Source organism: Veillonella sp. CHU740 (genome assembly GCF_003992055.1).
Lineage (GTDB): Bacteria > Bacillota > Negativicutes > Veillonellales > Veillonellaceae > F0422.
In genome coordinates this window covers 57,672-173,014 of the sequence record NZ_RQVD01000004.1, presented here as the reverse complement: position 1 = coordinate 173,014, position 115,343 = coordinate 57,672, and the positions used below count along the sequence as shown (strand labels likewise).

Sequence of the window (115,343 nt, the reverse complement as noted above, 5' to 3'; positions counted from 1 at the left end):
GCATCTGATTTAGGGAATAAAGACGCTGTATGACCATCATCACCGAGGCCCAATAGAACTAAATCAATCGTTTCTTTTTCCGTTCGCTTTAATACCATTTTGACTTCTTGCTCATATTTATCGGCTGCTTCTTCTACAGTGCCATTATTCGTTGGTACTGGATAGTAATGAGCAGCGCCCATAATATTACCAAACAGTCTATCTTTCGCTCGTCCAAAATTATTATCTGGATTCGATTGCGGCACAAATCTCTCATCTACCCATAAGAAAAAAATATGCTCCCAATCAATATGATTTGTATATGCATCTGTATCCAATAAAGAAAATAAAGCATTCGGCGTCGTACCACCTGATACAGCCACTACACAGGAGCCCGTTTCAGCAATACATGCATTGGTATACGTTATAAATCTATCAGCTACTGCCTTTGCTACATCATCTCCTGTAGAAAATGAGTGAATTATATCTCTCGCCATCGCCAGGATCCTCCTTCTAATAATTCTTCCGCTTCTGTTGGACCTTCACTGAAAGCTGGATAGAAGCACAATGGTGTCTCTTCATCATTACGTGCCCATGCTTCTAGCAACGGTTTAAATAAGCGCCAAGATTTTTCTACTGCATCATTACGAACAAACAATGTTTGGTCTCCTAATAGACCATCTAAAATCAGTCTTTCATAGGCATCTGGAATATCAGATAATGCCATAGAGTCGCTATAAGAGAAATTCATCTCCAACGTATTTACGCTCAATTTAGACCCAGGAGATTTAACCTCTAAAGACAGCCCCATACCTTCATTTGGTTGCATGCGAAGTACCAATACATTTTGGTTAAAGTCTTTCGCATGGAACGGTTTGAAAATAGAATGAGGAATTGGTTTAAAAGTGATAGCAATTTCACTAGATTTTTTCGGCAATCGTTTTCCTGTACGAAGATAGAATGGTACATCGCGCCATCTCCAGTTATCAATGAATAACTTCAACGCTACATACGTTTCCGTCATGGATGTAGGCGGTACATTCTCTTCTTTTCTATACTCCACTGCTGGGCGATCTTCTGTGGTAGATTCTACATATTGACCGCGTACTGAAATATCACTTAAGTTTTGGCGATGCAATCCACGAATGGAAGAAATTAGTTTTGCAATTTCATCACGATAGTCATCGGCATTAAAGCTTGCTGGTGGCTCCATCGCAATCAAAGATAATACTTGAATCATATGGTTTTGTACCATATCTCTAAGAGCCCCTGCTCCATCGTAGTAGCCTGCACGTTTTTCAACGCCCAACTCTTCTGCTACTGTAATTTCTACACGCTCAATATATTTACGATTCCAAAGCGGTTCAAAAATAGCATTTGCGAAACGAAGCATCAAAATATTTTGTACCGTTTCTTTTCCCAAATAATGGTCGATACGATATGTCTGTTCTTCTGTAATATATTGTTTCAATGCCGCATCTAAGGCAATAGCACTTTCTAAATCATGACCAAATGGTTTTTCAATAATAACCCTAGACCAAGATCCAACTTCTTCTAACAATTGAGCCCCATGCAATTCACGTACAATAGGTTCAAATAATTCTGGTGGCATAGCTAGATAAAATAATGCATTACCACCTGTACAGTGAGCCTCTGCGACGCGCTCTAACTCGTCACGCAATGCTACATAGGTAGACGCTTCTGTATATTGTCCTGCTACATAGGAAAAGCGTTCAATAAATGCGGCCTCTTCTGCTGTTGGTTCTTGCGTACCTAAAATGGATGTCTGTACCTCTTGACGAAATTCTTCATGGGTCATCGCCGTACGAGCTACGCCAACTACCGCTACCTTTGGTGAAAGTAGGCCTCGCTTAAACAGTGAAAAAATAGCTGGCAACAATTTACGCTTTGTCAGGTCTCCAGAGGCACCAAAAATAACGATGGCTCCTGCACCTGGTGTATGATCAATACATAATTCTTCTCGAAAATTATAGGACACATTCATTGTGAATCTCCTTTACTTCATTCCCTATCGGAAATACTAATATTGTATCTTTTATTATATCACATTCATACACCTTGACAATGGTTATAGAGTTTTGACTTTTCTCACCACATAGGGTATAATTAGTAAGCACGATTTTGTGCAAAGTTATATTAATCTATGAGGTGATTATCACATGGCAACGAGAAGAGAAGCACGATTTAAGTTATGCCGTCGCTTCGGTGTGAACGTATTCGGTCACGCGAAGGCTTTAAAACGTGTAAAAAAAGACCAACGTCAAAAGAAATTATCTGAATATGGTCTTCAATTATTAGAAAAACAAAAAGTTAAAGCATACTACAACTTGCTAGAACGCCAGTTCGTACGCTATTACGATAAAGCGAAAAAAATGCACGGTGTTACAGGCCAAAACATGTTGATATTGTTGGAATGCCGTTTGGACAACCTTGTATATCGCATTGGCTTCGGTAACTCCATCCGTCAAGCACGTCAAATGGTAAACCATGGTCATATCCTTGTTAACGGCAAACGCGTTGACATCCCTTCCTACCAATGTAAAGTTGGCGATGTAATCGAGCTTCGTGAAGCTAGCCGTGACAACGAAATGTTCAAAGTGAACTTCCAAGAACTTCGTTCTTTCGAACTTCCTTACATTGAAAAAAATCTTGACGCTTTCCAAGGTACATTAACTCGCCTTCCTGAGCGTGAAGAACTTCCTATCGAAGTAAACGAGACACTAATCGTCGAATTGTACTCCAAATAATAGGATACTACAGCAACCAATCTTCGGATTGGTTGCTTTTTTTATGCCTGGCAGTTGAAATTATCATGGCTAATTTATATAATGAAAGTATCAATGTATCTATTATGTAATGAAGGAGTTACAAATATGAAAAAACTATTCTTTTTACTAGCAATCTTTTTGCTCTTTACAAGTTCAACCTTTGCAATTTCATTAGATGAGCTGAGAAATTCTCCGGAACAATTTAAGCATGTCTATACAGATGAAACTTTTGAAACATATGTAAGTGTTCCTTCCATCAATGTAACAAATTATAACCCGCCCTATTATAGCATCAATGCAACTGTATACGCGGTCGAACATGAAGCAAATCGTATTATCAAATCAGATATGACTTTTTTCTACGATTATAACCGTAGCTCTGAAATGTTAAAGAAAAAATTCTCTAATAGTGCACTAATTATTAATGAGCAGAAAAAAAATTCGGGTGTTCAATCGAAAATGAATAGTATAAATGTTTATCATTTGGATGGTTCAGTACAAAATTTTTCACGGCCTGACAATTCATTCTTTTCAAATAAAGTTACCCTCTTAATACCCTCAGCCGCTTATACGGCAGCTGTATACAGCTTCTATAAATCCTATAATATGTATTTTAATTCACCTTCTAACAACCAATTATTCTAAAGGTAACAAGCATGTCACAAATTCTTGTATCAATATTTTATTTTATTCTAGCCGGTATTGCCGAAATCGGCGGTGGCTATTTAGTATGGCTCTATCTGAAAGACGATAAAAGCCCATGGTATATGCTGGCAGGTGCTATTACCCTCATCATTTATGGTATCATCCCTACTTTACAAGAGGCACCTTTTGGTAAAGTCTATGCAGCCTATGGCGGCATCTTCATTGCCTTGTCTATTCTATGGGGCTATTATGTAGATGGTATCACTCCTGATCGATATGATATCATCGGTGGTGTTGTGTCTATTATTGGTGTGCTGATTATTATGTATTATCCTCGGTAATAGAAATAGTTGCATGTTTACCCTTGCCTGTAATTGCGATTCAATACGGATAGGCTAAACTAACAAGGCGTATCTAGCATTGATAGCACCCCATTTCCGTCACACGAGTGGGTTAGCACCATCTAGTATGGCAGATTTTTTGTATTGATCTATAAATAATGCAAATTAAAACACCCTAGGATTCCACCTAGGGTGTTTTTGTGCTTCTTTAAGGCCTCTTCTTTGACCTCCCCCCTACTCCTCTAGATACAAAAATCTCTAGTCGAAGCTATGCATCATGCACTCGCTCAAACTAGAGATTTTTTATTGGTCATAGAATCTATTCTTTGTACAATGTACGAAAGCTATTTATTGATCTAACTAAACTCTATTAAATTTTTTCACCATAAAAGATTAATTCTTCATCTTTCACTAAAGCATAGGAGCGTGTACCTAATCCCATTCGGTCAGCACGAAGTAAGATGGCTTGCCATTCGCTATTTGGAGAAATATCTTTGAAATAATCCCATGTACGTTTTTCCACTGTGCTCAATACGCCATTTTCTACTGGTGTAGCTTGCGTGATAATATCACCCAAAGCTTCGTCCATAGCTACCATATCATAAGATACAACGATACCCAAATTACCTACGATTTCATTCGTAGCACCTGCAGCTGTTAGTTTTTCTTGGTTTACATAATCTGCTACTACATCCATGGCCACCCCTACATGGAATCGTTGGCGATTTCTTGTAGCTGCTGCAGCATATTCAGCCACCGCTTTATGATGCTCTGTACCCGTTAACCCAACAAGCTCACGACGGCCTTCCAAACTTGCAGAATACCACCCAGTATTGTTCACAGCACCAGAGAATCCACTATATTCATTCGCTTTAATATGGTTCACCGTAATGATGACATCGCAAGTAGCTACTCTTTCATCGATGAAAGCTACTTTCACCGCTTCTCCATCAGGCACAATGACCTCTTTATACGCACTAGAAGGCTCATCCATATACACCACAGTGCCACCTTCTGCTTCAATACGGTCTTTCATATAGGCAACCACTGTTTCATAGGCCACATAGTCACTATGCAAATCATTGCGCACCAAAGCTACCGTCTTACCTTTGCATTGGATCTCTTCAAAGCCAATTTTACGTAATAAGAACTCTAATCGTTTATGAATTAATTCTTGATCTACTTCTTGTATTGGTAAATAATATACTTCCATAGGTCTTCCCCCTGTATTCGCATAATATACATAATACTATTATTATATCATAGGATATAGTTTCATGTACTATAGGATACAAGTTTTATCTATATTGCACCGGATAATCATAGTGAACACTCTGCAGTATCCCCCACGAAATACACCCTTCCTATCTGTATAAAATGCAACCAAACTATGCTAGATATATAATTAGGATGAGCATAGTATGATCTTATATCCTCAAACTCTATGCAATACAAAAAAGACGCATATGCTAAGCATATGCGCCCTTCGATCATGGCGGAGGATTAGGGATTCGAACCCTAGCGCCGGTAACCCGACCTAACGATTTAGCAAACCGTCCTCTTCAGCCTCTTGAGTAATCCTCCATGATACTCAATAAGAATATCATAGATTGATACTATTTGTCAATCACTTTTTATAAATCGTAGCCAGTTTCTACAACTTCCACTTCTCCAGAATTAGGATGCATCATCAATCCATGAACGGCTACATCTTTTGGAATCAGTGGATTCATTCGCAACATACTTACTGTCTCTTGTACATTATCTACGGGATGGGAAAATCCATCAGCCCAATGTTCTAATTCGTGGCGTACCATTTGAATCGCTTCTGGCGCAACACCACGCCTAAGCATCGCCTTTGTTAAGCTTTCAGAAGTAGTCTTAGCCATACCGCATTCATAGTGTCCGATAACAAAAATTTCAGATACACCCAATTCATAAATACAAACAAGCAAGCTGCGCACAACACTATCAAACACACCTGAAATGGAGTTCCCTGCACTCTTAATTACTTTCGCATGACCTCGTTCAATACCCAAGGCTTGCTCCATAAAGTTAACCAGTCTCGTATCCATACAAGTTAATATAGCTACTTCTCTTGTAGGCACTTTGCTAACAGGCTCTGTAATATCTCCATGGCCTGGCTTATTTCTTTCTAAAAATTCTTGATTATGGCGTAAAATTTCATTTAAAAGGTTCATATAATCTCCTTTCTATTTCACAATTCGTTTCTTATAATGCTGTGAATTACCTTGTTCTTTCCAACCCACACGGTCCCCGATAGACATCACGCGGCGAGTTAAACATTCCTTACACTGGTCTGCATTATCATCCACACATGGTTTATTATCATATAGTAAATATTTTGCACGATGTTCTGGCACTGTGATAATAGGCATTAATATATTGGCTCCTGCTGCAAGTCCTTTTTCACGACCCAATTTGTCTAATGCTTGTAATGCTGTTGTAGCTGCAATATTCACATCTTTTAGGAATAAGCGTGTTAAAGCAATCATTTTTAGGCCTAACTGCACTCGTTCTAATTTGCCCTTTTGCGAGTCAATACCTAGTTCTAACGCGCGCTGGCCTAGTGGCGTATCATGATGTACCACATACGGCCCCATACCGATCATATCGATGTCCATATCTCGATAGAATAGGATATCATTCACCAAATCATCTAGGGTCTGACCTGGGAGGCCAATCATTACACCTGTCCCCACTTGGAATCCTACTTTTCGCAAGGACTTCAAGCAATTGACTCGAGTCTCAAAAGAGTGTAATGCATCCTTGGGATGAATCATCTCAAACAATTCTTGATTCGTTGTTTCAATCCGTAGTAAATATCGGTCTGCTCCTGCCTCACGCATACGTCGGTACGCTTCTTCTGATTGTTCTCCCACGCACATAGTAATACCTAATTCATTATTACTTAACTTTTTAATATCTCGAATTAAATCTACTACATAATCTACAAAGCCCTCATCTGTTCTTTCACCGGATTGCAAAGTTAGAGAACCATATTCATGCTCATAGGCCCATTTCGCCATTTTCAACACATCATCTCGTGACATATCGAAACGTTCCGTCTTGCTGTTTTCATAGCGAATGCCACAATATAAACAGTTTTTTATACAGCGATTGGAAAACTCAATGAGCCCACGGTAATAGGCTACCTTATCTACGTAAGCAGCTTTTACCTCATAGGCTTTTTTATAAATCTTTTGCAATGTTTCCTCATCAGTAACGGTCATCAGAAATCGTAACTCTTCTTCTGTTAACCACTCGTTACCAACAAGGTCTTTCTCTAAAATACTATCTACTGTCATAGTTCCTCAATTGTAATACCTTGATTAGATATACTTTTTTATACTATATATTCATTATATAAACACGTATAGGTTACTACATCCTATCACGTGCCCAAAATCTAATTTAAACATTTTTATGCCTGTTTACGATAGACTAGCGTAAACGAACCATCTAACTGTTTTGGTAATGGATCCAATACAAACCCTTTCAATTCTTTTGGTAATTCTGAAAGTTCAGTAATTTGATGCTCACATATATAATGTACTAAAGAGCCTCGCATCTGCTTTGATGATGTGCTAAGCTGCTTCCACACACCGTTTCTATGTTCCAAAAACTCTATAGTCACTAACTTAGGATGATGAATCCATTTGGAATATTCTTTAGATGCCAAATTGACTATCCACTCTTCCTCAGCTACAGCTGCATCCACTAATGGCTGCCACCAAGCATACAGATTTGTTTTTTCCTCTTTTAATACAGGGTCTATTAAATCTAGACGATACCCTTTTATGCCACTATTAGGGGATACTAATCCATATAAGGCAGATCCTATCCATACATGAGAGTTAGCAAATGCTTTTCCCTCGGTCGATAAACCTTCGTAATTAAAATTTTTAAAAGATAAGCCATCATAACTAAGTGCAGCCATACCTTCCACTTCAGTATCATAGTTTTGGTAAAAAGTATATACCTCATCTAATACAGTCTCTTTTATTTTTAAAGCTTTTCCTAAGACATCCTTTGATATACCTTGCATATGTTCTACAATCCGTTCCGTCATATGGGGTGCAAACTTTGGAGCATTAGGAATTCCTTTTATATCTTTTGTTTTACTAGGGGATATAATAATTTTCATAATATTCCTCTACTGGATTACAATCATCTTTACTATATATAATAAATCTACTAAAAGGACAATAGTTCCTTACGCTAGTGAATACAGCCCCCCGCCCTCATAATAGATTTTGTAACTATATCATACTTATTAAGTATACCATATATCGAAGAGTTTTAATATAAAAAGACGGGCACAATACCCGTCTTTTTATTAACACGCAAGTTAATATCTTTTGCAAATTTTTATTCAAGCATTTCATGACAATGTTTACATTTTGTAGCAACTTTAAGTACTGTTTCTCCACAATATGGGCAAGACTTATATTTGTCTGGCTCTGCCTTAACCTTATCAGAAGACATCATAATGGCATGTATTAATGCAACTATCCATAACAATATTCCATAGATAGCAAACGCACTAAATGAACGTCCTTTTCTGCGAGCTATATTTGCAGGAAGTAACATTAACATTGCAATAATCACACATTCTACCAAATATTCTCCAAAATGATGTACACGATATAGCCCTTGATAATATGGATCGAGTATAAACGCCGAAAAAATAAAAGCAACTATAAACCAAAAGATATTCAAAACTATAATCATCGTATTGTTCTCCTTCCTGTTCATACCTTACTTCCAACTGTTTATAATCATTATAACACAAAACCCCTCGAACACAAGTGTTCAAGGGGTTTTTGACTAGCGAATCAATTATTTTAATTCTACAGATGCGCCAGCTTCTTCTAATTTAGCTTTTAAAGCTTCAGCGTCAGCAGCAGCTACGCCTTCTTTTACAGGAGCAGGAGCGCCGTCAACGATAGCTTTAGCTTCTTTCAAGCCTAAGCCAGTAGCTTCACGTACAACTTTGATTACGTTGATTTTGGAAGCACCAGCGTCTTTAAGAATTACGTCGAATTCGGATTTAGCTTCAGCGCCACCAGCAGCAGCACCAGCAGCAGCTACAGCTACAGGAGCAGCAGCAGTTACGCCGAATTTGTCTTCGATTGCTTTTACAAGATCATTAAGTTCAAGAATAGTTGCGTTTTCTAAATCAGCAACGATTTGTTCGATGTTCAATGCCATGATTGATATCCTCCATTATTGATATATGTTATCTTAGTTAATTGTGTTGCTATTATGCAACAGTTTCGTCTTTTGCTTCCGCAACAGCTTTTACTGCGTACGCTACATTGCGAACTGGAGCTTGAAGCACGGAAAGAAGCATGGAAAGCATACCTTCGCGGTTCGGCAAGTTTGCAATTTCTTGTACTTGTGCAGCAGTTAAAACTTCACCTTCCACGATACCAGCTTTAACAGTTAAAGCTTCAGTTTTTGTGTCTTTAATGAAGTTTTCAAGAATACGAGCTGGAGCTACAGCGTCTGTGCTAGAAGTTGCTAATGCAGTAGGACCTTCTAAATGCTCAGAGAAAGCTTCGTAACCTAATTCGTTAGCAGCGATGCGAGTCAAAGTATTTTTAATTACTTTGTAGTCTACACCTTCAGCCAAGAATTTACGACGAAGATCTGTTACTTGAGCAACAGTCAAACCGCTATAACCAACTAATACAGCACCTTTCGCTTCAGAAAGAGTTTCTTTCATTTGAGCTACAACTGCTTGTTTTTGTTGAGTGACAGCCATTAGAATACCTCCTTGTAGATTTTTGGTGATTTTCTATGTACTATCTTAGCGTAAAAACGACCTCAACGAAGACGTTGAGGTCGAGAACCATTCCATAATAGATTGGATTCAGCCTCAGCGGGCGAGTTTCCTCATTAAATCAAATGATGCCAGCCGTCTACAGCTAAGAGAACATATATAATTACTGTTCCTTAGTAGTGCTTGTTAATTTAAACACGTTCATAGGAACGCCAGGACCCATAGTGGAGCTAATAGTCACAGATTTAATGTATTGACCTTTAGCTGCTGCAGGTTTGGCCTTAACAATAGTATCAACGATTGTACGGAAATTGTCAAGTAATTTCGCATCATCAAAAGATGCTTTGCCGATAGGACAAGCAATAATACCAGCTTTGTCTGTACGGTATTCGATTTTACCTGCTTTAATTTCGCTAACAGCACGAGCTACGTCAGGTGTTACAGTACCAACTTTAGGGTTTGGCATTAAGCCTTTAGGACCTAAAATTTTACCTAAACGACCAACTTGGCCCATCATGTCAGGAGTAGCTACAACAACGTCGAAGTCGCTGAAACCACCTTGTACTTTTGCTACTAATTCTTCGGAACCAACGATATCTGCGCCAGCATCCTCAGCTTCTTTAATTTTGTCGCCTTTCGCAAATACGAGTACGCGTTGAGTTTTACCTGTACCATGTGGTAATACAACGGCACCACGAACTTGTTGATCAGCGTATTTAGGATCGACGTTCAAGTTGAAAGCGATTTCAATTGTTTCGTCGAATTTTGCAGTGGCAGTTTTCTTAACTAATTCAATACCTTCTACTGGTTCGTAGAATTTATCTGCTTCGATAAGTTTTACTGCTTCAGCATATTTCTTACCTACTTTTGCCATTTTTATTCCTCCTTATGTGGTGTAACGGGATGTCCCTCCCACCGATATGTGAGTCACATACCGTACGCTAATTAATCAACGATTTCAATGCCCATGCTGCGTGCAGTACCTTCTACCATACGCATAGCTTGCTCAACAGTGTTAGCATTTAGGTCAGGCATTTTAAGTTCAGCGATTTCACGAACCTTATCGCGACCAACTTTAGCTACTTTATCACGGTTAGGTACTCCAGATCCTTTTGGGATACCTGCTGCTTTTTTCAATAAAACTGCAGCTGGTGGAGTTTTTGTGATGAAAGTGAAGCTTCTATCTTCGTATACAGTAATAACAACTGGGATGATAAGACCAGCTTGTTGAGCTGTTCTTTCGTTAAATTCTTTAACGAAGCCCATGATGTTAACACCTGCTTGACCCAAAGCTGGACCAATCGGTGGCGCTGGACTCGCTTTACCAGCCTCGCACTGTAATTTCACAACTTTACTAACTTTTTTAGCCATGGTGATTACACCTCCTTGCGTCAAAATGTGGTGGTAACGGAGCGAAATTGCCCCTCCCACTGGCAACCTCCCGGCCGCCTAAAAAGGTTAGAGTTATATTATATATTAAAGAATCTTCTCAACTTGAGAATATTCTACCTCTACTGGGGTTTCACGATTAAACATTTCTACATTTAAGCGTAGTTTTGCATGTTCGTGGTTAATTTCAGTAATAACGCCGGTCCTATCTTCAAAAGCACCGGATGTAATTCGGACAGTTTCTCCTACTTCAACGTCGAGATTTTGTACTGGCTCTTGATCTAAGCCTTGAGACTTTAAGATATAAGCTACTTCAGAATCAGATAGTGGTACTGGTTTTGTTACAGAACCAACGAATCCTGTTACACCTGGCGTATTACGCACTACATACCATGATTCATCATTTACTTCCATCTCTACCAGCACATAGCCCGGAAAGACTTTGCGTTTTACTACTTTTTTTACACCATCTTTTTCATCGATTTCATCTTCCATAGGAATCAAAATGCGAGAAATCACATCTTCCATTCCCATAGCTTGAACTTTCAATTCCAAAGTGGTTTTTACTTTATTTTCGTAGCCTGAGTAAGTATGTAAGACATACCACTTTTTATCTGTTCCCATCAAAAAGGCCTCCTACCTTACAGCACTCTTTAACAATTTAAAAAGTTCTGCAAACACTGTGTCAACGATACCAATAATAGCAGAGATAAGAATTACTGCTACGAATACTGCAATCGTATAATTCACAAGTTCTTTACGTGTAGGCCAGACTACTTTCTTAAGCTCAGAACGAACTTCACGAACAAATTTTCCATTGCCGTTTTGTTGTGCTTGAGCTTTGGAATTAGTTACTGCCATGATATCACATCCTCACGTCAACAAATAACTGAATAATTATTTTGTTTCACGGTGTAACGTGTGTTTACCACAGAATTTACAGAATTTATTCATTTCAATACGATCTGGGTTATTTTTTTTGTTTTTGTTTGTCTGATAGTTACGTTGCTTGCATTCAGTACAAGCCATAGTTACTGCGTTACGCATCAGTTTACACCTCTCTTTAAAGTGCCTAGACGGCTATTACATCATAAACATACTAATATAGACTACCACAAGTGGGAGCCTATGTCAAATGCAATCTAAAAAAGCCAGGCAATTCCTGACCTCTCTATTATTACATAGAACCGCGTAAATAGCAAGTAGTTACCTATGTAATTTCTAAATTTATCGTTTACAAAATTGAATGATGGGTCTATAATAAAACCATAATTTCAATTCAACTATGGAACACTAGCTCAGTTGGCAGAGCATCTGACTCTTAATCAGAGGGTCCAGGGTTCGAACCCCTGGTGTTCCACCATACCTAGAACCGCACAACAGTGCGGTTCTTTTGTTTTGTAACACTAAAATTGATTGACTAAACTTTTTCAAGTTGACCCCATTTTGACTCCAGCTTGACCCCAGCTTACTTGATTTCTTGAAAAATGCACGCAGTTTCACAAGTTAGCTAAAACAGCTATCTGTAAACTGCGTGCATTATTTTTATTCCTTGCTATTGTATTAATATTATTTCCAAATCACTTACGCTTCTCTTCTCCATATAGCCTTGACATACCAGCAACTGTGACTAACCATGATTTACCCGACTTGCGACATTCCTCATCGGTAAACTGCTTGTTAGCATACCTCTTTAAACAACATTGTTTGATAGAGTCCGCAGGAATCCCCCAACGTTCTCCAGCTTCTTGTGTAGTCATTACATCCTTAAGTTCCATTACAGCACTCCTAATACGATTAATACAACGTAGATGACATAAAAGATATACAAAAGGACTCCCACACCAATGCGTGGCAGTCCTTTTATATTATAATACTAGCGCTCCTACAACACCACCTACTAACAAGGTAATGTCATAGAATATAAATGTTGGCACACAAGTGTCCCATATATGATTATGTTGTCCATCTGCATTGAGTCCCGATGTTGGTCCTAATGTAGAGTCAGATGCTGGAGACCCTGCATCACCTAATGCTGCAGCGATACCAATCAGCAATATGATAGCTGGCACGGAAAATCCTAAATGCACTCCCATAGGAATATAAATAGAAGCAATCACCGGAATTGTCCCAAAGGAAGTGCCAATCCCCATTGTGATTAACAAGCCTACCACTAGCATAACGATAGCACCAATTAACTTAGAATCAATGATAGATACAGTAGCTGACACTAAATGTTCTACTGAGTTGGTCTCACGCAAAACGTTAGCATAGCCCGCTGCAATTAACATGACAAAGGCTATCGTCCCCATCATGCGGATCCCACCTTCAATATCTTCATCCATTTTTGACCACTTAATAAGACCTGTTGCAAAGAATACAACTAAACCTGCTAGAGCACCAATCGGCAAAGACTTAAAATATAATTGTGCCACAAAAGCGACTGCTGCTCCCGCAAGACCTTTCCAACAGTCCGCTGTCATACGAGGTACTTCATCGGTAGTTTCTTCTTGTATCACCGCAATATCTTCATACTCACGGTTTCGACTATAGTACACAATGGCAAGCAATAATCCTACTACCATGGATATGCCACCAATCCACATAACAGAAGCTATATCGGAAATCGATACATTTACTCCGTTCGCTACCATTTGATCTTTTATGATAGTCATAAATAGCAAGCCAAATCCAACTGGCAAAGATACATATGGCGCTTTCAACCCAAATGTTAATGCACACGCCACCGCTCTACGGTCCAATTTCATACGATTCATAACCACCAAGAGGGGCGGAATCAAAATGGGAATAAACGCAATATGCACAGGAATTAAATTTTGCGAAAAGCACGCCACAAAGGCAATGAGCAATGTAAAAGCTACCTTTTTTGTGCCTACTATATTCGTAATTTTTTTCGTCACTACGGTAGCTAACCCAGAGCGACCTATGACAATCGCTAAGGCCCCTAACAAAATGTAGCTAAATGCAGTTTCCGAATTGCCACCCATACCGCCAATCAAAGATTCGATAGTATCTGTCACAGACATACCACCTGCTAATCCTGCCACCAAGGAAGCTGCAATGACTGACAGCAACACATTGAATCGCAGTAAACACAAGATTGACATGGCAATCACCGATAACACGATGGGGTTTACTAAAATATCCATTCAGGATCTCCTTTTCATCATACTTACTAGTTTTTCTTACCGTACAAAAGGCAGTACCTCTCATACACATAAGCAAGCCCTTTGATTATAATTGCACCAAACTTAACAGGCGTTTCTCCTCTTCATCCAATGTTGCTTCAATCTTGCTCATCCGTGTATTCATGGTATCCACAAATTCTTGATCCTGAATAGAGCCAAGGTTAATTCTAACATTCAAAAATGCACTTTTTACAGCTGCTCTGGCATTAATCACAGCAATGGCACCATCAGTAATGGCATTGGAGTTGCCTTTCACAATCACTGTTTCTGCCAGCGGTAATAAAGATGCTGCTAACACACCAATTTCAAATGGTACGAGGGCAGCTTGCTTTGTGGTACGTTGAATCTCTTCTTTACGAATGTGTTTTTCCTCGTCAGTTTCTTTTGGTAATTTGAAAGCTCCCATTAGTTCCATAAAAGCTACGCTATCTTTATTAATATAGTGGATAAAGTCTACTTTCACCTGACACATCTGGGTTTGAATTGTTTTCATTTCCTCTTGGACAGATTCATACTTCGTTTTACCAATCGTCAAATTCGCTACCATTTCGATGAGTGCTGCTGCCGTAGATCCATTCATCGCCGCTACACTTCCACCCCCTGGAGCCGGAGCACTAGAGCCCAGTTCACGAATAAAATCCAACACTGATACTGTATGTAATTCCATATTACCTCCTAGAATAGTCCTTGAATTGTGCCATCTGTAGTCACATCCATGCCAAGGGCCGCTGGCTGTTTTGGCAAGCCTGGCATAACCATGATATTACTTGTCTGACACACAATAAATCCAGCACCATTGGCAATACGCACATCTTGTACTGTAATTGTGAAATCAGTTGGAGCGCCCAATAATTCTGGATTATCACTCAAAGAATATTGTGTTTTAGCTACGCATACCGGTAAGTCCGCAAGGCCCCATTCTTCTAATTGCGCAATTTGTTTTTTCGCTGCACTTGTAAATACAACTCCAGTACCGCCATATATTTCTTTAACGATAGCCGTCAATTTATTTGAAATGGTATCTTTCACATCATATAAGAAAGTCGGTTTCGTCGTTGTATTCTCTAATATACGCATCACTTGCTGCGCCATATCGATACCACCAGCGCCGCCTTTTTCCCAACATTCATTCAGTGTCACATCGACACCATGGCGTTCGCACAATGCTAACAATGCATCGATTTCAGCAGCTGTATCAGTAGCAAATTTATTAACGCTCACTAATACAGGTAGCCCAAAGGCTTTCATATTGGCAATTTGTTTTTCTAAGTTAACAAAGCCTTCCTGTACTGCTGTCACGTTTTCTTTTGTAAGATCAGATTTTAGCACGCCTCCATGCATTTTTAGAGCTCGTATCGTCGCCACAATCACCACTGCATCTGGGAAAATATCTCCATAATGACATTTAATATGCAAGAACTTTTCCGCTCCCAAATCAGCGCCAAAGCCCGCTTCTGTAATGACAACATCACCTAGCTTCAATCCCAATTTAGTGGCAATAATAGAGTTACATCCATGAGCAATATTCGCAAATGGCCCACCGTGAATCAACACTGGCGTATGCTCAAGGGTTTGTACTAAATTCGGTTTTATGGCATCTTTCATAAGAAGCGCCATCGCCCCTTCACAACCTAATTGATGTACAAATACAGGTTCGCCCGATAGATTCGTACCAATGACAATTCGTCCAAACCGTGCTTTTAAATCTTCTAAATCACGAGCTAAACACAAAATAGCCATAATTTCTGAAGCCACTGTAATCATAAAATGATCTTCTCGTGGTACACCACTCATAGGACCACCGAGACCTACCACAACATTTCGTAGGGCACGGTCATTCATATCCATAACGCGCTTCCAACTAATGCGTCTCACATCAATTTGCAATGCATTGCCCTGGAAAATGTGATTATCAATCATAGCTGCTAATAAATTGTTAGCTGATGTAATCGCATGCATATCTCCTGTAAAATGAAGGTTGATATCTTCCATTGGTACCACTTGTGCATAGCCACCGCCTGCAGCGCCACCTTTCACACCGAAGACAGGTCCTAAGGATGGTTCTCGCAATACGGCAATGCTATTCACCCCAATTTGTTGTAAGGCTTGTGTTAAACCGATGGTAGTAGTCGATTTTCCTTCTCCAGCTGGTGTTGGTGTAATGGCCGTCACTAACACAAGTTTTCCATTCGGTTTATGTTGTAAACGTTCCATCGCATCAAAGGAAACTTTCGCTTTATATTTTCCATATAATTCCAATTCATCTTCTGAAAGTTGGCATCCTTTGGCAATCTCTACAATTGGTTTCATCTCTGCCTGTTGAGCAATTTCAATATCATTTAACATATATATTCCCCTCCCAATACGCACTCATGCACTTGCATAGAGCATACAATATCATCGACTAATTGACACTCTTCGTAAATTCATACTTTTGACTAGTACTACGATAAAGAAAAGTCTATTAGAATCATCATACAACGTTTTCCTATATTTCGTCTATTAATAATTGTCACAATTCGACATAAAATATCTATCCATAGGCAACAAAAAAGCACCATGCCTGCTCTATATTAGCATGGTGCTTATATTGTTATACTAGATGATATACAATCTAGATAGTTTGTATTTATGCTTTTGCATTTTCGTGGGCTTCGCCTACGTGCTCAAAGCTTTCTTGTTCCATCGCATCTACTTCTTCATCAGTTAATGGATGTTCCATTAAATATGTCAATCGCTCTGCAGACACTTCATTTTCCCAACGACCTACTAGAGCAGCCGCCAAGCAGTTACCAGACAAGTTACATACGGTACGAGCCATATCCAAGATACGATCCACGCCAAGAATTAATGCCAATCCTTCTACCGGCAAGCCAAAGGCTGCTGCTGTACCCGCAATCACAATTAAGGAAGCTCCCGGTACTGCTGCAATCCCTTTCGTAGATAACATCAACGTAAGAACCATCAACAATTGTTGTTCAATCGGGAACGGAATGCCATATACTTGTGAAATAAATACAACTGCTAAGGAAGAATACAATGTAGATCCATCTAAGTTAAATGTATATCCCAACGGTAACACAAAACTTACTACTTGGTTTGGAATCCCTACTTTTTTCAACTTTTCCATCGCAATCGGTAATGCCGCTTCAGAAGCTGCTGTAGAGAAAGCCAACACGATTGGTTCTTTCAATACTTTACCTAATTTAAACAAGTTTACTTTTGTAAGGAATGATGCGATAGCAACGATGATCACTAAGAATAAAATCAATCCACCGTATAATGTAAACACAAGTTTCATTAACGGTACTAACATACCTAAACCGAAGTTACCTACCGTATAGGCAATGGCACCAAAAATACCGATTGGAGATACGTACATAACATAGTGCGTTACTTTAAACATGATGTGAGCCAAGTCTTTGGAAAGCTCTACAATTTGTTTACCTTCTTTACCAATGCTAGCTGCGGCAATGGCAAACATACAACTAAAGAAGATAATTTGTAACATATCGCCACGAGCCATAGCATCTACGATATTCGTTGGAATGATGTTAACCAACATTTGTACGTGGTCCATTTCACCTTTCGCAGCTGCTTTATTTGCAATATCTACCGCATTACCAGTAGCTGTTAAATTAACACCTACACCTGGTTCGAATACATTAACTACAAACAAACCTACGAATAATGCCAAAGTTGTAGCAATTTCAAACCATAAAATTGCTTTACCGCCTAGGCGACCTAACTTTTTAAAGTCCCCTGTACCAGCAATCCCCATAACGAGAGAGCTGAAAATCAATGGAACTACAATCATTTTAATCATGCGAATAAATACATCACCTAAAGGCTTCAGTTGTTTCGCAAAGTCCGGTGCTACACTGCCCACCAACACACCTGCAATCAGGCCGATAACAATCCATCCGGATAGACCCAATCTTTTTAATACTGCCATAGAATCTCCTTTCTTTCAAAGTAATACCCTTACATGGACCATATAAAAAGAGGCACTGGTGTACTGGATAGCACATCGTGTCTCTTTTTACTAGACCCTAGTTTTATAATTCTATAGAAAGATTATACCAAATATTTTCTATATACACAAGATATTTTGTTAAAAAGCAAGGGTATTTATTCATTTTTTTGATTCTTTATTCTCACTTACTTTGAAAATAAAAGCACTTCTACAAGTTCTCCCTGTTTCATAACATCACTATTTTTAGCTACTTTTAGAAGCCCTGTGGCACTTGCTATGCTTTTTATTCCACCCGATGTCATAGCGAAGTTTGGATAAAACCAACATTTCCCTTCTTCATATTGCAAAGATCCCTGATAATACCGATCGCAAGGATGATTACGATCTATAGTTTCCCCTAAATAGCACGATATCCAAGGTGCTTTGCTTTCTGTATCTCCAGATAGAGTTTGTAATATAGGTGCAACCAATATATAAAATTGATTCAAGGCGGCTGTAGGATTCCCAGATAAGCCCATACACCATATTATATGCCCATCTCTTTCTATACAGCCCCCAAAGGAAGCTGCTCCTGGTCTCATCTGCAACCGACGATATAGTGTACGAGCTCCTAGTTGTTCATAGAGTTGAGGCATCGTATCAAAATCGCCTACGGATACACCACCAGTGCTAATTATCATATCAATAGACCCATTTGCATCTAGTAATTGAAGTACCTTTTGATAATTTAATTCCAATGCATCTGGCGCATCTGATAAATGTGCAACAACTGCTACCTCAACATCAAGAGATTCTAATGCGCCTTGGAATAAATATCGGTTAGAGTTATAGATTTGTCCCGCTTGTACCGTATCCGATACATCTACCACTTCACGACCTGTCGTCAACAAAAGTACTCGTGGCTTTCGGTATACACATACAGTTTGAATACCTTGACTGGCAAATAAAGCCATATGCCCTTGTGCTAATCGAGTCCCCTTAGGCGCTAACACTTCACCAACTTCTACATCTTCTCCTTCTAACAAAATATGTTGTCCTTGTTGAATCTTGCCGGACACTCGTACATGATTAGCATCTATCTCTACGAGAGCTTCTTTCACAATCACAGTATCTGCTGTATCGGGAATCATTGCTCCCGTCATAATCGCAATCCCTTGCCCTTTGGCTAATGTGCCTTGAAAGGTTTCTCCTGCACCGATTGTATCTACGATGGTATACGTGTTGACCCCTTCCTGAAAGGCAACGGCAATACCATCCATCGCAGAACGACGGAATGGAGGGTAGTTCATCTGTGCCACCACAGGTTCTGCCAACACTCGATCTCGACATCCATTTAGTGAAACTTGCTCCGTTTCCAATATATATTTACTAAAAGGAGCCTTCAATTCTTGTAAGGCTCCCTCTACTGTTACTGCAGGTATCATAATAACTCCTTTGTTATCCAATCTGCTAACCGCTCCATATCATCATCGCTAAAGCTAAATTGTTCACACAAAGTACTTCCTTCCAATCGGTCGTCTGCATCCGTTACTACAGCTACAATATCATCCACCTGATGCAAACGAGCTTCATCATGGTCAGTACGAACCACCTCAATAATCGGTGCCACTCCATGGGTGCGACTTTCTAGGAACACTAGATCTACTGGCATCTCATTGGCTAATCGAATCAACTGCTGCTGACGTTGCATACGTTCATCATTGACAATCATCGCATACCCATTAGGCCCTGCAATAGCCACGGCCTTTGCTCCCGCCTGTGTAGCTTTCCAAGTATCAGTTCCCTCCGTATCCATAGTAAATCCATGACCATCACTTTTCACCATGCCTACGACGATACCCCGTTCTGATAAGGCTTTTATCAATGCTGTTGCTACCGTTGTTTTACCCGATTTAGACTGGCCTGCACTAATCGATACAATCGGTACAGATCGTTCACGATTTAAAGCTTTTGCTTGAGCCAATTTATAAGAAAGCTTTGTATTTACATTTTGATACAATTCAGCTTCATCAATCATATCCATTTCCATGTAAGGAATCTGTTCTAGCATACCATGCATGGACACGTCATTACCCTCTAAGGCTTGCTCAATATAAGAGAATATAGACGCTTTATAAATAGCGGCTAATGGCTCATACTCTTGTAATCCCACATAGGGAACCATAGCCAATAATTCTCCTTGCAAGAATGTATCAATATGAACTTCCCACGATGGCAACCAATGGAATGAGAACCAAGGCATATCTGCAGATACTACAATATATGCTTCTTTGGATCCTACTGCAAAGGCAGCTTCCAATCCACTCAATGGACCTTTATCTGGAATGCGATCATGTACTAATTGAATATCACGACCAAAGGATCGTGCTTCTTCTAAAATATGTGCTTCTGATTCTTCTAATTCACGGTTAATGGAAACTATAATCTCTCCACATTCTGTTAGTACCGCCTTGCGGAGCATCTCCCCCAACAGGGTTGTGCTTCCCCAAGGCAATCTCGTCTTGTCTGTTCCCATGCGAGTACTTAACCCGCCCGCTAAAATAATTATTCCTAACTCTGAAATCATCTATATCTCCTATATACGTATCATGTCTTACTAGATAGCTACTACTATCTATGATTGGTGCTCACGCGACGTAAGCCTTTCATCACCGGTACATACAATACAGCCAATACCACCAAATTAATGATTAGATCTGGCAACATATACGTAGCATTGTATAACAAGGAATACACCCAAGGGCTTTGTCCTTCTGGCGCATAGGCACCAAATACTACAACACCACTAATGGCAGAAATTGCAAAGCGAGTCAATGCAGCATAGACAGCCCCAAAGAAGGCTTTCACCGTACCTGCACCGCCAAAGAATCCAGCAATACCAATGGCACCATAGGCCAACAAGTAATCCAAAATAATGCTGAGGTAATGAACGGAATATTTAAACCCTAATATAAAGTGAACAATGCCATATACTAAGCCAGTCAACATCCCTGCACGACCACCCCAACGATAGGCATATATCAATAATGGCACTAGATTCGCCGCTTTGACTGCACCACCTTGTGGCATTTGGTAAATCACATACATACTTAAAATTTGTGCCATCGCAATAACTAAACCACCTTCAACAAGCATCAGTGTATTGGTAGAACTTTTGCTAGGTGTTCTTTTTGTTACATTTGTATTGTCCGCACTTTTTGGTGAATTATTAGCACTCATAGTATTTCTCCTTTATATGGATACCTGTATATGTAAAATCTGAAAGCTCAATCACATGATATTAACAACTTTCTATAGTATTTCTATTTTATCATTTTTTATAGACCTTTTGCAAAAATTGTTACTCTTTATCAATCTATGTGCCATTCATCATATCAAAAGTGCATAAGTTATGTTGCCAACTCGAAAGGACTTATGTATAATAGATAAGGATTATGTCTTAATCCTAATTATGTCTATTTAGGGGGCAACAAATAATGATCAATACTACAAACATTTTCGATTATGAAGACGTGCAACTGATACCAAATAAATGTATCGTATCTAGCCGTAGTGAATGTGACACAACTGTGAAACTTGGAAATCGTACATTCCGTTTACCAATTGTGCCAGCTAATATGCAAACCATTATTGATGAAAAATTGGCAAAACAATTAGCAGCTGAAAACTACTTCTACATCATGCACCGCTTCCAACCTGAAAAACGTTTGGACTTTGTCAAAGACATGCATGAGGCAGGTTTATTCGCATCTATTTCTATTGGTGTAAAACCAGAGGAATTTGAATTTGTAAAAGAATTAAAAGAAGCAAACCTATGCCCAGAATATATTACTATCGATATTGCTCACGGTCATTCCAATAGCGTTATTGAAATGATTCAACACATTAAACGTGAACTTCCTGAAAGCTTCGTTATCGCTGGTAACGTAGGCACTCCAGAAGCCGTTCGTGAACTAGAAAATGCTGGCGCAGATGCAACAAAAGTAGGTATCGGACCTGGTAAAGTGTGTATCACTAAACTAAAAACTGGTTTTGGTACTGGTGGTTGGCAATTATCCGCTGTTCGCTGGTGTGCGAAAGCGGCTACAAAACCTATCATCGCTGACGGTGGTATCCGCGACCATGGTGACATTGCGAAATCCATTCGCTTTGGTGCTTCCTTTGTGATGATCGGTTCTCTATTCGCTGGTCACATCGAATCTCCTGGTAAAGAAGTCACTATTGACGGTGTAACTTACAAAGAATACTTCGGCAGTGCTTCTGAACACCAAAAAGGGGAACGCAAAAACGTAGAAGGCAAAAAAATTACAATCCAATCTAAAGGCAGTATCTTCGATACATTGATAGAAATGGAACAAGATTTACAATCTTCTATCTCTTACGCTGGTGGTACTACACTACAAGCCATCAAAAAAGTTGACTACGTTATCGTTAAAAACTCTATCTTTAACGGTGACCGCTAATCACATATATGAGGACTCTTTTCTAGAAGGGTCCTCTTTTTTATTGGGTTACCCTGTTTTACACTATCCATTTTGCTTAGTGGATACACATAACATGTGCATAGAATATGTTTTACGAACATGTTCTCTACATACAAAAAGAGCTATTATCGACTCTACTCAGTCGTAATAGCTCTTTCTTTTCGCATCCTCAGATGTACTATTTAAATTTAGGTCTTCTTCCTTCTGCAAAGGCGCGTACACCTTCTCGGAAATCTTCTGTGGCCCCTAAGGAGTTTTGGATTTTCACTTCCAATTCCGCATATTCCTCAAAGTTTGTAAAGAAACTAGCCCACATCATTTGCTTCATAGCACGGAAAGAATGAACAGGTCCTTTCGCCAAGCGTTGTACCAAACGATTCGTGGTGCGCTCCAAAATTTCTGGTTCACACACTTTATAGACAAAACCATATTCCTTACCTTTTTCCGCTGTTACAGCTTCACCAGTCATAGCTAATTGCATAGCACGGTTGATACCTACAGCACGGCTCAACAAGTACATACCACCTGCATCAGGGGCTAATCCTACATTAACAAAGGCTTGAATAAAACGGCTATTGGTAGAGGCTACGCACATATCGGCTGCCAACACCATATTGAAAGCCGCCCCTGCCACAGCACCATCAGTGCACATCACAACAGGCTTCGGCAAATGTTTCATGGCTAAAGAAATTTCCATTACCAAGTGAGTAATCTCAAACAAAGATTCTGTATCATCCTCTTCTACAGCGCGTTTCATTTCTGTTAAATCACCGCCTACAGAAAAGACTTTTCCTTCTGCTTTGAAGACTAATACACGGGCCTCATCCGTTTCTTTCACCACCCGAATGGCATCTAGAATTTCTTGGCACATAGGCACATTGAATCCATTTTGCACTTCTGGTCGGTTAAATGTAATGGTGGCCACATTATTTTCAATACTAAATATAATATTTTGATACGTCATACATCACCTATTTCAATGTTTTCGTAGGATCAGCTGCATCATCTTGTGGCTCTTCTTGTAATGTGAACGGTTTACCTACCCCATCATTACGCAAGCGATCAGCTCTAATTTTTGCCCAATCAATAGGCTCACCTTTTTCTAAGGCTTTACCTGTCACAGCATCTACGATAACACTATACTCTTTTTCATCGCTAGCCTGTGTACGAACAATGTAGCGTACTTCATTATTCTCGGCTTTAATTTCCCAACCACGAGAGAAGGAACCTTCTCCCACTAATTCACGAGCAGCTGCCTCTGCTTGTTTTGGTGCTACCACTTTCAATGGATTAAACACTTTAGAAGCTACGTCTTTTGCTTTGCTAGAACGGAATTCACGGATTACTTTCCCTGTAATTACATCTACATCAATGGTAATTTTTTGTTTTGGTGTATACCCTACCACCACATATTGGTAGTTACCTTTTGATGGGTCTAAGGTAATAGAACTAACAGCAGCTTTTACATAGCGGCCTACGAAAATACCTGCTACTTCACGCATAGACAATACCATAGATTGACCAGGTTGACGTACCACCACTGTTTTATCATTCAAATTAGAATATTCATTGATTTCAGCATGTGCTTGTGGAGCTACTGCAAAAGTCGTAGCAAACGCCATGGCACCTACTAAAGCTAGTGTACTTTTTTTCATTTGACTCTCCTATATATACAACTCTATGAACAAAACTTCCATGCCTATACCACATGAAGTTCCCATTCTCATTCTTGAGATATCTCTTTAATTATACCGTATCTATCGTAATTCTTCAATACAATCAACATATCAGGGTTAGGATGCATAGACTCTTAGCTAGCATTCTCACATAGATGGGAATCGTAATGAAAAAAATAAAAACGCTCCTACCTGAGTAAGAACGTTTTTATACACATATTATAGATACTTAGCAATCACGTCTTGGAATGCCGTTGGATTTTGTTCTTTCCATGTGTCAAAATCTTGTCCTGCTGTCTCTAAGGCATTCACAAGATCAATGAAGAATTTAGGAATATCTTCCACAGTGATAACTCCCACTTCTTCTGACATACGTGGACCCTCTAATTCACCATTACCATTCAAGAACACTTTGAAAGCTGGTTGAGGCTTTTTATCCACTACTTTTGTAAATCCATGAAACCCTAGTGTGCCCACTTGGTGTGTACCACAAGAAGATGGACAACCAGATACATGCAATTGTGGCAACTTATCTGTCGATAAGCCTTCTGCTTCTAGCGTATCTTTAATGACTTTTACAAGTCCAGATGAATCTTGGAAACCAATTTGGCAAATCGTAGCACCTACACAGGATACAGTATGTTCAAATTTATTTTTCGCATGTGTATCACCGATAATAGCTGCTACTGCATCTGCTTCTTCACCAGTTAAGTTCACGATGTATACAGATTCGTCACCGCAAATACGGATTTCTGTTTCTTCTAAACCGCCTACATAATCGAATAGCTTCACGAACACATCAATCGGTGGTGTACCTACCAATGGTTTATATTGAATGTAATACAATCCTTTTTGTTTTTGAGGTTTTGCCAAGGCTGTCGTTGGTGTTGTTGTACCTGCTTTTTTCACTTCGTAAGGAGCTACTGACAATGTTAAATCATGGGCTGCTTTAGATTTTGCTAAATATTCATGGTATGCTTTACGGAATTCCTCTTCCCCTAAACGTTGTGCAATGAAACGAGAACGTGCTTTACCACGATTTTTAAAGTCACCTAATTCATGGTACAAATGCAACATACCTTCCACATGATGTAATACTTCATTTGGATCTACATTTTCATCTACTAAGACACCAAAGGCTGATCCGCCTCCAATACCGCCACCTGCGTAGACATCGAACTTGCCATTTTCTTTTGCCAAGAATCCTAAATCTTTATAGTTAGCATGTCCTTCATTATCTACCACAGAGAAACCAATTTTGTATTTCCGTGGCAATGCTAATGTGCCGATCAAGGACACTGCATATTCACTAACGGCTTGCAAGTATGGAGTAACACCAAATGGTTCATCTGGATGCACACCATGTAATGGACTGGCTGTTACATTACGCAAATTATCTCCACCAGTACCACGATTATAGATATCATGTTCAAAACACTCTTTATACAATTCCAAAATTTGTTCACCTTGCAATTGATGGAATTGAATACATTGACCTGTTGTGAAATGCACATATTTTAAATTATATTTTTTCACCGCATTCACTAAGAATTTCATTTGGTATGGAAGAATACGCGACCCAAAGAATCGCAAACGCAACATTGCACTTTCAAAACCACGTTCAGCATAACTACCGAATCCTCCGCCAATTCCTTTGAAATCTTTTGGAGCGATTTCTTTCGCAAAGAAACCTTCAATCCCTGCTTGAAACTTCTCAAACTCTCCCGCAAATCGTTGTCGTACTTCTTCTGAAATAGCCATGATACTTTATCTCCTCTCCTGAGCACTCGCTCAATAGAAACCTCTTCTTCTAAAGTATAACAGATATTAAACCTGATTTCTATACCTTGAAATCCGCCTCTTTTCATAGGTTATACGACTTTTGTATACGATGTAATAACTGATTTCTATCTTATTCTACAAACGCTACCACATGCTCAGTCAATTCATTTTGTAGTTCATCAGATCGATCTTCAGAGTCAAATGTATCATCAAAGCTTACTGCCATACGACGTTGTTTTGCTTTCATGCCAAGTACAAGACGCATAAACATTTTCTTAGCGCCTTCATCATCACTATACACAATGTCCTGCACATCATCTACCAATAGCAAATGTAATTTGCAGTATTCTTCCATATAATCTGCCACTTCACCATAGGTCACGCTGTCGTTGTATTCTTTCATAAACTGCGCTCCTGTCACATAGCGCACACGGATAGCTGCGTTCTGCTTCACAGCCTCTTGCTCCATGGCTTTCAACAGATGCGTCTTACCCAATCCAGATTGTCCAAATAGAAATAGTACTGGTTCAAAACACTTTGTAAAATCAGTCATCGCCAACGCAGATGCCATAGCAAATTTATTTTTTTCTGTTACTTTGAAAGTTTCAAATGTTTGCATAGTTACTCCTTATTTCCTTGCCACAATCGAAAAAAGTGGCACTGGATTATATAATTCATCTTCTTCATCATACATACGGCTGCTCACGGCCATATCTAAATACACTCTGGAAAAGCCTGCCTTACGCATCATGTGCACATCCCAATGAGGTCTATCCATACGACTGATGGAAAGTTCCTCTGTAATGGCAATACATTCTTGCATCGTTTTATTCGCTACCCCTTCATGAATGTGATGTTGTGCCACTACGGGCACTTTGAGTTCTACTCCATAATCGCCATCAATGTTGATGAGCACCCCTTTTGGTGCAAGTACTCGATACCATTCCTTGTAGGCTGACTCCACATCTGGCAAGATCCATGTCAGATTCCGTGCCAGAATCACATCGAAAGATTGGTCAGGAAAGTCTAGTTGCATCGCATCCATACAGCGAAAGTCCACAGTCCCACGCAGAGAATCTTGCAACTCCATAGCTTGCGCCTTAGCCACGGCAATCATATCTTCCGTTAGATCTATACCGGTCACCGAATAGCCTCGCTGTGCTAGCAAAAAGGCAAAAAAGCCAGTTCCCGTCCCCAAATCTAAAATTCGTTGGTGAGTGTCTTTAATATGCGGAGTAATCTCTCGCAACCAACGAGGTGCTAACTTCGATTGTAATTCCTTCATGCGTAGCGCACCAAAATCACCGCTCCGCCCTTTCCAGTAGGCAATAATCCTATCTCGTATCGTCATAGGCCCTCCTTGTATCACATCGTATTATACCATGAGAAGAGATGCTTTGTATGTAGCTGGAGTCACGAACAGATATATAGCACAATCTTTCATTATGCTTTACTTATTGGTCGTATATCTTTACTTTTCGCCCCAAAATCTTTACTTTTTATTTATTTTTTTATATGATAAGTAAAGATTATGGAGGTAGCATATGTATAATTACCAAGGACTAATAACAATATTAGAAGAGAATGATATACGTAAGTCAAGCTTAACACATTTACTTCACATATCGTCAAGAACCATTGCGAAAATCGGAAGAGGAGAAAAGCTTTCACCATCAGTGATCCGCAAATTATGTGAGTACTTTTCTTGCTCTCCAACAGATCTCTACACACTAGAGTCTGACAATCCCATCCTTAAACAATTACGAGAAGAAAAAGACCATAAAATCTCTGGTGGACTCTACCACGAACTCCAAGTACGCATGACTTATAACTCCAACCATATAGAAGGTAGTAAGTTGAACGAAGAGCAAACTAGACATATCTTTGAAACGAATACTGTTCACGGGGAAGAGAGTCTGTCCGTTGATGATATCATTGAAACTATCAACCACTTCCGAGCCATCGATTACTGTATTGATATTGCGGAAGATCCATTAACAGAAGAGATCATTAAACATCTTCATTATCTATTAAAAAGTAACACCAAAGACGAAACGCTTCCTTGGTTCAAGGTAGGAGACTACAAAAAACGACCGAATGTAGTCGGTGGTAGGGAAACCTCAAAACCTGAGCAAGTAGCAGGCGATATACAAAATTTATTAGCATGGTATACAAACAAAGAACACATTTCATTTGAAGATATTGTGGAATTTCATTTCCATTTTGAACGTATCCACCCTTTTCAAGATGGAAACGGTCGAGTAGGCAGACTCATCGCCTTTAAAGAATGCCTCAAACATAATCTAATCCCATTTATCATCGAAGATAGAAAAAAATATTTTTATTATCGAGGCTTAACAGAGTTTTTACGTGAACCAGGCTACCTCATCGACACCTGTTACGATGGACAAGACACGATCAAACGCTTACTAGAATACCTTGAGATTCCACACAAGAAACGCAGTTAGGCGTAGCAGCCTTTGTGGCGTTCCTTTCTAACCAAAATACACAAATCTAAAAGACCGCAACATGCTCCTGAACAAACCTACCGTAGGATCAGTTTGAGAAGGAGTATGTTGCGGTCTTCCTTTACCCTATTCAGTTACAAACGCCACAGCCTGCATAGCATCACAAATGACGATACAAGTAGTATTTTTTCTTAACATATGCTACAATATATACATAAACAAGAAGAGCCAGTAACGTGTGAACGGCGTTAGGCTCATCTCAATACTACAAAAGATGAAAGGCCTAACGTGTATAAGTGCTACCAACACTTATCTTTTACGTTAGGCTTTGTCATTTCTAGTTAAAGAAACGATAAATATCTATAATTAATTTTAAAAATTTTACTAATAATAGCAACTTTTTCCAAAATTTCATAGAAATCACCTCCTCCCATACTGGGAAGAGATAAGCCCAACTCACATCAATGACTCTTCTATACACATATTATATCATATTTTTCTGCATATCGTTTATATTTTTGTAGCATCATCCCCTATCGAGGAGCGCAGTTACAAGTAGCAGCCTTTGTGGCGTTCCTTTCTAACCAAAATACACAAATCTAAAAGACCGCAACATGCTCCTGAACAAACCTACCGTAGGATCAGTTTGCGGAGGAATATTTTGCACTTTTCCTAAGGAACGCCGTATTGAGTAGACACTTCGTAGCGTTCTTTTTTCTACAATCTCGCAAATGCAAAAACGAGCAACATGTTCCTGAACAAACCTACCGAAAGGATCAGTTTGAGAAGGAATATGTTGCTCGTTTTCTTTCGCTATATCAGTCCACTAGAATTCTACGATATGTCATAGCGATACCAGAGGCGACTTATTCTGGTTGAATTGTAAAGGACAAGCTAGAGAAGTATTTAGTTTGTTCACCTTTTGTTTCTGTTGGGAATGCTACTTCTACGCCTACTACGTTCACGCCATTAGCAGCTACTGTTACCATTGCTTTACCTTGTGCATCAGCTTGGCTTTCATTAGTCAAATCATTGATAACGTCTTTGATTAATGGAGCGTTAGCATAAGGCATGCCATCTTTGAATACTTGAATTTCGTAAGTATCGCCTTTGCGCAATGTTAATGGGTTAACGCTTGGAACGATTTCGATCGGCATGTTCAAACGTTCAGGTTTTACTGCCGCATTCCAATAGTTTACATTATATTTCACAGCATGCGTAGATTTCACCGCATTTGGCACATCTTTCATCATGGCTTTATGCATTTTGCCATCTTTATCTTTTGTAAAATAGCCATAGTCAAATGTAGTTGCTGTAGTACCTAACATTTCATTTTTCTCAATAGTTACATTGTGTTCATGAGGCATTACCTTCATGTCCAATGGATTATACGCCACATCATACGCTTCAAAGCTTTTTACCATGGATGGTTCGTATGCGTTATCTACAGGGCCTTCTCCTAATACCAATGTTGGTTGATCAATACGTTCTGCAAACCACACGCCATGGGCAGACGCATTTGTACCTACAGAAACTGCACCTACTAAAGCTAATGCAAGAATTGCTAACTTACTTTTTTTCATGATGGATTCCCTCCTATGAAATATATAATTTATAATACTTTCATTCTACACCTTGTGAGAATCACTAGCAATATTTATTTTTAATTATGAATTTTTTCTATAATTAATCGCAATAACTATCTATACATACACAAAACGCATATGGACATATTATAAAATCAACTGAACAATAGTTTCAAAAATACCTAAAATCACTGCAAATACTGGACGTATTACAGCACCTAAGAATCCAAATTGCCCCAATACCAAAATACCAATAAAGAACCACAACTGAGCTCCTAATAGTTTTTCTTGCCACTCATAAGGCAAATATTGCAGTAACACATAAAATCCAATAAAGCCTGGCACTGGCAACATGTTAAAGACCCCAAAGCCTATGCACAAGGTCACGATATAGGACATGACCATTTGTAAACCAGTACTTACTGTACTGACTTGCACAGCAATGGACATGCCTACATAAGCTAGAAATGCCACTAAGATATTAGCACCTAATCCAGCTAAGGCAATTTGTATCATCGCATTGCGTGGTTTTTTAAAATTGTACGGCGAAAAGGGAATTGGCTTACTCCACCCTACGCTAGCAATGAGCATCACTAAAATTCCTAACAAATCAATATGGGCAAAAGGGTTAATCGTATCTCGTCCCCACTGCTTAGGCGTCATATCCCCCAAGCGGATTGCCATCTTTGCTTGCGCATAGTTAAATATGGATATAGCGATAGCTATAGCCGGTAGCATCGCAATATAATGAACAAAATCTTTCATACTATCTCCTTTATGTAATAGACCTTCTTTACTCAGCACTCATTCTGTATCTAAATAGGTATCTTTTTCTCTATTATACACGATAATCGCCCATCACAACACCATTGAATATATACATTGTCAGTCAAGCTTTCCTTATAATGCAATACCCTCTTAACAGTCAGTGGACATTTTGCATCTCCTTCTCCATACTGAAAGTATCTAGAAGGACTAACGTTCAACATATATTTAGGAGGTACCCCTATATGCAGTATAAAGAGCAACGCTTTATCATTCCCATCCCTTATGAATTACTTTATGAACTATATGTCATTCGTCATACATCTACTAAAGCCATTGCAGAACTATTACACTGTAGTCAAAGTACTGTATGCCAACGATTGCACGCCTACAAAATCCCTATACAATCAAAGTTGGTTGCCATCCCTCAGGAGGAACTGATGCTGTTATATCAACAAGGGCATTCAGTCAAACAATTAGCTCAGCACTACCATGTGTCTACGCGAACCATCTATAATCGTTTATATGACTGGCATATCAAAGAGCCTACTCGAACACAAGTTGATAAAGACCTTCCCATTGCAGCTATCATCAGCTCCTATGAGTCCGGAAATAGTGCCTATACCATTGCCAAAGAATTTCGCATCTCGCCTTCTACTGTAATCCATCTGCTACAATCAAAGAGAATACCCCTTCGTCACAGCCATAAACGGCTTTCCTTACCGATTAGAGATATATGCAATCTCTACACAGCACATAAACTATCCACCACTCAAATTGCCAACCTCTATCATGTAAAAGCTGCCACCATCGCATCTCGATTACGAGAGGCGGGCATCACATTACGAGGCAATAAAGAAGATCTCCCCATTCCATCCATTGTATCTGCCTATCAAAATGACACACCATTGCAGGTCATCGCCACTACGTACGGCACCAATTATCATACGATTCGCAATATACTAATCAGAAATGGGGTCTACCAAAAAGCTCGTCGTATTCGTGACTGTGCCTATGATATTCAAACCTTACATAGAAATGAACAATTGTCGATTGCAGAAATCGCCTCTCACTATGCTTGCCATCCCGAAACCATTAGACGTATTATCAAGGACGCCACCAAGAAAAAGAAAAGTACACCCTGAACTCCTTGCCCTGACCAGCAAAGTAACGTATACTAAAAGAAACGACATATATCATTAAAAGGAGTCTATTATGGATTATATTATCGCTTTATTACCTTACTTTGCATTAGGTATTCTATCCGCATTAATTGCTCGCTTCTCAGGGATTGCTATGTCATTCCTTGTAGTGCCAACCCTATTATATTGGGGTGCTACCCCTGTGGAAGTTATCTCGTTTATGCTGACGTTCACATTGTACAATACATTTACCCTTGAAACACAAGATGTACGACTAGATTTTAAGGATTTAACATTTTTCCCAGGTTGGAAATTAATCATTCCTTTACTAGTTCCATTTGGACTTAGCTTAGTCTCTCCACATCTATCGATTGGTCTATTCATTTTCTTCTTCATCTTGGAGTTAGGGGCCGCTCTATACAAACGTATCCCTAAGGAAGAACGTCCCACTTTAAAGCAAATTTATATTTCTTCCACCCTTTCCATCTTAGGAACGATTGTGGGGGTATTAAATTATCGCTATATTCCAGAGCAATGGTTTTTCCTATTTGTGGGAATCGCTATGTTAGGTCTTACATGGTTCGCCTATTATGCGGGCAAGAAACGATCTGCTATGCGTGAATCTTGGACTGCTATTTGGCCATCCTTTTCCATATTGTTAGGGGCCTTAGGATTAGAAATTTCTTCCTATATTTATGGAGTTAAACGAAATTTCTCCTCTCCTTTTGAAAGAATGGTTCCTATGTTTACTGTCATCGGTGCCTTTGCCGGTACGATGGTATTATTCGTAGTAGAAAACCAATTCTCTCTAGCCTCTCTCATTGCCGCCGTAGGCTGTGCTTTTGGTGTTCGTCTATCTGGTACCTATCAATTCAGCAAAAATGGTAAATTTTCTTGGTTAATCATTGGTCTCACTGTACTCATTGTACTCTGTTTATACCTAGTTAGCCCTACACCAGTAGGCTTAGAAAGTGGTAGTCAACTATTACAAACACCAATTACACAATAATCACATATTCTTAGCCACGTATGTTACAAAGCTAAACAACAGAGGACAGTTGCTACATTCGCAACTGTCCTCTTCGTATATCTATTGTTGTGGAAAGGCTCCCACAAACTCCCAAACGCTCATATCCGGTAAGTGATTTTCTATATACATCCTTTGCAATGTATCCATACACCATGGTATAGTCACATACTTTTTCACATACATATAGTTATACCCATCTTTATCTAAAGCAATTTCTAGATTCAGTTGATCCGGGTGGTCTTCATCCATAATGGCTTGGACAAAGTGGCAGTTTTCTTTTGGGGAGTCCCAAAACAAACTGAAAAATACACGTTCATCTGCCACAATTTGATGTAGTACAGCTTCTACATCTGACCAAGTCCCTTGTTCATAGGTCTCCTCATCTGTAATAAGTCGAAACATTTATGCTTCTCCTTGTTCGATGCGGATTACATCACCAATCCGATGGCATAATTCATCCAATTGTTCTTGATCAGGACCTTCTGCCATGACGCGGATTAGAGGCTCTGTACCAGATGGACGCACTAAAATACGACCATTACTACCTAACTCTTCTTCCGCTTCACGAATGGCATCTTGAATAGCTGTATTCGTTTCCCAACCAGCCTTCGTCAACACTCGTACATTGACTAATAATTGAGGATACTTCGTCATCAAACCGGCTAATTCAGATAAAGATTTTCCTTTTTCTTTCATAATGGACAATGTTTGTACCGCTGTTAATAACCCGTCACCAGTACTATTATAGTCCAAGAAAATGACATGACCAGATTGTTCTCCACCAATAGAATAGCCTTCTGCTAACATTTTTTCTAATACATAGCGATCGCCCACAGCAGTAGAACATGTCTTCATGCCCAGCTCTTCTGCCGCTTTATGAAAGCCAATATTACTCATCACTGTGCCAACAATCATGTTATCTTTCAATTTGCCTTGCTCTTGTAAGTGCAAGCCACAGAGCAACATTATTTGGTCTCCATCTAAGACTTGTCCTTTTTCATCAACCATCAAACAACGATCTGCATCGCCATCGTTGGCGATACCAACATGAGCCCCCTCACGAAGCACCGCTGCTTGTAGCCCTTCTAAGTGTGTGGACCCAGCATTATCATTAATGTTTGTTCCATTTGGCTCTACATTGATGGCAATGACCTCCGCCCCTAATTGACGAAGGATCGTTGGCCCCACATAAGAAGCTGCTCCATGTGCACCATCATAAACTACCTTAAGTCCTTCTAGAGAAGCACTAGTAGATACCACAAAATCCACATATTCTTGTACCCATTCTTGGTGATATTGGATAGTTCCAATATCTCCTTTTGTAGGGCGTGGCAAGCAATCATCGGCACTGGATTTGCATAATTCTTCGATTTCATCTTCTACCGCATCTGGCAATTTAAATCCGTTTCCATCAAAGAATTTAATGCCATTATCTGGATATGGATTGTGCGAAGCAGAAATCACCACACCAGCTGTACATTCTTTTTGACGTACTAAATAGGCAATAGCCGGTGTCGGAGCTTCTCCTAAAACAATCACATCGCCACCAACCGCACAAATACCAGAGGCCAATGCACTTTCAAGCATACCTCCAGAAATACGTGTATCTCGTCCAATTAAAAATACTGGACGCTCTATGGATTGCCCAAAATAGGATGCTGCCGCACGGCCTAAATGATAGGCTAGTTCTGGCGTTAAGAATTCATTCACCAATCCGCGTACACCATCGGTCCCAAACAATCTACTCATGATTTTCTCCTTTCAAAGGGCTGTATCGATTCATAATTAATATGGCTGTTTCTGCGCCATCCAAGGCAGCACTCATGATACCGCCTGCATATCCGGCCCCCTCTCCAATAGGGTAGAATCCTTCTGTTGAGAGAGAGACTCTGTCTTCATCACGGAGCAAGCGAAGCGGTGCAGACGTTCTAGTTTCCACACCCGTCATGCACACTTGATCCCCATCAAATCCGTGAATACGACGACCAAAGTATGGCAATGCATCTGCTAATGTATCTGTTACGAAAGTAGGTAGACACTCTCGTATATCCGCTGGCGTCACACCAGGCTCATAACTATAGTGTTCTCGCTGTACATGATTATCAGCGGTGCGTTCTAAAAAATGACCCACTGTCTGTATCGGTGCATGATAATTGCGTCCCCCCAAGATGAAAGCCTTTTCTTCCCATTCTCGTTGGAAATCAATCCCCGCTAATGGATGTGCACCAAAATCTCTTGGGCCCACTGTGACTACTAAGGCACTATTCGCAATGCCACTATCACGAGCATATAAGCTCATACCATTTGTCACAACACCGCCCTCTTCAGAGGCACTAGCCACTACTTGCCCCCCTGGACACATACAAAAGCTATAACAAGATCTATCCTTCTCTTTATCATGGTAGACCAGTGAATATTCCGCAGCTCCTAAACCAATATCGGCGGAATGTACTCCATATTGTGAAGTGTCAATCACATCTTGGTCATGTTCAATTCGAACTCCGATGGCAAAGGATTTACCTTCCATCTGTACGCCTCTGTCATAGAGCATGCGATACGTATCACGAGCACTATGTCCAATACCACATAATACAATATCTGCTGGCAACGATTCTGTACCATTAATCGTCACTCCTGTAATACGATTGTTCTCTGTCATAATATCTGTCACATGTGCACCAAAGCGAACTTCCCCGCCCCAAGCAATAATTTGTTCGCGCATCGCTTTTACCATGTGCCGCAAAATATCTGTACCTACATGTGGTTTATGCTTATACAAAATCTCTTCAGGCGCACCAAATTCAACAAAATATGTAGCAATTTCATGCAAGCGTGGATGTGTGACACGGGTTGTCAATTTCCCATCAGAAAATGTGCCTGCTCCACCTTCACCAAATTGTACATTGGATTCCGGTTTAAAGATCCCTTGTTTCCAAAAGGCTTCTACATCTAATGTACGTTGATCTACATCTTGTCCACGTTCCAGCACGATGGGCCGATAACCCTCTCGCGCTAAATAGAACGCAGCTAACATCCCGGCTGGGCCAAAACCTACCACAACAGGTCTGTGTTGCATCAGTTCTGTCCCTAGCTGTATGGGCTCAGGAATTTCTGGTTCCATCAACGTAATATCTTTATGACGACTTAACTTTTTAAATACTTGATTTTCATTCTGCACTTCTAAAAACAATGTATACACGAAGGTAATATTCGGCTTTTTACGTGCATCTACAGCTCGACGTACCACATGGATCGTCTTGATTTGCCCCCGCAAAGGGCTATATTTTTTTACAATTAATTCTTCTAATCGCTCTGCCTCTTGTACGGGTATACGAAAATTAATGATACGTAACATATATCTCTCCTACATTTGTGGTGTAATCTCAACTTTGACAACTACTCTATCTGTACTAGTCGTCACACCGTCTGGTAGTACTAAACTATAATTACCTGAAAAGTTACCGGTAGCACCATTGACGTTAATATCTATCGTTTTAACTCCATCAATGGCATTCAATAAGGATTCTTTCCCTGTTATGGTCAATTCTTTTGGCTCCATATCAACTCGTTTCACAATATATCCAGCCGGTACAGTTCCTACTAAATTCGCTTGTATTGGCACCTTTTTATCCATCCGAATTCGCTCCAATTCATATTGGACTTGTGCAGATTTTGGTGTAATTGTTACCCCTTCTACAATGTTGCCCGCTGTATCAACCGCTAAAATATCGCCTACTTCTGTAAAGCTTTCACGGTGCTTATCTAAATTGGTTCGGATGACCGCATACGCTGCTTTTGACACCTGATGTGCCGGTCCTGCAATCGTCACGGTGGTAGGTATAATTTTCACATCTTTAATGGCAATATCATTCGGCACCGTGCCTAATGGCTGCATCTGTACCTGTAATTCTTTTACCATATATTCATCAACAGTAACTGTCACATTTTCTGGAGTCATACTATCGATATACGTTCCTGTAGGCGGAGTAAATTGAATGCTCACATTGTCTTGTCCTAGTCGAGCATCTTTCATATTTACATAAGCTTTTAAAATATTAGGGTTAATATCTAAAATCGCATTTCGAGGTCCATGTAAACGAACACGCACTTCTTTAGGAATACCTTCTACCAAATAGTTCTGATCTAAGTTTTGCACTTGTACCGGTACCGTATAGGCTACTTCAATGACCGGATTTTGATCCCGCATGACATAAAGCCAGACGATAATCGCACTAATTAGGCAAAGAATTTTAATACCCCAATTCTTTTTCCAACTCAAGATCCATTGCATCATTTACCTTCACCTCGCTTTATTTTAAGTAACGAACTCACAGCACTTGGTGTTGGTTCTAACAACGATAACATAATGGTGCGCAATGTATCTTCTGTAACACCACGGTGGATTTGTCCTCCTAAGGCATAGGAAATCTGACCAGTTTCTTCGCTGACAACAACCACTAAAGCATCACTTTCTTCACTTTGCCCCAATGCAGAACGATGTCGTGTTCCTAATTCTTTACTGACATCTCGATTTTGGCTCACAGGTAACAAGCTAGCTGCCGTTTCAATACGGCCATTTCGAATGATGACAGCCCCATCATGAAGGGGTGATTTAGGATAAAATATATTCATCAATAATTCACTTGTCACAAGACCATCAATTCGAGTTCCTTGCATGGACAACACATCTAATTTCATACGTCGCTCAAATACCATCAGGGCTCCAATTTTACGACGGGACATACTGCGACAAGCAATGACTACTTCTTTCACAATAGAGGTCAATTCCTCTTTGGAGATTTTCGATCGGGTGGAGAAAAAACCTCCTCCATTCCCTAATTGTTCCAATAATCTACGTAATTCTGGCTGGAATACGATGGGCAATGCAATCATCAAAACTGCCACACTCTGTTGTAAAATCCAACTGATTGCATGCAGACCGATGAAGTGCGCCACGATGTTAATCCCCACAAGAACAACGAGACCTTTCACAAGTCCTAACGCTCTTGTATTTTTAACCAGTCGATAGAGGTAATAAAATAAAATAGCTACAAATACAATATCTACTATGTCTAAAAAACGCAATGTTTCTAACGTCGTTTGTAGTTGAAATGGCATAGATATCCCTATCCTTTCTTATACAAAATAAGGGTACATGCTCATACATGTACCCTTTTATTGTATCCTATATCGGTATTTTTTTCTAGTAAACCTATATCTTATATATGGTAGGTTTCAATTAACACATCCATATTTCCACCACATACCATTCCTTCTTTGACTGCCACATCATCATTGAGATCTACATGGATACGACGAAATGATTCTTTCTGCTCCATCGCATCAAGAGCGCTCAATCGAATTTCGTTTTCTGCGCGCCCTCCGCCGATAGTCCCAAAAATAGATCCATCTGTGTGGACAATCATCGTAGTGCCTGCTTTACGAGGCGTGGATCCTTGTGTATGTAAAATCGTTGTCACTGCTAATGGTGTCGATGTATGTTTCTTTAAATATTCTACAAACTCATACTTCATCCTGATACCTCTTCGCTGATAAAAATTGTCCTTTTCGATGTCGTTCCACTGCTACATATTCGCTGACAATAGATAGTGCAATTTCTTCTGGAGTTTGTGCACCTATGTCAAGACCGATAGGACCATATAGTTGATTTACTTCCATATCGGTCCAACCTTCTTGTCGCAATACTTCAAAAGCATGATGAATGCGCTTATGGCTACCCATAACGCCCACATACGTTGGTAATACATGACGTACCTGGTGTAGACAGACACTATCGAATTCATGAGCTCTTGTAACCACCACAATCCCCGTATAAGAATCTAAGGGTAATCGCTCCTGTAATTCCTTAAAATCTAGATGAATTCGTTGTACTCGTGAATCGAAAAACTCTGATTTTAAATACTCTTTTCGATCATCCACGACTGTGACCCCGCACCCAATGAAGAGAAATTGATCCGCCACGCAACGGCTCACATGACCGGCCCCTAAAATTAAAATTTCAGGAGCTTTTTCTACAGGTTGCAAAAAGCATTCCATTTGTGCAATAGAAAATAATTGTGGTTGTATTCTTTCAGGCATAGTAAACCCTTCAATAGCCGTCCCATATAGAATATCACCAGTCTCGCTATAAACTACTTTATCACCCTGTCTTGCTCCTGATAAGACAGTGACAATGACAGATGGTTCATGATTCCCCATACGTTCGTATATTACATCAATTACATTCACTACATAACTCCTGTATTTGTTCAAATTCCCAGCTTGTGATGGCTTCCATTACACCACCACCAATAGCTAAGGCTTTATCTGAAATCGTAAAGCAATGGTTTTCCTCACATCTAGCATCTACATCTGCTAGCTTAAATTCTTTTGAGACCAATATGTTCGAGGCCAAAATACCTCGCAATATACCTCGAATTTTAGATTTGATGGGTACTGTATCTACATGTCCGATGACGGATCCAGCCTCTACCATATCTCCAATATGACAATTCGCTACGAATAAGCCTTCTGCAGGTGCATGTATCACACGCTCATGAGTATATCCACCCACATTACCAGGAACTCCCGTATTCGCTATAGCAGTTCCTTCATATATGCAACGTCCTAAACTATGTCCGCGCATCGTTTCTATCACCACATGCACATCTTTGGGGGCAGAAAATCCAGGTCCACATCCAATGACTAGCTGTGCATCATCTTGCGCTGTACCTACATTGCGTTTCGCTAATATAGCATCCACCACTATAGTAGGCTGTATTGTCTTCAACACCTCTGCATAGGGTTCTGTCACAACAGGAATGGCCTCTCGTGTACTGAGTAAGTCCTGCACATGTTGTAACAATACATGTCGTGACCGCAATCTGTCTAGAATCATTTCACCACGATGCACTGCATTTCCATAGGATACTTCTCTTCGAATCATGGTAGGGATCGCAATTTCATTGACCACAACAGGATATCCTGCTCGCCATAACCGATAGATAATCCCTGATGCTATATCTCCACCACTACGGATGAGAACGATTGGTTTCATCATATCCTCCTTTGCGTACTATCCGCTCATAGTCTTCTTCTGTATCTATATCTACACCACTATGCCAAATTCTATCTGGTTCTACCCAAATATGCCTTACATAGGGGGCTCCCTCTCCTCGCAAGATGATGCGTCCTCCCTGATCTTCAGGAATCTGGCACAACGCATCTGCCCAATATCGCCCAAATAGAACGGGATTTCCTCGTTCTTGCTGGGGACCATACTGCGGTTGCAGAATGATCCTATCTGACTGAAAGCTCTCAAAGGCTCTACATACTGCATGTATGACCTGCACATCTAATAAAGGTTGATCGATGACACCACATAATATGCCTGAAAGCTTCTTACCCTCACGTTGTTCCCATTGTAATAAGGCCTCTACCCCCAATCGTATAGAGTGTCCTTGTCCCCACTCTGGATGTGCATTATACACAGGAATCATAGACTCTTGCGAAGCTGTAAGTTCCATCGTATTTGGCACTACAACAGCCAATGGGGCCATGACTGCATAGGTCGTTAATGCTCTCTCCAACAGTGTTTGCCCTTTATAAGGCAACCCTTGTTTAGGCCGTCCCATTCGCCTAGACAAGCCTGCTGCCAATACCACACAACCTAGGACCATGGTAACACCTGCCGTATACGAAACGTCTCTCTATATCCATCGACTAAGAGTACATACTGCAGTGGGACTCGTTGTAATATCGTTAAAAACTGTTCCACTAGTACCGCATCACTTTGGTCATAGCCAGTACAAACTATGACTTTATGGCCACGACTATATTGAAAGAGCCCTTTCTCATGTTCTATGAGTGTTACAAGATGCTCTGGCTGAATTATTTCCCCTGGTGCTCCATCGATGATACGATACACCTCTTCTATACGATGCACAACATCTTCTGTAATAGGAGCTCCCAAGGCTCGCAGATTCACGACGCCTATGGTCATCCGTGTTAGCTCAGGAATGACTGGTTCATGTGATTTTGGCGCTTTGATCCACTTTTTCTTGGCCCCATCTGCTTCTAGGACAATCATCCAATCTGGGTGCGCTCTATGTAACTCGTCCACCGTCCTAGGTTCCAATCCTACCACCTTATGACCTGCTAGACTCCTGAACCAAGCACCGATACGCTTCTCTTCTATCTGTTTTTGTACATAGGCACTACCCAGTAAGAAATCATCTCCATAATAGGGTTCCCAAGGCTGCACTTGCAAAGAACCCATTTTAGTGGTAGTGCTCACCATCGTAGGAATATGATGAAACACTCCATAGTTAGCTAGTTGAGATACTACTGTTGTTTTGCCACCGGCTCCTACGACGGAAATAATACCTGGCCCTGCTAAGCACTCCCAAAAGAGCTCTTCTTTCATATAGCACTCCTTATCTTTCCCAGAATCGGTTTATTTCTCCTGTAATGCTACATAGACACGTTCTGGAATCATTGGTAATGTAGTCACTTCTGCTCCTGTAGCATTCAGTATAGCCCCTTGTATAGCCGGACAAGATGTATTGATAACAACTTCACCAATCGATTTAATGCCATAGGCACCAGAAGGTTCATAGGATTCTACAAAATCTACATGGATGCGACCCGTATCAAGCCGTGTAGGCAATTTGTAATGCATGAAGTTGTTGGTCTCTAACACACCTCGAGAGGAATAGCGAATCTCTTCATACAAGGCCATACCAATCCCTTGTACAACGCCACCTTCTGTTTGCACCGTTGCCAAATTACGATTCACAACCGTACCACAATCAACCACTGCATAGAAATATTCCGGTGTGACTTTACCTGTTTCTGTGTCTACTTTCACTTCTGCAATGCCCACCATAAACGGTGGTGGAGATGTTTCACTACCCCATGTAGCCATCCCATTCAAATAATGACCAGAAGCGCCACTCACAAGCTTAGGAGCTAACTCTGCAGTCGTCATGGCATGATTACCATCTTCTGTCCATACACGCTCCCCATCAAAGGTTAATAGACTTGCTTCTACCTCTAGTACACGAGCAAATTCAGCAATAATTTTCTTTTTCAAATCTTCTGCTGCTAGTTTCGTCGCTGTTCCCGTTACATAGGTAGTACTGGATGCATACGAGCCTGGATCAAATGGCACCACATCGGTATCTGCTTCATAGACAACCATCATATCCATTGGGCACCCTAAGGTTTCACAAGCGATTTGTGCCAATGCCGTATTAGAACCTTGTCCCATATCAGTAGAACCAGTAAACAGCATATAACTTCCATCGTCTAACATACGAATTTCTACTGTCGCAGAGTCTACATTAGCAACGCCAGATCCTTGGAAGGCAAAGGCTACTCCTAAGCCACCTCGATACCGTTCATCGATTTCCCAAGATTTAGGGCGTTCATCCCACTTCGCCATTTCCTTTGCACGCTGAACCGCTTCTTTTAGTAAGCCAGATTCCAATATTTCACCTGGGTCATAGGATTGTGCCGTTTCGCCTACTTCAATTAAGTTTTTCAAACGCAACTCAATCTCGTCCACATCCATCTTCTTAGCCAATTTGGTGATTGCACATTCTAGTGGCCATAATGCTTCTGTGGCACCATACCCACGGAAAGCACCTCCTGGCATATGATTCGTATATACAATATTCGATTCATAGCGGATCGCTTTTGTCTTATTGTAAAGTGGTAAGGACTTATGTTCTCCTGCTGTAAACGTTGTCAGCGCATGTGTTCCATGAGCCCCTGCGTCTGATACAGCCACCATATCAATCACCTGAATGATGCCATCTTTGGTAGCCCCCACACGCACTTTCCAGTCCCTAGCATGACGGCTAGTAGAACAATTGTTAGCCTCATGACGATCATAAACGATGTAAGAAGGCTTTTTCAATGTCCATGTGACAAAGGCAGAAAATAACTCTGTACATCCTGTTTGTTTGGACCCAAATCCACCGCCAATACGAGGTTTAATCACTCGAATTTGTGATGCAGAAATACCTAAAGCTCGTGCTGCATGGCGTCGAATATGAAATGGTACTTGCGTAGAACTAGTAATCACTAATCGATTAAATTGATCGATCGTACAGAACGTTCTAAATGATTCCATAGCGGATTGCAATGTCGCTTGGTCAAAATAGGACTCTTCTACTACGTAATCACACTTAGCTAATTCCGCTTCTACATCGCCCACCACATGACTATAAGAACAAGCAATATTTCGTTTAGGATCTCCCCCTACAGGAAAATTATAGTGTAAATCTTCCTCAGGATGAATCACGCTAGGATGATCGATAGCTGTATGAATATCTAACACAGGCTCATATACTTCATACTTTACTTTAATTAATGGCATTGCCTTCAATGCAGTTCGTTCATCTACAGCAACCACAAGCGCTACTTCATCACCCACATACCGCACAATTTGATCTAAGATCAACATATCGTACGCAGATGGCTCAGGATAGCTTTGTCCTGCCAAGGTAAAGCGAGTCTTAGGCACGTCTTTATAGGTATAGATAGCCTCTACACCTGGTACTTTCATAGCCGCATCAATATTAATATCGACAATCTTTGCAAAGGCGTGAGGACTTCGCAATATTTTAATACATAACGCATTAGCGGGTATGAAATCTTCTGTGTAGGCTGCTTTCCCACTTAAAATGGTAGCAGAATCCTTTTTCTTGTAACTTTTACCTAAATGTTTCATATGGATTGGTCCCCTAAATATTTACGAATGCCTCGCATATGTGATTCATATCCAGTACAACGGCATAAATTATTATTTAAATAGGCTCGAATTTCATCATCCGTTGCATTCGGATGCTTACGACCTAAGGCAATGGCACTCATCATCATTCCCGTCGTACAGTACCCACATTGATCGGCCCCTTCTTCCGCTAAACAATCTGCTAGCTTAGCAGCCTCCTCTGCTACACCTTCGAGGGTGGTAATTTCATGACCTGGGGCTCTGAAAGTCGGATACGCACAGGATAATATAGGCTCTCCGTCTAACCACACTGTGCAAAGACCACAATTCGTCGTATCGCAGCCACAACGTACACTGTAAAAGCCTAAATTGCGTAATGTTTCCAATAAGGTTTCATCTGTTTCAATATATACCTTACGCTTTGCTCCATTAATTTGTAACATTATTTCCATGTGTCTACCTCTTTAACTAAACGTTTAAACATATTCTTTGCCATGCTTAAACGATACTCTGCACTTGCATGAGAATTACTTTGGAATGCTACCTCACCTTCAATAGCCTCAGCGGCTTCTTCTAGTGCATTCATTCCCTTTTCATTCAATATGTCACAAGCAGTTACCGCTCGTATTGGTTTCCCTGGGCGACAACCAATATAGACAGAATACCCACTGTCATCACGTCGAGCTGATCCCGTTAAGTACGGGAAATCAGAAGTAGATTTTCTAAGTGCTTCGATAGCCACTGGCACATCTTGTTTTGGTACGATAATTTCAATGAGCAAATCTCGTTTTCCATAGGATAGATATGCTTCTACAGACATACGTCCGCCTTCAAACAAACGCACCTCTGCTTTCAGGGCTAATAACAGAGGAATGATATCAGAAAATCCAAACCGTGCCGCTACAGATCCCCCCATCGTTGCCATATTTCTGAATTGAACACCTAAAATATCTTTCACAGCCTTTGGAAATGCTCCCTTCGCAAATGTTTGAAACGGTTCATATACCTCTACATCTCGCTGTGTAGCCATCGCCCCAATCCGAAACTCTGTAGCATCTTCTTCTATATATCGGAGACCCAATCCTGAAAGGTCAATGACCATCGGCCACTTACGGTTTCCCAATCGTGTCCAACAACCACCAGCCAATACAGGCGCCATTTTTTGTTTTATTAATAAAGCATGTGCTTCTTCCAAACTACTAGGTTGTTGCACTTGCGTAAACATGAGCATACCCATACCTCCTAATTTCAATATATTCTCACCTAATATATTACCATGTATTCCTTGCCTTTGCATATGAATTCTCTTACTAGTTATACGTCTTATTTATGAAAGTTCATAGTATTTTCATAGAATCATGATATCTTTATATGAATGCTCAGTCATTTTTATATTGATTTATATAAATCTATAGGTGTACAATACTAAGATATGAAAGTTTCCTTTCACAGGCAACATATATCATCTATCATTCTTAGGACGCAACAGCCATGACACAATTCGATTTACACGCATTAGCTGCACAATTACATATACCGGAAATTGGCGTTGCCCCTTGGCCATTGCCAATAGAAGCAAGCCACCATTTGGATACTCCCTATCCTTGCCCTTTTACAGCAGGTACCCTAGAAGAACGGTTACAAGGAAGTTCCACTATCGAATCAGCCCGGTCTGCCATTGTGTGCCTATTTCCCTACTATGTTCCCACAACAGATAGGACTAATCTGGCTCGTTATTGCTGGGGACAAGATTATCACCTTGTAGTACAGTCCTATTTAACAAAACTAGTACAGGCACTGCAGGAGAAGTATCCATTGGAGTCCTACGAAATTCATTGTGACACCTCCCCCTTAGCCGATCGCTATGTAGCCTATCTAGCAGGGCTCGGTTTCTATGGTTGGAACCAAACATTTATCCATCCTCGATGGGGATCCTATACAGTGATTGGTACCATATTAACGAGCCTAGAACTGCCGGCTGACACCCCTATGGAACAAACCTGTTTACAATGTGGGGCGTGCCTGCAAGCATGTCCTGGACAAGCCTTACAAGGTGATCACCTTGATTATAGAACTTGCAAAAGTTATCTCACCCAATGCAAAGGAGATCTCACTTCAAAGGAAGAAGCGATCATAGCAAAAACCCCTTTAGTATTTGGCTGTGATGTATGCCAAGAGGTCTGCCCACATAATCAGCAGATTCCGATGACCCCCATTCCTGAATTTCAATCGATCGAGCCTTATATTGATCCCTGTGCATTAGAAACAATGACTAATAAAGAATTCAAAGCTGCCTATGGACACAAAGCATGGGCTTGGCGTGGCAAAAAAATATTACTTCGCAATGATGCGATTATTAGAAAGGATTTTACATGACACAGCGAAATTCTATTTCACTATCATTAATTATTTTTCTCGGCCTCTTAACGGCCGTCACTCCCTTAGCTACGGATATGTATCTACCATCCTTGCCGATTATGCCAGGAGAGTTGCAAACATCAGCTTCTAACATTCAATTGACAATTGGCATTATGACTATCGGCATTGCCTTTGGGCAAATTTTTGCCGGACCGGTTAGTGATGTGATGGGCCGTAAAAAGCCTCTCATCATCGGCAATCTACTTTGTGTCATAGCTACCATTATATGCGCTTATGCGCCTAACATTGAAATTCTATTATTAGGTCGCTTTTTACAAGGTGTGACGGGGTCTTTTGGTGTAGTTATCTCCAAAGCCGTCGCACGAGACCATGCCTCAGGACCTGCTTTAATTAAGTTATTAGCATCCTTGATGATGGTCAACGGATTGGCACCTGTTATTGCCCCTTTATTAGGCGGTCAGATTCTAATCTATGAAACTTGGCGCTTCATCTTTATTGTCCTAGCTGGCTTCTCCTTGCTTCTCCTCATTGGATCTTTTCTCTTCACTGAAAGTCTCCCTCCTGCACAACGTGTGGAAGGTGGCCTTCAACAAGCGATTCACAATTATAAGACCTTATTGCGCGACAAAGCTTTTCTAGGACAATGCGGCATTCAATGTTTTGCCTTCGGTGCTTTTTTCTGCTATATCAGTGGTTCTTCCTTTGTATATCAGAATATTTTCCACCTAAATGCACAACAATTTAGTTATATTTTTGGGATTAATAGCTGTGGAATCATTCTAGCCAGTATGATTAGCTCTCGCTTGAGCAATGTGATCAAAGACTATCAACTATTATGCTACAGTTTATATATTCTTTTCTTTGGCTCTGCTCTATTCTTAGGGGCCATGGTTTTAGATATGCCATTCCTTGTGGTCACTACCATTCTCTTCTTTACAGTAGGTACCGTATCCTTATTTGGTGCTGCTAGTTTTTCTATGGCGATGTCAGAGTATGGACATCTTGCTGGAAGTGCCTCTGCCTTATTAGGTTTCTTTTCCATGGTATCTGCCGGCATCGTATCACCTATCGTAGGTATCGCAGGATCTCATACAGCCATTCCTATGGGAATCACCATGACTATATGCTCTGCCATTGCCTTATTGTGCTATTTTACATATGCGAAGCCAAGAACTCACTAATCGTCATTGTGTGTGCCTATGAAATCTTTTTTATTTACTGGTAAAGGAAAGAGCACGACATATTCCTCCGCAAACTGATCCTTCGGTAGGTTTGCTCCGGAACATGTCGTGCTCTTTTATGTTGCTATTATTTAGTAAGCTGAAATGCTATTAGATATTCTACGGCACATTGTCTTCCTTGGGCTGTCTAAACATGTTGCTCGTTTTACATTTGTGTAATGTATCTTCATGGAGTGCCAATAGATGTTCTACTGCACACTGTATTCCTTCGAGGTATCTGAACATGTGTGCTCTTTTATTTTTCCATTATTTAGTAAGATAAAATACTATTAGATATTCTACGGCACATTACATCCCTTGGGATGTCTAAACTTGTTGCTCCTTTTGCGTTTGTCTAATGTACTATTATAAAATGCGACTAGATTTTCTACGTATACTGTGTTCTTGGTTCTTGACCTAAGGGGATAAAAGTTTTATTCTATTACATATTACTGAATACTTTCATATTTCAATATAGGAGGAATACTATGTCTATGGAATTACGCAAGGTTGCGATTATTGGGACTGGTCATGTAGGTTCTCATGTGGCCTTTTCTCTTGCTACGCAAGGAGAGGTGGATCATTTATATATGGTAGATATTGATAAGGACAAGGCCATTGCGCAAGCGACGGATGTAAATGATGCGGTAAGCTATTTACCACATCGTGTGAAAGCTATCGCCTGTGAGCCGGAGGATATTGGTGACTGCGATGTGCTTGTCATCTCTGCCGGTCCTCTACCTACTCCAGAACAAGATCGCTTAGATACATTAGGTGCTACGGTAGAAGTGTTACGTGAATTCCTACCTCGTGTGAAAGCCTCTGGTTTTAATGGATTCATCGTCAGTATTTCCAACCCTGCTGATGTGGTAGCTGCCTATGTACAAGACTATTTAGGCTATCCTAAACATAAAATTATTTCTTCTGGTACATCCTTAGACTCTGCACGATTGCAACGTCTTGTATCCGAGCAAATCAACATACATCGACGATCTTTATCCTGCTATGCTATGGGCGAGCATGGTGGTAGCGCCATGGTACCTTGGTCTCATGTAACTGTATCAGGAAAACCTTTGAAAGAACTACAAAAGGAACTACCACACCGTTTCCCTACTTTTGATGAAAATGCCCTAGTTGAACAAATGAAGTATGGCGGGTACTTAGTTCTCATCGGAAAAGGATCCACAGAATTTGGCATCGCTGCTTCCGTGACAGAAATCATCCGAGCCTACTTTCACGACGAACAAAAAGTTCTCCCTCTCTCTTGCAAATTAGAAGGAGAATACGGTGAACATAACGTCTTCGCCTCCGTCCCTGCCATCATCGGTAAAAACGGCATCGAAGAAATTTTAGAACTACACCTAACACCAAACGAACAAGAAGCATTCCACGCATCTTGCGAACGCATCAGAGAATATATCAAACTAGCACACACACTATAACCATGAGCGACGCCATTACGAGTAGTAGTCTTTATGGCGTTCCTTGCTAGCTAAATTATACAAACACAAAAAGACCGCAACATATTTCTGAACAAACCTACCGAAGGATCAGTTTGAGAAGGAATATGTTGCGGTCTTCTATTTACTAATAAATGCGCCCCACGGACTACATAGCATCACAAGAAATAACCCTGAGCGTGTAACTACGAGTAGCAGCCTTGTGATATTTCTTATACCAAAATTAAACAAATGCAAAAAGAGCACGACATATTCCGGAGCAAACCTACCGAAAGGATCAGTTTGTGGAGGAATATGTCGTGCTCTTTCCTTTGCCTGCCCGTCTAAGAATATCACAGGCTACATAGCGTAATTACTTAGCGAACCATTTGTCATAAATTTTTTGGTACGTTCCATCTTCACGCATTTCTTTTAAAACACCATTTACTTTATCACGTAATGCTGTATTAGATTTATTGAAACCAAATACTGTGCCAGGAGCTTTTGTACCTTCACCTACTAATTTAAGATCTTTATCAGCACCTTGTTTTAAGTAGTACATAGCTACTGCTTGGTCAAGAATAGCACCATCAATAGTGCCTGCTTTCAACTCCATGAAGATATTGCTATTGGAATCCAATTCTTTTACATCTGTACCTGGAATTGCTTTTGCCATTTCTACAGGAACAGTACCGATTTGTACACCTACACGTTTATTAGCAAGATCATCCATTTTCTTGATATCTGTGTTATCTTTACGAACGATAGTAATGAAGCCACCTTCATTAAAATATGGATCAGAGAATGACAACGCTTGCTCACGTTCTGGTGTCGCATTAATACCCGCTGCAATCATATCAATATTGCCAGATTGTGTCGCTGGAATCAATGCATCAAAGCCCATGCTCACAAACTCAAGTTTCAAACCCAAACGCTTCGCTACTTCTTCACTTAAATCTACATCAAAGCCGATGTACTTATTGCTATTTTCTTCAGCAAACTCGAATGGAGGGAAAGTAGTTTCTGAACCTACTTTTAATACCCCTGGTGTTTGTGTTAATTGTGCTTCTTTTTTTGTATCGCTTCCACAACCAGCTAATAAACCAACGCCAAGAACAGCTGTACATAGGATTAATCCTAATTTCTTCATACCAAACATAATAACCTCCCATAGAAATATACAACTTCTTTGTTTATTTATACAAGATTATACCATAATCAAACAAAATTGCAAGACCTTTTTTACAAAAAATGTATTTTCTATATAACTATATATATCCACTCATAAGAAAGGCGCAGACATATTTCTGCGCCTTATATAGTATATTGAAAATTTTATAATTATAAGAAGTCTTTGATTTTATCTCGTTTACCACGATTTCTTAGTTTCGTTAACGCTTTTCCTTCGATTTGACGAATCCGTTCCCGGGTAACACTAAAGAATTGGCCTACCTCTTCTAATGTACGTGGTTTACCATCTTTCAAACCAAAACGAAGCTCCAATACTTGTTGTTCTCTTTCAGTAAGACATGTAAACACTTCTTTGATTTGTTCACGAAGTAAGATAAAGCTAGCTGCATCATCTGGTGCTACTGCATCTTTATCTTCCAAGAAGTCGCCCAAATGGGAATCTTCTTCTTCCCCGATTGGAGTTTCCAAAGACACTGGTTCTTGGGAAATTTTTTGGATTTCACGAACTCGCTCCACTGTGATTCCCATACCCTCAGCAATTTCTTCTGGACTTGGATCACGGCCCAAATCTTGTAATAATTGACGAGAAATACGAACTAATTTATTGATGGTTTCTACCATATGTACAGGTATACGAATCGTTCTCGCTTGGTCCGCAATAGCCCTTGTAATAGCTTGGCGAATCCACCATGTAGCATAGGTGGAGAATTTATACCCTTTTGTGTAGTCAAATTTATCGACTGCTTTAATAAGGCCTAAATTTCCCTCTTGGATTAAATCTAGGAATAACATACCACGACCTACATAGCGTTTTGCAATACTTACCACTAGACGTAAGTTAGCATCTATCAACTTTTGTTTTGCCGTATCACCTAAACGAACTTCTCGATACGTCGCATCTTCTTTAGCCCCAGCTTCGATTTGTTGTGCTAGAATAATTTCCTCATCACCAGACAACAAAGGTACACGACCAATTTCTTTTAAATACATCCGCACTGGATCATCAATATTCAAGCCTTCAGGAATAGACAAATCTAAGTTGATTTCTTTTCCTTCCTCTTCATCTTCCTCTGTGATATCGATATCGCTGCTCAAATGTTCAACATCTACATCAACTTCAATGTCCTCATCTAATAATTCTTCATTGATCGGCAGATCACCTTCAGAATCGTGATCATCCTCTTGCATCACTTCAATTCCTAAATTATTAAATACTGCATACATACCATCTAGTTGTTCAGCTGTTACTTCCACTTGCTCCGAAAGAGCATCAGAAATTTGTTTAGATGTAATAGCCCCTTCTTTCTTTGCTTTCTCCAATAGGATCGCTATAATTTCTTGCACTTGCGATTCTTTTTTCTTCTTTGCCACGATGCTCTTCCTTTCATTCTATGCGGACCACTGTTTAATTAATTCCTGTAAATCCTGACATATGCGTAATTCTTCTATAAATCTTGGATCATTGGATCGACTTAACTGATCCGCTAATCGACTATGTTCCTTATACTGATTGCGCAGTGATTTCAAACGTACACTGCGGATGAGTCCATGTAATATGTCTTCTCTCATCTCCCGTTCGATAAGAACAGACCACTTACCAAATAAGTGCCATGACTCTATATCTAACTGTGCTTCTAATGCCACCTCTGAAAGTTCTTCTCCACTTTCAACAATCTTTCCAATCCCTTTATAATACGTAATATTAAAAGGATTGGTTAAGTCCTCTTCACTAATGTATTGGTGCACTAGTGCATAGATATCCTTATCCCTACCTGCCCAATACAGCAGTTCCTCTTCATCGGTAAACGTTTCCTGTTTAGGCGCTTGCACCTGCTGTTTTACTTCTACTTTTCCCTGACGAGCAAACTGCCTAAAGTAGGTAAGAATCGTACTCACATCCATCCATAGTGGAAGGGCTAATGCTTTTAAATATTCCTCGCGTCGCACCTGACTTTCATGCCCTGCAATAAACGGAAATAGTTCTTCTAACACAGCCCGTTTTCCCTCTGGTGAATTCGTATCATGATGTATTAAACTTTCATTCAGTAAAAACTCAAAATCGCTAGGCGCTGCATCCACCAATTCTTGCCATGCCTGTGCCCCATGATTCTTAATATATTCGTCAGGATCCTTACCATCTGGCATAGATAAAACTTTCACTGAAAATTCTGTATTTTGCAGCAGTTCTATAGCACGCTTTGCCGCAGTGCGACCAGCTCCATCCATATCATAGGCCAATACAATTTCTTCAGCTTGACGCATTAATAAACGACCATGATCTTTTGTATAAGCCGTTCCCAAAGAGGCCACCACATTGGTAATGCCAGCATTGTGAGCACTCAGCACATCCATATACCCTTCAACAAGAATGGCTTGCTTTCTTTCTCGAATGGTACGATACGATTGATTAAACGCAAATAATAGATGACCCTTATTAAATATCTCTGACTCGGGAGAGTTTAAGTATTTGGGGTTACTGTCATCCAATACACGGCCTCCAAATCCTAATACGTGTCCTTTTGCATCCATAATAGGAAACATAACCCGTTTTCTATAATAGTCGTAGATTTTCTGCTGCTCATTCTTACGACACAATCCTAGTTCTACTAGGACATTGGCATCAATCCCACGCCCTGTAAAGGCATGATACAGTTTATCCCACCCATCTGGAGCAAAGCCAAGTCGAAACTTCTCTATAGTCTCCATCGTAAGACCTCTGCGCAACAAATACTCAAGGCCCTCCTTTCCTAATTCCGTTTTTACTAAGCAATTATGAAAGAACGTAGCTGCCAGTTCATTGACTTCATAGAGTAACTCTTTATGAGCCATGCGCTTTCGCTCTGCCGTAGATACATTGCGCTCTGGTAAGGCGATATTCGCACGATTCGCCAACCGCTCAATAGCTTCGGGGAATGTTAAGTTATCATATTTCATCAAAAAGCTAATGACATTACCTGATTCACGACAACCAAAGCAATAAAAAAAGCCCTTTTCAGGGGTCACACTAAAGGAAGGCGTCTTTTCATTATGAAATGGACAACAGCCCCAGTAATTTTTCCCCTTTTTCTTAAGTGAAATATGCTCAGAAATGACAGATACAATATCGTTAGCATCTTTGACTTGTTCAATTATTTCATCGCTAAAAAACTTGCTCATGTCATTCTCCTGAATTATCGACTACAGTGATTACAAAATTTTAATTTTCCCTACTTAATACTATTCTACATAAACAGAAAAACTCCTACTTGTGGTCCTTTCTTTTTCTTCACAATATATATGCAAAATTTATATACTCTGAAAAAAAAGAAGTTAGAGCAGCCGAAGCTGCTCCAACCACTTATGCAGATTATTTTTTTGCGTAATCTACGACTCGTGTTTCACGAATTACCACAACTTTTATTTGTCCTGGATATTCTAATTCGTTTTCAATGCGTTTTATGATATCACGCACTAATAAGTTAGCTTCTACATCATCTACCTTATCAGGTTTTACCATCACGCGGATCTCACGACCTGCTTGGATAGCAAAGCATTTTTCAACGCCTTCAAAGGATTCTGCAATTTCTTCTAACTTAGATAATCGTTTCAAATAATTTTCTAATGTTTCACGGCGTGCACCTGGACGTGCTGCAGAAATAGCATCTGCTGCTGCCACTAACACTGCCTCTACAGATTTGAACTCTTCATCACCATGATGAGCTCCGATACAGTTTTGTACCAATGCACTTTCATGATATTTCTTGGCGATATCTACACCGATTTCTACATGAGATCCTTCAATTTCATGAGTTAAGGCTTTACCAATATCATGTAACAAACCACCACGTTTAGCTAACACAACGTCACAGCCTAATTCTGCTGCCATCATGCCTGCCAAATGAGATACCTCAACAGAATGTTTTAACACATTCTGACCATAGCTTGTACGATATTTCAATCTGCCAAGCGTACGAATTACTTCTGGATGTAGACCGTGTACATCAGCTTCAAATGTAGCTTGTTCACCCGCCTCTTTGATTGTTGTTTCCACTTCGCGGCGAGCTTTCTCTACCATTTCTTCAATACGAGCTGGATGGATACGTCCATCTACAATCAATTTCTCCAATGCAATGCGAGCTACCTCGCGACGAATTGGATCAAATCCAGATAAGATAACAGCTTCTGGTGTATCATCAATAATTAAATCGATACCAGTCAGTGTTTCTAAAGCACGAATGTTTCGGCCTTCACGACCAATGATTCGGCCCTTCATTTCATCATTAGGTAATGTAACTACTGATACAGTAGATTCTGCTACATGATCAGCTGCACATCGTTGAATCGCCATAGAGATAATTTCTCTAGCATTTTTTTCTGCTTCTTCTTTTGCTTGTTGCTCTAATTCTTTGAGCATCACAGCAGTATCATGACGAATCTCTTGTTCCACTTTTGTAAGCAAAATTTGTTTTGCTTCATCAAAGGTTAAGCTAGAAATACGTTCTAACTCTTCCATTTGTTGTTGATGTAATGCTTCGATTTTTTCTTCTGCTTTTTCTAAATTGCGTTCCTTATGGTGTAAGGACTCTTCTTTGCGCTCGATACTATCAAGTTTTTTGTCCAATTGCTCTTCTTTTTGCAATATGCGTCGTTCAAGACGTTGTAACTCATTACGTCGATCCCGATTTTCTTTATCTACATCAGCGCGCAATTTGTGAATTTCTTCTTTTGCTTCCAGTAATGCTTCTTTTTTCTTAGACTCTGCTAAACGCTCTCCGTCTGCCACAATTCGTGCCGCTTCTGTCTCAGCCTTATTCAGCTTACCTTCTGCAATATTGCGTCGCAATAAATAGCCTACTCCAAGACCAACTAATACCATTACTACGGCAATAATGCTGTATTCTAAAATCGTTTTCACCTCCTACATGCATAAAAAAAGGAGAAGTCGATACATCCGCTTCCCCGGTTTCTCGCCCATTTTGCTTTTTTTTAATTTTATTTTGCTTATTATTAAGGCTATTATAATTGTAGTCCATACACAGTGGAATGTCAAGATAAAGCCCCTACTCAAGGTAGGGGCTCCATTCATAACATATACTTTGAATTGTACTTACAGCAAAACCTCTGTTCTTTAAAAAATAAATTATTTTTTTCTTGTTCAGCTTCTCCGCTTCGCCGTGCTCTATTGCTTCTAGTAAACTTTCATCAGAAATAGAAAATCGCTGGTCTAACAAATTGACAGCCACCGACCATTCATCATAGTCATCTAATATACAGGACACGTCCAACCCTCGTTCACGCATCTTTTCACGAATATAATAAGTACTATATTTTTCAGCCTCTATATACGATCGCAAAGCTTCTTCTGCTAGTTCATCATCATCCAAGTACGATAACTCTACTAATTTTTCTTCCACTTCTGTAATGAGTTCACTGGGTACGGACCTTTGTGACAATTTACGTCGTAATTCCAGAGTGCTTAAAGACCTGGGGCCCAATAAACGCAAAGCCTGATCTAAAGCACTAGAGAAATTCCAATCCTTATCACCACTTCTAGAGAATGCCATTATTCTATATCTGCTGCCACTATATCAGTGCCTGCATCGACTTCATCGTCATGTCCAAGTACATTCAATGGTTCCGCTGCTAATGTATCACGAATGATAGAGTCAATTTCTTGAGCAATTTGAGGGTTTTCTTTCAAGAATACTTTGGCTGCTTCTTTACCTTGACCCATACGTTCTCCATTATAGGAATACCAAGCACCAGACTTTTTGATGACTTCAATATTGGCACCGATGTCAATCAATGTACCTTCATAAGAAACTCCTTCCCCAAACATCAAATCAAATTCTGCTACTTTGAATGGAGGGGCTACTTTATTTTTCACAACTTTTACTTTTGTACGGTTACCAACATGTTCTTTCGCAGAAGTCAAAGCTTCCCCTTTGCGTACATCTAAACGGATAGTAGAGTAGAATTTTAAGGCACGACCACCCGTAGTTGTTTCTGGGTTACCAAACATAACGCCCACTTTTTCACGCAATTGGTTAATAAAGATAATAACTGTTCTAGTTTTACTGATGGAGCTTGTTAATTTACGTAATGCTTTACTCATCAAACGAGCATGCACACCTACGTGAGCATCAGTCATTTCACCATCAATCTCTACTTTAGGTGTTAAGGCCGCTACAGAGTCCACAACGATTAAATCTACTGCACCAGAGCGAACCAATGCCTCTGTAATTTCTAAGCCTTGTTCACCATTATCTGGTTGGGAAATCAACAAGCTATTGATATCTACGCCTAATTTTTTCGCATATACAGGGTCTAAGGCATGTTCCGCATCAATGAAGGCAACAACGCCACCATTGCGTTGTGCTTCCGCTGCTGCATGTAAAGCTACTGTAGTTTTACCAGAAGATTCTGGTCCATAGATCTCAATAATACGGCCTCGTGGGAATCCGCCTACACCAACCGCCAAATCTAAGGCCAATACGCCTGTAGAAATGACTTCAATGTTCATTTTATCCGCCGCTTCGCCCATGCGCATGATTGCACCTTGACCGAAATCTTTTTCAATTTGTTTTAAAGCCCCTTCTAAAGCTCTCATACGATCTTCTTGAGATCCACCTTTCATATCAATTGCTGCTTCTTTTGCTTTATCCTTTGCCATTGTTCTACCTTTCTATTAATTCTTTATATACATATTGAATCGCTCGTTCCGCTACACTGTTACGGATACTAGTACGATCCCCTATAAATATTTCTTTATGTACAGTAATACCTCGGGGCGTGCCAATACCAATATACACAAGACCTACTGGTTTTTCCTGACTACCACCACCTGGACCAGCTATCCCTGTGGTCGCAATTGCATAATCTGTACGTAATACACGAAATACACCTTCTACCATTTCTGTAGCTGTTTCTTCACTGACAGCACCATGTGTTGCCAATGTCTCCGATGATACGCCTAATACTTGTTCTTTCACCGAATTCGCATAGGAAATAATACCGCCCTGATAATAGCCACTGCTACCGCCTAAGTCAGTCAATGTTTTTCCTACTAGGCCGCCTGTACAAGATTCAGCAGTTCCTATGGTAATACCTGCTTCTAGAGCCACCTTGTGAAAGTTTTCCAACACCGATGTGTCTAAACTACGGATATTTTCCAAGCGTTCTAAGAGGATAGACCTCCATGGGCCTAGTTTTTCCTGACAGTCTGCTTTTGACTCCCCTTTTGCAGTTAAACGAATTTCAATATATCCTGATTTAATCAGTAGTGCTATGGTTGGGTTCTGCTGGTTCTGAATCAAATCTTGCAATAAAGTCTCTAATTGCATTTCACGATATCCATACACAGCATACCGTTCAGAATAAATCACCCCTTGCTGTCCAAAACGTTGTTCTAAAAAGGGACTCACACTTTCTTTGAAAGTTCCTTGTAATTCTGATGGCGGACCTGGTAACAAAATATATACCGTATTATCCTGTTCCACTACCACTGCTGGTGCTACCCCTACTGGATTGTGTAGTACCTGTGCCCCTTTTGGTAAATACCGATCTCGGTCAGATTCGTAAGGTTTTACCCGTCCTTGGTTCTCATAAAAGGAATCTACCTCACGACCTGCTTCTTCGTGAAATACCAAAGGCAATCCCAAGGCATCTGCCAAAGCTTTTCGAGTAATATCTCCTTGGGTAGCTCCTAAGCCTCCAGAACTGATCACAATATCTGCTCGTTTCCCTGCTTGTTGAAATACTTCTTTCATGCGATTAGGATTATCACCCACCGTCGTTTGGTATGATACAGAGTATCCCCGATTGTTCAGTTCTTCGCTGAGCCACTTTACATTTGTATTGACAATATGTCCTAGCAATATTTCTGATCCTGTAGAGATTAATTCTACGATCATGCTATCACCATCCTATACAGTTTCTACTACCACGTCATAAGCAAAACCTTGTGATACTTTTACCGTCACAATATCGCCTTCAGACAGTCCTGTTACATCTTCTACATACATGTTGCCATCCACATCGGGAGCCTGCATTTGCAAACGACCACGGGCTAGGAATTTTCCCGGTTCCACTTCATCGATAGATTCTATCATACCTTGATGAATCGTTCCCTCCAAGTCGCGATTATGTTCCTCTGAAACTTGTGCTTGAATGGCCATTAATGTATGGTACCGTTCTTCTTTCACTTCCTCTGGAATCTGCTCATCCATCATACCTGCTGGTGTACCATCCTCTTGAGAATACGTAAATACCCCCATGTGATCAAATCGGATATCTTTTACAAAATCTGCCAATTCTTGGAATTGTTCTTCTGTTTCCCCAGGGAACCCTACGATTAGAGATGTGCGTAGTGTAATATGCTCACTGCGATTGCGGATTTTATGTAACAAGGCTACAATGTTTTCCCGTGTATCTTTACGATTCATGCGTTGCAACACAGTATTGTTAATATGCTGTAGTGGCATATCGATATATTTACACACCTTTGGTTCCGTCATGATTGTTTCTAACAATTCATCAGAGAAATGTTTAGGATATAAGTACAACATACGAATCCATTCGATACCTTCAATTTTTGCCAATCGTTTCAACAACTCTGAAAGTAATGGATTACCATTGTTCAAATCTGCGCCATAGTAGGTAGTATCTTGAGCAATCAACACCACTTCTTTCACACCTGCTTCTGCCAACTGTTGCACTTCTCGTTCAATGGACTCTATAGAACGACTACGGTAAGCCCCACGTACCTTAGGAATGATACAGAAAGTACAACCATTATTACATCCTTCAGAAATTTTTACATATGCACTGTAGTCCGGTGTGGTCATCATCCGTGGCATACCTTCATCATACATATTTGTCATACTATCCATGATACAAATACGTTGACCATTTTGAATAGCCTCCACAGCTTCCATAATACGATTCCAAGATCCTGTACCAATGAGGGCATCAATTTCTGGAATTTCTGTAAACAATTCTTCTTGGTATTGCTGACTTAAACAGCCCGCCACGATAAGACCTTTACAGTCTCCATATTGCTTGTATTGACCAGCCTCTAATATAGTATTAATCGATTCTTCTTTTGCTTTCTCGATAAATGTGCATGTGTTGATAATAATAATTTCTGCTTTTTCTAACTCTTCTGTGATTTCATAGCCATTATCTTGTAAAGCTCCTAGCATCACCTCTGTATCCACCAAATTCTTGGCGCAACCTAAACTAATATAACCTAACAACTTACTCATGGTGTATCCTTTCTAAAACGCACTTGTCGTATCCATTCTCGTAATAATTTTGTTTCCTCTGCCTGTGCAATACCACCGGTCCACAATACTAACGGATTCCCTTGCCTATCCTTATGAGATGCCATTGTATTTATCGTTGCTATATAATGCACATCGTTATCTTTCCATATGGCTTGTAGTCGCTCTGAAAGCAACCATGTAATAAAGGCTTTACTTTCACTTTCATTCGTAGTGCCTTTCAAAATGGCAACCCCCATCATATCATAGGGCGTACCCTCTCTAGGATAGAGTATAGTCAGAGGATATTTATGAACTTCATATAATTTGGCATCAGAATATCTACCAACGCCAATGTCAACATCACCGATAGCTGCCATACGCACAGGAGATGGTAATTCCTTTGTATACTGCACAATGTGCGGTCGCAAACTGTCAAAGTACGATATAGCTCCTTCTTGTCCATAAATACCACCAAAGGTATTTAGCAATGTAATTGCCCGTTCATCAGCCACAAAGTCTGTCACTGCAATGCGCCAAGGCCCTGTATAGGCCAAAGAAAACCATGTATTGACGTATTTTCCTTTAGCATTATAAAAATCATTATGGACTGCAAATACATACGGATCATACCATATCCCCACCCACTGTTCATTGGTCCCATGAAAAGTAGCCTCTACATTTTGGGTAATATCAGCAGGCAATCTATGAAACGCTCCATGAGTAACACCTTGTCCTAGATTAGGCACTGTAGAGATAACTAGATCACCTTGTTGCTCTCCTTCTGGCAAAGCTAGTCGAGTCCCCATTTGCTTTTGGCCTATAGGAATCATATGCACTTTGACTTGTGCTTCCTTTTCATAGGCTCTTCCAATAGCCATCATCAAATCAGGATCACCATCTGTATATACAGTCAGTTCCGACCGAGTTGGTACTACCAAATGATCTGCAGCGGCTTGCTTCATCTCACTTAGCCATAGACCTGCTCCAAAGAGTCCTCCCAAGACTGCTATAAAGATACACACCAACCGCACTCGTTTCATAGATTCACCCCCTTATAAGTATTAGCGACACATATCTGAAATTCCTCTATTTTTACTTCTTCTTTTTCCTGACACCTATACCAATTTTAGAACCACTATTTTTCTTTTGTCCCCCTTTAGACATTCCTTTTCGAGACCCTCCACTACCAGCATGTTTCCCTTCATGCAAAGTTTGTTGCTGTCTTGATGTGGATGAATTTCTCTTAATGTATCTAGGCGGAATTAAACAAAGTGGCCCAAACCCAATTAAATCTCTTCGATTCGCTTTCAGCAAGGCTTCTTTGACAAGATCGTAATTTTCTTCTCGTTTATATTGCATCAATGCCCGTTGCATAGCTTTATCTCTACCTTTTTTAGCTACATACACAGGCTCACCTGTAAGAGGATTAATCCCTGTGTAATACATGGCAGTCGATAAGCTACCTGGTGTAGGAATGAAATCTTGTACCTGTTCTGGCGTCATATTTTGATCACGTAAAAATTCAGCTAATTCAATAGCATCCTCTAAGGTACATCCTGGATGAGAGCTCATAAAATAAGGCACCAAAAATTGTTGTTTACCTAATTTACGATTCGCCTCATCAAACCAAGATTTAAATTTTAAAAAGTAACTTTTATTCGCTTTTCCCATAATTGTCGTCACATGTTCTGACACATGTTCCGGGGCCACCTTAAGTTGACCACTTACATGGTGCTCGCACAGTTCTTTTACGAACTCTTTATTATTATCATCTAGTACATAGTCATAGCGAAGTCCAGAACGAACAAATACTTTCTTCACACCTTTTACGTTACGGACCTTACGCAAAATGCTCACATAGTCATCATGATTTGTATTTAATTGAGGACATGCTTTGGGCGCTGCGCATGTTTTTCCTTTACAAGCTCCTACTTTCAATTGTTTTTCACAGGCTACATGACGAAAGTTTGCGGTAGGTCCTCCTACATCATGGATGTATCCTTTAAACCCATCCATCGTCGTCATTCGCTTTGCTTCCTCTACAATAGATTCATGACTACGATTTTGAATGATTCGTCCTTGATGGCTTGTGATGGCACAGAAGGAGCAGCTGCCAAAACAGCCACGATGACTGGTGATACTAAACTGCACTTCTGCCAAAGCTGGTACTCCACCAGCCGCGTCGTACATAGGATGCCACTTTCTTGTATACGGCAAACTATACACATGATCCATCTCTTCTTGTGTGAGAGGTAAGGCTGGGCTATTTTGTATTACATATCGATTGCCATGACCTTGTGCAACAGCTTTTCCATAGTATGGATCTTGTTCATCAAATTGTATTTTAAACGCCTTTGCAAAGATATTTTTATCTGTGGAAATAGCTTCATAAGAAGGACATTCAATGGCTCCTTCTGGGACTTCATTGTCCACATAGCAAATACCTTTGATAGTCGGCAATTGTTTACCAAGTTTATCTGTATCCAATGCCTCTGCTAAGGCAACAATTTGCTTTTCACCCATCCCGTAAATAAGGACATCGGCCTTGCTATCAATGAGCACTGATCGCCGCACTGTATCTGACCAATAATCATAATGTGCAAATCGTCGCAAACTCGCCTCGATACCACCGATAACAATCGGCACACCTTTGAAAGCTTCTCGCATACGGTTTGCATATACTACCGTTGCTCGATCTGGTCGACGTCCTGATTCCCCTCCCGGAGAATAGCCATCATCACGGCGATGCTTTTTGGCTGCCGTAAATTTATTGAGCATACTATCTAAATTGCCTGCTGTTACCAAAGATGCTAATCTTGGTTTTCCCAACACTTTAAATGCATTCACATCATTCCAATCGGGCTGAGCTATGATTCCCACTCGATATCCATGGGATTCTAATAATCTACCAATCACAGTCGGTGCAAACGAAGGATGATCTACATAGGCATCACCACTAATAATGACAAAGTCTAACTCTGCCCACCCTCGTGCATCCATTTCTGCTTTCGTAGTAATTAAATATTGTTCTTTCATACGATTCCTTATACTGTATTACACGAAAAATAGCCAACCTAGGAAAAGGATAATGATGAGAACCAAGACCGCTAGAATAATACGTTCCTTCATCAATGTACGTTGTCTTCTCGCCCGTCTTCCTTGGTACGTCAATCGTTGCTTTGGCTCTTCTAATATATCTTGTTCCCGCCCTATATCTGACTTATCTTGTCCCTTAGCAGATACTCTTCGTTTAGGAATCGTTAATGATTCACCAATACTATTTTTAAAAGCATCTACCATTCTTCGACTATCAATTCCTAAAAATTCACTATAGTTTTTGATAAAGCCTTTTGTATAAATACTTCCTGGTATGTAGTTGAATTCATTATGTTCCAACGCATGAAGGTAAGCTACTTTTATATGTAATACATCTTCTACTTGTTCTAATGTGAATCCGCGTCGTTGACGCTCTCGTCTAAGTTCTTCGCCAATCGATGCCATAGAACCTCCTATACATATAGGTGCCATCTACATAACGCAAATGGCACACTACTCTAATCTACTGTAAAATTGGGGAAATATAATTCTCGAATTTGATCTTCTCCCATTAATATATCTCGACCTTTACTACTATTCGTAGGTGGTCCAATAATCTTCATATCTTGCATCGTATCGATCAAACGACCAGCCCTGGAAAAGCCTACACGCAATCTACGTTGCAAAATAGAAGCAGAAGCACTTCGCTGTTCCAACACAATTTGTACAGCTCGTTCTAACAGTTCATCCTGCTCTTCATCAGTGCTCACAGCATCTGAAGTTTCAGCACCTCTATCTGTTTCAGCCATCATAGCCTCATCATATTCAGGTTGCCCTTGGCCTTTCACAAAAGCAATCAATTCTTCTACTTCCTCATCAGAAATAAAAGCACCTTGGATCCGAATTGGCTTATTCGCTCCAATTGGATTGAACAACATATCCCCACGACCTAAGAGGCGTTCTGCCCCCGCTTGGTCAAGAATGGTACGAGAATCGATTTGAGTGGCCACTGTGAAAGCAATACGGCTCGGCACATTAGCTTTAATTTTACCTGTAATCACATCTACCGACGGTCGCTGCGTTGCCAATACCATGTGGATACCTGCAGCACGTGCTTTGGCAGCCAAACGATCAATAGACTCTTCCACATCAGGATTTGTCATCATCAAGTCCGCTAATTCGTCGATAATAATTAAAATTAATGGCATTGCTTTGGTTGGGTTTTGTTTATTATAGCTTGCCACATTACGTACACCAGCAGTAGCCAATGTCATATAACGAGCATCCATTTCACGGACCGCCCAGCGAAGCACTGCAGCAGCCTTATTCATATCTGTCACTACGGGCAGCATCAAATGAGGAATGCCATTATATACAGATAATTCAACCATTTTAGGATCTACTAAAATCAACTTTACTTCATCAGGCTTGCGGCTAAACAAGATACTAGAAATCAGTGTGTTCACACAAACCGATTTACCAGATCCTGTAGAACCTGCTACCAATAAATGAGGCATTTTAGCCAAGTCCGTTATAACCGGCATATCCGCAATATCTTTACCAAGGCCTACCGGAATACCACCACTGGCTTGTTGAAACTCTTCGCAGTCAAGTACATCTCGTAAATGTACAGCTGATACATTTTTATTTGGAATCTCAATACCCACTGCAGACTTTCCTGGTATAGGTGCTTCCATACGAATATCAACAGCGGCTAAGCTCATTTTCAGATCATCTTGTAATCCCATAATACGACTTACTTTTGTCCCTTTTGCTGGCTCTAATTCATAGCGGGTCACCGTAGGGCCTTGCGTAGCATTGACAACCTTTGCGGTAATGCCAAAATTATCTAATGTTTCTTCCAATAATACCGCATTATGCGCCACTTCTTCACTTGTGACAGGGTTTGATTTTCCTTGTGAAAGCATCGTTAACGGAGGGTATTGGTATGGCTTTTCAATCGTCCGTGGACGAGCCACTCCATCTGTATTCACCGCTACAGCAGCAGTATCCTCTTTTGTTGTTTCTATCGTTGGCACTTCCACCAAAGGCTCTACATAATTTGTAGTCTGTAAAAATGATGGCGGAGTGATAGGATCTAATGTCGTAGATCTCTCTGTTCCATACGGTTCTTCATCTACATCGGTGCTATAGATATCTCCTGATGTATCATTTGATGAGAAATCATCTGTAACTTCATCTTCACGAGGTTCCAATTCAGGAATATAGCTATCTTCATCATCGTCTTCCACAGGATTAGGAGCCATTATTACTTCTGTATTAGACTGCATTGGTTCTACTGTAGCAGTATCCTCTATACTTCCATCACCATGTTCTGCCAACTCCACTACAGTCGTAACTGACGTACTATCAGCATCTTCTGCCTCTATACCTACAGATCCTTCGGATTCTAGATCAAACGTTGTATCTTTGTCTTTAGGGTAACGCATATCCTTTTCACGGTCATAGGCTTTACGACGTTCTTCACGCCATTCTTCTTTCCATTCATGTACTTGCTCACGAATAGCCGTCGCTGTTTCACTTGCCTTTTCTTGCGCTATTTCCAACCCTATACTAGCTGTGTCTTTCGCTTTATGAAGGCCCTGGCGAAGGGATAACCTAGTCACCCCAAGTATACATAATATGGCAATAACAGCCGTTACAAAAATGCCAGCCATATCACCTAAGATCTTTCTGAATAGCATTCCAAAGAGGCCCCCTATGACGCCTCCATTATCTGCTAATGCAGTGGTTGCTAACTCATCACCAGCAGGTACTTTCCACAATACCATTTGCACCATAACCACTAGCACTACAACTGTATATAAAAGACCTTTTCTCGTAACAGAAGCTAGTTTTCCTTTATATAACCAGCACCAGCCATTGTAGAGAAGCCATACTGCTACAGCCCATCCACCTAGGCCGAACCCATAGGTAAAAATACCGCTAATGACACTTCCCAAGGTGCCTGTATCGACGCCCATCATACCGATGAGGCCTACAATAGCAAAAGCCATCACTAGGAGCCCCTTTATTTCTGTACGATTCGCAGGCTTCACGTTGCTTGAAGCACTCTTACGTTCCGTCTTAGAGGTTCTTCCTGTGCTCGCTCGTTTCGATTGTATCTTCTGTTTGCCTTTCTTTTCCTCAGCCATATTACACTCCACATTTCCGTTCCTATCATATACCTTAGCACTTAATTATACCATTTTCACCTATGAAAGTATATCGAAAAACCTCAACATTAGTTGGTACAAATACATTTCCAGAGAGTTTATATTATTTCGATTGTTTCCTATCTTCCCATTGTTCAATTAACGCCCTTTCACAGCCACGGTCCAATGGAGTATACATCGTTTCACCTGCTAAATTATCCGGCAAATATTGTTGCTGTACATACCCATTCGGATAGTCTTGTGCATACCGATAACCTATACCATGCCCTAACCGTTTAGCCCCGCCATAATGGGCATCTCGCAAATGCATCGGTACCTCTCCCTGTTCCTTATGCCGTACCACTTGTATGGCCCTATCAATCCCCACATAGGCAGAGTTACTCTTCGGTGCTAATGCAATATACAACGCTGCTTCCGACAAAATGATCCGTGCTTCTGGAAGTCCTACCATTTGTGCGGCTTGCGCTGCTGCATTAGCCACTACCAACGCCTGTGGATCTGCTAAGCCTACATCTTCCGCCGCACAAATAATGATGCGCCGCGCAATAAATACTGGATCTTCCCCAGCCTCAATCATGCGTGCTAGATAATACAATACTGCATCTGGATCAGAACCTCGCATACTCTTAATAAAAGCAGAGATTACATCATAATGGTTATCACCTTTTTTATCATACCGGTATACCCTACGACCTAACACCTTCTCAAGTATGTCTACAGTAATTTCTCCTTGAGTTCGAACCATAGCCCCCACTTGTTCCAAAATATTCAAGGCCATGCGAGCATCTCCATCTACAAAACGTCCTATATCTTCCAACAGTTCGTCTGTAGCAACAATCTCTTTCTTGCCTAGACCATATTCTGTATCTGTCAATGCTCGTCGTAAAATAGCTACTAAGGCCATGGGTTGTAATCGTTCTAACGTAATCAATCGCAAACGAGATAATAGGGGGCGATTTACTTCAAAAAAAGGATTTTCTGTAGTTGCTCCGATCAAAATAATTTGTCCGCTTTCTACGGAAGGTAACAATACATCTTGCTGACTTTTATTAAAGCGATGAATTTCATCTAAAAATAAAATCGTTCGCTGCTGTAAGGAGTTACGAAACCGTACCGCTTCTTCTATTGTGCTTCGCAATTCTCCAATCCCAACATTTGTCGCATTGAGCATAACAAATCGACTGCTAGTTAATTCTGAGATAATCTTAGCTAGTGTTGTTTTCCCTGTTCCCGATGGCCCATACAGTAGTAGTGATGGCACTGTATCTTCTTCAATCATAGAGCGAAGGAATGTCCCTTCACCTACTACTTTCTCTTGTCCAAAAAAATGATCTAACGTCCTTGGACGCATGCGTACTGCCAACGGCTCAAAGGGATCCACCGATTCTATATTCTCAAACAAATTCATCTTCACACCTCCCTATTTAAAGTTTTTCGTAGTATTTCAAAACTGCTATTTTACAAACACAATCATAAAAAACTCAAACATACATACCTTTATTATCTGTACTTTCATTATACAATTATCTAGTTGTATAGTCTATATGTTCTTATTAATGCAAAAAAAATAAACCACCATCAGGCGGTTATATAAAAGCCCCACTATGCCGTATCCATACCGTGTTTTGATCCTGCAAAGGCAGGTGGGTTTCCTCCTCGTAAGTTTACAGTCCTCGTAGAGGCAGAGCGCCCTTACAAGAGCGAGAATCCCTAAATTAAAATGTTGGCTCAAAACTGCGATATAACACGCACATAGCAGGAATTTCTTTACCCATAGTATAGCAGAAAGGAACGGCCATTTCAAGAAGAAATACACCGTTCCTTTCCTTACAAGTATAACAATTTTCTATTGGACAAATTCGATTATACTAATTTTTCTTTTGTCACATCTGTTTTGATGTGTAATTCGCGCAATTGTTTAGGCGCTACTTCAGATGGAGCTTGGCTCATCAAGTCCGATGCACTTTGTGTTTTAGGGAATGCAATCACATCACGGATGGATTGACGTTTCGCCATCAACATAACAAGACGGTCTAAACCAAAGGCACAACCACCATGTGGAGGCGCACCATATTCAAAAGCATCTAACATAAAGCCGAATTTAGAACGACTTTCTTCTGTGCTTAAGCCGATCGCATTGAATACTTTTTCTTGTACATCAGATTGGTAAATACGGATGGAACCACCACCGATTTCAACGCCATTCAATACCATGTCATAGGCAATGGCTTTTACAGCGCCTGGATCTGTAGCTAATAATTCCATGTCTTCTTCACGTGGAGATGTGAATGGATGATGCATCGCTACGAAACGTTTATCTTCTTCATCGTATTCAAACATAGGGAAATCTGTTACCCACAAGAAGGCTAATTTATTTTCATCAATTAAGCCACGACGTTTACCCATTTCTAGGCGTAATTCACCAAGAGCTTTTGCTACTGTAGCTGGTTTATCAGCAATCATCAATACCAAGTCACCTGGCTCTGCATTCATTGTTGCACCAATGTTGCGAACTGTATCTTCCCCTAGGAATTTCATGATTTGAGATTTGATTGTGCCATCTTCATTGAAGCAAGCCCAAGCCAAACCTTTGGCACCATAGATGCCTACAAAGTTTGTCAAATCATCTAATTCACGACGTGGAATACCTGCATAGCCTTTTACCACGATACCTTTTACTTGACCGCCATTGTCGATAACAGAACGGAATACTTTGAACTCTGTATCTTTCACACAGTCTGTTACATCTGTGAAAGTCATGTCAAAACGGATATCTGGCTTGTCGGAACCGTATAAGTTCATCGCATCATCCCAAGTCATGCGAGGCATTGGCAATGGAATCTCAACATCTTGTGCCGCTTTGAATACATGGGCAATCATTTGCTCTTGCATATTCAAAATTTGTTCTTGATCCATGAAGCTCATTTCAATATCGAGCTGTGTAAATTCAGGTTGACGGTCTGCACGCAAATCTTCGTCACGGAAACAACGTACGATTTGGAAATATCTTTCATAGCCAGCTACCATCAAAATTTGTTTAAAAATTTGTGGAGATTGTGGCAATGCATAGAATGTGCCAGGGTTCACACGAGATGGAACTAAGTAGTCACGTGCCCCTTCTGGTGTACTTTTTGTCAACATAGGTGTTTCAATTTCCAAGAACCCATTATTATCAAAGAAGTCACGCATTGCTTTTGTCACTTTGTGACGCAAAATCAAGTTCGCTTGCATTTCTGGACGGCGAAGATCTAAATAACGATATTTTAAACGAATATTTTCATCTACATCGATATTATCTTGGATATAGAATGGAGGTGTTTTCGCTGCATTCAATACGCGCAACTCTTCGCAGTACATTTCAAACTTACCAGTTGGCAAGTTTGGATTCACAGCCGCTGCATCACGTTCTGTAATCGTGCCACGTACGCACAATACATATTCGTTACGTACATCTTCTGCTTTATGGAAAGAGTCCATATTGTGATCTGGAGATGCCACGATTTGCACCACCCCAGAGCGATCACGCAAATCAATAAAAATCAACCCACCATGGTCACGACGGCGCTCTACCCAACCGCAAAGTACCACTTCTGTTCCCACTTGTTCTGCACCGATTAACCCACAATGGTGAGTACGGTGTAAACCTTTCATAGTTTCCATTCTAATTTCCTTTCACTAATTCAGTTATACGGTTTGTAATCTCAGCTAAGGATACTGTTTCTTGTTCAGACGTATCCATATATTTTAAGATGACTTTACCTTCAGCTAATTCATTATCACCAATTATAATAACATATTTTGCGTTAATTTTGTTAGCATACTTCATTTGACTCTTCATAGATTTACCAGAGCCTTCCATTTCTGCTTTCACATAGGCATTGCGCAAGGCATTTGTAATTCTGAAAGCTTCCTTCTGTGCCATTTCACCTAAGGCTACTACAAAGACAGAATCTTCTTGTTGTTGCTCTGGCAACAAACCTTGTTTTTCTAGAGCCAATAACAAGCGCTCCATCCCCATCGCAAACCCTACAGCTGGTGTATGTGGACCATCTAGTTCTTCTACTAGACCATCGTAACGACCACCACCTGCAACAGCACTTTGCGATCCTAATGGAGTATACTGTACTTCAAAGGCAGTTTTTGTATAATAGTCTAAACCACGAACTAGGCGTGGATTTAAGGTAAACTTCTCTCCTGCTGCCGTCAAATATTCTTTTACATGATGGAAGTGATCTTGACACTCTTCACATAGATTATCGCTTAACTCTGGTACACCCACCGCTAACTGTTGGCATTTTTCTTCTTTGCAATCAAGAATGCGCAATGGATTTTTGTACAAACGACTTTGGCAAAGTTCACATAATTCTTCTTTTTTAGGCTCAAAGAAAGCAATTAATTTTTCTCTGTATGCAGGGCGGCATGTTGGGCACCCTACAGAGTTCACTTCTACATTTAAATCTTTTAAACCTAAATCACGCAATAGTTGCAATACTAAAGAGATACATTCCGCATCAGCACTTGGCGCTTGTGTACCCAATAGTTCTACCCCAAATTGGTGGAATTGACGATAGCGTCCTGCTTGTGGCTTATCATGGCGGAACATAGGCCCAATATAGAACCATTTTGTAATAGATTCTTGACCATAAATTTTATTTTCTAAATAGGCACGTACTGCCGAAGCCGTTCCTTCTGGTCGTAATGTGTAGGATTGATCTTTTTTATCCCCTGTTGGAAAGGAGTACATTTCTTTTTGCACGATATCTGTAGTTTCCCCAATACCACGCAAAAATAAGCCTGTTTCTTCAAACATAGGTGTACGAACTTCTTCAAATCCGTAAGTCTTACATAATCGACGAATTGTATTTTCAATATAATACCAATTGCCAAGAACACTTGGTAATAAATCTTGTGTTCCTCTTGGTTTTTGAATAGCCACTAGCTGTCCCTCCAATGTTCTTTACTTAATGTATTACGTTTTTCCAATAACCGATTCATGTCTTGTATATATGTATCTACATCTTTCGGCATATATTGTTTCTTTTGTCTAAAATCTTGACCACCAATCCATTTCGATACACTACCAGGGCCAATGGAAAGTATAGACTGACGTTCTTCTATCATTTGTATATTATAGATACTTTCATAGTGAGGTAAGGTATAGCCAATATTCTCCATTTGCCCTACCATATACTGTTGGCGATACATATAATAGGGTATATATCCCATACCTAACAGAGCCTCATGAGTGCTATCTAACATGTATTGCACTACATCCTCGGAAGGAATCTCCTGTGCATAGGCGCTAGCATACAAAGGGCTTCCCTTCTTTAATGCCAATGTATGAATCGTCACATTATGTGGCCGTAACTGCTCAATATACTTCAGATTCTCTTCCATATCTTGTAAGCTCTGCCGTGGTAATCCAGCAATGAAGTCCATATTAATCGAACAATTCATGGAAGATACAATGTGTTCATACATTGTCAGGATATCCTGTACTGTATGACCTCGCCCTATGATGCGAAGTATATCGTCTTGCATTGTCTGTGGATTCAGACTGATTCTCGTCACTCCTGCTTCTATCATAGAAGCAATCTTACTCTGGCTTAACGAATCTGGCCGACCTGCTTCTATGGTAAACTCATGACCTGTCGGAATCAACTTCTGCAAGGCATGCAATACCCTGTGAAAGTCACCATCGCCTAAACTAGTAGGTGTACCACCACCCATATATAGGGATTGTACTCCTAACCCATGATATGCAATGCATTCGTCCATATTCGCTATATCTTCTAGATAGGCACTAACAAACTCTTGTACCTTTCCATACCCTTGGATGAGCCCATAGGGAAATGAACAATAGGTGCAGTGAGTTTCACAAAAAGGAATCCCACTGTACATACTGACTTCCTTAGGGGCCACTGTAGTTTGCTCCACATAGGGTCGTTCTTGCTTCGCTACGGTTTCCAATAAATTCCATTTCTGAGGACTAATACCATGCGTTGTTTCTAATTCATCACGAACTAAATCTAACGAACCCAAAGAGTCCCATAATTTATGAGTTAATTTTGTTGGTCTAACACCGACGAGCGTCCCCCAAAGACTTTCTGTAGTCCCCAATAGTAATCGCAGTTGCGTCAATAATTGACGACCTATGACTTTACGCCCCTCTACAGTATCTTCTCCAAAAAGAGAACGTACTAGCACATAGCCCTTATATATTTCTGATGGTACAGCTGTATCAACACAATGCAACTGCGACTGAACATCTGTATGGCAAAAGACCTTCACCTCTACAGCATCAATATGGTCAGCAGTGTCTATAGATGTTACATGAATCATAAAGTCTGGATTTTCTTTATTCGAGAATAATCCCACTGCTCCACACTGATGAGCTACGATAGAACCTAGCTCAACAGGACCTTCATAGTGGTATGTATTATTCATGACCCTTTTCAGCTTCTAATGCTTTGGCAGCTTCGTGACAGTCTCCACAGAAACCATAAACTTTCAATTGATGATCGGTAGTATGGAAGTTTAATTTTTTAGCAATGATAGATTCTAATGTTTCTAACATATCATCTTCAAATTCTTTGACACAGCCACATTTTACGCAGATTAAATGATGGTGGAAATGAGAAAATTCATCACTATTTAATTCATAGCGATTACGACCATCACCAAAATCTAAACGTTTTACTAAGTCTAACTCTGTGAACAAATCCAATGTACGATAAATCGTAGCTAATCCAATATCTGGATTGTTCTTTTTCACTAAAATATACACATCTTCTGCGCTGAGATGTTTTTCTTCTGCTTCGATGAATGTTTGCAAAATGATTTGACGTTGTGTAGTCAATTTATACTTTTTATCTTTAATGCGCTCTTTCAATTTGTCCATTGTTGCTTGTACTTCTGTTGTTTTATCCATGATGTTCCTCTTTCTGTAATCTATAATATGTATTAAAATACCATAAGCGTTTCGCTACAATTTGTGTGGTCGCTGTAACTGGTACTGCTACCATCATACCGATGATACCAAAGAAATAGCCTCCCACGAAAATTGCCGTAATAATCACTAATGGTGGCAATTTTATGACATGCCCCATAATTTTCGGCATGATAATTTGTCCATCTAACAACTGTAAAATACCATATGTAATGGCAACTTTCACAGCCAGAGGACCACTAATAACAGCCCCTAAAATAATGGCTGGTACAGCACTCAAGAAAGGTCCAATAATAGGAATCCATTCTGCAATGCCTGCTAGTACGGCAAGTACCAATGGATATGGTAGGTCGTACACATAACAGACAATGAAGGTAAGGCAAAACATATTGGTTGCCAGTAACAACTGACCCCGCAAATACCCACCTAATGTACGATGAATATCTGTTACCACTTCTTCCAAGTGCGTGGAGGTAGGCTTTGAAAAAATTCCTAAAATTGCTTTTTTAATGTCACGTCCATCTTTTAATAAATAGAACGTTAGAATTGGCACCAATAATAGCTGCAGTAATGTACTGGCTAAAGAAACAATAGCAAGCACACTTCGCTGCGCTAAGTCGACGCCATAATTGCCAATTTTTATAAGTGTGGAGTTGATAATACCATCAAATTGATGAGGAATAATACTTTCTCCATCCACCCCTTGTAGCCCTTTCACCACAAGAGCAAATTGGTCGAGTACGTACGGTAAATTTGCCAATAATTTTGTTAATTCCCCAATCACAGGCACGATCACATGACGTACTAGCAAGAAGGATAACAAGATGACAATCACAAAGGAAGGAATGATGGCAATCCATCTAGGACAGCCTTTCCAATACTTTTGAAGTCCTTCTTGCGTAAGATTTACCAAAGGCCACAAAATTAATGTTAGTACAATGGCCACTATTAACGGCATAACGACAGGCAAGGCAATCGAGATTCCTATAGTGGCTAAGACTAGCAAGATGCAACGCAGCCAATATTGTATGGATTGTTTTCCCATCCTATCACCTATCGCACAAAAGGATTATACTGCTTTTCTTCACCAATTGTCGTCTCCGGCCCATGTCCTGGATACACCTTTGTATCATCTGGTAATGTATAAAGCTTTTCCTTGATGCCTTTACTTAACAACTCAAAATCTCCATTAGGAAAATCTGTTCTGCCTACAGAGCCTTGAAATAGGGTGTCCCCCGCAAGTAATGTGCCTTCTGTATAATAGCATACACCACCTGGTGTATGTCCAGGTGTTTCTATGACTGTAAACACCGTATCTCCCAGAGAAATCGTATCTCCTTCTTTTACATAGCGCACATCATCAACTTGTACAGTTATATGTCTACCGGAACGAGCACTTAGATTTACTTCTGCACTTTCTAAATACTCTGCATCACCTTTATGTATATACACAGGCACATGATAAGTATCTACCAATGTTTGCACGGCCCCTATATGATCACTGTGACCATGGGTCAATAAAATTCCCGTCACTTTAAAATTATGGCTATCAAGAATTTCTTTTAATTTTTCACCCTCATCTCCAGGGTCCGTTACTAGGCATGTATTATCTGCTTCATTATGAGCAATATAACAATTCGTCCCATACGCACCTAAGGGCATATAATATAACTTCATCTGTACACTCCATTAAAACTCTTTATGACTATCTAACAAAATCGTAACAGGCCCATCGTTAACAAGAGCTACTTCCATATGAGCTTGAAACTGTCCTGTACTCACTGGAACCCCCTTTTCTTTGAAAGCTTCCACAGTGCGTGCGTATAAAGCTTCTGCCTTGTCAGGAGCTGCTGCTTTCATAAAATTGGGGCGCCGTCCTTTGCGTGCATCTCCATAGAGTGTGAACTGTGACACTACGCAAACCTCGCCGCCTATATCTAGAAGGGATAGGTTCATTTTGTCATTATCATCTTCAAAAATTCGCAGATGGCTTACCTTATCACAGATATATTGCACATCTTCCAAGGTATCATCATCTGCAATACCTAGCAATACTAGCAGCCCTTGCTGAGTACTGCCAATGATAGTGTCTTCCACTGTAACAGAGGAAGAACTCACTCGTTGTACTACTGCTCTCATGTTTTTCCTCCGCGATGTACAGAATACACATCTTTGACTCGTCGCAACTTAGTCATCACATAGTCTAGCTGCGATAGGTCTTTAATATCCAAAATTAAGTGGATTGTGACATCTTTCGTATCATCTGTTTTAGCATTGATATTAGATATGTTAATCTTCATTTCTGACAAGGCTGCCATCACTTCCATCAACAATCCACTGCGATCATAGGCATGTACAGACACATTGACTTGGAAGTGCTCCTGCGTAGCGCCTTCCCAATCCACTTCGATCATACGATTCACATCATCAGGTGTATGTCCAATATTAGTGCAATCCGCACGATGAACAGATACACCACGACCACGTGTGATATAACCGATAATATCATCACCTGGAACAGGATTACAGCAACGGGCCATACGTACCATGACTCCTGACTCACCTTTAACTAATACACCACTGCTACTTTTTTTCGATTTCCCTTGATGTATTTTCAGTCGATCGATAACAGCCATCGTATCTTTTCGTTGCTCTTCTTTAGCAACATCTTGCTTATGCATATCGATGAGTCGCAACAGTACAGTATTAACAGAGAGGCCTCCAAAGCCAACGGCAGAAAACAGTTCCGCTTCACCACCGGCATTCAAAGATTTTCCGATTTTTTCTAAGCGCCCACTCTTTGTAAGTTCTTTCCAATCGTAACCTAGTCGCTTTGATTCTTTTTCTAGTAATTCGCGCCCTTTAACAATATTTTCTTCTTTATTTTCTCGTTTAAACCAATTTTTAATTTTGGTTTTACTTTCTGTAGAACCAACAATATTCAACCAATCTAAACGAGGTTTACCATTTTTAGACGTAACAATTTCTACAATATCGCCATTTTGCAGCTCATAGTCTAGTGGAACGATTTTTCCATTGATCTTAGCCCCTACGCATTTATTCCCCACATCTGTGTGAACACGATAGGCAAAATCAAGTGGCACCGTCCCTTTCGGTAGCTTCATCACATCGCCTTTTGGGGTAAATACGAATACTTCACCCGTAAAGACATCTAGTTTCAAAGCATTTAATAATTCTTTTGGATCACTGCCATCTTGCCATTCCAAAACTTGGCGAATCCACCCTACCTTGGCATCAAAGTCAGCTTCTGCTTTACCTTTATTACCTTCTTTATAACGCCAATGGGCCGCTACACCATATTCGGATACACGATGCATATCCCATGTGCGAATTTGAATTTCCACAGGTTGTCCCATTGTTCCAATAATCGTAGTATGTAGTGATTGATACATATTGGATTTAGGCATAGCAATATAATCTTTAAATCGGTATGGCAATGGTTTCCATAAACTATGTACAGTTCCCAATACAGCGTAACAATCTGGAATTGTATCTACAATGACACGAACAGCATATAAATCATAAATTTGAGACAAGTCACGATTGTCTTTTTTCATTTTTTTATAAATGCTGTAGAAATGCTTAGGACGCCCTTTTACATCTGCTGCAATATGAGCTGTCTCTAATGCCTTTTTTAAGGTATCCATCGTATCATTAACGATATTTTCACGAGCCTGCCGCTTTTCACTCATCTGCTGAACAAGATCATAATATTTTTCAGGTTCTAAATAGCGGAATGACAAGTCTTCCAATTCCCATTTAATATTAAAGATCCCCAGGCGATGCGCTAACGGGGCAAAAATTTCCAATGTTTCTTGCGCAATACGTTGTTGCTTGTCAGGACGCATATGCTTTAACGTGCGCATATTATGCAATCGGTCGCCCAACTTAATCACAACAACCCGCACATCTTTTGCCATAGCTAAAATCATCTTGCGATAATTTTCAATTTGCTGCTCTTCTTTCGTTTGGTATTGAAACTGATTCAGTTTTGTCACACCATCTACCAAGAATGCCACCTCAGGACCAAATTCAGCTTCCACGTCTTCTAACGTCACTTCCGTGTCCTCTACGACATCATGTAATAAGGCTGATACCAATGTGGACCGATCAATTTGCAATTCACTTAAAATCGTTGCGACTCCCAATGGATGTAAAATATAGGGTTCCCCTGATGCACGTTTTTGTGGTGCATGGGCCTTATCAGCCAATGCAAATGCACGTTCTATGACGGGCCAATCTTCTTTTGGCAAATACGATTGCACCCGATCCATAAACTGTCCAAATTCACGCTCTTTATTAAATGTATGTTCATGAAGGTTACTCATAGTACTTACCATTATGATCCCTCCTGACTATAATTCATAAATGTCAATGATGTATGCAATTCCAATTTTTGTTTGACTTGCATCCATCGATATACATGACGTCCATCTTCTATGACTTCTTCTTGTAAAATTCCCAACTCTTTAAATACTTCTAATGAAAGTATCACTTCTCGAGGTGTCATCTCACGAGGTTTTCCTTCCAACGCTTCCCGCTCTACAATATATTTCGGTGCCGTAGGAGATCGGAACACATTCTTGACTACCACATACATCTTGCGGAGGCCTTCCACAGTCAACTGTTCCCGTTGCTCTTGTAGGGGACTCATATCCTGTACGATTAATTGAGGCCGCACCGTTCCTTGCCATTCATTTTTCTGCAAAGTAAATGCTATTTTCACCGGATCATCTGCAAAAATTTCTTGCATATAATGTTCCCCTTGCCATGCTACGGCATCAACAGGACCTTGCTGACCTTGCAGTACAATTTTACAGTGGTTCTTTTGAAAGCCCATAGGATATAAATTCTGCACGGCAATGTCGGGAATAGCAAACACCGGCGTACTATTCCCCATTCCGTATGGCTCTAACGTTGCGATTTGGTCAATTAAATCAATCGAAATATCTTCACTAGATACAATGCCATCAATATCAATAATAGGAATATAATCGGTATCTACTAAATGTTCACGACAATAAGCACTCGCTCGATTCCTCAAATCATCAATCTGATCTGCCTTCACACTAAATCCAGCCGCCTGAGAATGACCACCAAATTGAATCAATACATCCTTAGCCGAACACAACACATCATAAATATTACAATTATCAATACTTCGACAAGAACCTTTTCCTATGCCATCGTGAATACTGATGACCATCGTCGGCTTATAAAAAGCTTCTACTAATCGAGAGGCTACGATACCAATGACTCCTGGATGCCATCCTTCTCCTGCTACCACAATACATTGCTCAGCCAATGTCCCTTGTGCTAGTACTGCCTGATAGGCCTCTTCAAAAATAGCTCTCTCTATCTGCTGTCGCTCTGCATTCGTTTCTTGTAGTTCTTCCGCAATTTCCATTGCTTCTTGCGAGCTATCTGTAATTAACAATTCTACTGCTCTTGTGGCATGGGTCACTCGACCTGCCGCATTTAACCTTGGTGCTAACGTGAATCCTATATGTCCTGCAGAAATAGCTTTTCCCGTCAAACCTGCCACTTCTATCAGAGCTTTAATTCCCAAGTTAGGGCTCTCCGTCATTTTTCGTAACCCTTCGCGGACAATAATACGATTTTCTCCCACCAGAGGTACCACATCTGCTACGGTACCTAATGCTACAATATCTAAATCATCACCATATTCTTCACCAGTGCGGCGTTTCCACAGAGCTTGGCACACTTTAAAAGCAACACCAACACCAGATAAGTTTTTGTCCTCATATGGACAATCCGGTTGTTTGTGATTCACAACTGCTGTAGCTCGTGGAATTTGAGGCGGTGCTGTATGATGATCTGTAATAATCATAGATACTCGATCGCGTACAGCTTCTACAATATCATAGGAACTAATCCCACAATCTACAGATATGATTAGATCTGTTTTTTCTTGAATCAAATATTCTAAAGCCTCTAAATTAAGGCCATACCCTTCACTTTGTCGCTCCGGTATGTAATAGCTTGCATTGGCACCTAAGCGCGAAAAAAAGCGATACATTAACGATGTAGCCGTAATTCCATCCACATCATAATCGCCATAAATTACAATAGATCCATTAGATGCTAACACCCTTTCAATCTCTTCCACAGCTTCTCGCATGCCTTTTAATGTGAAAGGGTCCAACAAATCGTCCATTGTACTATATAAAAATGTTTGACCTGCTTCAACCGTTGTAATCCCGCGATTTGCCAATAAATGAGAAACTATGGGATGTACAGATAATCCAGAGGTCAATTTTGTTTCAATTGCTTCTTGTGTAACGGCAACATTCCAACGTTTACCTTTGTGCGTTTCTACCTTTTTCATATATACCTCAGGATGGATTTTTCTTTCATTATCATTATCATTATTATACATTAAAAGGATATTATTTTCAATAACTCTCATTATTAAAATGCAAAAAAATCCCAGTACCATAAAGGTACTGGGATTTGCAATCGCCAAATATTAACGTTTGGAGAATTGAGATGCTTTACGAGCTTTTTTAAGACCGTATTTTTTACGTTCTTTCATACGTGGGTCACGAGTCAAGAAGCCAGCTTTTTTAAGAGATTGACGAAGTTCGCCATCTACTTCTAATAACGCGCGAGACACACCGTGACGAATTGCACCAGCTTGACCGGATGGGCCGCCACCAGCAACAGTTGCCACAACGTCGTATTGTTCTAAAGTATTTGTCAACACCAATGGTTGTTTAACAATTAACTCAAGAGTTTGACGACCAAAATATTCATTTAATTCACGTTTGTTTACAGTGATTTTACCTGTACCCGGTACCAGACGAACTCTAGCAACGGAAGATTTTCTACGACCAGTGCCGTAGTATTGTGCTACTGCCATTATTTGTTCCTCCTCCCGGTATTAACGGATATTTAACTCTAACACTTCTGGTTTTTGAGCAGCATGTGGATGCTCAGCGCCAGCATATACATTCAATTTACGGTATTGTTGTGCACCCAATTTATTTTTTGGAAGCATACCTTTAACTGCCATTTCGATTACGCGTTCAGGATGTTTTTCCAACATCATAGCAAGTGTAGTGAAACGGGATCCGCCTGGATATCCAGAATGACGGAAATATTCTTTTTGTAATAATTTTTTACCAGTTACACGCACTTTTTCTGCGTTCACAACGATAACGTGGTCACCAGTGTCTGCATGTGGTGTAAAAGTTGGTTTATGTTTGCCCCGAAGAACTTTAGCAACTTCGGCAGCAAGACGTCCTAAAGTTTTACCTTCAGCGTCAACAACATACCATTTGCGTTCAATATTGTTCGCATTGGCCATAAATGTAGTTTTCATGCTGCTTTCCTCCTAATAACAAGAATGTATTAACAGAAGCAATTGCCACCTTCCGGGGCTAGTGGAAGTCCGTACAAATTGCTTACCGAAATATTATACTCAAAATCTATGGTGCATGTCAAGGTTTATCGCAAGGATTTCTTCAACAGCCAATCTGTATCTGTCTTATCCGGTGTCACAACGAATTGATGCTCACTGAACTTTTCAAATCCATAACGTCCATAGAATTTTTGAGCTTTATAATTTTTCTCCCACACGCCTAACCAAGCCCAAGCAAAATCGCCTGACTCAGCAATGCGCATAGCTTTATCGAATAACGCTCTGCCCACACCATATCCTTGGTATGCTTTCAGTACGTAAATTCGCTGCACTTCAAAAGCATTTTCTAATTCATGCTCTGTTTGTGCATCACCCCAATTCACTTTTAAATACCCTGTCAACACATCATCTACGTAAGCTAGATATGTTTCGCTCTCATCATGTTCCAACTCACGTTTCAACACATCATGGTTATAGGCCTCATCAAAGAAGGCTTGTAATTCCTCTTCTGTATTGTCATGACTAAAAGTTTCTCTAAAAGTATCAGCACATAATTTAGACAGCGCTGGAATATCTACCTCTTGAGCTCTTACAACGGTGACTACAGAACTAGTTCGCTCTTGGGCTTCCCCCAAAATACGCACCTCTGGTTCCAACTGCACCCCATGAGCTGCATGAATCCGCTTTTGGACCTCATGAATTACACCGAGCACATCATTGGCTGTAGCGCCGCCTCGATTCACCACAAATCCAGCATGTTTCATAGATACTTCTGCAGGCCCTACGGATAGCCCTTTCAAACCTGTTTGGTCAATCAAGGTACCTGCATAATACCCTGGTGGGCGCTTGAACGTGGACCCTGCGCTGGCATGCTCCAATGGTTGCTTAGACTCTCGTTTTTCCGTCAATTCATCCATACGGTTTTGGATATCCTCAGGATTTCCTTCCTGTAATTCCATGGTCACACGAACAATGATTTCATGGTTCTCGTGAAAGCGACTATGGCGATAGGCAAACTGTAATTCTTCTCGATTATAGTGGTGCAAGTTTCCTTGCATATCAACCGCATCTACGCCAGTTACCACTTGATCCATTTCGCCATCATAGGCACCAGCATTCATAAATACAGCTCCACCTAAGCTACCTGGAATGCCAATGGCAAATTCCAAGCCACTTAAGCTTTCACGTTGGGCGTATTCGGACACTTCTTTCAACGTATACCCCGCACTCATGATAATCGTAGTACCATTACGGTGTTGTTCCTCTTGTAATTCTTTCAAACAAAGCACAACGCCACGCATTCCACCATCTTGGATGAGCACATTAGATCCTAATCCCAATACAAAAGGCTCTACCTGATGGCTATGCAGTACACGCATAATAGCTTGTAATTCTTTCACCGAACGAGGAAGAATTAACACGTCTGCGGGACCGCCAATTTGAAAGGTCGTATACGGCGCTAACTCTGCATCTACTTGGATTCTATCTGCAGAAACAGCTTGCCGCAACGCTTCAAGTAGTGTATTCATATTAGTTTGCCTTTTCTAAAATTTTCATACCTTCTGTGATTGGTTCACTAATAATACGATACACATCATTTGCTACTTGCGTCCAACGTGCATGGGCTGTTAAGTATGCATTAGCACCAGAGTTCGCTTGCACCATTGGCAATAATCCTTCTAATTTTTTCAATAATTCTTCCGCTTCAGGGACATCAGCCATTTTTGCATATTCCAATTGCATTTGCAAAGACATGAACTCTTCTACCATGCCTTTGGCAGCCTGATCATCTTGAATCGCTTCTTGAGCTGCCATCATTTCTTTATACTCTTCGCTATCGCGCATTGCTTTTTGTAATTCATAAGCTATATCGTAATTCATAGTTCCTCCTTAATCCTGTTAGGATATCATTCCGATATACTTTCAATATGTATTTTCTTTTGAAAGTATATCTATTTAACTTATATTTATATATTGCAGTATCATACTGTGCTATACAAAAAATAACACCATGTATGTCATACACTATCTGTTATTATATGCACTATACCTCTATCGATACACCTGGCCCAACCGCCTGCAAATCTGGGAACCCCAGTTGGCGCATGCCTTCATAGGCAATAATGGCCACTGCATTAGACAAGTTTAATGACCTTGCTTCATCAATCATAGGAATACGAATGCATGTGTCTGGATTGGCTGCAATAATTTCTTCTGGCAAACCTTTTGTTTCTTTACCAAACACCAGCATATCCCCAATTTCATATTGCACTTCTGCATGGGTATGAGCCGCTTTTGTAGTGGCATACCAAAAACGACGACCCTTATATTGTTCATACACTTCCTCTAAAGATTTATGTATTTTCACGTCCACTAAATGCCAATAGTCTAACCCAGCTCGTTTTAAGTATTTACTATCCAAAGAAAATCCCAATGGCTCTACTAGATGCAGTGTCATATGATTGGCCGCACAAAGCCTTGCAATATTGCCTGTATTCCCAGGTATTTCCGGTTCTACTAATACAATCTCCATCATCCACCTACCATTTCATCGCTTAAAATGGCCACTTTTACCACCTTGTTTTTCCACAAGGTATACTGGGCCTATAGTCATACTTTTATCGACGGCTTTTACCATATCGTACACTGTCAACAAGCCAACTTGAACAGCTGTCAAAGCTTCCATCTCTACTCCTGTAGGACCTGTCGTTTTCACAGTACTACGAATGCAGACGGCTCGTTTTTCTTCTACTAATGAGCAATCTACACTGACCTTCGTCAATGCCAAAGGATGGCATAAGGGAATCAGGTTTGACGTTTGCTTGGCCCCCATAATGGCTGCCAACTGTGCCACCGCTAATACATCGCCTTTTTTGACATTCCCACTGGCTACAATATGGAACGCCTCTTCACTGAGGGTGATAAAACCTTCTGCAACAGCTACGCGCTCTGTGTGATCTTTTTGAGACACATCCACCATATGCGCGTTACCACCTTCATCAAAATGTGTTAATTTCATAGATACCTCCATGTCCTGTATATTATACCATAGAGAGAGATAGGCCGTCAGTACTCTACTGGACATTCAGTTTATTTACAAAAAAGGACTGTAACTAAAATGCAATCTAACTACATTTTATCACAGTCCCCTTTATCTTATATTAATAATCAAGCCACATCAATATAAAGCTCGCAAACATTAGAGCCATAATTTTCAATCCCGCATTCTCTTGCAAGGATAATGGCAATCTATGCCCAAAAAATGTTTTTGCAAATGCATAAGCTCCACCTGCTAAAAATAAGATTCCTGCTATATCTTTCATATCAATTCTCCCTGTTATATCTTAGACAATAACTCTCTTTTCTTATCTTCAAACTCTTTCTCCGTAAGGATCCCCATATCTTTTAACTCCCCTAATTTTTTTATACTTTCTATGATATCATTTGTGTCAACGTTAGCACTCTCTCTAGAATCTTCTGTAGTTATTACAGATTTATCTTTGCCCCTTACACGTTCTGCATTTCTTTTCAATATAATCGTTAGAACAGAAGCACACTCTTCTAATGCCTTATAAATAGCCTTAAAATCACTTGACGCTCTAGACTGGGATGGCACTCCAGAGTGCTCACCTATAAAGTTAATATACCTTTGAGAGTCTCCTATGCTATTTAATATTAATTTAATTTGAAGCATTTTACACTGGCGATTATCCGTCCTTGCTGGTAACATCGAGCCAATAATTCCACCGGCTTCACCAAACAGCAGTCCACCTACTGCAGCTCCAATCAAACTGCTACCAACACCCGTTTGGTTACCATTATCTATGATAGTAAAGTCTACTATATTTTCAAACGGCACTATATAATCTGTAATGGTATCGCTGAAGAATCCTGTATCTAATAAAGGTACATTAATGAGGCCTCTCTTTTCATCTACCTCTATATATACATTATCCATTCTACCTGGTGCTACACGATGCACTCGATGTGTCACCGTAAAGTCTTCCGGAGAAACCCATTCCTTCTTTTTATATAAAGAAAGCAATTCCTCATACTCCAAATCTTTAATTTCCATATTAATTAGATTTCTACTTTTGAAGCATATAGGGCAAAGGTATTTTTCAGATTTCTTCATCATACCTTTCTTCAACTGTTTATCAAAGTCAGCTACAATTGATGCTTCACAGGAAATACATTTATATGTTCCCATATCGGTTATCCTTTTCTTTCAATTATGGATTTAAAGAAATAAATTGATCTTTTGTACGATGCAATGCACTTCCTCCAACTATAAATGCTAGTCCTTTACTATTAGCTACATCTTGCGGCACATCAAAATATAGTTTTTTTGTATGTTCCACACCAGGGTTAACCATATCTAAATAATCTTGATTAGCATGTTCAATTCGGTAAGAGTATGCATAAGAATTATTACCTAAGACCATCCCTATTTCATCACCCTCTAGTTTTACTGGATTATTACTAATGTTTTTATACTTTAACGTAACAACTACATATACACCTTGTGGTTTTTGGTGTTCAACTCCGTCTTCGTCTACCCATTGTGGCATAATCTCTCTGTTTAATACCGTAAATTCAAACTCTTTTGTCTTTACTACTTCGCCTATTTTATGTGTAGTATCCGACTTTGTTTCTGATTCTGTTTTTTTAGTTTCTTTTTCATCCTCTTTTTTTGCTTCTACTTTTGTAGTTGTTCCTGTTTCCTTAGGCTTCGCATCTTGCGGACCTGCAGAAAGCCATAGTCCAACACACACAATCACGAACGAAGTTCCCAAAATCTTTAATCTAGGCTTAGTTGTAAAAAATGGTGCTACTTTTCTAGGAATAAATAGCCCCACTACAAACCACACAAATGCTGCTAACATTAAAAATCCACCCATCGTTTTCCTCCTTATTAACAATTCTATCCCCTAATACACAAATAACTATTAAGGTCTACTTTTATTAATGATTATACAAAATGTCCCCCCCCGTCAACATTTAGTAAGTAATTATCTCTTTATAAAAGACACCCCATTTGTATCTACTTATCTTGTATATAAAAAGTGACTGATTAATATATCTAATGAAAGATTTATTATCAGTCACTTACGCTATTATATTTATAGCTGAAACACTTAAATTCTAAAATAGGATATACCAGATTATAATTGCAATAATTGCCCATTTAACATACTTAGTCATTTTTTCTTTTAATTCTAATTCAGACCTTTTATTGTCCGCATTATCTATTGTTTCCATGACTTTATCACAAAACTCTAAATACTTAGGTTCCCATTTTTCTCTATCTTCCTCCGTAGCATATTTAAAATTGTTGTTTAAAATTCTTGCTATCTGACTCATTTCATACCGTCTACCCAACAATACCCCCATATGGATTAAACCTATACCACTTATAACCATAGTTTCCATCAACTGATTCTTAGGGTAAACGCCTTCGTTTGTCAGAAAATTATCTAATTGAAGAAAATTCTTGACTCCATCTTCAAACTCTCGAACAAAATGTTGTGTTTCTTCCTCATTATTTTTAACACTGGCAAAATCAACATCTTCATAATATTCTATAAAGAACAGCAAATAAGTAATCGTATTTGTTATAGGCACCTCTTTGTAGATTCTTCCATCCTGAAAACGCATCATAACCTCTAATGTAGAACTATGAATTGAAATATCTGCATACATTGTCAATCTCCTTAATTTTTATTAACACTTAGCAATATCTATTGCCTTTATTTATACGCTTTTACTCGTTCACCTTGCATCATAGTAGACGCCTCTACACTAAATATCCATCTAAGTGGCGCACGATTAAAAATATTATATTCGCTCCAGGAAAATACCAATAAAGGAACCCCACCATAGTTTAAAGTTCTATTTTCTTCATCCCAAACAGCAGTATCTTTAATACCATAAGCTCTGCTAAAGTCAGTATCTTTATCATCAAGACTATAAAAGTTAATATCATAAATATTATCTTTTTTATGCTTCACTTCTAACGCTATATTTACTTCTTTGTGATCCTTAGGATTGGTATAATGGATTTTGTATGTTCCATCAATCGGTACATCAGCAGGATCTCCACCACATCCTCCTAAACACACTAATAAAATTAAGGTACTTAATAGCAAGAAAATTTTCTTCATTTTTTTTAATATCCTTTCATAAGCAATCAATATATATTTAAAAAATCTTTCTAATTATTTTCCATATAATACCTCCCCATATTAAGATTGCACCAATAATTCCTATAATTTTAGAAACACTTAACCCTTCTCCATCATCCAACTCGTTTATAATCTCTTTTATAATATTATCTTTTTTACTCTCAACCTGATTGCTCTTCCATTCGTCCAACCTTCGATAGGTTTGATTATAAGATTCATCCACCTTCGTTTTTTTGTGCACTTCACTCGATTTTTTTACAGCTTCTTTTATTCGTTGTTCTCTTATATCTTTGTTTAGTTCCTCATTTTTCTTTTTCTCTTTTACTTTTTCGACAACGCTCAATACTCTAAATATATTTTTTTGACGTTCTAACTGTATGTATAGCTCATAAGTCTTCACTATGTCTTGATTTTTTGCACACCATTCAATAGCTAAAGGATAACTTACCTCATCTCGAGCTCTAATCATATATTGAATCGCCACATTAAACTTATCCTGATCCTTTTCAATTGTACTCTGCTCTAACAATACTTTAGCAAATGAATAAGATTTTTCTAATGCAAACTCACCTAAACCAGCAATTAGATATATTTCATTTAACTCCTGATAGCTATTTAACCCCATGTATTCCATATACAAATTAAATAACTTATTTAAGTCACGTTTTGTACCAATCTCTTTTTCATAACAAAGTATGAGCCCCTCTGTAACAAAATCATTGTTATCATAGTAAATGGATTTTTCATTCTGAATTTCAGGATGATTTAGTTTTTCAAAAATGATAGTATCTGTAAAACCTTGATAGTTTCCTAATGCGGCTTGATATGCCAAGTAAGCTTGAACTAACGGGTCTCTTAAGAATTCTTCTAATTCAAATAGTTCAACAAATTCATTAGAAAATTTATGTGTTTTTATACACATCATTATTTCTTCATACGCTATAGCTAATCTAGATCCTTTTGCCTTTGCTTCTGCCAACCACTGTTCACTATCTGTCGCTGACATTACATCAAAAAAGCTATTGTTAACATTTCTCTTTTTTCTATTAGCTAATGCTTGGCTCAAATGAAAAATAGCATCCCCATCATTCTTATAAAAAGATAATGCCTGAGTTTCTTCTAGTTCATGAATATAAGACATTGATTCTTCATCCCCTAAAGATGAAGCCTTCAATAAAAGTTCTATGGCTGTTTTATAATCTTTTCCTTGATAGCTTTTTATCGTATCTTTTAATAAAGCTATAGCATCTTCTCTATACATTCGCCCTAAAATAGGCTTAGCTTTTTCATACCCTGCATTAATTGCTTTATCTACCCAGTAAATATAGCCTTCTTTCTTCTTCTCATTAGGTAAGCGTACTATATCATAATTGAATAATTCACCTGTTTTATAGAGAACACCTAAATTGAACATCGACTGAGCATCTGCTAAATCAATATTTATATCTTTCTGTCTAATCTTTTCTAAATATGTCTTTGCTTCTTCACTACCAACATTGTCTAAATCTTTTAAAATATTAAAGGCAGTCTCAGCTTGAAGGTAATCAATGTGTAGCATCAATCTAGCTACTTCATATTTAGAATTTGGATCATCTAAACGCTTAAAATAAGATAGAGCCTTCTCTGGTGTTGGAGATCGACCTATCCCCATCTTATATGCTCTTGCTAAAAGATAGATCATTTTTTCATCAATTCCATTTTGGTTAAATTCTATATAGTTTAGACATTTAGATAAATAAGAAGTATTATTTATGCGATTAAACTGCCCATCATTCTCTAGTGCCTCCAGATATGATTCAGAAATAAAATAATTGATTATATCTTTATCAAGGATAGATTCACAAATCTTACAAATAAAATTACACTTTCCTTGCCCTTGTAACTCCTCCACTATTACTTTTAAAGAACTCTCATCTCCGTCTAATGCCCTTTTTAATTGCCGGTCATTCGAAACTGCAATGTTTTCTATCCCCATTTCTTCCAAGTCATAATATAAATCAGTTCTTTCAAGATTACTATCTAACCAAAATCCTAAATCCAATATTTCATCTCGTGTTTTGCTATCTACTAAAGATAAACATTGTTCTTCATATATACCCTTAAAGTCCACATCATTTTGAATAATTTCAAATAACACTTCAGCCTTTTTATTTTCCGGTATTTTTTGAGCTATAAAATTTTTATAAAGATTCTCTGCTTTGTTAAATTGCTCTTCTCTTGGGTATAGAAGTGGAAGTCTCCATTTTAACATAGATACAAGATGCATCCACAATGAGTTGATAGTAAGGTGAATGGCTCGTTTAAATTCTTCTCTATAAAAACGTTTACCAAACATTTTTTCTTTTTTTCGTTCTAGCGCACTACGATCTAATGCATTTCCTATAAAATTAACAACCCCATGCAAAGCTCCTGTAGCTAGGTTAACACCCTCAGCAAAAAGAGCTCCTTTCAACGCACCTGATACACCAAATCCTCCCCCAACAACTCTCGCTCTATTATCAAATCTATTGCTTCGTCTTTCAACTTCTTGATTATATTCCCGATGTAACTCTTCGTAGTCCCGAGAGAAAAAATACACTGTATTATTCCAATCACTACAAATATCATCATAGCGATCACTTTCTACAATTGACTCGACTGTTGCATCATATATGCCGTACTCTATTAAATAATCAACCAACTTATTAATACCAGTATTTATAAATAGTTTCCCCACTTCATCAATATACGCATACACTTGATCTATGTTTTCAAACTTTTTATAAACCTCATCAAATGACTGAGCAGATATATATCCCAACTTTCGAAACGCAAGTCTAAATTCAACGGTTTTCTCTTCATTATCCGAAAATGTAATTGTTTTACCCAACACAGGAAACTGTTTCATCTTTTTCTCCCTTTATTCATATGAAAGCATTCACATTGAATCATCACTATGAACTCCCATACTTATATATTATTAAATTATTAGATAGCAAAATATTCCTCTAATATACAATAAGTATATATAATGTCCCCCCCCGTCAACATTTATACCAAAACATTCTTCTAAGAAAGACATCACATTTATAAAAAACAACTGACTCTCACATATCTGTAAGAATCAGTTGTTTTATACAAGTATCATTCATGTATGACAGATAAATAAAGCTAAGAAGACCTTCTATTATCCCCCTAAACATTAAATTTATGATTGCTCTCATTATTTCTCAAATGATATAATCAAAGTACCATACAGAGAGGGAGGGATTCGTATGAGTAAAGTAAGTTTAACCTATTATGGTCACGCTACATTTTCAATTACCAATAGTGATGTAACACTAGTATGTGACCCATTTTTCACAGGCAATACTTGGGATATAGCCAAGGCAGAAGATATACAATGCCAATATATCTTTGTGTCCCATGGTCATGATGATCATTATGGCGATACAGATACAATTGCCAAGAAAAACGATGCCCTTGTTATCTCCACAGCCGAGGTAGCAGGTAAGGCAGCTTCCGCAGGCGCTCGTACACACGCCATGCATCTAGGTGGAAAATTTGACTTTCCATTTGGTTCCATCCGATTAACACCTGCTTTCCACGGTTCCGGTGTACCTGGGGGACATGCGGCAGGCGTTATCATTGAATTTTTCGGCAAGCGCATTTACTTCGCAGGCGATACAGCACTATTTAGCGACATGAAATTAATCAATCGCCACGGCGACATCGATTATGCACTATTACCAATCGGAGATAACTTCACAATGGGTGTAGAAGATGCTGTCACAGCTGCATCTTGGATCCAAGCGAATACAACCATTCCAATCCATTATAAGACATGGCCTGTCATCGACAGAGAACCTGCTACCTTCGTAGCTCTATTAGAAGCGAAACATAAACAAGCAGGACTTGTCGTAGCCCCTGGAGAAACGATTGAGTTATAAACTTCTCATAGGTAAAACGTATCAATACTCATATATATTAAAATACAAAGGAGCTCATCTTATGAAACTACGTCGTATGTTGTTAGCCATCGTCTGTCTATTTGGATTTATGTTTATAGCAACTCCTATGGAAGCAAATGCTGTCGATACATGGGTGTATTCGTATACAGATGAAAAAACTGGAGAACGTACCGATTCCTATGTTATGACTGAATCTATTAATTGGAGTCCTAATTTATTGGGCCTACGTGTACGAGTGAAAAATGTCATCAACGGTCGAGTTATTGGCATTGAAAACTGGCGCTTTTTAAATATGGGGCGTAATCATTGGCGCTATGATTTAAGCCCAAATGACCCTGTTATGCATTTAGTATGGCCAAATAGTGATGTTGACAAAATTCTACAATTAGCTTTTAATTATGTATAAGGTGTTCATTGCACTCTTAAAAACTGGTTCTTTGTCAAATGTGAGGGCTGCTCATAAAAAAGTTCTTAGCACTAGCTATCTAAATAGCTGGTGCTATTCTTTTTGCTTAGCAGAAGCATACAAACTCTGAACCGCTCAAAATGGTGTAACCCATAACTTATTCTCTTTAATACTTTACTATTATAGAATCTAAGAACTTTATCAACAAAAGCACTCTATATGCGAAAAAGCATATAAAAAGGACTGTACACGAAGTGTAATAGAAATACACGTCGGTACAGCCCTTTTTTATTATCACAAAGAGACTACGCTAGGTTCAAAATATGATGTCACACATGTAAGCCATGCAACTAGACCATCAATAGTCCAACTATATCCTGATCGCCTTACCTAGAAGAAACTCACTTATCTTCTATACTCTTTTCCATAAGCTAATTGATAGCCATTGAAAAACACCTGCGCAAGATCATTATCCATAACACGTGTTGAATTTAATATGAACATAAATGATTGCCAGTCTCCTCTATTCATATATTTATAGTACACTGTACCATCTGAAGCTACGGAAAAAGCATGTGTCTTCTCTTCTACATTTCCATAGAATTTTTGTACCGTTATAACGGTAAACGCTTTATTACCATATTCATCAACAAAGGGATGGACTGATGATGTATCAACGTATGTCTTCTCATCCGTCTCAACTAACACCAAACGATAGTTTGGATCTTCATCCAAATAATGTGCATCCACATGCATTACATTAAACCATATAACCCCTAATAAGGCACAAAACAGCATCTTGCATAATAATTTCACGATATTCTCCTTTCGAAGATAACATAAAGCCTTTCGCAACTCGATTATCAAAGCAGTTACAAAGTATATATTACATCAGCCCCTTGTGTTCTGCATCTTTGACCAAAGATTCCGCATGATCTAACATAATATCAATTAACAATACATTTCCTTTATCTCTAACTTCATATTTAGGAAGTGTAAATTCACTAACGTGTCTTATAAACCCATAGTAATAACCCGATTTATGAATATTCTTAGTCTCCGTAGAGATACCATATAAAACAACTATATTGGCCGAAAAGCCTGTTCCTTCAAACCCTCCAAGTAATACATTTGTATCAGTAATATCCTTTGGATGCTTACCAATTCGTTGCAACAAAATACCTAACGGTTCATATGGTTTATGGCTACCTGCTCCATATTTAGAGGGAATAAAAAATTGTTTCAAGACATCTGTTTTAGGACTAGCATTACGTATTAAAGCCAGTTCATCCAGTTCTTTACTATAAACGGCAATAACTTTCTCCCCATCTTGTTCTACTAAAGTTGTAAATCCTGCATCATCATGTTCACTTGTAGCCAATAATTTTCCAAGAGTTTTCCATTTATATCGTTTTGCAAATTCATCAAGCTTTATTTGAGTTTTTTCTTCAGGAGTTTTTGCTTCAGGAATTTGTTTTACTAAATTCCAACTACTACCTTTCATCTCTCGGATCGATTCTTTAGTTACCTTATCCTGCTCACTTAGATGAGGAGGAAGCAAAAATTTAGCAAATACAAACAAAAATAGTATTGCTCCCACCGTCATCATTACACCAGCGAAAATACGAACTTTCTTAATATACGCCTCAGATATATTTTGTTTATTTTTAATCTGTACCAATAATATAATTGATACTACGAATAAAACTATTATAGTTCCAACAAATATGGCAATCCCCATTGGATGATACACCTTAAACGTCGCTTTAATAGGCACTCCTTCACCACGTGTATAAGCTTTCTTGATATCCCATGTCAAGGAGCGTCTATCTTTGCTAACCGTATCAGCATTTGTCGTAAGCACTGCATTAGGAATATCTAAATGATACGTGACCTCCATTTGATCAATAATTTCTTTTGCATAAGCATCAGTCTGACTATCGAAATCTGCCTTTATAGATAAATCAAGATCGTACACATCATATAACCATCCTGATTTATAACGAACCCCGCCAAATCTATTTGATGGATTGAAAATAGCTTCTCCACTTGCTACAGCTTCCTGTATAGAAGAATAGTTTTTAGAGCCTTCTACACCATTTTCAATACGATGCGTTACATATCCTCGCTTTTGGAACTCTTGTTCAATATCTTGTGAAAAGCCTTTTAGATTAAGTTTTGCCATGACTGGCAATAACTGCATATTAATCCGGTTAGTAATACTACCATCTGTATGAATCGTGGTTCCCGTCTCTGTTTTCACACACCCCGAAACAACCATCATAAATAGTACTATAACAGTTGTAAATAACACTCTCATATGCTTCATATGCTCTAACTCCTTAAAGTCACCTAATTTTTAAGTATACCCTACGATATATAACAAAATCCCCAGGTAACTCCTAGGGACTTTTGTTATATACATATCTTATCAAAATCCAACCACTGATGTACCAACAGACATCGTAATTATATGGACATATCTATATATGTTTTACGCGTCTGTCCATTCTGTATGGAATGTACCTTCTTTGTCTGTGCGTTCGTAAGTATGAGCACCGAAGAAATCACGTTGTCCTTGGATTAGGTTTGCTGGCAATACGCCACGACGATAGGAGTCGAAGTAATCTAAGGATGCACTGAAAGCTGGTGTTGGGATACCGTAACGTTTCGCTGCAATGATCGCTTCACGCCATTTTGCTTGGTGTGTTTGCAATGCTTCTGCGAAGAATGGATCCAACATCAAATTATTCAAATCTGGATTATTCGTGAAAGCTTTTTTGATGTCTTCTAAGAATGCTGCCCGAATGATACATCCACCACGCCATAATAAGGCCATATCTCCGAAGTTGATATTCCAGTTATATTCTTTCGCCGCTGCTTTAATCAATGCAAACCCTTGTGCATAGGAGCAAATTTTAGACGCATATAATGCAGAATGAATGGCATCTACTAAGGCTTCTTTATCGCCTTCAAAAACTTCTGTAGGGCCTGCTAACACTGGTTCTGCCAACACACGTTCAGATTTGTAGGCAGACATAGCACGAGCGAACACCGCTTCGGCGATAGTTGGGATTGGCACGCCAAGGTCTAAACCTTCTTGGCTCGTCCATTTACCAGTACCTTTTTGACCTGCTTTGTCCAAGATTTTTTCTACTAATGGAGTTCCATCAGTATCTTTGACTTTCATAATTTTAGCAGTGATTTCAATTAAGTAAGAATCTAATAGTCCTGTGTTCCATTTTGCAAATACATCGCCGATTTCATCATCGCTCATGCGAAGTAATTCTTTCATCATGAAGTAGGCTTCGGAAATTAATTGCATATCGCCGTATTCGATACCATTGTGCACCATTTTTACATAGTGACCTGCACCATTATCGCCTACGTATGTGCAGCAAGGACCATCTGCTACTTGTGCTGCAATAGCTGTAAAGATAGGAGCCAATTCGTTGTAAGACGCTTCGTTACCACCTGGCATCAAGCTTGGTCCATTCAAGGCACCTTCTTCACCGCCAGATACGCCTACCCCTAGGAAACGGAAACCTTTAGATTCTAAGTATTTTGTGCGACGAATTGTATCTGGGTAATGAGAGTTACCACCGTCGATTAATGTATCGCCTTGGTCTAAATATGGCAAGAAGGCTTCAATCATGTCGTCCACAGGTTGGCCTGCTTTCACCAAGAACATGATTTTACGAGGTTTTTCTAACATCGCTACAAACTCCTCTGGAGTATGTGCTCCACCGATTGTCCCTTCGTGGCTGTAGTTGGCTACAAACTCGTCTGTTTTTTGTGGTGTACGGTTGTACACTGCAATACTGAATCCATGACGGGCAATGTTGCGGGCCAAGTTTTGTCCCATAACAGCCAAACCGACTAGACCAAATTGATATAATTTTTCACTCATCGTCATACCTCTTTCTTGATTGACTACTGTGCGCGAGCTTGTTCTTTCAAACGAGCCAACATCACTGATGAACTAAACATAATAATACCTGCAATGACGGTTGCCAAAGCTAGGTTTTCTCCGAAGACGATAAATCCCCAGAAGGAGTTAAAGAATACCCCTACATATTGCATAAATTGTGCCACCACTGCATTCGTTGCTACAAATGCGCCAGTCAAGAAGAACTGTGCCACTACGGAAATGGCACCAATAATCCCTAAATAGAGCGCTTGCGTTGCGTTGGGCCACACAAAATCTGGTATCATCACGATTCCCCCTACTAGCATGGTGGTCACCAAGAAATAGAACATGATTTCATAGGAACTATGTCCACCTTTTAAGCTAATGGTACGAATCGTTGTATAGGCCGCCGCCGATAAGGCAGCCCCTGCAATGGCAATGAAAGAATACCAATGCAAGCCTGATAAATTCCAAGGCTGAATCATATATACAACAGCCAAGAAAATCAATCCTAGCCATTTAGCAGATCCATTGGGTAATTTTTCTTTCAATACAATATTGCTGAAAATCAGCACGAATATGCCAGACAGTTGGAATAAGATAGACGCATCTGCCATGGACATATACACCAAGGCAATGAAATTACTCAAATTTCCTAGTCCACCAAAGATACCTCGCAAGGTTAATAGTCCTCGATGTTCTGTGGAAAAGGAAATTCCTTTTTGTCGCATCACTATGAGTACGGCAATTGTTCCTATGAGCCCTCTGAAAAATGTCACCTCTGCCGCAGGCATACCATCGCCTAGAAGTTTCACGAATAAATTCATGATACTAAATGCAAAGGATGACATAAGGGAAAAGAAAAATGCTTGTACCATAGGTCACCTATTGTTTGAACGTATCCACAAAGGATAGAATTTCTTCTTTCATAGATTCTTTCGGAATCACCTTAGTGAAACGCAATGGCTTATGTTGTAACTCTGCCAATTGTTTTGGGCACCCCACGCCTGTCACAGCCGAAATATTGTCTAAACTTTCATAAGGAGTCGAACCTACTTTGATATCCAAAGCTTCACAAATTGGTGTTGGGAATTTGAAAGGATGCGCCGTGGAGGCAATCACTGTATGACGATGACCATCTTCTGGATGGGCTTCCAATTCTTTCATGTAAGCACCCATCGCCACCGCAGTGTGAGGATCCATCACATAGCCATAGGAGTTGTATACTTGCTCGATAACTGCTTTCGTCATATCATCATCTACATAAGCGCCGGCAAATTCTTTTTGCACCGCTTGTAGTTCTTCTGGAGTGACAGAGAATTTTCCCTCTGCTTTCAACGCTTTCATGCGCTGTGCTGTCAATTCTGCATTTTCACCGCTCACATAATAGATAAAACGTTCAAAGTTAGAACTTTCTAAAATATCCATGGATGGAGAGATGGTCGTATAAAATGGGCGATTCATATCGTATGTACCAGTACTAAAGAAGTCTGCGAGCACATTATTTTGGTTCGATGCACAGATCAATTTGCCCACAGGAATACCCATGCGTTTTGCATAGTAAGCCGCCAAAATATTGCCGAAGTTACCTGTCGGTACCACTACATTAAACGCTTCATCTTCATGGATAGCGCCTGTATTCACTAACTCCGCATAGGCCGCTACATAGTACACCACTTGTGGTGCTAAACGACCGATATTAATAGAGTTAGCAGAGGAGAACTTCACACCTTTCTCTGCTACTTCCTTCGCCACATCAGCATCCACAAAGAGACGTTTCAAGAATTGTTGCGCATCATCAAAGTTACCTTCGATGGCCGTTACATTAACGTTCGCACCTTCTTGCTTTTGCATTTGCTCTTGTTGCATTGGGCTAACGCCGTCTGTAGGGAAGAACACTTGAATATGCGTTCCCGGCACATCTTTGAACCCTTCTAAAGCGGCTTTTCCAGTATCACCAGAGGTAGCTGTCAAGATCAACACTTCTTTCGTTTCTTTTTCCGCTTCCTTTGCTGCCACCAACAAGTATGGGAACAAGGATAATGCCATATCTTTAAAGGCTTGAGTGCGACCGTGGAACAACTCTAACACGGACACTCGTTCCAACAAAGAGTGCATAGGCGCCATGTCCGGCGTATCAAAGTTCACTGTATTGTAAGCACTGCGAATCATGGTTTCTAATTCTGCTTCTGTGAAAGTAGTAAATAATTTACTCAACACCACCAGTGCAATTTCTTCATAACTTTTGTCTGCCACATCTTGGTAGGAAAGACATTTCTCTGGAAATGTTTCTGGCACGTACAGACCACTATCACTTGCCAATCCATTGAGCAATGCGAATGTTTCGCTCACCGTTTCATGACTACGCGTACTTGTATACTTCATCTTATCATCCTTTATATTTCATTGTACTACACATTATATCGTTACCGTTTATTATAAATTAATGCTATCCATTTAGCAAGAAAAGGGTGGGGAAAGGATTGTCACATTTCTCATAACGTACTATACTATAAGTACTATGAATTTCAAACGGTGTACACCTACATCTTTAACATCTTAGTGTTATTTTGAAAGCAGGCGATTTCCTTTGAAAAAACTTTTTCTTGTATTTGCTATGGCTATCTGTTGTTCTATTACCAGTTACGCCTATCAAACGACCACTACCTTAGATATGTCAGCCACTTACATAGACATTCGCAGTGCTCATGCTAAAGAACTGTTAGGCGAAGATATGGTAGGAGCTATATGGGTCAACCCCCAAAACTTACTCACTATCAACAATTTCCTAAAAACATCTGACAAAAGGAAAAAATACATCGTATTTTGTTCCTGTCCTCACGATGAACATTCCATAGCCTTAGCCGAAATAATGGATCGCGAAGGGTATGAAAATGTATATGTATTAGAAGATGGTTGGGATATTCTCTCAGACAACCATCTGACAACAAGGAGGTCTTTACAATGAGAAAATTATGTATCTTGACAATTATGGCTCTATTCCTAGGCTTTCAATCTAACCTAGGCGTATTCTCCGCCTCTGAACAACCTAGTACTGATGGAACACTCATCACCCAACGAGGTTGCTGTTCTCGCCACGGTGGTGTAGCAGGTTGTACTGAAAATGGATCGGTGAAATGTAACGATGGCACTACCTCTCCAACTTGTAAATGTTAATGTAAAGGTAAGCATATGGGATTTCGTTTTAGAAGAACCTTAAAGATTGCACCTGGCATTCGTCTTAACTTCGGCAAGAAAGGTGTTAGTACAAGTATCGGGCCAAGAGGCGCTAAAATTACTTTGGGAAAAGACGGCGTAAGAACAACAGTAGGTCTTCCTGGTAGTGGTATATCCTACACCCACTACAAACGCTACCCTAATGACAGTAGCACTGCTAGCAATGCCATCCCCTTTACACCTACCTGCCCTCAATGTGGCCATCATATGCGCAAAGCTTGGACGAATTGTCCGAAATGTAATTATAATTTATTACCTCCCCCCGCTAACAATCCTAATCCAGTGGATACGCGAACCCCTGAGGAAGCCTCTTCTGCTGTAGGCTGCGGTTGCTTATTGTTGATTATATTAGTGATTGCTTTTGCTATCTACATCGTTTAACTATACAACACTATTCCACGTATTACATTTTGTAATAAACGTCACATATTTGCCTCTGTTCTTACAAAATAAGCATATGCTTTCATCTTGTTCTTGACATAGAAAAAACAAAAGAGTACAATACACACATACAATCAAACATTTGGGAATAGGTGCGAAAGCATAATAGAGAAGCCAGTTAAAGTCTGGCACGGTCCCGCCACTGTAAAGCAGAGCAAATCCAAATTATGTCACTGGGAAACTGGGAAGGCTGGAGGCGCGTTGAAGCTGAGTCAGGAGAACTGCCTATTCATCATTCACCACTTGACCTACGAGAGATAGGGAGGAGAATCAAAGGCCTTTTTCTGATACTCCAAAATACAAGAAAAAGGATTTTTTATTACTACGATATGCGTTGTATGGGATACGTCACATATTGATGATCGCCTTATCATGGCCAAGTGAACTTACTATTATGGTATTAGCACTCAAAGTGTTGATATAGTTGTCATGATTTTGTATGGGCGTACATCATCATCCTAAAAAGAACCTGCCGGTGGGCAGGTTCTTTTTTTGCATCAACAATAAATATAGGAACTACTCACACAAGAGCAGTCCCCAATATTTTTATCATATTCTATTTTTCTCTATCGTCATTGCCTTTCACATGGTACAATACAATTGTATAGGGGATTCCGGCCCCTTGTATCATACCCTCAAAGGCAGTATGCGTGTCCAGCGCTAGCTTTAGAGGGTTTTTCTTTGTCCATATACATAGCTTTGAAATCATTATAGTCTTCCACCATATAGTCTGGCATCATGGATAAGGCTTTTTCTTGGAGCCATTCTGGAACTCCATAATACGCCCCTGCTACGGCACCGACAATGGCACCTAATGTATCGCAGTCACCGCCGATGTACATTACATTGCGAATAGCCGATTCATAATCTTCGCTCTCAAAGAAACATTGCATTCCTTCTGGCACAGTTTTCTGACAGCTTGGTTCAAATTTATACGTCTTGTGTAGTTCTTCCACGCTGTACTCGCCAGGATAGTATGATTTTACCATCTTTTGGATTTCCTCTTTCGTAGCTCCATGCAGTGCTTTGAACACAGCTAACGCCGTCACTTCTCCTCCTTTTAATCCTTCTGGATCATTATGGGTCGTACCTGTGACAATACGGCTCAGTAACTTGACCTCTTCTTCTGTGTTTGCCACATACGCTACAGGACTTATACGCATAGCCGCCCCATTACCCCAGCTACCATATGGTTCTGTCACATCAGATAATCCCCACTGAAAAAATTTAGCTCCAAACCCTCCCATCGGTAATGGATTAGAAAGAAAATATTCTTTCATACGATACACAGTAGCTCGTTGTAACTGTGTCCCCCTTCCTTTTACATCAATTAAAGCCCGTGCAATAGCACATGTTAAAATTGAATCATCTGTAGGCTCACATCGTTCTGATAAGAACTCAAATTCTCGGCTTTTGATATTGTTGAACTCATAGATTGAGCCCGCCATATCTCCAATGATTGCTCCTAACATAAAACTCCTTTCTGGTGTCTCCACCATGACAATTGCACTAAAAACATAGATGTATGCAAAAATTATATACTCCTATATTTTCCATGCAATATACCACGTTATATCTATTGATATAACTGAATTGTTACCATTATACACCATGTTCTTTTAAGAGACAATAACCCTTTACATCTATAGACAATTAGATATCATAATGATAAAATTAAATTTTATAAATGTAAGTTTAAAATGTATGGTTACTAGTATAACACACTATGTAAGTTTGTTTTGGGAGGTAGTATGTCTACATCTTTATTTTCTATGATTAAACATTTCCTACTTGTAGCTGCCCCCGTCATTGCTACACAATTTTCTATCATTGTTGGTAGTTTTATAGCGGTCACATTAACGGGGCAATACAGTACCATAGATTTAGCAGCTATTGGTGTGGGGTACAACTTATGGGTCGCCGCTTTTTTTGGTCTGTCAGGAATTCTCCTTGGTGTGACCCCCATTATTTCTCATGCCTTAGGGGCAAAAAAAACTGAATCGGTAGCTGCTACCATGTGGCAAAATATCTATTTAGGGCTTGCATTTGCAACAGTTCTTATACTTGTCACCCTACTTGGTTTATTTCCTTTGTTAGATCTATTAGGATTAGAAGCGGCGGCAAAATCTGTTTGCATCCAATATATGAACGCCATGTGCGTCGCCTTTCCAGCTATGATGATCATGTCTGGATTCCGCTACATTGTCGATGCTCACGGAAATACTCGCTACTCTTTATACATCATTGGCAGTAGTGTGTTATTTCAGTCTATTTTCAATGTACTATTCATACAAGGTTATGGCCCCATCCCCGCTCTGGGGGGCTTTGGTGCCGGCATTTCAACGGCCATCGCCTATTGGTATATGATGCTATGTTTTCTCGGGCTCATTACATTCCACAAACACTTCAAACAATATCGGTTTTGGTCATCTTTCACTGGACCAAGTTGGATACTCATTCGAGATCAATTAGCTCTAGGGATTCCTATTGGCCTCTCTATCTTTGCAGAAATCAGCATTTTTAGTGCTGCTGGGATTGCTATGACAAAGTTCGGCACAGAAATTATAGCCGCCCATCAAGCAGCGTCTAGTTTCCTTGGATTAACATTTTCTTTCCCCCTCAGCTTAAGTATGGCTTCTACCATTGTCATCGCTTATGAATTAGGAGCTAAACAATATCAAAACGCTATTACTTACACATGGATTACTCGTGGTGTAGCAGCTTTCATAGCCCTTTGCATTGGAACCTATTCCTTCACTCATATCGACTTCTTAGCCAGTCTATATACTAAGGAAGATCACATGATTCCCCTTATTGAAAGTTTCATTTCTTATGCTGTATTTTTCACAATCATCGATGCTGTAGGCACTCCTTTACAAGGCGTTCTCCGAGCCTATCGTGATGTAACTAGCGTTTCTGTGATTACTATCGGCACCTATTGGGGGGTGACTGTACCTGTTGCCTACCTTTGTTACCTATTCACAGACTTCGGGCCTTACTCCGTTTGGATTGGATTATTAACAAGTACATCTTCAGCTGCACTCTGCTATATGTATCGATTACGTAAAGTCCAACGCAATGTACGGAACATGTCATTCTAAAATCATTAATTAAAACTTAACCCTTTAAGTGACGAGGCGTTCCATGAACAGCCTCGTTTTTATGTGATAACGACATACACAGGTAAATTAGACACAACCATTGGTACAAAACATATGGTACCAACCGAAACAGCTATAGGTGAATTTACTAGTATAACAGCACGCTATACCTCCATTTTGCTTTTGACATATCTTTATAAATACTATAGAATATAGAAATGTAATTTAAGGGATCTATTCAACGCCCTTTTATATTCATTAATTATTACATCTATATATAAATGTTCCTCGTCTTGCGTGTCTGCATAAGCAACTCACGGCATATACACATATCTATTATGCTGAAATATACATACCGCTTCGATGTCTTTATATACATGTATCTTTATTATTTTGTAAAAGAAGGAGATCTTATGGCTACTGTAAATCCAAACTATGAAAACCTACAAGGTTCTTATTTATTTGCTAATATTGCTCGTAAAGTAGAAGCTTTCAAAGAAAGTCACCCTGAAGCAGACATCATTCGTCTTGGTATTGGTGATGTGACGCGCCCTCTTGTGCCAGCTGTCATTGAAGCTATACATGCTGCCGTGGAAGAAATGGGTTCTGCCGATACATTCAGAGGCTATGGTCCTGAGCAAGGTTACGATTTCTTGCGCAATGCCATCGCTGAAGGAGATTATGCACCATTAGGTATCACAATCCAACCGGATGAAATATTCGTGTCCGACGGAGCTAAGTCTGACGTGGGCAACATCCAGGAAATTTTCTCTGAAAACAACATCATCGCTATTACTGACCCTGTGTACCCAGTATACCTTGACTCTAATGTCATGGGCGGTCGCACTGGCAAAGCTATCAACGGTATTTATGAAAAAGTAGTGTACCTGCCAACGAACGCAGAGAACAACTTCTCTCCTGCATTCCCCAAAGAACGAGTAGATATCGTCTACCTTTGCTGCCCTAACAACCCAACTGGTACCGTATTAAGCCGTGCGCGCTTGGCAGAATGGGTACAGTGGTGTAAAGATAACGAAGCGATCTTAATGTTCGACTCCGCTTATGAAGCTTTCATCACATCCACAGATACAGTTCGTTCTATTTATGAAATCGAAGGCGCTCGTGAAGTGGCCATCGAATTCCGTTCTTTCTCTAAAACGGCAGGTTTCACTGGTACTCGTTGCGCCTACACTGTAGTTCCTCATGAAGTAACTGCCAAGAACGCAGAAGGCAAGCGTGTTCCGCTGAACCCAATGTGGAATCGTCGCCAAACAACAAAATTCAATGGTGTTCCTTACATCATTCAACGTGGTGCTGCTGCTGTTTACACACCAGAAGGTCGTGCCCAAATTAAGGAGCATATCGCTTACTACATGGAAAACGCTCGCATCATTCGTGAAGGCTTAGAGGCTATTGGTCTTACTGTATTTGGTGGTGTAGATGCGCCATACATTTGGATCCAAGCTCCTGCTGGCATGAGTAGCTGGGACTTATTCGATACATTACTAGAAAAAGTACACATTGTGAGCACTCCTGGTTCTGGTTTCGGTCCAGAAGGCGAAGGCTATTTACGTCTCACTGCCTTCGGCAGCCGTGAAAATACCATTCGTGCTGTGGATCGCATTAAAACATTACAATTTTAAAATTCCCCTTTTCTCTATGGGATTTTTTCGCTATAATGATACATGCGAAAAACAATGGGCACAGCCCCTCATTTCATCATATACTGTAATCTCCTATTACAGTTCAATAGTATTTAATATTAATGAAAGTATCAACTTTCACGAAAGGAAGTAACAATGAGCAACATTCGTATTGGTATCGTTGGATACGGCAACCTTGGTCGCGGTGTAGAAGCGGCTGTAGCATTACAACCAGATATGGAATTAGTCGGTGTATTCTCTCGTCGTTCTGGTTTACAAACAGTAAGTGGCGTACCTAGCTACACTATGGAAGAAGTAGAGTCTTTCAAAGGCAAAATTGATGTGATGGTATTATGTGGCGGCAGTGCAACAGACCTAATCGATCAAACTCCAGCTATTGCAGCTCATTTTAATGTGATCGACAGCTTCGACACACACGCTCGCATCCCTGAGCACTTTGAAAACGTTCACAAAGTAGCACAAGAAGCTGGCACTGCAGCATTAATCTCTTGCGGTTGGGACCCTGGCATGTTCTCCTTGCAACGTGTGTACGCTGAAAGCATCTTACCACAAGGCGATTCCTACACATTCTGGGGTCGTGGCGTATCTCAAGGTCATTCCGATGCGATCCGTCGCATCGAAGGCATAGCAGACGCTCGTCAATACACTGTACCTAAACAAGAAATCATCTCCGCTATCCGCAATGGTGAAACACCAGAAGTGACAGCTACTTCTTCTCACCTTCGTGAATGCTATGTAGTATTGGAAGAAGGCGCTGATGCAGCTCGCATTGAAAACGAAATCAAAACAATGCCTAACTACTTCGTTGGCTATGAAACAACTGTAACATTCATTTCCCAAGAAGAATTAGATGCGAACCACAAAGGCATCCCACATGGTGGTCTTGTGATCCGCAGCGGCGAAACTACAACAGGTACAAAACACATCTACGAATTCGGTTTACAATTAGATTCTAACCCTGAATTTACTGGTGCTGTATTAGTAGCATTCGCTCGTGGCGTACATCGCTTAGCAGCACATGGTGGCCGTGGTGCTTTCACAGTATTCGACATCGCACCAGCTTGGTTATCCCCAAAATCTGCTGAAGAATTACGTGCACATTATCTATAATATATATAACACATACAAAAAGCACAGACCACAAATCTGTGCTTTTTAGCTACCCACAGCCCCATTTCCCTAGAACGCAGTGGTACAATATACATCTATTGGCGTTCTTTTTTCCAAAATTAACAAACGCTTAGAGTCCACGGTATGTTCCTGAACAAACATTATGCAATACCGTTTGTGAAGGAATATGCCGTGGACTCTCCTTTGCTAACTAGCGCATAGAACGCCACAAAATTTTCATTGTGCCACAAGTGATATTTGCCAACTTTTACAATATTAGTTATAATATTGGCATAGACAAGCGTAACGCACCTATCTCATAGGTGCGTTTTATACCGTTTATCCATAAATGAAGGCTACCTGTCTAGGCAAGTATACACAACTAGCACTTGCTGACTCAGCCCCATATGAACTTTTACATGACATATTAAGTGTATAACACACTATACTATCGCCTTAGGGCTATACAAGATATAAAAGGAGATACCATGAGCACAAATTTAGAAGTAGGCATTGTTGGCCTTCCAAACGTAGGAAAAAGTACATTATTTAACGCTATTACAAAAGCCGGCGCAGAAGCGGCGAACTATCCATTCTGTACCATCGAACCAAATGTAGGCGTTGTAGACGTACCAGATGCTCGTTTAGCTGTGTTGGCTGAGATGTTCGGTTCCAAACGCATCTTGCCTGCTGCTATGCGTTTCGTAGATATCGCTGGCCTTGTGGCTGGCGCTTCCAAAGGGGAAGGCTTAGGTAATAAATTCTTAAGCCACATCCGCCAAGTCGATGCTATCGCACAAGTAATTCGTTGTTTTGATGACCCTAATATCACACATGTGGCGGGTTCCGTAGATCCTGTTCGTGATATTGAAATCATCAATACAGAATTATGTTTAGCTGACCTTGAAAGCGTAGATAAACGCTTACAACGTATTGCTAAGTTAGCAAAATCCGGCGACAAAGATGCTCGTATTGAAGCACCTATTTTAGAAAAAGTATCTGCTGCATTAGGAGATGCTATTCCTGTTCGTGCCCAAGGCTTAACAGAAGATGAACTAGACATCTTAAAAGACTTAACCTTATTAACAGCAAAAAAATCTTTATATGTAGCCAACGTAGGCGAAGATGAAGTATCCGACTACTCTGGCAACGAATTTGTAAAACAAGTAGAAGAATACGCAGCAAAAGAAGGCTCTGGTGTTGTGGTTGTATCTGCTCGTATTGAATCTGAAATCGCAGAATTATCCGACGAAGAAGCCACAGCTTTCTTAGCTGACCTTGGCCTAGAAGAAAGCGGCTTAACAAAATTAATCAAAGCTAGTTATTCCTTGTTGGGCTTAATCAACTACTTCACAGCTGGCGAAATGGAAGCTCGTGCATGGACTATTGTAGAAGGCACTAAAGCACCTCAAGCAGCTGGCAAAATCCACTCTGACATCGAAAAAGGCTTCATCCGTGCAGAGATTGTATCTTTTGACGATTTAGAAGCTTGCGGCAGCCAAAATGCAGCCAAAGAAAAAGGTCTCGTTCGCCTAGAAGGTAAAGACTATATAATGAAAGACGGCGATGTAACTCATTTCCGTTTCAACGTATAACAACGATAAAAGCTAGGAATGCTCTGCGGAGTATTCCTAGCTTTTTTAATAGTCATCAAATTCTAGAGCATCCCCTAGATAGAACATGATCCATGTGCATATGGAAGTATTTCTTTCCCCTTTTCATAATAATACATATGAGAAGGGGTTATTTTATGTTCCTCGAATATTTTAAGCACATCTTCCATATACGACTCTGCTACGCCTATGGCAAGTCCACAGGCACTAGATAGCTCTGGTGGCACAGGCATTAATTGATGAATGACACCATGAATAGCGAGAGCCTTATCGGCTTTATCTGCAAAGTAGTAAGAGCTAAATAGAACGAGTACTTTTTGTGATACCTTATCTGTAGCTGTATTAGACTTCTTACTATCTACCGTAAAAACGTTCATGTGCGTCTACCTCATTCAATCTTTCCAATTCTATCTGCCAATGTCATCCCGCATCTATTTACAATGTAACAAATGGCTCTTGCATCATGCTTTCTGTGATAGCATACAGATTTGTAACAGTGCCCACTTGCACTTTGTCTTTTACCTCATAAAAGTCTAAGCATATACCACAACCACCAATTGTCACCCCTGCTGATTCTAACGCTTTGAAGTTTTCAATGTGTTCCGATCCTTCTACGAGCATATTTACGGCACTATTAATGCAATAGATCGCTTTCGGCTTTACATCTGCTTCCGTCAATACATAGAGGAAAGATTTCATCAAGTTGCGGCCTAATTCTTCACTACCTTCTCCTAAGTAATCTTTCGTTAGGAGTAACACTTTATCTCCTACCCCTTGAGCCGGCATGACTGGCGTTGGCATCTTCATCTCAGGAGACTCCATCTCTTGTGTGATAGGAGCTCCCATAGCCGCTTTTTCTGCTTTCATTTTTTCATAGGCTGCAATGCTTCGCTCTAAACTGCCTGTTCCATTGGTCATGTAAAAAGGAGCATCTCCTCCTGCTATCGTCGTATTTGTGATCACCTTACCCAAAGGCGCAGCAAATTCATTTTCGAAAATATCTTCCAAATCTAAATCATCCAGATCATTAGACGTTTGGATATCCAAAGCACTAGCAGTGGCCAACTCCTCTGTAACAACCGTTGGGGGAATTAAGACAACGATATAATTACCTTCTTGCTCGAGCACATGATTCTCGTATCCTCTATATTCCCCTAATTTCACCACATTATCGCGGCTCACATCATTATCCACTAAGACTTTCACATAGGTAGTGCCATCCGCATCCATCGCTTTTTTTGCTTCTATCACTGGCTCTGGGCACGCCTTTCCACGCATATCTAACATAACTTCTTTATTTGACATATATATACTCCCTTTCCTTCTGTTTCACACGACCTATGATGGCGGCGTGCCTGATTCCTGCTACCTGTAATTCTGAAAGCAACCTTTCTCCTTCATCCTCACTACAAGCAAACAATAATCCTCCCGATGTTTGAGGGTCAAAGCAAATATCACTCCACACCGTATCTAACTCACTAGCAAACTCTACCGTACTAGATAAGGCTTTACGGTTTCCATACGTTGCCGCAGGGACTAACCCCATACGAGCTGCCTCTTGTACATCTGTGAACAGAGGTAATGCCTCTACATACAGATCCACAGATACTTCACTGGCTCGCGCCATTTCAGATATATGGCCTAACAAACTAAAGCCCGTGATATCCGTACAGCTATGAATCGTAAACCTTGCAGCCACATCCCGAGCTCCTCGATTTAAGGTGCACATGCTATCTATAGCCTCTTGTGCACCTTGAGGAAATAAATTACCCTTATCTGCCGTATTCATAATTCCTGTTCCAATAGGCTTTGTAATCATCAATACATCACCTACTTGGGCCCCCGCATTCGTCCAAATCGACTGAGGATTCATAAGCCCTGTCACAGCCATCCCAAAGAGGGGCACTTCATTTTCTACACTATGGCCACCTAATAGAGCTACTCCAGCCTCCTCTAGCACCTCATTGGCACCTTCTAACACCGTTGAAAGTATCCCTTCTTTCACAAGGGCCACAGGGAACGCCACCATATTTAACGCGGAAATCGGTGTTCCGCCCATGGCGTATACATCGCTAAGTGCATTGCAAGCAGCCACACGACCATACACCCTCGGATCACCTACGGGAGGTGTAAAGAAATCTACTGTTTGCACAAGTGCCTGCGTATCACTAATACGATATACACCTGCATCTTCCATCCCACTAGCATTGGTTAATACTGCAGGATGGCTAGGCATCTGAATATGTTGTAATACATCAGCCAATATGTGGGGACCAATTTTACAAGCACATCCACCCTTAGTTGCATACGTCCTCATATCTACCATGCGCACACCTCCCAAACACACAATATCTATCACAATACATCGCAGCCCTTATGAATGAGTATCCGCGATCTCACTCGATATCACTGGATGCAACTTTCGATAGTATCTTTTTAACACTTTTTTCAAATTTTGGACGAGGTATCATCACCTGATGTCCACATCCTTGGCAGACAATCACGAAATCAACACCAGTTCGTTTGATTTCCCAATTCGTACTACCACAAGGATGAGACTTCTTCATTTGCACCACATCACCTACCTGATATTTTACAAATCCCATAGGATCCTCCTTTATTCTGTGTAGTATGAATATAGTATACCATCTAGCAATAGATTTCTCTACAGTTACCCTACAGCTCTCAAGACATTGACAAATATTCCTATCATATTTTGTCTCTCATCACAAAACCATATCGTTACACTACATTTTGCTATATAGAAACCCTTTATATAGAGCCTTTTCTATGTATTATCATTTCCTTTTCCGTTTATGAGTTCGATTCTCAATTTCTATTTTGTATAATCCCCTTTATTTTTTAGGGATTTAATAACCGGCAAGCCCTTTATTTAAGCCGATTGAGAGACTTTATCATTTACAAAAAATTTTTAAATTTTTCTAAAAAAAGACTTGCATTTCTCATTTTCATAGTCTATAATGTAATCAACAATGATTATTCGTTAAGTAACGAAATCAATAGGGAATCAGTCAAGTGATTGTTCCCGTTAAACAAATAAGTATTTATTTTAAAAGCTATGTAAAGTACATGGAGGAAAGAAAATGCCAGAATTAAAAGGTACACAAACAGAAAAAAATCTTCAAGCAGCGTTCGCTGGTGAATCTCAAGCTAATCGTAAATATACATACTACGCAAGTGCAGCTCGTAAAGCAGGTATGAACAAAATCGCTGATTACTTCGAAGAAACAGCAATCAACGAATCCGCTCATGCTAAAGTATGGTTCAAATTGTTACATGGTGGCGATGTAAACTCTGACGTAGCTATCAACTTAAAAGATGCTGCTGCTGGTGAACACTACGAACACACTGTAATGTACCCAGAATTCGCTAAAGTTGCGAAAGAAGAAGGTTTCGCTAAAATCGCTTACTTATTCGAACAAGTTGGCGTAATCGAAGCTCGTCATGAAGAACGTTACCTTGACCTTGTAACATCTGTTGAAGGTGGTACAGTGTTCAAACGTGAACAACCAGTTGCTTGGATCTGTGCTAACTGTGGTTACATCCACATCGGCGAAGAAGCTCCAAAACTTTGCCCAGTATGTGCTCATCCACAAGCATTCTTCTCCCAACACGGAGAAACTCTTATCTAATCTATAACCAAGTGGTTTCTTAGATAAGCTCTATAGATTTGTATCAAGTGATACACAGCAATAACGATAGGAACTAAGTAGTTCTAAAGATAAGTATCTTACATATGCAATATACTAAGTAGTAATAAGGTTTACCCAAGTGGGTCAAGTTACATCATCATTTCCCAAGTGGGTTAGATCTAGTATAGGTATACTAAAGCGACTGTGAAAACAGTCGCTTTTTTGCATGCCAAAGTATATATCCCTCCCTGACTTCCCAGTAGAAGATATAATTATCTTTCACTATTCATCATCTTATCTTCATCTTCTTGGTCTATACTTTAGGTGCAGGGTCTACCCCCCTAAATATATACTACATATACATGTATATAAAAACCTATTCGTAGTTATTCCCAACGTATCCCCAAGTGATGGTAAACACTACGATACACCTAACTATATGTTAAACACTAACTGATGAGAAGGAGACACTTATGAAACGTGCACTACTATTAACAACACTAGCTATGACGATTGGTTCTTCCGCATTTGCTTCCTCTATGAATTATCCAAATTTCCAAAGCGACCACAAGCCAATGTCTTTTAAAATGGCGTCCTCTGAAGATATGAAAGCGTACCAAAAAGATCTAGAAAACTATTTGGCAGATACAGATGCTATTATCCAATCTTTAATTACTAAAAAAAGGGCAGCTATTGATGCCTACAATGCAGGTGTTCGTGAATATAACAAGGATGATTTCTTTCACAAAGATCGCATCGATCCATATTCCTACGATGAAAGCTATTCACAAACAAAACGAGTGGGCGGTCATTCTTATCATACCTTTGGTGATACTGTTATCATCACAACAAGCAATACCCTTCCTATGATAGAAGAAAAGAAAGATCAAAAAAAGGATGAAGATGATGCATTTGCTCGTATGATGCGCCGCATGGAGCATCATTTAGGTGTTGACCGTTGGTAATTGCCCTCTATACGCCCCTTTAAGCGTGCATACGCACTCTCCCCTTACTGATATGCTCCCTACTATCATAAAAGCCTCTATCCATCGATAGAGGCTTTTATTTTATATATACTAATAGATAATTGTCTAACTTGTACCCTACAAGAAACATACTCATACAAAAAGACTGTAACTATCTATACAGCAGATAGTCACAGTCTTTTATATACTTCGTATTACTTTCACTATATATGCGTACTATATAGTGTGTCGTATTTTATCGAATGGTTTTTGTATCATTAAATGCTTCTTGGTCGAAGGTCCCTTGTAATCGATCTACTACGATAGCATTCGTCATGGAACCACTTACATTGAGCATAGTCCGCCCCATATCTAAAATCGGATCTACCGCCAAGATTGGAGAAATGGACCCAAAGAATCCACCCATACCTGTACCAGATAAGGATACAGAAGCAGCCATCGTAGCTGTGCCAGGAACGCCTGCAATACCTAAGGAACCAATAGCAATGACGATAACACTCATAACATACATCGTAAAGTCTAGTGGTACACCAGATACACGAGCAATATAGACAATACATAAGGCCGGGAAGATACCTGCACAACCTTGCATACCTGCTGTCGTACCAAAGCTCGCTACCGTATTAGCTGTCGCTGGGTTAACGCCCAATTTTTTCGTTAACGTTTCCACTGTTAATGGTAAGACACCCATACTGGAACGAGATGTGAAAGCTAAAATTAATGCCTCTTTCGCTTTACGGAAATACATCAATGGGCTGACACCAAATAGAATGAGCAAGATAGATTGTACCACTAACATAATGGCCACACCCACATAAATTAGGACGATGAATAATCCCATATCTGCAATCGCACCAAATCCTTTTTGTGCTAATGTAGTCGCTAATAAGGCAACGACACCGTATGGCATCAAGCCAATAATGAAGTCGGCAACCCAGAAAATCAATGTGTACGCTTCATCAAATAGTTTTGTAAAAATCGCTAAATCGCTAGCACCATGTTGTTTTACTAAACGCGCTACACCACCGATGATAACACCAAATACAACAATGGCGATAACATTTGTTTGGGCCATCGCATTCACTGGATTAGACGGAATCAAAGCACGTAATGTATCTACAACCGGTTTTACTTCACGCATTTTAGAATCACCAGCAGCACCTAATGTACCATCACCTAGTCCTGTGAAAGATCCCAAGGCTAATCCTACAATCGCCGCAATCCCTACCATGACAAGTGCTACAATACCTGTAGAGGATACTAATCGTTTTAAGTTCGCATGCTTATCCATATGCAAGATAACATATACGATAGAAATGAAAACCACTGGAATGACTAACATTCGAATTAAATCGATAAATCCGCCCCCGATAAGAGAGAACCACTTTGTACTTTCTTTGATAAACACTACATCCATTGGATTATTCGGGAATCCCGCAATAAACTGTACTGCAACGCCTAAAATAGCACCAATTAATGTAGCAATCATAACTAATGTACCAAACTGAATATTTCGTCTTTGTAAAAAGTACACATAGCCCAAGGCAATCACAAATAATACCAATATTCCTATTGTCATAGGATCACTAATCATGAGAAATTGTTGAAAAAATGGTATATCCATACAATTACTCCTCCTTTTCTAGACCACTCTATAGTCCTTCTAACTTCTTTTTGTACTTACTTCTATTGCAAGTTATAACATGCAACATTATAGCACTCTATCCCTATACGGTCAATATCCTATTTATTTCATAGGTTAATAGGTGGAAACTATATATTTTCCGGTATTCATGCATTTCTATTCTAAAATCAGAGTATTTTTAGCATTTATATCGATAGAGTTCTCAGTTATATATTATACATACTGTGCTAGTTATCCTGCATCTTATACATAAAAAGAGCACATGCCAAAGGCATATGCTCTCTATCTGGCGGAGAGAGGGGGATTTGAACCCCCGCGCCAGTTTCCTGACCTACCGCATTTCGAGTGCGGACTCTTCAGCCACTTGAGTACCTCTCCGTATACGACGGCGCTCTTTAAAAAAGTCTTTCATAATTTGACTGCATTCTTCTTGCAAGACGCCAGCCAGAACCTCTGGCTCATGATTCAAATTAGGATGTGACAACACATTAAATAAAGATTCTACCGCTCCACCCTTGTAATCACTGCTGCCATACACAACGCGATCAATGCGACTGTTGATAATAGCTCCAGCACACATGGGACATGGTTCTATCGTAACATAAAGCGTGCAACCGGTCAACCGCCATCTTTCTAGTAAGGCATTTGCTTCACGAATCACGAGTACCTCTGCATGGGCCGTTGCATCATGATCGATTTCACGACGATTATGATGTCGGCTAATAATGTTACCTTCATGCACTAATACAGCTCCAATGGGAATCTCCCCCATATCATAGGCCTTCCTTGCCTCTACCAAGGCTTCACGCATATACTCTTCATCAGTCATACAGTCACTTCCTTTCCAATTGCCGCTACACAATAGAATATCATATTTTCCATCAATCGTCACTGCTTACACTATGTAGCTTGTGGTGCTTTTATATTAGATAAAAGGAAGACCGTAACATACTCCTTCTCAAACTGATCCTACGGTAGGTCGTCACTTATCCCGCTATGTAGCCTGTGGTGCTTTTATATTAGATAAATGGAAGAGTAGGACATATTCCTCCACAAACTGATCCTCCGGTAGGTTTGCTCCGGAGTATGTCCTACTCTTCTACGATTGCTCTGATCTAAGTAGTAAAAAACACCACAAGGCTACTACTCGTGATGGCCCTCCTCAGGGGGCAAGAGGGTTGTGTTCTCTGTTACCATGTATTGTATTAATTTATGGTATAATAAAAAATATATGCAAATTAATTTAATACATCTACTGAGGTGAACGAATTATATGGAACAACGCGCTTTTAGTAAAATTAATGTGGGCCTAGCCATCACGGGTAAACGCGATGATGGGTACCATGATATAGATACCATTTTCCAATCTATTTTTTTAGGTGATTCTCTGTATTTTGCACGCCACCATTCTATGGTATTCTCCGGTGATGCCCCTGAACTTCCTTATTATATGGCTCAGATGATCCCCTATACAGAAAGTAATATCGCTATGAAAGCTCTCCGCATGGTGCAAGAGTACACAGGCTGTACGCAAGGTGCAGCCATCCATTTATTGAAACGTGTACCGCCTTGTGCTGGCATGGGTGGCGGTAGCGGTGATGGTGCTGCCATGCTATTAGGTCTTAACAAATTTTGGGACCTTCGGTTAACTGATGAGGAACTCTTGACCATGGCTTCCAAACTTGGTTCTGATGTACCATTCCTTTTAAAAGGCGGCACTGCTCGCGGTACGGGACGTGGTGAAATCTTGGAATCATTGCCTACAGGACAAGCGCAGTGGCTCCTCATTGTGAAACCAGAAATTAGTATCTCCACAGCAGATGCGTATGGTCGTTTCTCTGGATCTTCTCGTGTCACTACGGACACGATGGATACTGTTACCGCCCATATGAAAGCCAAAGACTTTCGTCAGGCTTTCACATCCAGCGACAATACCTTTGAAGAGTTAATCTTTCCTATACATCCAGAGCTTGTGGCATGTAAGCAGTTTTTCTTAGATCGTGGATTCCCTACGATTATGACTGGTAGCGGCCCGACTATGGTGGTACTATTAGAAAAAGCACTAGATGCAATTCGATTACAAGAAGAAATCAAAAAAGCTGGTCATAACTGGCTTTCATTAATTACGAAAACACATGATAAGGAGGCCTTACCATGAATGTACCACGTTTACAACCCATCCGTTTAGATGCGTACAAACCACTTCGTGAAATCGTTAGCGATGCCCTACGTCAGGCCATTCGGGATGGCGTCTTACCACCTGGAGAACGGCTGATGGAAATCCCTCTTGCGGAAGAACTCGGTGTGAGTCGTACTCCTATTCGTGAGGCTATTCGCATTTTAGAACAAGAAGGTCTTGTGGTGATGATTCCACGCCGTGGCACCTATGTAGCAGATATGAGTTTGAAAGATGTAACAGAAGTGTTTGAGCTTCGTTCTATCTTAGAAGAATTAGCCGCAGAGCTCGCAGCAGAACGTATTACCAACGAAGAAATCGAAGCCTTAGAACAACATCTTGTAGAAATCGGCAACTACATGAATGAAAAAAATCTCGATAAAGTCGTACAGGCCGATATTCTATTCCACGAGATTCTCTATAAGGCTTCTCGTAATGATCGCCTCGTAGAAATGATTCATAATCTACGGGAACAGACTTTGCGCTTCCGTACCTTATCTATGAGCCAAACAGGTCGCCTTGCTAAAACTTGGGATGAACACCGTCAACTCGTAGAGGCTATTTCTGACCGCGATGTAGAACGAGCACGACATATTGCTCGTATCCATATGGAAGAGTCAGAAAAAACATTGTTGGCTGGCATGCAATTACAAGGTCATGAGGAATAACTTGTCTCGCCGAATATCAAATACTGAAAAGGGTCCTTCGGGACCCTTTTGCTTATTAAAAATATAAAAAATAGAGGAAAGTTGATAGTTTTTGATCAACTTTCCTCTATTTTATTTGTGGGCTATTTTATTCCAGCCCCTTATGTGTAACGGTTATTTCTTATGACTAGTGTGTTTACTTACGTTAACAAGATAAGCTATATTCAACAATCATCATTAGAATTTGTACGTCATTTGTACGGTAGAGTAGTTACCTAAGCTAAAGCGTTCTGGTCCAAATAATGTATCTCGTTGTCCGATACCTTTTGCACCAAATGTATAGCTTGCTTCTACTACCCAGTTTTTCGCCGGCACATAGGAACCACCTAATGTGAAGCTTTCAATACCATCTAAGTAACGATCAGTTAAACCATTTGTACCATTGCCACCGAAGAAAGAGCCATGTTCAAAGTGTTTATAGTCCGCATACATAGACCAGGTTTGCGGTCTTGCAATATCCGCCATACCTACTTGTGCACGCATTACCCAGAAGGTAGGAGTGCTACCTATTTTATGACCCAAGACAGCAAAAGCATTCGTGGCTGCATTGTAATCATATGCTGTTTGACCATTCAAATGTTTACCTAAATTGGACAAGTTTTTACCATAGTCAAAGGATAGCATTGCGCTCTTACCAAGAGTATATCTTGCGCCTACAGCCAATACATTGGCCACTTGGTGATAGCGATGTGTTTCATTGCCTTTAACACC

General features: G+C 39.9%; 112 protein-coding genes, 3 tRNA genes, 1 other RNA gene, 1 pseudogene and 1 riboswitch (2 of these 118 cut by a window edge). Of the genes and pseudogenes, 24 read left to right on the top strand and 93 right to left on the bottom strand.

Going from position 1 to position 115,343, the window contains the following annotated elements; genetic code table 11:
- Nucleotides 1-476, bottom strand: partial view of a 6-phosphogluconolactonase gene (pgl, locus tag EO115_RS03985; protein ID WP_126937690.1) — the 5' portion only. 277 nt of this gene lie to the left of the window's left edge; the window shows 476 of its 753 coding nt (coding positions 1-476); the start codon lies at nt 474-476; its stop codon lies beyond the left edge, outside the window.
- Nucleotides 461-1,984, bottom strand: coding sequence for a glucose-6-phosphate dehydrogenase (gene zwf, locus EO115_RS03980; RefSeq protein WP_126937689.1), 1,524 nt, complete (start codon nt 1,982-1,984; stop codon nt 461-463). Before zwf ends, pgl begins: the two co-directional genes overlap by 16 nt.
- Nucleotides 1,985-2,159: 175 nt before the next feature.
- On the opposite strand from zwf, the gene rpsD reads away from it, so the two are divergent.
- The 3 genes from rpsD (at nt 2,160) to EO115_RS03965 (ending at nt 3,754) form a co-directional block, all read left to right on the top strand.
- Nucleotides 2,160-2,747, top strand: coding sequence for a 30S ribosomal protein S4 (gene rpsD / locus EO115_RS03975; protein WP_126937688.1), 588 nt, complete (start codon nt 2,160-2,162; stop codon nt 2,745-2,747).
- A 126-nt stretch (nt 2,748-2,873) separates the two neighbouring features.
- Nucleotides 2,874-3,413, top strand: a complete 540-nt coding sequence (locus EO115_RS03970; RefSeq protein WP_126937687.1) for a hypothetical protein — start codon at nt 2,874-2,876, stop codon at nt 3,411-3,413.
- Nucleotides 3,414-3,433: 20 nt separating this feature from the next.
- Nucleotides 3,434-3,754, top strand: coding sequence for a YnfA family protein (locus tag EO115_RS03965; RefSeq protein ID WP_206168428.1), 321 nt, complete (start codon nt 3,434-3,436; stop codon nt 3,752-3,754).
- Between the two features lie 370 nt (nt 3,755-4,124).
- On the opposite strand, the gene EO115_RS03960 is transcribed toward EO115_RS03965, so the two are convergent.
- The 13 genes from EO115_RS03960 to rpmG all read right to left on the bottom strand — a co-directional run bounded on the left by EO115_RS03960 (nt 4,125) and on the right by rpmG (nt 11,999).
- A complete protein-coding gene (locus tag EO115_RS03960) occupies nt 4,125-4,967 on the bottom strand; it encodes a DUF362 domain-containing protein (RefSeq protein WP_126937685.1) in 843 nt (280 codons plus the stop codon).
- A 280-nt stretch (nt 4,968-5,247) separates the two neighbouring features.
- A tRNA-Ser gene (locus tag EO115_RS03955) sits at nt 5,248-5,338 on the bottom strand.
- Between the two features lie 50 nt (nt 5,339-5,388).
- Complete coding sequence (locus EO115_RS03950; protein WP_126937684.1) at nt 5,389-5,955, bottom strand: carbonic anhydrase; 567 nt, start codon at nt 5,953-5,955, stop codon at nt 5,389-5,391.
- 12 nt (nt 5,956-5,967) lie between these two features.
- Nucleotides 5,968-7,083 (bottom strand): [FeFe] hydrogenase H-cluster radical SAM maturase HydE, encoded by a 1,116-nt coding sequence (hydE, locus tag EO115_RS03945; RefSeq protein ID WP_126937683.1) that lies wholly within the window; start codon nt 7,081-7,083, stop codon nt 5,968-5,970.
- A 116-nt stretch (nt 7,084-7,199) separates the two neighbouring features.
- On the bottom strand, nt 7,200-7,922 hold the full coding sequence (locus tag EO115_RS03940; protein WP_126937682.1) for a YaaA family protein: 723 nt from the start codon (nt 7,920-7,922) through the stop codon (nt 7,200-7,202).
- Between the two features lie 224 nt (nt 7,923-8,146).
- Nucleotides 8,147-8,509: a hypothetical protein gene (locus EO115_RS03935; protein WP_126937681.1), complete on the bottom strand. Its 363-nt coding sequence runs from the start codon at nt 8,507-8,509 to the stop codon at nt 8,147-8,149.
- 108 nt (nt 8,510-8,617) lie between these two features.
- The gene (gene rplL / locus EO115_RS03930; RefSeq protein ID WP_126937680.1) at nt 8,618-8,989 is read right to left on the bottom strand and encodes a 50S ribosomal protein L7/L12; all 372 of its coding nucleotides are present in this window, start codon (nt 8,987-8,989) and stop codon (nt 8,618-8,620) included.
- 52 nt (nt 8,990-9,041) lie between these two features.
- A complete protein-coding gene (rplJ, locus tag EO115_RS03925; protein WP_126937679.1) occupies nt 9,042-9,545 on the bottom strand; it encodes a 50S ribosomal protein L10 in 504 nt (167 codons plus the stop codon).
- Nucleotides 9,546-9,726: 181 nt separating this feature from the next.
- A complete protein-coding gene (gene rplA, locus EO115_RS03920; RefSeq protein WP_126937678.1) occupies nt 9,727-10,437 on the bottom strand; it encodes a 50S ribosomal protein L1 in 711 nt (236 codons plus the stop codon).
- A gap of 71 nt (nt 10,438-10,508) precedes the next feature.
- Entirely contained in the window at nt 10,509-10,934 is a 426-nt protein-coding gene (gene rplK, locus EO115_RS03915) for a 50S ribosomal protein L11 (protein WP_062401677.1), read from the bottom strand.
- Nucleotides 10,935-11,039: 105 nt separating this feature from the next.
- Nucleotides 11,040-11,576: a transcription termination/antitermination protein NusG gene (nusG, locus tag EO115_RS03910; protein WP_126937677.1), complete on the bottom strand. Its 537-nt coding sequence runs from the start codon at nt 11,574-11,576 to the stop codon at nt 11,040-11,042.
- Nucleotides 11,577-11,588: 12 nt separating this feature from the next.
- Complete coding sequence (gene secE / locus EO115_RS03905; RefSeq protein WP_126937676.1) at nt 11,589-11,813, bottom strand: preprotein translocase subunit SecE; 225 nt, start codon at nt 11,811-11,813, stop codon at nt 11,589-11,591.
- A gap of 36 nt (nt 11,814-11,849) precedes the next feature.
- Nucleotides 11,850-11,999 (bottom strand): 50S ribosomal protein L33, encoded by a 150-nt coding sequence (rpmG, locus tag EO115_RS03900; protein ID WP_062401675.1) that lies wholly within the window; start codon nt 11,997-11,999, stop codon nt 11,850-11,852.
- A 240-nt stretch (nt 12,000-12,239) separates the two neighbouring features.
- Between rpmG and EO115_RS03895 the strand changes: the two genes are divergently transcribed.
- A tRNA-Lys gene (locus EO115_RS03895) sits at nt 12,240-12,315 on the top strand.
- A 217-nt stretch (nt 12,316-12,532) separates the two neighbouring features.
- On the opposite strand, the gene EO115_RS03890 is transcribed toward EO115_RS03895, so the two are convergent.
- The 8 genes from EO115_RS03890 to thiT all read right to left on the bottom strand — a co-directional run bounded on the left by EO115_RS03890 (nt 12,533) and on the right by thiT (nt 21,272).
- Nucleotides 12,533-12,730: a helix-turn-helix domain-containing protein gene (locus EO115_RS03890; protein ID WP_126937675.1), complete on the bottom strand. Its 198-nt coding sequence runs from the start codon at nt 12,728-12,730 to the stop codon at nt 12,533-12,535.
- Nucleotides 12,731-12,820: 90 nt separating this feature from the next.
- Complete coding sequence (locus EO115_RS03885) at nt 12,821-14,122, bottom strand: Na+/H+ antiporter family protein (RefSeq protein ID WP_126937674.1); 1,302 nt, start codon at nt 14,120-14,122, stop codon at nt 12,821-12,823.
- Between the two features lie 85 nt (nt 14,123-14,207).
- Nucleotides 14,208-14,828: a cyclodeaminase/cyclohydrolase family protein gene (locus EO115_RS03880; RefSeq protein WP_126937673.1), complete on the bottom strand. Its 621-nt coding sequence runs from the start codon at nt 14,826-14,828 to the stop codon at nt 14,208-14,210.
- An 8-nt stretch (nt 14,829-14,836) separates the two neighbouring features.
- Entirely contained in the window at nt 14,837-16,507 is a 1,671-nt protein-coding gene (locus EO115_RS03875; protein WP_126937672.1) for a formate--tetrahydrofolate ligase, read from the bottom strand.
- 283 nt (nt 16,508-16,790) lie between these two features.
- Complete coding sequence (locus EO115_RS03870; RefSeq protein WP_126937671.1) at nt 16,791-18,116, bottom strand: dicarboxylate/amino acid:cation symporter; 1,326 nt, start codon at nt 18,114-18,116, stop codon at nt 16,791-16,793.
- A 206-nt stretch (nt 18,117-18,322) separates the two neighbouring features.
- Nucleotides 18,323-19,561, bottom strand: a complete 1,239-nt coding sequence (locus tag EO115_RS03865) for a molybdopterin molybdotransferase MoeA (protein ID WP_126937670.1) — start codon at nt 19,559-19,561, stop codon at nt 18,323-18,325.
- Nucleotides 19,558-20,703, bottom strand: a complete 1,146-nt coding sequence (mobB, locus tag EO115_RS03860) for a molybdopterin-guanine dinucleotide biosynthesis protein B (RefSeq protein WP_126937669.1) — start codon at nt 20,701-20,703, stop codon at nt 19,558-19,560. The genes EO115_RS03865 and mobB overlap by 4 nt, the downstream gene beginning before the upstream one ends.
- Before the next feature lie 44 nt (nt 20,704-20,747).
- Nucleotides 20,748-21,272: an energy-coupled thiamine transporter ThiT gene (gene thiT / locus EO115_RS03855; protein ID WP_126937703.1), complete on the bottom strand. Its 525-nt coding sequence runs from the start codon at nt 21,270-21,272 to the stop codon at nt 20,748-20,750.
- Nucleotides 21,273-21,613: 341 nt separating this feature from the next.
- Between thiT and guaC the strand changes: the two genes are divergently transcribed.
- Nucleotides 21,614-22,600 (top strand): GMP reductase, encoded by a 987-nt coding sequence (guaC, locus tag EO115_RS03850; RefSeq protein ID WP_126937668.1) that lies wholly within the window; start codon nt 21,614-21,616, stop codon nt 22,598-22,600.
- Between the two features lie 199 nt (nt 22,601-22,799).
- Here the strand turns inward: guaC and EO115_RS03845 are convergent, their stop codons facing one another.
- From EO115_RS03845 to EO115_RS03825, 5 genes are all read right to left on the bottom strand, one after another.
- Nucleotides 22,800-23,585: an enoyl-CoA hydratase gene (locus tag EO115_RS03845; protein WP_126937667.1), complete on the bottom strand. Its 786-nt coding sequence runs from the start codon at nt 23,583-23,585 to the stop codon at nt 22,800-22,802.
- 7 nt (nt 23,586-23,592) lie between these two features.
- Entirely contained in the window at nt 23,593-24,276 is a 684-nt protein-coding gene (locus EO115_RS03840) for a PepSY domain-containing protein (protein ID WP_126937666.1), read from the bottom strand.
- Nucleotides 24,277-24,516: 240 nt separating this feature from the next.
- Nucleotides 24,517-26,058 carry a nitrite/sulfite reductase gene (locus EO115_RS03835; RefSeq protein WP_126937665.1) on the bottom strand — a complete coding sequence of 514 codons (1,542 nt, stop codon included), beginning with the start codon at nt 26,056-26,058 and terminating at the stop codon, nt 24,517-24,519.
- 151 nt (nt 26,059-26,209) lie between these two features.
- Nucleotides 26,210-26,698: a DnaA ATPase domain-containing protein gene (locus EO115_RS03830; RefSeq protein ID WP_126937664.1), complete on the bottom strand. Its 489-nt coding sequence runs from the start codon at nt 26,696-26,698 to the stop codon at nt 26,210-26,212.
- 9 nt (nt 26,699-26,707) lie between these two features.
- A complete protein-coding gene (locus EO115_RS03825; RefSeq protein ID WP_126937663.1) occupies nt 26,708-27,430 on the bottom strand; it encodes a class I SAM-dependent methyltransferase in 723 nt (240 codons plus the stop codon).
- A 193-nt stretch (nt 27,431-27,623) separates the two neighbouring features.
- On the opposite strand from EO115_RS03825, the gene EO115_RS03820 reads away from it, so the two are divergent.
- Nucleotides 27,624-28,547 carry a Fic family protein gene (locus tag EO115_RS03820; protein WP_126937662.1) on the top strand — a complete coding sequence of 308 codons (924 nt, stop codon included), beginning with the start codon at nt 27,624-27,626 and terminating at the stop codon, nt 28,545-28,547.
- Between the two features lie 866 nt (nt 28,548-29,413).
- Here EO115_RS03820 and EO115_RS03815 read toward each other — a convergent pair.
- Entirely contained in the window at nt 29,414-30,130 is a 717-nt protein-coding gene (locus tag EO115_RS03815; protein ID WP_126937661.1) for a DUF4198 domain-containing protein, read from the bottom strand.
- 150 nt (nt 30,131-30,280) lie between these two features.
- Entirely contained in the window at nt 30,281-30,898 is a 618-nt protein-coding gene (locus EO115_RS03810) for a site-2 protease family protein (protein WP_126937660.1), read from the bottom strand.
- 245 nt (nt 30,899-31,143) lie between these two features.
- On the opposite strand from EO115_RS03810, the gene EO115_RS03805 reads away from it, so the two are divergent.
- Nucleotides 31,144-32,043, top strand: coding sequence for a helix-turn-helix domain-containing protein (locus EO115_RS03805; RefSeq protein WP_126937659.1), 900 nt, complete (start codon nt 31,144-31,146; stop codon nt 32,041-32,043).
- Between the two features lie 70 nt (nt 32,044-32,113).
- A complete protein-coding gene (locus EO115_RS03800; protein WP_126937658.1) occupies nt 32,114-33,049 on the top strand; it encodes a hypothetical protein in 936 nt (311 codons plus the stop codon).
- Between the two features lie 81 nt (nt 33,050-33,130).
- Here EO115_RS03800 and EO115_RS03795 read toward each other — a convergent pair whose 3' ends face one another.
- The 13 genes from EO115_RS03795 to EO115_RS03735 form a co-directional block, all read right to left on the bottom strand.
- On the bottom strand, nt 33,131-33,472 hold the full coding sequence (locus EO115_RS03795; protein ID WP_126937657.1) for a hypothetical protein: 342 nt from the start codon (nt 33,470-33,472) through the stop codon (nt 33,131-33,133).
- Nucleotides 33,473-34,819, bottom strand: a complete 1,347-nt coding sequence (gene glmM / locus EO115_RS03790) for a phosphoglucosamine mutase (RefSeq protein ID WP_126937656.1) — start codon at nt 34,817-34,819, stop codon at nt 33,473-33,475. It abuts the gene before it with no gap.
- Nucleotides 34,812-36,425 carry an NAD(P)/FAD-dependent oxidoreductase gene (locus tag EO115_RS03785; protein WP_126937655.1) on the bottom strand — a complete coding sequence of 538 codons (1,614 nt, stop codon included), beginning with the start codon at nt 36,423-36,425 and terminating at the stop codon, nt 34,812-34,814. The genes glmM and EO115_RS03785 overlap by 8 nt, the downstream gene beginning before the upstream one ends.
- A gap of 9 nt (nt 36,426-36,434) precedes the next feature.
- Nucleotides 36,435-37,364, bottom strand: coding sequence for a YbbR-like domain-containing protein (locus tag EO115_RS03780; RefSeq protein WP_126937654.1), 930 nt, complete (start codon nt 37,362-37,364; stop codon nt 36,435-36,437).
- Nucleotides 37,361-38,188: a diadenylate cyclase CdaA gene (gene cdaA, locus EO115_RS03775; protein ID WP_126937653.1), complete on the bottom strand. Its 828-nt coding sequence runs from the start codon at nt 38,186-38,188 to the stop codon at nt 37,361-37,363. The genes EO115_RS03780 and cdaA overlap by 4 nt, the downstream gene beginning before the upstream one ends.
- Before the next feature lie 101 nt (nt 38,189-38,289).
- Nucleotides 38,290-38,604: an XdhC family protein gene (locus EO115_RS03770; RefSeq protein WP_126937652.1), complete on the bottom strand. Its 315-nt coding sequence runs from the start codon at nt 38,602-38,604 to the stop codon at nt 38,290-38,292.
- Complete coding sequence (locus EO115_RS03765) at nt 38,594-39,289, bottom strand: XdhC family protein (protein WP_126937702.1); 696 nt, start codon at nt 39,287-39,289, stop codon at nt 38,594-38,596. The genes EO115_RS03770 and EO115_RS03765 overlap by 11 nt, the downstream gene beginning before the upstream one ends.
- 16 nt (nt 39,290-39,305) lie before the next feature.
- Nucleotides 39,306-40,127 (bottom strand): selenium-dependent molybdenum cofactor biosynthesis protein YqeB, encoded by an 822-nt coding sequence (gene yqeB / locus EO115_RS03760; protein ID WP_126937701.1) that lies wholly within the window; start codon nt 40,125-40,127, stop codon nt 39,306-39,308.
- The gene (locus tag EO115_RS03755; protein WP_126937651.1) at nt 40,102-40,749 is read right to left on the bottom strand and encodes an NTP transferase domain-containing protein; all 648 of its coding nucleotides are present in this window, start codon (nt 40,747-40,749) and stop codon (nt 40,102-40,104) included. Before EO115_RS03755 ends, yqeB begins: the two co-directional genes overlap by 26 nt.
- Nucleotides 40,740-41,495 (bottom strand): selenium cofactor biosynthesis protein YqeC, encoded by a 756-nt coding sequence (gene yqeC, locus EO115_RS03750; protein ID WP_126937650.1) that lies wholly within the window; start codon nt 41,493-41,495, stop codon nt 40,740-40,742. Before yqeC ends, EO115_RS03755 begins: the two co-directional genes overlap by 10 nt.
- A 30-nt stretch (nt 41,496-41,525) precedes the next feature.
- Nucleotides 41,526-43,808, bottom strand: coding sequence for a xanthine dehydrogenase family protein molybdopterin-binding subunit (locus EO115_RS03745; RefSeq protein ID WP_126937649.1), 2,283 nt, complete (start codon nt 43,806-43,808; stop codon nt 41,526-41,528).
- On the bottom strand, nt 43,805-44,260 hold the full coding sequence (locus tag EO115_RS03740; RefSeq protein WP_126937648.1) for a (2Fe-2S)-binding protein: 456 nt from the start codon (nt 44,258-44,260) through the stop codon (nt 43,805-43,807). Before EO115_RS03740 ends, EO115_RS03745 begins: the two co-directional genes overlap by 4 nt.
- Nucleotides 44,251-45,039: an FAD binding domain-containing protein gene (locus EO115_RS03735; protein ID WP_126937647.1), complete on the bottom strand. Its 789-nt coding sequence runs from the start codon at nt 45,037-45,039 to the stop codon at nt 44,251-44,253. Before EO115_RS03735 ends, EO115_RS03740 begins: the two co-directional genes overlap by 10 nt.
- A gap of 260 nt (nt 45,040-45,299) precedes the next feature.
- Here EO115_RS03735 and EO115_RS03730 point away from each other — a divergent pair, with 260 nt between their 5' ends.
- The 3 genes from EO115_RS03730 to EO115_RS03720 all read left to right on the top strand — a co-directional run bounded on the left by EO115_RS03730 (nt 45,300) and on the right by EO115_RS03720 (nt 48,849).
- Nucleotides 45,300-46,184: an epoxyqueuosine reductase gene (locus EO115_RS03730; RefSeq protein ID WP_126937646.1), complete on the top strand. Its 885-nt coding sequence runs from the start codon at nt 45,300-45,302 to the stop codon at nt 46,182-46,184.
- Nucleotides 46,181-47,368 (top strand): multidrug effflux MFS transporter, encoded by a 1,188-nt coding sequence (locus EO115_RS03725; protein ID WP_126937645.1) that lies wholly within the window; start codon nt 46,181-46,183, stop codon nt 47,366-47,368. Before EO115_RS03730 ends, EO115_RS03725 begins: the two co-directional genes overlap by 4 nt.
- Before the next feature lie 533 nt (nt 47,369-47,901).
- Nucleotides 47,902-48,849 (top strand): L-lactate dehydrogenase, encoded by a 948-nt coding sequence (locus EO115_RS03720; RefSeq protein ID WP_126937700.1) that lies wholly within the window; start codon nt 47,902-47,904, stop codon nt 48,847-48,849.
- 370 nt (nt 48,850-49,219) lie between these two features.
- Here EO115_RS03720 and EO115_RS03715 read toward each other — a convergent pair whose 3' ends face one another.
- The 36 genes and pseudogenes from EO115_RS03715 to EO115_RS03550 form a co-directional block, all read right to left on the bottom strand.
- Complete coding sequence (locus tag EO115_RS03715; RefSeq protein WP_126937644.1) at nt 49,220-50,005, bottom strand: basic amino acid ABC transporter substrate-binding protein; 786 nt, start codon at nt 50,003-50,005, stop codon at nt 49,220-49,222.
- 182 nt (nt 50,006-50,187) lie between these two features.
- A complete protein-coding gene (gene rpoD, locus EO115_RS03710; RefSeq protein ID WP_126937643.1) occupies nt 50,188-51,408 on the bottom strand; it encodes an RNA polymerase sigma factor RpoD in 1,221 nt (406 codons plus the stop codon).
- An 18-nt stretch (nt 51,409-51,426) separates the two neighbouring features.
- Nucleotides 51,427-53,193, bottom strand: coding sequence for a DNA primase (gene dnaG, locus EO115_RS03705; RefSeq protein ID WP_126937642.1), 1,767 nt, complete (start codon nt 53,191-53,193; stop codon nt 51,427-51,429).
- Nucleotides 53,194-53,383: 190 nt separating this feature from the next.
- Nucleotides 53,384-54,931, bottom strand: a complete 1,548-nt coding sequence (gene rny, locus EO115_RS03700) for a ribonuclease Y (RefSeq protein WP_256359651.1) — start codon at nt 54,929-54,931, stop codon at nt 53,384-53,386.
- A gap of 145 nt (nt 54,932-55,076) precedes the next feature.
- Nucleotides 55,077-55,580, bottom strand: a complete 504-nt coding sequence (locus EO115_RS03695; protein WP_126937641.1) for a regulatory protein RecX — start codon at nt 55,578-55,580, stop codon at nt 55,077-55,079.
- Nucleotides 55,580-56,689 (bottom strand): recombinase RecA, encoded by a 1,110-nt coding sequence (recA, locus tag EO115_RS03690; protein WP_371413257.1) that lies wholly within the window; start codon nt 56,687-56,689, stop codon nt 55,580-55,582. Before recA ends, EO115_RS03695 begins: the two co-directional genes overlap by 1 nt.
- 4 nt (nt 56,690-56,693) lie before the next feature.
- A complete protein-coding gene (locus EO115_RS03685) occupies nt 56,694-57,929 on the bottom strand; it encodes a competence/damage-inducible protein A (protein ID WP_126937640.1) in 1,236 nt (411 codons plus the stop codon).
- Between the two features lie 12 nt (nt 57,930-57,941).
- Complete coding sequence (rimO, locus tag EO115_RS03680; RefSeq protein ID WP_126937639.1) at nt 57,942-59,282, bottom strand: 30S ribosomal protein S12 methylthiotransferase RimO; 1,341 nt, start codon at nt 59,280-59,282, stop codon at nt 57,942-57,944.
- Complete coding sequence (locus EO115_RS03675) at nt 59,279-60,322, bottom strand: ABC transporter substrate-binding protein (protein WP_126937638.1); 1,044 nt, start codon at nt 60,320-60,322, stop codon at nt 59,279-59,281. Before EO115_RS03675 ends, rimO begins: the two co-directional genes overlap by 4 nt.
- A gap of 52 nt (nt 60,323-60,374) precedes the next feature.
- Nucleotides 60,375-62,318, bottom strand: a complete 1,944-nt coding sequence (locus EO115_RS03670; RefSeq protein WP_126937637.1) for a YgiQ family radical SAM protein — start codon at nt 62,316-62,318, stop codon at nt 60,375-60,377.
- An 18-nt stretch (nt 62,319-62,336) separates the two neighbouring features.
- On the bottom strand, nt 62,337-62,783 hold the full coding sequence (locus tag EO115_RS03665; protein WP_126937636.1) for a helix-turn-helix transcriptional regulator: 447 nt from the start codon (nt 62,781-62,783) through the stop codon (nt 62,337-62,339).
- A gap of 53 nt (nt 62,784-62,836) precedes the next feature.
- A complete protein-coding gene (locus EO115_RS03660) occupies nt 62,837-65,473 on the bottom strand; it encodes a DNA translocase FtsK (protein WP_126937635.1) in 2,637 nt (878 codons plus the stop codon).
- A 124-nt stretch (nt 65,474-65,597) separates the two neighbouring features.
- Entirely contained in the window at nt 65,598-66,902 is a 1,305-nt protein-coding gene (locus EO115_RS03655; protein WP_126937634.1) for a replication-associated recombination protein A, read from the bottom strand.
- A 184-nt stretch (nt 66,903-67,086) separates the two neighbouring features.
- A non-coding RNA gene (ssrS, locus tag EO115_RS03650) (6S RNA) lies at nt 67,087-67,259 on the bottom strand.
- A 98-nt stretch (nt 67,260-67,357) separates the two neighbouring features.
- Complete coding sequence (gene aspS, locus EO115_RS03645; RefSeq protein ID WP_126937633.1) at nt 67,358-69,154, bottom strand: aspartate--tRNA ligase; 1,797 nt, start codon at nt 69,152-69,154, stop codon at nt 67,358-67,360.
- A gap of 1 nt (nt 69,155) precedes the next feature.
- Complete coding sequence (gene hisS / locus EO115_RS03640) at nt 69,156-70,430, bottom strand: histidine--tRNA ligase (protein ID WP_126937632.1); 1,275 nt, start codon at nt 70,428-70,430, stop codon at nt 69,156-69,158.
- Nucleotides 70,430-71,941 carry a coproporphyrinogen dehydrogenase HemZ gene (gene hemZ / locus EO115_RS03635; RefSeq protein WP_126937631.1) on the bottom strand — a complete coding sequence of 504 codons (1,512 nt, stop codon included), beginning with the start codon at nt 71,939-71,941 and terminating at the stop codon, nt 70,430-70,432. Before hemZ ends, hisS begins: the two co-directional genes overlap by 1 nt.
- Nucleotides 71,934-72,425: a Fur family transcriptional regulator gene (locus EO115_RS03630; RefSeq protein ID WP_126937630.1), complete on the bottom strand. Its 492-nt coding sequence runs from the start codon at nt 72,423-72,425 to the stop codon at nt 71,934-71,936. The genes hemZ and EO115_RS03630 overlap by 8 nt, the downstream gene beginning before the upstream one ends.
- Nucleotides 72,418-73,488, bottom strand: a complete 1,071-nt coding sequence (locus tag EO115_RS03625) for an AI-2E family transporter (protein ID WP_126937629.1) — start codon at nt 73,486-73,488, stop codon at nt 72,418-72,420. Before EO115_RS03625 ends, EO115_RS03630 begins: the two co-directional genes overlap by 8 nt.
- An 8-nt stretch (nt 73,489-73,496) precedes the next feature.
- The gene (locus EO115_RS03620; protein ID WP_126937628.1) at nt 73,497-74,120 is read right to left on the bottom strand and encodes an MBL fold metallo-hydrolase; all 624 of its coding nucleotides are present in this window, start codon (nt 74,118-74,120) and stop codon (nt 73,497-73,499) included.
- Nucleotides 74,121-74,132: 12 nt separating this feature from the next.
- Nucleotides 74,133-74,582, bottom strand: coding sequence for a D-aminoacyl-tRNA deacylase (gene dtd / locus EO115_RS03615; protein ID WP_126937627.1), 450 nt, complete (start codon nt 74,580-74,582; stop codon nt 74,133-74,135).
- Nucleotides 74,579-76,738, bottom strand: a complete 2,160-nt coding sequence (locus EO115_RS03610; protein ID WP_371413258.1) for a bifunctional (p)ppGpp synthetase/guanosine-3',5'-bis(diphosphate) 3'-pyrophosphohydrolase — start codon at nt 76,736-76,738, stop codon at nt 74,579-74,581. Before EO115_RS03610 ends, dtd begins: the two co-directional genes overlap by 4 nt.
- A gap of 65 nt (nt 76,739-76,803) precedes the next feature.
- Nucleotides 76,804-78,813 (bottom strand): single-stranded-DNA-specific exonuclease RecJ, encoded by a 2,010-nt coding sequence (recJ, locus tag EO115_RS03605; protein ID WP_126937625.1) that lies wholly within the window; start codon nt 78,811-78,813, stop codon nt 76,804-76,806.
- A 141-nt stretch (nt 78,814-78,954) separates the two neighbouring features.
- Nucleotides 78,955-79,347, bottom strand: coding sequence for a 30S ribosomal protein S9 (gene rpsI / locus EO115_RS03600; protein ID WP_126937624.1), 393 nt, complete (start codon nt 79,345-79,347; stop codon nt 78,955-78,957).
- A 21-nt stretch (nt 79,348-79,368) separates the two neighbouring features.
- Nucleotides 79,369-79,809: a 50S ribosomal protein L13 gene (gene rplM, locus EO115_RS03595; RefSeq protein ID WP_126937623.1), complete on the bottom strand. Its 441-nt coding sequence runs from the start codon at nt 79,807-79,809 to the stop codon at nt 79,369-79,371.
- Nucleotides 79,810-79,934: 125 nt separating this feature from the next.
- On the bottom strand, nt 79,935-80,492 hold the full coding sequence (locus EO115_RS08460; protein WP_256359652.1) for an N-acetyltransferase: 558 nt from the start codon (nt 80,490-80,492) through the stop codon (nt 79,935-79,937).
- Nucleotides 80,475-81,377: pseudogene (murB, locus tag EO115_RS08455) on the bottom strand (UDP-N-acetylmuramate dehydrogenase); the annotation flags it as partial. The gene EO115_RS08460 and the pseudogene murB, both read right to left, overlap by 18 nt.
- A 1-nt stretch (nt 81,378) precedes the next feature.
- Complete coding sequence (locus EO115_RS03585; protein ID WP_126937622.1) at nt 81,379-81,729, bottom strand: YlbF family regulator; 351 nt, start codon at nt 81,727-81,729, stop codon at nt 81,379-81,381.
- A 163-nt stretch (nt 81,730-81,892) separates the two neighbouring features.
- Nucleotides 81,893-82,381 (bottom strand): tRNA (uridine(34)/cytosine(34)/5-carboxymethylaminomethyluridine(34)-2'-O)-methyltransferase TrmL, encoded by a 489-nt coding sequence (gene trmL, locus EO115_RS03580; protein ID WP_126937697.1) that lies wholly within the window; start codon nt 82,379-82,381, stop codon nt 81,893-81,895.
- Nucleotides 82,382-82,396: 15 nt separating this feature from the next.
- Nucleotides 82,397-82,867: a cyclic pyranopterin monophosphate synthase MoaC gene (moaC, locus tag EO115_RS03575; protein WP_126937621.1), complete on the bottom strand. Its 471-nt coding sequence runs from the start codon at nt 82,865-82,867 to the stop codon at nt 82,397-82,399.
- Between the two features lie 142 nt (nt 82,868-83,009).
- A complete protein-coding gene (locus EO115_RS08375; protein WP_164724045.1) occupies nt 83,010-83,171 on the bottom strand; it encodes a hypothetical protein in 162 nt (53 codons plus the stop codon).
- A 14-nt stretch (nt 83,172-83,185) separates the two neighbouring features.
- A complete protein-coding gene (locus tag EO115_RS03570) occupies nt 83,186-84,058 on the bottom strand; it encodes an SHOCT domain-containing protein (protein ID WP_126937620.1) in 873 nt (290 codons plus the stop codon).
- A 22-nt stretch (nt 84,059-84,080) separates the two neighbouring features.
- Nucleotides 84,081-84,749 (bottom strand): DUF4352 domain-containing protein, encoded by a 669-nt coding sequence (locus tag EO115_RS03565; RefSeq protein WP_126937619.1) that lies wholly within the window; start codon nt 84,747-84,749, stop codon nt 84,081-84,083.
- A gap of 244 nt (nt 84,750-84,993) precedes the next feature.
- Nucleotides 84,994-85,551, bottom strand: a complete 558-nt coding sequence (locus tag EO115_RS03560) for a hypothetical protein (protein ID WP_126937618.1) — start codon at nt 85,549-85,551, stop codon at nt 84,994-84,996.
- 47 nt (nt 85,552-85,598) lie between these two features.
- Nucleotides 85,599-86,012, bottom strand: a complete 414-nt coding sequence (locus EO115_RS03555; RefSeq protein WP_126937617.1) for a hypothetical protein — start codon at nt 86,010-86,012, stop codon at nt 85,599-85,601.
- A 37-nt stretch (nt 86,013-86,049) separates the two neighbouring features.
- The gene (locus EO115_RS03550) at nt 86,050-88,920 is read right to left on the bottom strand and encodes a tetratricopeptide repeat protein (RefSeq protein WP_126937616.1); all 2,871 of its coding nucleotides are present in this window, start codon (nt 88,918-88,920) and stop codon (nt 86,050-86,052) included.
- Between the two features lie 367 nt (nt 88,921-89,287).
- On the opposite strand from EO115_RS03550, the gene EO115_RS03545 reads away from it, so the two are divergent.
- Both EO115_RS03545 and EO115_RS03540 read left to right on the top strand, forming a co-directional pair.
- On the top strand, nt 89,288-89,962 hold the full coding sequence (locus tag EO115_RS03545; RefSeq protein ID WP_126937615.1) for a metal-dependent hydrolase: 675 nt from the start codon (nt 89,288-89,290) through the stop codon (nt 89,960-89,962).
- A 61-nt stretch (nt 89,963-90,023) separates the two neighbouring features.
- A complete protein-coding gene (locus EO115_RS03540; RefSeq protein ID WP_126937614.1) occupies nt 90,024-90,389 on the top strand; it encodes a hypothetical protein in 366 nt (121 codons plus the stop codon).
- Between the two features lie 405 nt (nt 90,390-90,794).
- Here EO115_RS03540 and EO115_RS03535 read toward each other — a convergent pair whose 3' ends face one another.
- The 5 genes from EO115_RS03535 to thrC form a co-directional block, all read right to left on the bottom strand.
- Nucleotides 90,795-91,205, bottom strand: a complete 411-nt coding sequence (locus EO115_RS03535; protein ID WP_126937613.1) for a hypothetical protein — start codon at nt 91,203-91,205, stop codon at nt 90,795-90,797.
- Between the two features lie 70 nt (nt 91,206-91,275).
- Entirely contained in the window at nt 91,276-92,718 is a 1,443-nt protein-coding gene (locus EO115_RS03530) for a hypothetical protein (RefSeq protein WP_126937612.1), read from the bottom strand.
- Between the two features lie 165 nt (nt 92,719-92,883).
- Nucleotides 92,884-94,299 (bottom strand): decarboxylating NADP(+)-dependent phosphogluconate dehydrogenase, encoded by a 1,416-nt coding sequence (gene gnd / locus EO115_RS03525; RefSeq protein ID WP_126937611.1) that lies wholly within the window; start codon nt 94,297-94,299, stop codon nt 92,884-92,886.
- A gap of 23 nt (nt 94,300-94,322) precedes the next feature.
- On the bottom strand, nt 94,323-95,150 hold the full coding sequence (locus tag EO115_RS03520; RefSeq protein ID WP_240628929.1) for a DMT family transporter: 828 nt from the start codon (nt 95,148-95,150) through the stop codon (nt 94,323-94,325).
- Nucleotides 95,151-95,184: 34 nt separating this feature from the next.
- A complete protein-coding gene (gene thrC, locus EO115_RS03515; protein WP_126937609.1) occupies nt 95,185-96,684 on the bottom strand; it encodes a threonine synthase in 1,500 nt (499 codons plus the stop codon).
- A gap of 205 nt (nt 96,685-96,889) precedes the next feature.
- On the opposite strand from thrC, the gene EO115_RS03510 reads away from it, so the two are divergent.
- Genes EO115_RS03510 through EO115_RS03500 form a run of 3 tightly spaced genes read left to right on the top strand, consistent with a single transcriptional unit; the run spans nt 96,890 to nt 97,917 of the window.
- Nucleotides 96,890-97,267, top strand: coding sequence for a rhodanese-like domain-containing protein (locus EO115_RS03510; RefSeq protein ID WP_126937608.1), 378 nt, complete (start codon nt 96,890-96,892; stop codon nt 97,265-97,267).
- The gene (locus EO115_RS03505; protein ID WP_126937607.1) at nt 97,264-97,476 is read left to right on the top strand and encodes a hypothetical protein; all 213 of its coding nucleotides are present in this window, start codon (nt 97,264-97,266) and stop codon (nt 97,474-97,476) included. The genes EO115_RS03510 and EO115_RS03505 overlap by 4 nt, the downstream gene beginning before the upstream one ends.
- Before the next feature lie 15 nt (nt 97,477-97,491).
- Nucleotides 97,492-97,917 (top strand): DUF4236 domain-containing protein, encoded by a 426-nt coding sequence (locus tag EO115_RS03500; RefSeq protein WP_126937606.1) that lies wholly within the window; start codon nt 97,492-97,494, stop codon nt 97,915-97,917.
- Between the two features lie 133 nt (nt 97,918-98,050).
- Nucleotides 98,051-98,221: riboswitch (cobalamin riboswitch) on the top strand.
- A gap of 391 nt (nt 98,222-98,612) precedes the next feature.
- On the opposite strand, the gene EO115_RS03495 is transcribed toward EO115_RS03500, so the two are convergent.
- Nucleotides 98,613-99,449, bottom strand: a complete 837-nt coding sequence (locus EO115_RS03495) for an ADP-ribosylglycohydrolase family protein (protein WP_126937605.1) — start codon at nt 99,447-99,449, stop codon at nt 98,613-98,615.
- Between the two features lie 279 nt (nt 99,450-99,728).
- Between EO115_RS03495 and EO115_RS03490 the strand changes: the two genes are divergently transcribed.
- The 4 genes from EO115_RS03490 (at nt 99,729) to ychF (ending at nt 105,447) form a co-directional block, all read left to right on the top strand.
- Entirely contained in the window at nt 99,729-101,078 is a 1,350-nt protein-coding gene (locus EO115_RS03490) for an MATE family efflux transporter (protein ID WP_126937604.1), read from the top strand.
- Nucleotides 101,079-101,491: 413 nt separating this feature from the next.
- Nucleotides 101,492-102,721, top strand: a complete 1,230-nt coding sequence (locus EO115_RS03485) for an LL-diaminopimelate aminotransferase (protein WP_126937603.1) — start codon at nt 101,492-101,494, stop codon at nt 102,719-102,721.
- A gap of 156 nt (nt 102,722-102,877) precedes the next feature.
- Nucleotides 102,878-103,852: a diaminopimelate dehydrogenase gene (locus EO115_RS03480; protein WP_126937602.1), complete on the top strand. Its 975-nt coding sequence runs from the start codon at nt 102,878-102,880 to the stop codon at nt 103,850-103,852.
- 488 nt (nt 103,853-104,340) lie between these two features.
- Nucleotides 104,341-105,447: a redox-regulated ATPase YchF gene (gene ychF, locus EO115_RS03475; protein WP_126937601.1), complete on the top strand. Its 1,107-nt coding sequence runs from the start codon at nt 104,341-104,343 to the stop codon at nt 105,445-105,447.
- A gap of 74 nt (nt 105,448-105,521) precedes the next feature.
- Here ychF and EO115_RS03470 read toward each other — a convergent pair whose 3' ends face one another.
- From EO115_RS03470 to EO115_RS03455, 4 genes are all read right to left on the bottom strand, one after another.
- Nucleotides 105,522-105,842 (bottom strand): DUF3343 domain-containing protein, encoded by a 321-nt coding sequence (locus EO115_RS03470; RefSeq protein WP_126937600.1) that lies wholly within the window; start codon nt 105,840-105,842, stop codon nt 105,522-105,524.
- A 58-nt stretch (nt 105,843-105,900) separates the two neighbouring features.
- Nucleotides 105,901-106,770, bottom strand: coding sequence for a sulfurtransferase-like selenium metabolism protein YedF (gene yedF, locus EO115_RS03465; protein WP_126937599.1), 870 nt, complete (start codon nt 106,768-106,770; stop codon nt 105,901-105,903).
- Nucleotides 106,760-107,791: a selenide, water dikinase SelD gene (selD, locus tag EO115_RS03460; protein WP_126937598.1), complete on the bottom strand. Its 1,032-nt coding sequence runs from the start codon at nt 107,789-107,791 to the stop codon at nt 106,760-106,762. The genes yedF and selD overlap by 11 nt, the downstream gene beginning before the upstream one ends.
- Before the next feature lie 70 nt (nt 107,792-107,861).
- A complete protein-coding gene (locus EO115_RS03455; protein WP_126937597.1) occupies nt 107,862-108,071 on the bottom strand; it encodes a DUF951 domain-containing protein in 210 nt (69 codons plus the stop codon).
- Between the two features lie 498 nt (nt 108,072-108,569).
- Here EO115_RS03455 and rbr point away from each other — a divergent pair, with 498 nt between their 5' ends.
- Both rbr and EO115_RS03445 read left to right on the top strand, forming a co-directional pair.
- Nucleotides 108,570-109,118, top strand: a complete 549-nt coding sequence (gene rbr / locus EO115_RS03450) for a rubrerythrin (RefSeq protein ID WP_126937596.1) — start codon at nt 108,570-108,572, stop codon at nt 109,116-109,118.
- A 473-nt stretch (nt 109,119-109,591) separates the two neighbouring features.
- Nucleotides 109,592-110,083 carry a hypothetical protein gene (locus tag EO115_RS03445; RefSeq protein WP_126937595.1) on the top strand — a complete coding sequence of 164 codons (492 nt, stop codon included), beginning with the start codon at nt 109,592-109,594 and terminating at the stop codon, nt 110,081-110,083.
- Nucleotides 110,084-110,339: 256 nt separating this feature from the next.
- Here EO115_RS03445 and EO115_RS03440 read toward each other — a convergent pair whose 3' ends face one another.
- From EO115_RS03440 to tadA, 3 genes are all read right to left on the bottom strand, one after another.
- Nucleotides 110,340-111,728: a cation:dicarboxylate symporter family transporter gene (locus EO115_RS03440; protein WP_126937594.1), complete on the bottom strand. Its 1,389-nt coding sequence runs from the start codon at nt 111,726-111,728 to the stop codon at nt 110,340-110,342.
- Between the two features lie 308 nt (nt 111,729-112,036).
- A tRNA-Ser gene (locus tag EO115_RS03435) sits at nt 112,037-112,127 on the bottom strand.
- Nucleotides 112,081-112,578, bottom strand: coding sequence for a tRNA adenosine(34) deaminase TadA (gene tadA / locus EO115_RS03430; RefSeq protein ID WP_126937696.1), 498 nt, complete (start codon nt 112,576-112,578; stop codon nt 112,081-112,083). Before tadA ends, EO115_RS03435 begins: the two co-directional genes overlap by 47 nt.
- Nucleotides 112,579-113,022: 444 nt before the next feature.
- Here tadA and ispE point away from each other — a divergent pair, with 444 nt between their 5' ends.
- Nucleotides 113,023-113,907 carry a 4-(cytidine 5'-diphospho)-2-C-methyl-D-erythritol kinase gene (gene ispE / locus EO115_RS03425; RefSeq protein ID WP_126937593.1) on the top strand — a complete coding sequence of 295 codons (885 nt, stop codon included), beginning with the start codon at nt 113,023-113,025 and terminating at the stop codon, nt 113,905-113,907.
- Nucleotides 113,904-114,593 carry a GntR family transcriptional regulator gene (locus EO115_RS03420; RefSeq protein ID WP_126937592.1) on the top strand — a complete coding sequence of 230 codons (690 nt, stop codon included), beginning with the start codon at nt 113,904-113,906 and terminating at the stop codon, nt 114,591-114,593. Before ispE ends, EO115_RS03420 begins: the two co-directional genes overlap by 4 nt.
- A gap of 216 nt (nt 114,594-114,809) precedes the next feature.
- Here the strand turns inward: EO115_RS03420 and EO115_RS03415 are convergent, their stop codons facing one another.
- A protein-coding gene (locus EO115_RS03415; protein ID WP_126937591.1) for a TonB-dependent siderophore receptor crosses the window boundary here: on the bottom strand, nt 114,810-115,343 show its end. Its footprint extends 4,620 nt past the window's final position; 534 of the gene's 5,154 nt are visible here — the last part of the coding sequence; its start codon lies off the right edge, out of view; its stop codon occupies nt 114,810-114,812.

Excerpts from the sequence above, each read along its gene's own strand:
- EO115_RS03560 (WP_126937618.1), bottom strand. The coding sequence starts at position 85,551 with ATGTATGCAGATATTTCAATTCATAGTTCTACATTAGAGGTTATGATG.
- rpsI (WP_126937624.1), bottom strand. The coding sequence starts at position 79,347 with ATGGCAGTAGCACAATACTACGGCACTGGTCGTAGAAAATCTTCCGTT.
- EO115_RS03970 (WP_126937687.1), top strand. The coding sequence starts at position 2,874 with ATGAAAAAACTATTCTTTTTACTAGCAATCTTTTTGCTCTTTACAAGT.
- moaC (WP_126937621.1), bottom strand. The coding sequence starts at position 82,867 with ATGAAATTAACACATTTTGATGAAGGTGGTAACGCGCATATGGTGGAT.
- aspS (WP_126937633.1), bottom strand. The coding sequence starts at position 69,154 with ATGGAAACTATGAAAGGTTTACACCGTACTCACCATTGTGGGTTAATC.
- rplL (WP_126937680.1), bottom strand. The coding sequence starts at position 8,989 with ATGGCATTGAACATCGAACAAATCGTTGCTGATTTAGAAAACGCAACT.
- EO115_RS03835 (WP_126937665.1), bottom strand. The coding sequence starts at position 26,058 with ATGGCTATTTCAGAAGAAGTACGACAACGATTTGCGGGAGAGTTTGAG.
- cdaA (WP_126937653.1), bottom strand. The coding sequence starts at position 38,188 with ATGCCATTTCAACTACAAACGACGTTAGAAACATTGCGTTTTTTAGAC.
- EO115_RS03695 (WP_126937641.1), bottom strand. The coding sequence starts at position 55,580 with ATGGCATTCTCTAGAAGTGGTGATAAGGATTGGAATTTCTCTAGTGCT.
- recJ (WP_126937625.1), bottom strand. The coding sequence starts at position 78,813 with ATGAAAAAGGTAGAAACGCACAAAGGTAAACGTTGGAATGTTGCCGTT.
- EO115_RS03470 (WP_126937600.1), bottom strand. The coding sequence starts at position 105,842 with ATGAACGTTTTTACGGTAGATAGTAAGAAGTCTAATACAGCTACAGAT.
- EO115_RS03950 (WP_126937684.1), bottom strand. The coding sequence starts at position 5,955 with ATGAACCTTTTAAATGAAATTTTACGCCATAATCAAGAATTTTTAGAA.
- yqeB (WP_126937701.1), bottom strand. The coding sequence starts at position 40,127 with ATGAAACCAATCGTTCTCATCCGTAGTGGTGGAGATATAGCATCAGGG.
- EO115_RS03770 (WP_126937652.1), bottom strand. The coding sequence starts at position 38,604 with ATGAAGTATGAGTTTGTAGAATATTTAAAGAAACATACATCGACACCA.
- recA (WP_371413257.1), bottom strand. The coding sequence starts at position 56,689 with ATGGCAAAGGATAAAGCAAAAGAAGCAGCAATTGATATGAAAGGTGGA.
- EO115_RS03585 (WP_126937622.1), bottom strand. The coding sequence starts at position 81,729 with ATGAATTACGATATAGCTTATGAATTACAAAAAGCAATGCGCGATAGC.
- EO115_RS03715 (WP_126937644.1), bottom strand. The coding sequence starts at position 50,005 with ATGTTTGGTATGAAGAAATTAGGATTAATCCTATGTACAGCTGTTCTT.
- guaC (WP_126937668.1), top strand. The coding sequence starts at position 21,614 with ATGATCAATACTACAAACATTTTCGATTATGAAGACGTGCAACTGATA.
- EO115_RS03820 (WP_126937662.1), top strand. The coding sequence starts at position 27,624 with ATGTATAATTACCAAGGACTAATAACAATATTAGAAGAGAATGATATA.
- EO115_RS03490 (WP_126937604.1), top strand. The coding sequence starts at position 99,729 with ATGTCTACATCTTTATTTTCTATGATTAAACATTTCCTACTTGTAGCT.
- EO115_RS03795 (WP_126937657.1), bottom strand. The coding sequence starts at position 33,472 with ATGTTTCGACTTATTACAGATGAGGAGACCTATGAACAAGGGACTTGG.
- EO115_RS08375 (WP_164724045.1), bottom strand. The coding sequence starts at position 83,171 with ATGAAAGATATAGCAGGAATCTTATTTTTAGCAGGTGGAGCTTATGCA.
- EO115_RS03665 (WP_126937636.1), bottom strand. The coding sequence starts at position 62,783 with ATGGCATCGATTGGCGAAGAACTTAGACGAGAGCGTCAACGACGCGGA.
- ychF (WP_126937601.1), top strand. The coding sequence starts at position 104,341 with ATGAGCACAAATTTAGAAGTAGGCATTGTTGGCCTTCCAAACGTAGGA.
- rplA (WP_126937678.1), bottom strand. The coding sequence starts at position 10,437 with ATGGCAAAAGTAGGTAAGAAATATGCTGAAGCAGTAAAACTTATCGAA.
- yqeC (WP_126937650.1), bottom strand. The coding sequence starts at position 41,495 with ATGAAAGAAGAGCTCTTTTGGGAGTGCTTAGCAGGGCCAGGTATTATT.
- EO115_RS03420 (WP_126937592.1), top strand. The coding sequence starts at position 113,904 with ATGAATGTACCACGTTTACAACCCATCCGTTTAGATGCGTACAAACCA.
- hemZ (WP_126937631.1), bottom strand. The coding sequence starts at position 71,941 with ATGAATAATACATACCACTATGAAGGTCCTGTTGAGCTAGGTTCTATC.
- EO115_RS03555 (WP_126937617.1), bottom strand. The coding sequence starts at position 86,012 with ATGAAGAAAATTTTCTTGCTATTAAGTACCTTAATTTTATTAGTGTGT.
- gnd (WP_126937611.1), bottom strand. The coding sequence starts at position 94,299 with ATGAGTGAAAAATTATATCAATTTGGTCTAGTCGGTTTGGCTGTTATG.
- EO115_RS03670 (WP_126937637.1), bottom strand. The coding sequence starts at position 62,318 with ATGAAAGAACAATATTTAATTACTACGAAAGCAGAAATGGATGCACGA.
- rplJ (WP_126937679.1), bottom strand. The coding sequence starts at position 9,545 with ATGGCTGTCACTCAACAAAAACAAGCAGTTGTAGCTCAAATGAAAGAA.
- nusG (WP_126937677.1), bottom strand. The coding sequence starts at position 11,576 with ATGGGAACAGATAAAAAGTGGTATGTCTTACATACTTACTCAGGCTAC.
- EO115_RS03620 (WP_126937628.1), bottom strand. The coding sequence starts at position 74,120 with ATGAAGTTATATTATATGCCCTTAGGTGCGTATGGGACGAATTGTTAT.
- EO115_RS03660 (WP_126937635.1), bottom strand. The coding sequence starts at position 65,473 with ATGGCTGAGGAAAAGAAAGGCAAACAGAAGATACAATCGAAACGAGCG.
- EO115_RS03495 (WP_126937605.1), bottom strand. The coding sequence starts at position 99,449 with ATGTTAGGAGCAATCATTGGAGATATGGCGGGCTCAATCTATGAGTTC.
- EO115_RS03840 (WP_126937666.1), bottom strand. The coding sequence starts at position 24,276 with ATGAAAAAAAGTACACTAGCTTTAGTAGGTGCCATGGCGTTTGCTACG.
- mobB (WP_126937669.1), bottom strand. The coding sequence starts at position 20,703 with ATGATTTCAGAGTTAGGAATAATTATTTTAGCGGGCGGGTTAAGTACT.
- secE (WP_126937676.1), bottom strand. The coding sequence starts at position 11,813 with ATGGCAGTAACTAATTCCAAAGCTCAAGCACAACAAAACGGCAATGGA.
- yedF (WP_126937599.1), bottom strand. The coding sequence starts at position 106,770 with ATGTCAAATAAAGAAGTTATGTTAGATATGCGTGGAAAGGCGTGCCCA.
- EO115_RS03865 (WP_126937670.1), bottom strand. The coding sequence starts at position 19,561 with ATGATACCTGCAGTAACAGTAGAGGGAGCCTTACAAGAATTGAAGGCT.
- selD (WP_126937598.1), bottom strand. The coding sequence starts at position 107,791 with ATGGTAGATATGAGGACGTATGCAACTAAGGGTGGATGTGCTTGTAAA.
- EO115_RS03780 (WP_126937654.1), bottom strand. The coding sequence starts at position 37,364 with ATGATGCAATGGATCTTGAGTTGGAAAAAGAATTGGGGTATTAAAATT.
- EO115_RS03755 (WP_126937651.1), bottom strand. The coding sequence starts at position 40,749 with ATGGTCCTAGGTTGTGTGGTATTGGCAGCAGGCTTGTCTAGGCGAATG.
- rplM (WP_126937623.1), bottom strand. The coding sequence starts at position 79,809 with ATGAAAACTACATTTATGGCCAATGCGAACAATATTGAACGCAAATGG.
- zwf (WP_126937689.1), bottom strand. The coding sequence starts at position 1,984 with ATGAATGTGTCCTATAATTTTCGAGAAGAATTATGTATTGATCATACA.
- rbr (WP_126937596.1), top strand. The coding sequence starts at position 108,570 with ATGCCAGAATTAAAAGGTACACAAACAGAAAAAAATCTTCAAGCAGCG.
- EO115_RS03540 (WP_126937614.1), top strand. The coding sequence starts at position 90,024 with ATGAAACTACGTCGTATGTTGTTAGCCATCGTCTGTCTATTTGGATTT.
- EO115_RS03765 (WP_126937702.1), bottom strand. The coding sequence starts at position 39,289 with ATGGGGAATCATGAACCATCTGTCATTGTCACTGTCTTATCAGGAGCA.
- EO115_RS03935 (WP_126937681.1), bottom strand. The coding sequence starts at position 8,509 with ATGATTATAGTTTTGAATATCTTTTGGTTTATAGTTGCTTTTATTTTT.
- EO115_RS03815 (WP_126937661.1), bottom strand. The coding sequence starts at position 30,130 with ATGAAAAAAAGTAAGTTAGCAATTCTTGCATTAGCTTTAGTAGGTGCA.
- EO115_RS03805 (WP_126937659.1), top strand. The coding sequence starts at position 31,144 with ATGCAGTATAAAGAGCAACGCTTTATCATTCCCATCCCTTATGAATTA.
- thiT (WP_126937703.1), bottom strand. The coding sequence starts at position 21,272 with ATGCTTGTTGAAGGTGGTTTAGTTATTGCGATGGCACAAATTTTAAGT.
- rplK (WP_062401677.1), bottom strand. The coding sequence starts at position 10,934 with ATGGCTAAAAAAGTTAGTAAAGTTGTGAAATTACAGTGCGAGGCTGGT.
- EO115_RS03500 (WP_126937606.1), top strand. The coding sequence starts at position 97,492 with ATGGGATTTCGTTTTAGAAGAACCTTAAAGATTGCACCTGGCATTCGT.
- EO115_RS03675 (WP_126937638.1), bottom strand. The coding sequence starts at position 60,322 with ATGAAACGAGTGCGGTTGGTGTGTATCTTTATAGCAGTCTTGGGAGGA.
- EO115_RS03520 (WP_240628929.1), bottom strand. The coding sequence starts at position 95,150 with ATGTCATCCTTTGCATTTAGTATCATGAATTTATTCGTGAAACTTCTA.
- EO115_RS03445 (WP_126937595.1), top strand. The coding sequence starts at position 109,592 with ATGAAACGTGCACTACTATTAACAACACTAGCTATGACGATTGGTTCT.
- EO115_RS03455 (WP_126937597.1), bottom strand. The coding sequence starts at position 108,071 with ATGGGATTTGTAAAATATCAGGTAGGTGATGTGGTGCAAATGAAGAAG.
- EO115_RS03785 (WP_126937655.1), bottom strand. The coding sequence starts at position 36,425 with ATGTTACGTATCATTAATTTTCGTATACCCGTACAAGAGGCAGAGCGA.
- EO115_RS03740 (WP_126937648.1), bottom strand. The coding sequence starts at position 44,260 with ATGGAAATAATGTTACAAATTAATGGAGCAAAGCGTAAGGTATATATT.
- EO115_RS03685 (WP_126937640.1), bottom strand. The coding sequence starts at position 57,929 with ATGATCGTAGAATTAATCTCTACAGGATCAGAAATATTGCTAGGACAT.
- EO115_RS03825 (WP_126937663.1), bottom strand. The coding sequence starts at position 27,430 with ATGACGATACGAGATAGGATTATTGCCTACTGGAAAGGGCGGAGCGGT.
- tadA (WP_126937696.1), bottom strand. The coding sequence starts at position 112,578 with ATGACTGATGAAGAGTATATGCGTGAAGCCTTGGTAGAGGCAAGGAAG.
- thrC (WP_126937609.1), bottom strand. The coding sequence starts at position 96,684 with ATGAAGTATACAAGTACGCGTAGTCATGAAACGGTGAGCGAAACATTC.
- EO115_RS03610 (WP_371413258.1), bottom strand. The coding sequence starts at position 76,738 with ATGGATCGGGTGCAATCGTATTTGCCAAAAGAAGATTGGCCCGTCATA.
- EO115_RS03530 (WP_126937612.1), bottom strand. The coding sequence starts at position 92,718 with ATGAAGCATATGAGAGTGTTATTTACAACTGTTATAGTACTATTTATG.
- EO115_RS03745 (WP_126937649.1), bottom strand. The coding sequence starts at position 43,808 with ATGAAACATTTAGGTAAAAGTTACAAGAAAAAGGATTCTGCTACCATT.
- trmL (WP_126937697.1), bottom strand. The coding sequence starts at position 82,381 with ATGGAGATTGTATTAGTAGAACCGGAAATACCTGGGAATACAGGCAAT.
- EO115_RS03725 (WP_126937645.1), top strand. The coding sequence starts at position 46,181 with ATGACACAGCGAAATTCTATTTCACTATCATTAATTATTTTTCTCGGC.
- EO115_RS03890 (WP_126937675.1), bottom strand. The coding sequence starts at position 12,730 with ATGGAACTTAAGGATGTAATGACTACACAAGAAGCTGGAGAACGTTGG.
- EO115_RS03545 (WP_126937615.1), top strand. The coding sequence starts at position 89,288 with ATGAGTAAAGTAAGTTTAACCTATTATGGTCACGCTACATTTTCAATT.
- EO115_RS03810 (WP_126937660.1), bottom strand. The coding sequence starts at position 30,898 with ATGAAAGATTTTGTTCATTATATTGCGATGCTACCGGCTATAGCTATC.
- dnaG (WP_126937642.1), bottom strand. The coding sequence starts at position 53,193 with ATGAGCAAGTTTTTTAGCGATGAAATAATTGAACAAGTCAAAGATGCT.
- EO115_RS03960 (WP_126937685.1), bottom strand. The coding sequence starts at position 4,967 with ATGGAAGTATATTATTTACCAATACAAGAAGTAGATCAAGAATTAATT.
- EO115_RS03485 (WP_126937603.1), top strand. The coding sequence starts at position 101,492 with ATGGCTACTGTAAATCCAAACTATGAAAACCTACAAGGTTCTTATTTA.
- EO115_RS03655 (WP_126937634.1), bottom strand. The coding sequence starts at position 66,902 with ATGAATTTGTTTGAGAATATAGAATCGGTGGATCCCTTTGAGCCGTTG.
- EO115_RS03550 (WP_126937616.1), bottom strand. The coding sequence starts at position 88,920 with ATGAAACAGTTTCCTGTGTTGGGTAAAACAATTACATTTTCGGATAAT.
- EO115_RS03480 (WP_126937602.1), top strand. The coding sequence starts at position 102,878 with ATGAGCAACATTCGTATTGGTATCGTTGGATACGGCAACCTTGGTCGC.
- EO115_RS03625 (WP_126937629.1), bottom strand. The coding sequence starts at position 73,488 with ATGGGAAAACAATCCATACAATATTGGCTGCGTTGCATCTTGCTAGTC.
- EO115_RS03880 (WP_126937673.1), bottom strand. The coding sequence starts at position 14,828 with ATGGAATTACATACAGTATCAGTGTTGGATTTTATTCGTGAACTGGGC.
- EO115_RS03505 (WP_126937607.1), top strand. The coding sequence starts at position 97,264 with ATGAGAAAATTATGTATCTTGACAATTATGGCTCTATTCCTAGGCTTT.
- EO115_RS03570 (WP_126937620.1), bottom strand. The coding sequence starts at position 84,058 with ATGGGAACATATAAATGTATTTCCTGTGAAGCATCAATTGTAGCTGAC.
- rpsD (WP_126937688.1), top strand. The coding sequence starts at position 2,160 with ATGGCAACGAGAAGAGAAGCACGATTTAAGTTATGCCGTCGCTTCGGT.
- hydE (WP_126937683.1), bottom strand. The coding sequence starts at position 7,083 with ATGACAGTAGATAGTATTTTAGAGAAAGACCTTGTTGGTAACGAGTGG.
- EO115_RS03800 (WP_126937658.1), top strand. The coding sequence starts at position 32,114 with ATGGATTATATTATCGCTTTATTACCTTACTTTGCATTAGGTATTCTA.
- EO115_RS03730 (WP_126937646.1), top strand. The coding sequence starts at position 45,300 with ATGACACAATTCGATTTACACGCATTAGCTGCACAATTACATATACCG.
- rimO (WP_126937639.1), bottom strand. The coding sequence starts at position 59,282 with ATGAGTAAGTTGTTAGGTTATATTAGTTTAGGTTGCGCCAAGAATTTG.
- EO115_RS03830 (WP_126937664.1), bottom strand. The coding sequence starts at position 26,698 with ATGCAAACATTTGAAACTTTCAAAGTAACAGAAAAAAATAAATTTGCT.
- EO115_RS03720 (WP_126937700.1), top strand. The coding sequence starts at position 47,902 with ATGGAATTACGCAAGGTTGCGATTATTGGGACTGGTCATGTAGGTTCT.
- glmM (WP_126937656.1), bottom strand. The coding sequence starts at position 34,819 with ATGAGTAGATTGTTTGGGACCGATGGTGTACGCGGATTGGTGAATGAA.
- rpmG (WP_062401675.1), bottom strand. The coding sequence starts at position 11,999 with ATGCGTAACGCAGTAACTATGGCTTGTACTGAATGCAAGCAACGTAAC.
- EO115_RS03870 (WP_126937671.1), bottom strand. The coding sequence starts at position 18,116 with ATGGCAGTATTAAAAAGATTGGGTCTATCCGGATGGATTGTTATCGGC.
- EO115_RS03885 (WP_126937674.1), bottom strand. The coding sequence starts at position 14,122 with ATGGATATTTTAGTAAACCCCATCGTGTTATCGGTGATTGCCATGTCA.
- EO115_RS03875 (WP_126937672.1), bottom strand. The coding sequence starts at position 16,507 with ATGTTAAATGATATTGAAATTGCTCAACAGGCAGAGATGAAACCAATT.
- ispE (WP_126937593.1), top strand. The coding sequence starts at position 113,023 with ATGGAACAACGCGCTTTTAGTAAAATTAATGTGGGCCTAGCCATCACG.
- dtd (WP_126937627.1), bottom strand. The coding sequence starts at position 74,582 with ATGAGAGCAGTAGTACAACGAGTGAGTTCTTCCTCTGTTACAGTGGAA.
- EO115_RS03735 (WP_126937647.1), bottom strand. The coding sequence starts at position 45,039 with ATGCTCATGTTTACGCAAGTGCAACAACCTAGTAGTTTGGAAGAAGCA.
- EO115_RS03630 (WP_126937630.1), bottom strand. The coding sequence starts at position 72,425 with ATGGATAAAACAACAGAAGTACAAGCAACAATGGACAAATTGAAAGAG.
- EO115_RS03565 (WP_126937619.1), bottom strand. The coding sequence starts at position 84,749 with ATGGGTGGATTTTTAATGTTAGCAGCATTTGTGTGGTTTGTAGTGGGG.
- EO115_RS03845 (WP_126937667.1), bottom strand. The coding sequence starts at position 23,585 with ATGACGTATCAAAATATTATATTTAGTATTGAAAATAATGTGGCCACC.
- EO115_RS03440 (WP_126937594.1), bottom strand. The coding sequence starts at position 111,728 with ATGGATATACCATTTTTTCAACAATTTCTCATGATTAGTGATCCTATG.
- EO115_RS03940 (WP_126937682.1), bottom strand. The coding sequence starts at position 7,922 with ATGAAAATTATTATATCCCCTAGTAAAACAAAAGATATAAAAGGAATT.